Source organism: Chthonobacter rhizosphaerae, from assembly GCF_013839525.1.
In the GTDB taxonomy this organism is placed as follows: Bacteria; Pseudomonadota; Alphaproteobacteria; order Rhizobiales; family Pleomorphomonadaceae; genus Chthonobacter; species Chthonobacter rhizosphaerae.
Window position 1 is genome coordinate 113532 of sequence record NZ_JACDIS010000003.1, and the last position, 113259, is coordinate 226790.

Genomic DNA, 113259 nt, shown 5'->3' on the forward strand with positions numbered 1-113259 from the left:
GGCGGCGGTGCGGAAGCCGAAGATCTCGCATTCCCAGCGCAGCGGCCGCACGCGCAGAAGCGCGAGGTCGGCCGCGTTCATGGCGGTCAGCGCCCGCTCGGCGGCGAGGATATGACGCGTCAGCTCCGACGCCGACGCATAGGGCCTCGCGGCGTTGCGGCCGGGGAAGCCGGTGGCGATCAGGCGGTCGCGGACGGCGGTGAAGAAGTGGCGGAAGATCTCGCCCGGATTGCGGGCCACGATCTCGTCGCCCCGGCCGGTGGCGGCGAGCACGTCGGCGAGCACCCGGTTGAACTCCTCCGGCACCGGGATGGTGTTGGCGCTGATGGACAGGGTGCGGGCCAGCCCCTCCACCCGCTTCAGCAGGTGCTCGATCGCCGCGCGTCGGTATTCGTCGAGCGCCGTGCGGGTGACCGAGGCGGTGACGAAGGGGTTGCCGTCCCGGTCGCCGCCGATCCAGGTGGAGAACTTCAAGACCGGCTGGACGGTGATCGGCTCCTCCGGATAGTGGCGGCGGAGCGCGGCGGCCAGGTGTTCCACCACCAGCGGGGTCTGGGCGTAGAGGTTCTCCTGGAAGAAGTGGAGGCCCCAGGCGATCTCCTGCTCGACGGTGGGCTTCTCCAGGCGCAGCTCGCCGGTCATCCAGAGAAGGTCGATCTCGGCGCGGAGATTGCGCATCAGCACCTCGCGCTCGCGCGGGGTCCAGCGGGTGGACTCCAGGTCCACGAGGCCGCGGTAGATGCGCCGGTGGATCTCCAGCACGGTGACGCGCTTGGCCTCGGTGGGGTGGGCGGTGATCGTGGGGCAGACCTCCGTCTCCACCAGCGCCGCCCGCACGTCCTCGGCGGTGACGCCCATGGCGGCCACCTCGGCGATCACGTTGGAGAAGGAGCCGGCCACGTTGTCCGGACCGCCCGTGCTCTCCAGCTTGCGCCGGGCCCGCATCGCCACGTTCTCCTCGGCGATGGAGAGGAGCTGGAACCAGATGCCGGTCATCTGCAGGGCCGGGACGCGCAGCTCCTCCGGGATTGAGGCGGCGCCGTTGTCCTTGAAGAGGATGCCCGTGAGGGCCGGCTGGCGGGTGCGGATGACGTCGACGAGAAGGCCGAACAGGAGTTCGAACACCTCGGTGAAATCGTCCTTCAGGTCCTCGACCCGGGCGGACGGAACGGTCTTCTCGACCGGCAGAGCAAAAGCGGACGTCATCCCCAAGACCTTTCGGCAGGCGGACGGTCGCCCTCTTCTGACCCGGGGGGACGCGTCCTGTTCACCGTGCCGATGATACCAAAGTCCGTCTTGCGGCGGATCGACGGATGGTCGCGGGGGATGCGCACGGACCGGCCGGGCGGTCCCGCCGGCGATCGGGAGCGGCCGCCGGAATATCTTTATCTGCGAGGGACTTGAACGGAAACGGCCGGCCCCGGGAAGGGCCGGCCGTCGGAATTTCTGAAGCCGGTCTCAGAAGAAATGAGACCGGCGAAGGCGCCGCTCCGCCTCAGGTCTGGATGGCGGAGAGCTTCCAGGCGCCGCCGCGGGGCCGCACGAACGTCCACAGTTCGGTGGCCTCGGTCGGGTGGTCCGCGTCGCCCTCCACGATTCGGCCGGTCGCCCGGTCGCGGGTCACGTCGCGGCTCTCGTAGCGCATGGCGACGGTGGCGTATTCGGTGTCGCCCTCGCGCCAGGCCTCCGACAGGTCGCCCTGGAGGAGGCGGACGTCGCTCACCTCGTTCTTGACGCCCTTGGCGCCGTTCTCGCCGAGTTCCTCGGCCAGGTAGGACATCACCTCCGGCGTCGTGACGGCCCTGAGCGCCGCGAAGTCCTCGCGGCCGTAGGCGGTCTGCACCTCCGTCAGCAGGCGCTCGAACGTGTCGAGGTCGGTCTGGCGGATGCCGATCTCGTCGCTCGGGCCCTTGGGGGCGGCGCCCACCGGGGGCACGGAGCCGCCGCCGACCGGGCGCTTGATGTCGAACATCCGGCGCGCGCCCGACCGGTCGTGCCGGTCGTAGTTGGAGACGGTCGCGCCGGTCATGCCGGGGCGGGAGACGTCCGGCCCGGTCCGGCCATAGGGCGCGCCAGCGCCGGCAAGGCCCGGCTGGGACGACGAGCGGCCGCGGAAGAAGCGCATCACCAGCATCACCACGAGCGCGATCAGCGCCACCTGGACGATGAGGCCGAGGATGCCGGCGAGACCGCCGAAGCCGCCGCCGAACAGCATGCCGAGCAGGCCGCCGAACAGGAGGCCGCCGAGGATGCCGCGACCGAAGCCGCCGAACAGGCCGCCGGGGCGCGACTGGGTGGCGCCGGGCTGGCGCGTGGCCGCGGTCGGCTGGTTCGCCTGCGGCGCCGGCGTCATGGACCGCTCCACGGGGGCGGTCTGCCGCGGCATTGTCGGCGTCGGAGCCGGCGTGGAGAAGGTGCGCGCGCCACGGCTGCCGAAGCTGCCGCCGCGCCGGGCCTCGGCGAAATCAACCGTCACGAGGCTGACCGCCAGTCCGATGGCCAGCATGGCGAGCCATTGGCGGGAGCGGTGAAGACGAGACATCCACATATCCTTGGGCCGTTTCCTGTTTCTGGTCCAACGCACGAGCCTCATATAGGTGCCCGGCGGGGTTCGTTTTAGAGGCTTGTCCTGAAAGGGTTACGAATGGATCGACCGGTGCCGGAGGCGCTTTCGGCCTTCGAAGGCGACGTGGTGGCGGCCGCCCGCCGCCTTGTCGGGGCCGTCCTGACGGTGGACGGCGTGGGGGGCGTCGTCGTCGAGACCGAGGCCTACGACCGGGAGGACCCGGCCTCCCACAGTTTCTCCGGTCCGACGCCCCGCAACGCCGCCATGTTCGGACCGGCCGGGCGGGCCTATGTCTACCGGTCCTACGGCATCCACTGGTGCCTCAACGTCACCTGCGGGCCGGTCGGCCACGGGGCGGCGGTGCTGATCCGGGCGATCGAGCCGACGACCGGCCTCGACCGGATGGCGGAGCGGCGGCGCGTGTCGGATCCGCGGCTCCTCGCGTCCGGGCCGGGCCGGCTCTGCCAGGCGCTCGGCATCACCCGCGCCCACGACGGCCTCTCCATCGTGGAGCCGCCGTTCGACCTCAGGCTGCCGGACTCGGATGGGGAGCAGGACCTCGTGACGGGTCCGCGCATCGGCATCACCAAGGGCGTCGACGCGCCGTGGCGCTTCGGCCTGAGGGGGTCGCGCTTCCTCAGCCGGCCGTTCCCGCGCGGATCGTGACGCCGGCGCCGGACGCGACGACGCCGGCGCGGCTTGCGGAGCCACGCCGGCGCGCTGGCCGGTCGGATGAGGGGCGCCCCGCTCTTCAGGGCGCCGCGCAAGGGCGCGCGTCAGGCGGCCTTCTGGTTGACCTTCGCCTCGGCGATGGCGGTCAGCTTCTTGTCCGCCGCCTTCTCCTGGTCGAGGATGGCGGTCAGGTGCTGGATCGCGTCGCGGTGGCCGAGGATCTGGCTCCACGACACCAGCGTGCCGTAGCGGGTGATCTCGTAATGCTCCACGGCCTGGGCCGCGGCCACGATGGCGGCGTCACGGGTGTCCGGGTCCTGGATCTCGCCCATCAGATCCTCGGCTTCCTCGATGATGCCCTCGATGGCCGGGCATTCCTCGCCGGAGGCCTGTTCGCCGAGCATCTTGAACACGGCCTCCAGGTGCTGGACCTGGCCGCGGGTCTCGTCGAGGTGCATGGTCAGCAGCTGCTTCACGTCCTGGGCGGACGACTTCTCGATCATCGCCGGCAGCGCCTTGAGGATCGCGTTCTCGGCGAAATAGATGTCCTTGAGGGTGTGCAGGTAGAGGTCCTGAAGCGACTGGATCGCCATGGTCGTGTCCTCATGGAATGGGTCAGCCCCCGTCCGCCGACAAGGCAACGGCGCGCCGGAAGCGAAGTTCCGACGCGCCGCCGATAACTCTTTCGTGCGCCGAGGGCCGGATTACTCGGCCGGCGGGTTGACCTTGACGGTCGGAACCTCGACTTCGCGCGTCTCCGTCTCGACGTCGACCGAGCCGGTCTTGACGTCGAACTCCGGCGCCTGGCCGCCCTCCACGCTCACGTCCGGCAGCTGCGCCTCCTGGGTCTGGTCCACGTCGACCATCGTGTAGAGGCCAACCGCGACAGCAACGACAAGTATCAGGGCGACAATGAGGCCAAGTCCACGCATATGATCTTACTCCCGTCGTATCGGATGCAAGATCAACTCGGACCCTCCGCGCCCGGTTCCGCTTTCGATTGAGGTTCTTTGGCCGGAAACTTTGTCGCGGACGAAGTATGCTGAATCAGAACGGGGAGGCCGCGTTAACGACCTCCCCGCCCGCGGGTGAACCCCGCCACGCAGCACATTGAAAAGGGATACTTAAAATCGAAACAAGAACGTTTTCGTCATGAAAGTCGGTGTTCGGTCGTGAAGGTCATCCTCTGGTCGTCCGACGAAGCGCGAAGGCCGCAACCGGCCCTCGTTCGACGCTGCCGCGCCGTGCGCTCGCACAGAAGAACCCGTCTGTCCGGTTTGCGTTCGGGGGTGCGTCTCCCTTTGAATCAAAGTTGGTTTACGCCTTCACGCGGCGGTTCGCCGGATCGACGAACGGCTCGGTCGAAAGCGTCGCCGGATGGACGCGCGTGGCGATCTCCAGCTCCCACGTACCGGTTCGAAGCAACCGATCCGTGACGCCGCCAGGGTCCCGCACATAGCCGTAGCCGAGCGCCGCACCCGCCGTATAGCCCCAGCCGCCGCTCGTCAGGTAGCCGACCGGAACCCCATCCCGCAGGATCGTCTCTCGCCCGACCAGGGTGACGTCCGGATCATCGACCCGGAAGCCGACGAGCCGCTTGCCGAGCGGCGCCGCCGCGATCGCCTCGGACGCGCGACGGCCGAGGAAGTCGATGCCCGACTTCAGCTTCACCGCCCAGCCGAGCCCCGCCTCGAACGGGCTGTCGCCGGCCGTGATGTCGGCGCCCCACGCCCGGTAGCCCTTCTCCAGGCGCAGGCTCTCGATGGCCCGGTAGCCGGCCGGCTTCAGGCCGTGCGGGGCGCCCGCCTCCTGGAGCGCGTCGTAGACGGCGCCGAGCGAGGCGATCGGCACGTGCAGTTCCCAGCCGAGCTCGCCCACGTAGGTCACCCGGAGCGCCAGCACCGGGACGCCGGCGACGTCGATCACCCTCGCCGCGCCGAACGGGAAGGCCGCGTCGGAGACGTCCGCCGCCGTCAGCGCGGCGAGGATGTCGCGCGCCCGCGGCCCCATCAGGGACAGGGTGCCGAACGCCTCGGTCACGTCCTCGAGGACGGCGTCGGCGCCGGACAGGTGCTCGCGGATCCAGGCGCCGTCGTGGGTGCGGAAGCCGGTGCCGGTGACCACGTAGAAGCGGTCGTCCTCGATCCGCGCGATGGTGAGGTCCGCCTCGATGCCGCCCCGGTCGTTGAGGAGCTGGGTGTAGGCGAGCCGGCCGACCTCGCGGGCGACCCGATTGGCGGCGATCCACTCCAGCCGCTCGGCCGCCCCGGGGCCGCGCACCTCGAACTTGGCGAACGAGGTCTGGTCGAACACCACGGCCGCCTCGCGGCAGGTCCGGTGTTCCTCGCCCACCGCGTCGAACCAGTTGGCGCGCCCCTGGGACGGCGCGTCCGCCGGTTCCGTCCCGGCGGGCGCGAACCAGTTGGGCCGCTCCCAGCCGAGCTTGGAGCCGAACACCGCGCCGGCCGCCGTCAGCCGGTCGTAGAGCGGCGAGACGAGGCGCGGGCGGGCGCTCTTGTACTCGTCGTGCGGCCAGGCGATCGAATAGTGCTTGCCGTAGGCCTCCAGCGTCCGCTCGCGGGTATAGCTGTCGTCCGCGTGGACGCCGCCGAACCGGCGGATGTCCACCACCCAGAGGTCCATGGGCGGATGGCCGTTCATCACCCAGGCGGCGAGCGCCCAGCCGGCCCCGCCGCCGGACGCGATGCCGAACGCGTTGAAGCCGCAGCCGACGAAGACGCCCTTCACCTCCGGCGCCTCGCCAAGGATGAAGTTGCCGTCGGGCGTGAAGCTCTCCGGCCCGTTGATCATCTGCTTGATGCCGGCCGACTGGAGCGCCGGCACCCGCTCCATGGCCTGGACCATGTGGGGCTCGAAATGGTCCCAGTTCTCGTCGAGGAGGCGGAACTCGAAGTTCGGCGGAATGCCGTCGTCCGCCCAGGCGATCGGGTTCGGCTCGTAGCCGCCGAACGAGAGGCCGCCGACTTCCTCCTTGAAGTAGATCAGCCGGTCCGGGTCGCGCAGGGTCGGCAGGGTCGGGCCGACGCCCAGGATCGCCTCGGTCAGCACATACTGGTGCTGCACCGGCTGCAGCGGCACGCAGACGCCGGCGAGTCGGCCGACCTCCTTCGACCACATGCCGGCGGCGATCACCACCTTGTCGCAGCCGATCCGCCCCTCGCTGGTGAGCACGGCCCGGACGCGGCCGTCCGCCACCTCGAACCCGATCACCGCGACGCCCTCGCGGATCCGGGCGCCGTGCTGGCGGGCGCCCTTGGCGAGGGACTGGGTGATGTCGGACGGGCTCGCCTGGCCGTCGGTCGGCAGGAAGGCGGCGCCGACGAGGTCGGAGACGTCCATCAGCGGCCAGAGGTCCTGCGCCTCCTTCGGCGTCAGGAGGTGCATGTCGAGGCCGAAGCTGCGCGCCGTGGTCGCCTGCCGCTTGATCTCGATCCACCGGTCCGCGTTGGCGGCGAGCCGCAGGCCGCCGTTCTGCTTCCAGCCGGTGGCGAGGCCCGTCTCGGCCTCCAGGGTGGCGTAGATCTCCACCGACTGCTTCAGCAGCCGCGTGATCGAGGCCGACGTGCGCAGCTGCCCGACGAGGCCGGCCGCGTGCCACGTGCTGCCGTTGGTGAGCGCGCCGCGCTCCAGGAGCAGCACGTCGGCCTTGTGGTCGCGGGCGAGGTGGTAGGCCGTCGAACAGCCCACGATGCCGCCGCCGATGACGATCACCTCGGCGTGGGAGGGAAGCGCGGGTGTCGTCATGCTCGGCTCGCGTCGTGGGCGGCGAGGGCTTGGGCGAAGCGGGCGAGGTTCTCGTCCGCATAGGCCACGAAGTCCACGCCGGGCGTGGTGAGATGAAGCTCGGAGATCATGCTCCAGAGCGCCTCGCGCAGGAGCGAGGCCGCCTTCATGGCCGAGAAGGCGCGCGCCAGGCCGGGCTCCGGCGTCGCGCCGAAGTAGTCCGAAAGGAGCGCCGCCTCCTCGTCCGGGCGGAAGCCCGCGTTGCCGGCGAGGTTGGCGAGGTCGAACAGCGGCGTGCCATAGCCGCCATACTCCCAGTCCACCAGCCACAGCCGGGACCCGTCGTCGAGGATGTTCGCCGGCAGAAGGTCGTGGTGGCCGAACACGATCGGGAGCGGCACCTGCTCGGCCTCCAGGCGGTCGGCGGTCGCGAGCCAGCCGTCCAGGCGGTCGGCCTCCCGGTGGCGGGCGGCGCGCAACTGGCGGGCGTAGTCCCGGATCACGTGGAAGACCGAGAAGAAGGGCGCCGGCCCGGCCACGTGCCGGCCGACGGAGCCGTGGGCCGCCTTGAGGAGCGCCACGATCCGGGCCAGGTCGGCGCGCACCGCGTCGGCGTCGAAGGTGCGCGCGGCGATGTGTTGGAACACCATCGCGCCCGGTTCGGCATGGACGAGCGCGGGCGACACGCCGGCCGCGTGCGCCGCCCGGGACACGGCCGCCTCCCGGTCGCGGAAGACGTGGTGGAAGGGAAGGTCCTCTCCGAGGCGGACGACGAACCGGCAATCGCCGTCCGTGACCGTGAAGTTGGCGTTCGACAGCCCGCCCGACAGCGGCGCGATCCCGACCGGTCCGGTCCAGATCGGCAAAGCCTCGATGCGGGTGACGACCTCGGCCATTCTGGCTGACGCCCTTTCATGCAGGGCGCGGCGAGGCGCCCGTCGGACGGCGGAACCTTGCAACGGGCCGGTGCCCTGTCAACGTCGCGACCCGCGAACGGCGGCCATTCGCGCCGCCCCGTCGCAGATCGGCAACAGGTCGGCGCCCGCTCCGCAAAGACCGGTGAAGCCGTCCGCCGCCGTCCGGGCGGTCCGGCTTCCGGGTCAGTGTCCCATCAGGGCGCCCACGTGGGCGGCGACCGAGCGCGACAGGCCGATCAGGTCGTAGCCGCCCTCCATCAGCGAGACGACGCGGCCCTTGCAGGAGCGGTCGGCCGCCTCCATCAGCTGCCTGGTCGCCCAGGCGAAGTCGGCCTCCGTGAGGTTGACCTCGGCGAGCGGGTCGCGGTGATGGGCGTCGAAGCCGGCGGAGATGATCACGAGGTCCGGCCGGAACGCCTCGAGGGCCGGAATGACCTTGTCGGACATGGCCTCGCGGAAGGAGACGCCGTCCGCCCCGGCGAAGAGCGGGGCGTTGCAGATGTTGCCGCAGCCGGTCTCCGAGATGGCGCCGGTGCCCGGATAGAGTGGCATCTGGTGGGTGGAGGCGTAGAAGACGGTCGGGTCCGACCAGAAGATGTCCTGGGTGCCGTTGCCGTGATGGACGTCGAAATCCATGATCGCGACGCGCTCGGCCCCGTGCGCCGCCTGGGCGTGCCGGGCCGCCACGGCCGCGTGGTTGAACAGGCAGAAGCCCATGGCGGTCATGTGCTCGGCGTGGTGGCCGGGCGGGCGGTGGGCCGAGAAGGCGTTGTCCACCTTGCCGGTCATTACCTCGTCCACCGCCGCGCACGCCGCGCCGGACGCGCGCAGCGCCGCCTCGAAGCTGCCCGGCGACACCACCGTGTCGCTGTCGAGCCGCACCATGCCCTCCGACGGGACCGCCCGCTGGATCAGCTCCACGAAGGAGCGCGGATGGGCGCGGGCGATCTGGTCGAGGGTGGCGAGCGGCGCCTCCTCGCGGATGAGATCCTGGAAACCTTCCTGCTCCAGCACCTGCTCGACGACCCGGATGCGGTCGGGCCGCTCCGGATGGCCGAGCGGCGTCGCATGCTCCACGTAGGCGGCATGGCAGAAATAGAGCGTTCGCACCGATATCGTCTCCCTCTCCGATGGCGAGTTGAGGCCCACGGCCGCGCGGTGTCAATCAGCCGGACGACGATGAGAGGAATTGCGGAGCCGGCTCAGCGTGGCGCGGCGGCGCGGCCGAGCCGGTCCAGGATGGCCTCGCCGAGGCCGGTCGCCGGAATGGGCGCCACGGCGATCACCGGCGCGCCGGTGGCGTCGAGCTCGCGGAGCAATCGGAACAGGTTGGCGGCCGCCTCGGCGAGGTCGCCCGAGGGGCTGAGGGTGCGCGTGAGCCGCGGGTCGGCGCCCTCCGGCACGGGACCGAACGCCAGGAAGGCGGCGCCCGGCGGCGGGGCCGGCTGGTCCAGGAGGACGCGGGCGGACGGGGCGTAGTGGGAGAGGAGCATGCCCGGCGCCACCGGCCGGTCCGGGTCCGCGTCCGGTTCGGCGGCGGCGATCACCGGCACGCCGGAGAGGCGGTCGACCAGGTCCTCGCGGGTGACGCCGCCCGGGCGGAGGAGATGGACGACGCCGTCCTTCACCTGCACGATGGTGGACTCGACGCCCACCCGGGTCGGACCGCCGTCAACCACGGCGACGTCCCGGCCGGCGAACTCGGCGATCACGTGGGCCGCCTCGGTGGGGCTCACCCGGCCGGAGCGGTTGGCGCTCGGCGCCGCGATCGGCCGGCCGGCGGCGGCGAGAAGCGCGCGGGCGACCGGATGGTCCGGCACCCGGACCGCGAGCGTGTCGAGCCCGGCGGTGACGAGGTCGCTCACCGGGCAGTCGGGCCGGCGCTCGAGCACCAGCGTCAGCGGCCCCGGCCAGAACGCCTCCGCCAGGCTGCGCGACAGCGGATCCACCTTCGCCAGCCGCTCGGCGGCGTCGAGGTCCGCCACGTGGGCGATCAGCGGGTTGAAGCTCGGCCGCCCCTTGGTCTCGTAGATGCGCGCCACCGCCGCGCCGTCCGTCGCGTCCGCCCCGAGGCCGTAGACCGTTTCGGTCGGAAAGGCCACCAGCCGCCCGGACACGAGCCGCGCGGCCGCCTCCCTGAGGCCGGCGGGATCGGGCATGAGGCGGACGACCGCGGATTCGGGGGAGGACACGGGGGAGGACAAGCGGGCGAGCTCGGTTCGAGAAGGCGGACGGCGCACCTGTCAGGACAACGCAGCGGCAATCATCGCGGTGACGGCGAAGGTCCCTCCGACCGGGAAGGCGCGACCCGCCAGCAGCTGTAAGCGATCTTGACGTTTACGTAAGCTGAACCTAACGTCGCCATCCGAGTGGGATGACCGTTCGGATGTGCGCCGAACGGGCGGCGGGGTCAAGGATTTGTCGAGGAGACCTGTCTCATGAGCTACACGGCCCCCGTCGCGGACATCGCCTTCTGGCTGCGCTCCGTCGCCGGCCTGGACGCCGCCATGGCGGCCGGGCTCCATCCGGACCTGACGCCCGACCTGGTGGATGCGGTGCTGACCGAGGCGGGCCGCTTCGCCGGCGAGGAGATCGCGCCGCTCGACCGCGTCGGCGACACGGTGGGCGCGCGTCTGGTGGACGGCGCCGTCCGCATGCCGGACGGCTGGGCGGACGTCTACCGCCGCTGGACCGAGGGCGGCTGGAACGCGCTCTCCGGCCCTCCGGGCCATGGCGGCCAGGGCCTGCCGATCAGCCTCTACGCGGCCGTGCTGGAGATGTGGAACGGCGCCAACGTGTCCTTCGCCACCGGGCCGATGCTGACCCACGGGGCCTGCGTGGCGCTGGAGGCCTACGGCACGGACGAGCAGAAGGCGCTCTACCTTGAGAAGCTCGTCTCCGGCGCGTGGACCGGCACCATGAACCTGACCGAGCCGCAGGCGGGCTCCGACCTCGGCGCGCTGCGCACCCGCGCGGAACCGGCGGGCGACGGCACCTACCGGATCACCGGCCAGAAGATCTACATCACCTACGGCGACCACGACCTCACCGACAACATCATCCACATGGTGCTGGCGCGCCTGCCCGACGCGCCGCCCGGCACCCGGGGCATCTCGCTCTTCCTGGTGCCGAAGCGGCTTCTGGACGAGACCGGCGCGCCGGGCGCGATGAACGACATCACCGTCGCCGGCGTCGAGCACAAGATGGGCCTCCACGGCTCGCCCACATGCACCCTCTCCTACGGCGACAGGGGCGGCGCGGTCGGCTGGCTCGTCGGCGAGCCGAACCGGGGCCTCGCGGCCATGTTCACCATGATGAACAGCGCCCGCCTTTCCGTCGCCGTCCAGGGCGTCGGCGTCGCCGAACGGGCGACCCAGCGCGCCGTCGCCTACGCGCTCGACCGGCGGCAGGGCCGCGCGCCCGGCTGGACCGACGAGGGCATGAGCCCCATCGTCCACCACCCGGACGTCAAGCGCATGCTCCTCACCATGCGGGCGATGACCGACGCCGCGCGCGCCATCTGCCTGGCGCTCGCCCACGCCATCGACCGGTCCGCCGCCGGGGCGGAGACCGACCGCGCGCTCGCCGCCGACCGGGCCGCCCTCCTCACCCCCGTCGCCAAGGCGTTCGCGACGGACGTCGGCGTGGAGGTCGCCTCGCTCGGCATCCAGGTGCACGGCGGCATGGGCTTCATCGAGGAGACCGGCGCCGCCCAGCACCTGCGCGACGCCCGCGTGCTGCCGATCTACGAGGGCACCAACGGCATCCAGGCGATCGACCTCGTCACCCGCAAGCTGCCGCTTTCGGGCGGCGACGCCCTGCGGGCCTACCTGGCGGAGCTCCGCGCCGTGGTGGAGGACGCCCGCGCGCTCGGCGACCCGGAGGTGACCGGCATCGCCGAGCGGGTCGGGCCCGCGCTCGACGACCTCTTCTTCGCCGCCAACTGGCTCGGCCGCGCCCTCGCGGACGGCCGGCAGACCGACGCCCTCGCGGGCGCGACCGCCTTCCTGCGCCTGTTCGCCCTCGCGGCCGGCGGGGCCTACCACCTGAAGGCCGTGGTGGCCGACGCGTCCGCCCGCACGGACAGCCCCGCCGCCCGTCGCCGTCGCCTGACCGCGCGCTTCTTCGCCACCGACATCCTGCCGGCCACCGGCGCGCTCCGGGGCGCCGTCACGGCCGGGGCCGCGGTGGTGGACGCGCTCTCCCCCGACCTCCTGACCGCCTGAGGACCCTGCCATGACCGACCATGTGCGCGTGGAGACCCGCGAAGGCGTTCGGGTGATCACCATCGACCGGCCGGAAAAGAAGAACGCCCTCACCGGCGCCATGTACCGGGCGCTCGCGGACGCGCTCGGCGATACGGCGGACGATCCGGCCGTCGGCGCCGTGCTGATCCGGGGCGCTCCGGGCGCCTTCACGGCCGGCAACGATCTCGCGGACTTCGCCGCCGCCGCGGCCGGCGGCGACGTGGCCGGCCCGATCCTGACGTTTCTGAGGGCGCTCGCCACCGTGGAGACGCCGCTCGTCGCCGCCGTGGACGGGCTCGCCATCGGGGTCGGCACCACGCTCCTCCTCCACTGCGACCTGGTGTTCGCGTCGGACCGCTCGGTGTTCCGCACGCCCTTCACCGACCTCGGGCTGACGCCCGAAGCCGCCTCCAGCCTGCTCGGCCCGCGTCTCATGGGCCATCAGCGCGCGTTCGAACTGCTGGTCGCCGGCCTCGCCTTCGACGCCGCCAAGGCCGAGGCGGCGGGCCTCGTCAACCGCGTGCTGCCGCAGGACCGCCTGGAGGGCGAGGCCTTCGCCGCCGCCGCCGCGCTCGCCGCCAAGCCCCGGCGCGCCGTCGCGATCGCGCGCCGGCTGCTCAAGGGCGACCCGATGGAGGTGCTGCAGCGGATCGACGAAGAGGCGGCCCTCTTCACAGAACGCCTCCAGTCCGCGGAGGCGCAGGCGGCGTTCCGGGCCTTCCTGACCAGGGCCTGACCGGACCCGATCAGGCCCCGAGCAAACCGACGCATGCCGCGCGCGAGCCGGAGGCGCCTCGCCTCCGGCCGGATGCCCGGCGCACACCCGAGGGAGGACTGACACCATGGCGAGCCTCGCCAACAAGACGCTGTTCATCACCGGCGCCAGCCGCGGCATCGGCCTCGCCATCGCGCTCCGCGCCGCCCGAGACGGCGCCAACGTGGTGATCGCGGCGAAGACCACGGAGCCCCATCCGAAGCTGCCCGGCACCATCCATTCGGCCGCGGAGGCCGTGGAGGCGGCCGGCGGCCGGGCGCTTCCCGTCGTCATGGACGTGCGCGAGGAAGCCCAGGTGACCGCGGCGTTCGAGGCGGCTGCCGCCACCTTCGGCGGCGTCGACATCGTGGTGAACAACGCCAGCGCGATCCAGCTGACCCGCACGCCCGAGACGGACATGCGCCGGTTCGACCTGATGCACCAGGTCAACGCGCGCGGCACCTTCCTCGTCTCCAGGACGGCCCTGCCCTACCTGGAGAAAGCCGAAAACCCCCACATCCTGATGCTCTCGCCGCCGCTCGACATCAAGGAGACGTGGTTCGCCCCCCACGTGGCCTACAGCCTCGCCAAATACGGCATGAGCCTCGTCGCGCTCGGACTTGCCGGGGAGCTCCGCCCGAAGGGCATCGCCGTCAACGCCCTCTGGCCGCGCACCACCATCGCGACCAGCGCCATCGAGTTCGTGGTCGGCGAGGCGCTGATGAAGCGCTCCCGCACCCCGGAGATCATCGCCGACGCCGCCCACCTGATCTTCACCAAGGACGCCCGCGCCTTCACCGGCAACTTCCTGATCGACGACACCTTCCTGGCCGCCCACGGCGTCACCGACTTCGACCGCTACCGCGTGGACCCGACGAGCGCGCTGCAGGAGGACTTCTTCGTCCCAGCCGACAGCCCCGCCCCGGCGAGCCTCGGCCCGAAGGAGTGAGACGGGCGGGAGCGGTGCCGAGCGGGAGCGAAAGGTGGAATGCGTGGGTGGTCCGCCTACGCGGACCATGACGGCCGGGGGTGCGGGGTGGCGGGAGGACGGCCGGTGCGGTCGCTCGCCGACGGCCCGTCCTTACGGTCGCCCCTCCCCTCTCCGTTTGTACGCGAGCCGCACCACGCCCGGCATCGCCTCGTCCGTCCCGACCAGCCGCAAGCTCTTCGTCAGGCCGCCCGGGAAGGCCCGGATGCCGTCGCCGACCACTTCCGGAACGACGAACAGCTCCAACAGGTCGATGGCGTCGCGGTCCAGGAAGGCCTGCTGGAGGAGGCCGCCGCCGAGGATCCAGATGTCGCCGGCGGGGAGGTCCTCCGCCGCGCGCAAGTGGCTGACAAGGGCGTCGACGCCGTCGCCCCAGAGGCCGAAGCCATCCGGCAGCGGCAGGCCGGCGCCGTCGGGGCGGCTCGTCACCAGGAAGCCGCGCCGGCCGGCGTAGACGCCGTGGTGGTTCAGGCGCACCACCGTCTCCCAGGTGAGCCGCCCGGTGACGACCGTGCCGATGGACGACCAGAAGGCGTCCCAGTCCGCCCCCTCCGGCGGGTAGGCGTCCAGAAAGCGGACGCCGCCGTCCGGCTCCGCGATGAAACCGTCGATGCTCATGGCCATGTAGCCGCGGATCCGGCGCATGGAACGTCTCCTCTTCGACCGTGACGATCCGGCGAGACTGCCCCCGCCCCGCGACAGCGCCCGGCAGGAGCGGCCGGACGTTCGCTCATGCGGCGGGAGCGGCGGGTGTTCACCCATGCGGCGGGAGCCTGGGTTCAGCCGCCGCGGAGCGCCTCGTGCCGCCGCAGCCGCTTTTCCAACGCCCGCACGGCGAGCGACAGGGACACGGTCATCAGGAGATAGATGTAGGCCACCACCGTGTAGGTCTCGAAAAACAGGAAGGTGCCCGACGAGTAGATCTTGCCGAGTTGCGTCACGTCCTGGACGCCGAGCACGGAGACGAGCGAGGAGTCCTTGATCATCGCGACGAAGTCGTTGCCGAGCGGCGGCAGCACGGTGCGGATGGCCTGCGGGAAGACGACGAGGCGGAACACCTGCACCCGCGTGAGGCCGAGCGCCTTGGCGGCCTCCACCTGCCCCCGGTCCACCGCCTGGATGCCGGCCCGGAAGATCTCGGCGAGGAAGGCCGAGTAGCTGATCACCAGGGCGACGACCGCGCGCCACAGAAGGTCGAAGTCGCGCACCCCGGCGGGCGCCAGGAGACCGGCGGCCTGGAGCGGCTGGGTGACGACGTTCCAGGCGGCGACGAGAGCGGGCGCGGCCACGAAGGCCATGTAGAAGAGGAGGACCAGGACGGGGATGCCGCGCACGATCTCCACGTAGAAGGTGGCCGCCTCGCGCACGATCCGCCGCCCGGACAGCATCGCGCCGGCGACCGCGAGGCCGAGGAGCGCCGCCATCAGGAAGGCGACGACGGTCACGAACAGCGTGGTCCCGATCCCTGCCGAGAGGGCGTTGAAGATGGCCGCGTAACCCTCGTCGGCCGCGATCGCCAGGCCGAAGGCGACCGCGAGCAGGACCGCCGCCACCAGCCACCAGGGCACGGCGGAGAGCGCGGCCAGCGCCGGGCGGGCGGTCACCGGCGCCGGCATGCGGCGGTCGTCCGTCGACGCAAGGGCGCGGCCGGGGTCAGTGCTGGCTCTTGTAGTCGTAGAACCACTTCTTGTTCAGGGCCTCCAGGGTGCCGTCGGCCTTCATGGCGGCGAGCGCCGCGTTCACCGGGGCCACGAGGTCGGAGCCCTTCTTGAAGATGAAGCCGAAGTCCTCGGTGCCGAGCGGACCGCCGATCACCTTGAAGGCCCCGGGCGAGGCGCCGATGTAGCCCTCGGCCGAGACCTTGTCCATCAGCACCGTATCCACGTCGCCGGACTTCAGGGCCTGGACGGACGCGCCGAACGTCTCGAACAGCTTGATGCGGGGGTTCGCCTCGTTCCCGTCGAGCACATTGTAGACCGCGACGTAGAAGTTGGTGGTGCCCGGCTGGGCGCCCACGAGCCCGTCGGCCATGCCGGCGAAGCTCTCGGCGTCGGAGAAGCGGGTCTCGTCCGCCCGCACCAGCATGAACTGTTCCGACGTCAGGTACGGATCGGAGAAGTCCACCTGCTGCCTGCGCTCGTCGTTGATGGTGATGCCGTCCATGCCGACGTCGAACTCGCCGTCGCGGACCGCCTGGATCATGGCGTCCCAGGAGGTGAGCTTCCACTCGACCTTGGCGTTCAGTCGCTTGGCGATCTCGTTGAAGGCGTCGTACTCCCAGCCGATGCCCTGGCCGGTCTTCGGGTCCGCGAAGTTGAGCGGCACATAGGCGTTCTCGGTCACGGCCACGATGGTGCGGCCCTGAAGGTCCGGCAGGCCCGCGGCCGAGGCCGGCGCCGACAGGCCGGCGACGGCGAGGACGGTCAGCAGCGCGCGACCGAGGCGGGATGCGACGGCGGTGATCATGAGGATGCCCCCTCAAGCGTGACGTGGTGGAATTGTCGAGGCGGCACTATGGTGGCCCCCGGGCGCCGGGCGCAAGGGCCAGCGTGGCCGTTCAGAGCCAGCGTCGCCAGCGGAACACCAGGAAGGTCACCACCGCCGCCGCCACCATCAGGGCGAGGGCGTAAGGGTAGCCCCAGGTCCAGTGCAGTTCGGGCATCACGTCGAAGTTCATGCCGTAGATGGACGCCACCAGCGTCGGCGGCATGAAGATGACCGCGAGCACCGAGAAGATCTTGATGATGTCGTTCTGCTGGATGCTGACGAGGCCGAGGGTGGCGTCGAGCAGGAAGGTGTTGCGCTCGTCGAGGCCGTGGACATGGTCGGAGAGGGCCTGGATGTCCCGCTGCATGGTCAGCATGCGGGCGCGGTCGTCCTTGCCGAAGCCGGTCGCCTCCGCCTTCTCGTCGAGGAAGAGCAGGAGGCGCGACAGGCCGAGGAGGCTTTCCTGCACATGCCCGAGGCGAAGGCCCTCGCGGCCGATCGCCCGGAGCGTCAGGTTGTAGTCCGGCCGCTGGCCGGGCGCGTGATTCTCGAAGATGGTCGTGCCGATGCCGCCGATCCGCGCCGTCGCCCGCTCCAGGATGTCGGCCAGACGGTCGATCGCGGTCTCTAGGAGCGTCACCAGCACGGCCCGGGCGGTGCACACGTCCGACACTGGCCGCAGCATGCGGTTGACCGCCACCGGAAAGGTGCCGGGCTCGTCGTAGCGCAGGGTGACGAGGCGGTTGCGGGCGAAGATGAAGCTGACCGCCGTCGTGCCGGGCTCGGAGCTTTCCGAGCGGCAGAGCAGCACGGCGGTGAGATAGAGGGTGCCGTTCTCCATGGAGAGACGGCTCGACGGCTCGATCTCCTCCATCTCCTCGCGGGTCAGGAGTTCGGCGCCGATGAAGGCCTCGGCGGCCCGGTCCTCCTCCCGCGTCGGGCGGAAGAGGTCGACCCAGACCGCGTCCGGATGGATGACGGGCACCCCGTCGGGGCCGAGCGGCGCTGGTTCACGCTTCAGGTCGGTGTGAAGCGGACGATAGACGTCGATCAAGCAGGCTTCCTCCGGGACCGGATCGGCGCCGTCTTTAGCACCGGCCGGGGCGCGCGTGGAAGCCTCGCGCCATTCGGGTCCGCGGCCCTCCAGTCCGGCTCCCCAGTCCGGCTCCCGCCCCGGGCGATCATGCCCGACGACCCTGAGGCCGGAGCGCGACGCGGCTGGAAGACCCTGGCGGCCGAACCGCCCCCCGCGACGGATGCCGCGGCGCGGGCGGTGAGGGCGGACCGATCAGTCCTCGTAGTCGAGCGGCGCGGCGACCACGTGCTCGGACTTCACCTTCGCGGGCTTGAACATGGTGGCCGCCGAAAGGGCCGGAATGCCGATGGTGCGGTACTGCTCAGCGAGATCCGGCTTGGTGCTCTGCTGTTGCTGCGCCTGTCCTTCACGGGCGCTGTACTCGGTCTTCATCTTGTTCCCCGCGCAAAACGGCTGTGGATCGACACGACCAACGGCCGAAACATTGTTGATATGCTTTATTCAACCCGGACCGGCCGCTCCGATTTGCGCTCCGTCCCGATGAAGAAGATTACGCCGGCAAAATGGGGCGGGACAAGGGCACTATACATAAGACTAAATAAGCATGGCAGCACATGTGCGCCGTTGTTGCGGCGGTGCAACAAGTCGAACCGGGATGGTAAACGAGCGGTAAACGTGAGCTGGAGCCCTTCGGCAGGAGATTTCCTGTCACATCCGTGAAAAACACTAGACTTAGACCTGCCAAGCCCGCGCTTGCGGCGGATCCCGCGTCGCCGCCGGCGCCGGACCCGCTGATATCACCGGTCGGACTGTGCGAATGCAGGTCGCCGGCCGCCGCTATGCAAGCGAAGCGGGCCGCTGATCCGCCGCCCGGGGGGACGGTGGATCGACGGCCCGCGCGAGGTCCGCTCGTCGTGCCGCTCAGGCGGTCCGCAGGGTCTCCGCCGAGACCCACGCCTCGGCGTCGTCGAGGGTGCGCTCGATGCGGTCGAACAGTTCGTTGAGCTCGTCCTCGGTGATGATCATCGGCGGGCAGACCGCGATGGTGTCGCCGATCGCGCGCACGATCACCCGGTTCGCCTCGCCGAATCGGGCGGTGCGCGGGCCGACGCCCTGGGTCGGCAGGAAGGCGCGCTTCGTGGCCTTGTCGGCGACGAGCTCGATGCCGCCCATCAGGCCCTTGTACCGGGTCTCGCCCACCAGCGGGTGGTCCCTGAGGCGCTCCAGCCGGGCGGCGAAGAGGGGCGCGAGGCCCTGCACGCGGCCGACGATGTTGCGCCTCTCGTAGATCTCCAGCGTCTTCACGCCGACGGCGCAGCCGAGCGGATGGCCGCCGTAGGTGTAGCCGTGGCCGAAGGTGCCGATCTTGGCGGACTGGGCCTCGATCGCCTCGTAGATCCAGCCCGGCAGCATGACGGCGGACAGCGGCACGTAGGCGGCGGTCAGCTGCTTGGCGATCGACATGGTGGTCGGCCGCATGCCCATGGTGGTGGCGCCGAACCAGTTGCCCGTCCGGCCGAAGCCGCAGATCACCTCGTCGTCGATGAGCATGATCTCGTGCTCGTCGAGGATGGGCTGGATCGCCTCGAAATAGCCCTCCGGCGGCACGATCACGCCGCCGGCGCCCATCACCGGCTCGGCGATCATGGCCGCGATGGTGTGGCCGCCCTCCCGCTCGATCAGGTCGCGGAGGTTCTGGGCGAGGCGCGCGACGAAGTCGGCCTCCGACTCGCCCGGCTCGCCGAACCGGTAGTGGTGCGGGCAGTCGGTGTGGAGGATGCGGTCCACCGGCAGGTCGAAGTCGCGGTGGTTGTTGGGCAGGCCGGTCAGCGAGGCCGACACGATGGTGACGCCGTGGTAGCCCTTCACCCGGCTGATGATCTTCTTCTTCTCCGGCCGCCCGAGGGCGTTGTTGAGGTACCAGGCGAGCTTGATCTGGGTGTCGTTCGCCTCCGAGCCGGACGAGGAGAACAGAACCTTGTCCACCGGCATCGGCGCGATCGACTTCAGCTTCTCGGCGAGCTCGATGGCCGGCTCGAAGCCCTTGCCGCCGAAGAGGTGGTAGTAGGGCAGCTTGCGCAGCTGCTCGGTGGCGGCGTCCACCAGTTCCTCGTCGCCGAAGCCCAGCCCGGCGCACCAGAGGCCGGCCATGCCCTCGATGTATTCCTTGCCGTGGGTGTCGTAGACATAGACGCCCTTGCCGGACTCCAGCACCAGCGGGCCGATCTGGCGCAGCGTGTGGAGCGGCGTATAGGGGTGCAGCACCGCGTCCACGTCGCGGGTCTGGACATTGGTGAGGGGCATGACGGCGACTCTCCCGAAAGCGGACCGTGTGAACCGGCGACACTAGAGCATTCTCCGATCAAGTTGCACGACTTGATCGCCGAGAGAATGCTCCAGCTTATTGAATCTGGAGCGATTTCTTGTCGACCTGACGATTCCGTCAGGTCGGAAAGCGCTCTAGGGTGATCCGGCCGGGTTGGAAACGGGGAAGGCGCCAATCGCGCGGGAATGCGTCGGACGCCGCGCACAACCCGTCCGGCGGCCCGCCGGGCGCTTCTTCCCTATCTCCCGCCCCAACATAAGAGGGGCGTGCCACCATCCTTCCCCTCAGGGGAAGGTGCTGAGCGAAGCGAAGCGGAAGGGGTCGTCTTTTCCCGCGCCGCGCCGCCCATGACAACCGCCTCCGTTTTCCTTCTCATCGAAAACCCACTTGCCAAACGTTTACGTAAGCGGAAGGATGCCCGCCGAAAGCGCCGGGAACAGGCGCCGCTCGATCGGCAGGGAGGACGCCCATGCAAGGGCTTATGCAGGACTGGCCGTTGATCGCCAGCAAGATCATCGACCACGCCGCCGCCAACCACGGCGCGCGGGAGATCGTGACCCGGTCCGTGGAGGGCCCCATTCACCGGACCACCTACGCGGAGGTCCGGGAGCGCTCGCTCATGGTGGCGAAGCGCCTGGAGCGGCACGGCATCCGGCTCGGTGACCGGGTGGCGACGCTCGCCTGGAACACGTGGCGGCACCTGGAGCTCTGGTACGGCATCCAGGGCCTCGGGGCGGTCTGCCATACGGTGAACCCGCGGCTCTTCCCGGAGCAGATCGCCTGGATCATGAACCACGCGGAATCCCGCCTGCTCTTCACCGACCTCACCTTCCTGCCGCTGATCGAGAAGCTGAAGCCGCTGATGCCCCATGTGGAGCAGGTGATCGTCCTCACCGACGAGGCCCACCTGCCGGCGACGGGCTTCGAGGCCGTCGCCTACGAGAGCTGGATCGCCGAGGCGGACGCCGACTTCCGCTGGCCGACGTTCGACGAGAACACCGCCGCCGGGCTCTGCTACACCTCCGGCACCACCGGCGACCCGAAGGGCGTGCTCTACTCCCACCGGTCGAACGCGCTCCACGCGCTCCTCGCCTGCCTGCCGGACAGCTTCTCCCTCTCGTGCCGCGACACGGCGCTGCCCGTCGTGCCCATGTTCCACGCCAACTGCTGGGGCCTTGCCCATGCCGGCCCGATGGTCGGCGCGCGCCTCGTCCTGCCGGGCGCCAAGATGGACGGCGCGTCCATCTTCGAACTGCTGCGCGACGAGAAGGTGACCCGCACCGCCGCCGTCCCGACCGTCTGGCTCATGCTGCTCCAGCACCTGGACAAGACCGGCGAACGGCTGGAGGGCCTGGAGCGCGTGGTGATCGGCGGCTCGGCGGCGCCGCGCGCCATGATCCAGGCGTTCCGCGATCGCCATGGCATCGAGGTGGTGCACGCCTGGGGCATGACGGAGACGAGCCCGCTCGGCACGCTCTCGACCCTGAAGCCGGAGAACGCCGGCCTGTCCGGCGACGCCTGGCTGGACGTGCGGGAGAAGCAGGGCTTCACCCCCTTCGGCGTCGAGATCGAGATCACCGACGACGAGGGCCGTCCGCGCCCGCACGACGGCGAGACCTTCGGTCGCCTGAAGGTGCGCGGCCCGGCGGTCGCCCGCGGCTACTACAAGGTCGGCGACGTGATCGACGCGGACGGCTGGTTCGACACCGGCGACGTCGCCACCATCGACCCGCTCTCCTACATGCACATCACCGACCGGTCGAAGGACGTCATCAAGTCGGGCGGCGAGTGGATCTCGTCCATCGACCTGGAGAACATCGCCGTCGGCCACCCGGACGTGGCCGAGGCGGCCGTCATCGGCATCCGCCACCCGAAGTGGGACGAACGCCCCCTGCTGGTCGTGGTGGCGAAGGAAGGCCGGACGCCGACCCGCGACAGCCTGCTCGCCTTCTTCGAGAGCAAGGTCGCCAGGTGGTGGCTGCCGGACGACGTGGTGGTGGTGGACGAGATCCCGCACACCGCCACCGGCAAGATCAAGAAGGTCACGCTCCGGGAGCGCTTCCGCGACTACCAGCTTCCGACCGGCTCGCCGAGGGACGCCGGCTAGAGCATTCTCCGATCAAGTTGCATGACTTGATCGCCGAGAGACTGCTCCAACTTATCGAACCTGGAGCGAATTCCTGTCGGCCTGACGAGTCCGTCAGGTCGGAAGGCGCTCTAGCCGCGCGTCCGCAGCACCGCTTCCACATTGTGCTGGTGTACCGGCTCGTAGGCGTCGAACCAGCGCAGCGTCCCGCTCGCAAGATCCGGCTCCAGCACGGATCGGAGCGGGCGCTCGGCAAGCGCCGGGTCGTCCTTCAGGGCGATCAGGAAGGCCACGTAGCGGGCCGTCGCGCCGATCAGGTCGGGCGGATAGCCGCCCGCCGCGATCACCGCCGGGTCGCCGTGGTTGGGCAGGATGCGGTCGACCGGCCAGCCGCCGATCCGCCGCAGGTCGTCCAGGTGCCGGGCCAGCCGATCCGGCTCGTCCACATAGGTGATCGGGTCCTCCAGGGCGTCGCCCGCGAGGAGAAGCCCGGTCTCGGGCAGAAGCAGCAGAAGGCCGTCCTCGCTGTGGATGTCCACCGGCCGGAGCTCCACCCGGATCGATCCGACGTGGAGGACGTCCGGCCCGTCGATCAGCCGGGTCGGCATCACCAGCGGGTCGATCGGCGGACGGTCGCTGGCGAATCGCTGCCGATTCGCCTCCATCAGCTCCGCCGTCAGCCGCCGCGCCACGATCTCGCAATCGGCGAAGCGCGCGTTGCCGGCCACGTGGTCCGTGTGCCAATGGCTGAGCACGACCGTGATGCGGCGGACGCCGCGCTCCGACAGCGTCCGGCGGATGATGGCGGCATGCGCGAGCGAGATGTGGGTGTCGTAGACCAGGGCCTCCTCGCCGTCGACGATCGCGTAGGTGCAGACCCCGAGCGAAAAGGCGCCGTCGTCCAACCAGTTGGCCGCGTCTCCATGGATCCGGACGCCGGGCACGCGGCCGTCGTAGAAGGCGAGAACGCCCGCCGCCGGCTCCAGGATCGTCAAGGTCGAGCCCAGGTGGACCATCGCGCGCCTCCCTCCGTGAAGCCCCGACCCTCGCAGACCGACCCGCCGACGTCCACCGGAACGCGACGCGGGCGCGGTCCCGGCGACGGCGTGTCCGGGCGGCCATCCACGGAAAACCAGCCTTTCGCCATTGCGAAGGTTGACGAGACCGGCCCGCCTCTGCCACCCTCGTCATAATCACCAAGTCGTAAATGGCTTCCGACCCGCTGCGATGCTTTCTGGATCTGCTTCGCCTTTGGACCTCCATCGGCTGATATTTGTATGGCGCATGCCTATCGGTGGCTTCGACGGGACGTGACGCGCCGGGCGGGTACCCTGACGCGCAGCGGACCCGCCCGCCGCCCATCCGAAGAGTGTTCGATGGTCACCCTGACGCCGGCGAACAATCGTGGACTGGGCCGTCTTCCCTCTGCAGGTCGCGCGGGCGACTTGCCGGGCGATCTGACCACGTCCTCCGTGACGGATGACGGTGCGGGCAGCGCCGATCGCGACGTCCAGGCCGGCAACCCGGGGGTCGGGGCCGATCGCGGCGGCCAGGATGGCAAGGGTGGCGGCGCCCGGCCGGACCCTGCGGCGGCCATCGACTTCAAGACGGTCCTGCTCGGTTTCGTGCCGGACCGATCCTTCGGCGCAGACCCGGGCCAATCGGAACCGGGCCACTTCGAACGGGGCCACTTCGAACAGGGCCGCATCGACAAGGACGGGGACAAGCGCGGCCAGGCCCCGCCTGGCGATCCGCCCGGTGCGGACGACACCGACGCGGGCCGGGACGACCCCGCCCCACGCGCCCCGCCGCCCCTCGTTCCGCCCGCTGTCGAGATCGTCAGCCCGGCCCTCACGCGCGCGGCGGTCGCGATCCGCACCGCCTGGCGCGACCATCTGACCCCGCTCATCGACCTCATCGACGCGAATGCGGCCTCTCCCGCCCCATCGGCCGAAGACGACGACGCCATCCGACCGTCCGACGCCGAGCCCGGCGAATGGGGACAGTTGGAGGACAACCCCATCGAGCGCCTGGTGGACGAGATCCGCGACCGCTATGCGGTGGCCGGCGAGATGGTGCTGACCGACGGCGGGCACACGCGGCTCGGCGCCTTCACCCTCGGCCTGCAGGGTCCGGGCTTTCGGGCCGAGATCACCCACGCCGAGCATGTCTACGACCGGCTCTTCCGCGCGACGGTGACCGAGGGCGCCGGACCGGTGAAGCCGATCACCCTCTCCCGCGCGATCCGGATCGCCGATCAGGCGGACGGCGAAACGGGCTTCTGACGCGGCCGCCTTGGGAATCTTTCCCGCCGCAATTGTCATAGATAACGATTGATTTACCAATTTTCCCGCAGAATGACAGTCACGCTGGCTCGACGAACTCGAGTTGATGGCCGCCGCATGACGCGGCCGGCTTCGGACGGTGGCGCCCGGAATGGACCCGGGCCGGACCGTCGGAGCATGTGTCGCCGTGTCGTCCTTCTCGTCCCATCTGGCGGCCTTCGCGCCGCCGCGAATCACGCCGCTCGACGTCCGCACCGCGGACCCGGCCAGGTCCGCCGCCGGTCTCACCCCCCGCACCTGGGACGCCATCCTGGACGCGCCGCCATCGCGCGCGCCGGTGCGGACCGCCGGCGCAGGCCGGCGCGCCACCCTGGTCGCCGCCGGCCCGACGCTCCCGCTTCCCTCGCCGGTCAGTCTCAGCCGCACCTACCGCACCGGCGTCGAGGCGATCGCCCACGCGGTCGAACACCACGTCGGCCCGCTTCTCGCCATGGTGACGCGCATCCGCTGGGCCGAGGGCGTGCTCCACGGCGGCTCTGCGCCATGCGCCGCCGGCCCGGTCGCCAGCCGGGCGACCGCCTCTAGCCTCCTGGCGATCGACACCGAGCTCGCGGCCAACGCCGCCGCCGAGGTCGGCCGGCTGTTCCAGGTGGAGGGCCGGCTCCTCGGCCGCGACCCGGAGGGGCGCACCACCGCGGGTCCGTTCGAGCTCGTCTACAAGGGCGCCCTCTTCGACGCCCACCTCACGTACGGGGACGGCGGGCTGACCGCGCGCGTGGTGGACGCGGCGAGCGGCTTCTCGCGCCCCATCGATCCGGCCGAGGCCGCGCGGGCGTGGTTCGGGACGTCGACCGGCGGCCCGGCGCCGAACAAGGAAAACCCCGCCGGCGACGCCGACGGGGTCTAGAGATCAGGTCGCCGGGGCGGGACGACGGAGACCGCCACCGTCAACCGGACGCGACCTTGCGCAGCTCGGTCCGGTTCGGGATCTCGATGTCGACCTCCAGCATGGAGACCTGGTCACCCCTGTCGAGCTTGACCATCACCTTGTCCTGGTCGACGGTGACGTGCCGGGAGATGACCTCCAGGATCTCCTCGCGCAGCTTGGCGAGGAGATCGGGCTGGCCGCCCGTGGACGCCCGCTCGTGGGAGAGCAGGATCTGCAGCCGTTCCCGCGCCTGCGGGGCCGACGTGCGGCGGGTGAACATATTCAGCAGATTCATGCGACCCTCCGGCCGAAGAGCGCGCCGAACAAGCTGCGCTTGTCGGTCGGCACCGTGATCGGAACATCGATCCCCATCAGGCGCAGGGCGGCGTCCAGGTAGGCGCGCGCCGGAGCGCTGTCCGGGTTGGCGATGGTGACGGGTGAGCCGAGGTTGGAGGCGCTCAGCACCGCCTGGCTCTCCGGCACGATGCCGAGGAGCGGAATGGACAGGATTTCAAGCACGTCGTCGACCTTCAGCATCTCGCCCTTCTCGGCGCGGCTGGGGTCGTAGCGGGTGAGGAGCAGGAACTTGTCCATGCGCTCGCCCCGCTCGGCGCGGATCGTCTTGGAGTCCAGGAGGCCGATGATCCGGTCGCTGTCGCGGACCGACGAGACTTCCGGGTTGGTGACGACGACGGCCATGTCGGCATGGCGCATGGCGAGGGTCGCGCCGCGCTCGATGCCGGCCGGGCTGTCGCAGATGATCCAGTCGAAGCGCTCGCGCAGCTCCTCGATCACGCGGGCCACGCCCTCGGTCGAAAGCGCGTCCTTGTCGCGGGTCTGCGAGGCGGCGAGCAGGGACAGGTGCTCGCACCGCTTGTCGCGGATCAGCGCCTGGCTGAGCTTGGCGTCGCCCTGGACCACGTTGATCAGGTCGAACACCACGCGGCGCTCGGCGCCCATCACCAGGTCCAGGTTGCGCAGGCCGACATCGAAATCCACCACGCACACGGTCTGTCCGCTGAGCGCCAGCGCGGCGCCCAGGGCTGCCGTGGAGGTGGTCTTGCCGACCCCGCCCTTGCCCGATGTCACTACTAGTACTTTCGCCATCGTCGTCTATCCTCGGCTGAGCCTTCGACCCGGACACCCTTTGGGGGTTTCTCCGGCCCCGTCCGCCCCCGAGCCAGGGCGGCGAGGCCGAAGGCCTCAGTCGAGCGCGGCAAACATGAGAGTGTCGTCCTTCAGCCAGACCTGCACGGGGCGGCCGAGCAGGCCGGGCTGCATCTCGTCGGCGGTCTGGTACAGCCCGTCGATGGAGAGAAGTTCGGCTTCCAGCTTGTGGCAGAAGATGCGGGCGGACGGGTTGCCGGTGGTTCCCGCCAGCACGCGCCCCCGGAGCGGGCCGTAGACGTGGACCGAGCCGCCGGCCACGATCTCGGCGCCGGACGCCACCGACCCGATCACCGTCACGTCGCCTTCCGGGAAGACGATCGACTGGCCGGACCGGACCGCGTGGTCGACCACGAGCGAGGGCGACGTCGCCGGCACCAGTTGCGGCGGCGGCGCGGACTTGGGCTTCTCGTCCTCCTCGGACGTGGAGGCCTCCTCGTCCACCGGGTCGGGCACGTCCACCACACGCCCGCCGCTCATGGCGGGCGGCATGCCGAGGCCGAGGGAGGACGCCTTGGCGCCCTCCACGCCCATCACCCGCACCTTGCGGTCGAACAACTTGGCAATGAGATCCGCGAGCGCGGCCTTGTCCAGGTTGAGCGACGTCACGTCGAGAACGACGGCGCGGCCGATGAAGAAGCTGGGGGATCGGCGGAGCAGATCGTCGAACTCGACGAACCAGTCCTGAAGCGGGAGCTCGGGCGCGAGCACCAGCGCCAGGAAGGACCTGCCGCGAAACCTGATCGAATTGCGGGTTTTGGTTACCGTCGCCATCGCTGCACGTGGAATTCGTCTGGGGCCTTGATTTGGCCACGGGATGGTTAACGAGGAGTTAACTTAAGAGTTTGCTCACCAATCAAGATCAGCTGCGGCAAGACGGCAACACAGTTCTTCTCACGCAGCCTCATGTAATTCTTTTCACCATTATGGGTTTCGAACGAGTTATCGATCGTTCTAATTCAGTCTCAGGTTCTATGCAGGATGCATTACGTCTTTTTGAGACGGTTCTGTCATGATCGGATGCGCGTCGCCCCTTGCGATGTAGCGACGCCCAGCCGCTTTGATCGGTCGATATCTCAGGATTCACCGGATGATTCACACTCATCTGGGCGTTTCTATCCATTAATAAGCTATGAACAACTCGGCATATTTTGCCGGGAGGAAAGGCTCGTGCAAGTTTGGGACAGCCACGATCGACGGCTTCGCCCGCCGGCGGGAGGCGATGCCGGGGCGGCGAGGCGAGTCGGGTTGTGGGCGGGCGCACGCCGACGCCGTCGCGACGGCGGACGTCGGCCGCCGCGTCGCGGCCGGGAGGACGTTCGTCGGGACGGATTTCGTCGACCGCGTCGGGTAAGCGGCGCGGTGCCACCTGCCGCGCCACGCGGGTCGCCACACGGACCGATTGCGCGGCCCCCGGGGAACCGGCGCCGCGCGGCGACCGTCCGCGGCGGTGACGTCAGGCGGCCCGCGTCGTCGGGGATGCCGTCAGGCGGCGTCGCCGAGGCGGACCCTGTCGTCCTCGTCCGCCTTGGCCGGACCCACTAGGCCGGACGGGGTCTGCATCTGCGGATGCTCCTCGGCGACCGGATTCGGGGTGATCGGGCCACCCACCGGAGCGGTGGAGTAGACGTCGAAGCCTTCCTTCTCCGCGCCGGCGGCGGGGCTGCGCACCGCGAGGCGCAGAACGATGAAGGCGATCAGCGAAGCCTGGGCCGCCCCCATGAACAGGAAGAGATATTCCGGCCCGGCCCGGTCCATCAGCGCGGCCGCGATGATCGGCCCGAACACCGAGCCGACGCCGTTCGCCAGGAGCACGCCCGCCGCCATCTCCACGTAGGACGACCGGTCGGCGCGGTCGTAGGCGTGGGCGGCGGCGATCGAATAGCCGGTGAGGGTCGTCATGCCGAAGGCGAGGCTCATGGCCATCAGGCCCGTGGTGCCGAGCGGCAGGAACGCCAGGAGAGCGCACACGGCCGCCGCCGCCGCCATCACGCCCGCCAGCACCTTGCGCCGGTCGGCGAGGTCGGACAGGCGGCCGATCGGCCACTGCATCACCGCGCCGCCGATCACCGCGATGCTCATGAAGATGGCCGCCTCGTCCACCGAAAGCCCGCGCGCGGTGGCGAACACGGTGCCGAGCGACCAGAAGGCGCCGTTTGCCATGCCGATGAGGAGCGCGCCCATCAGGCCGACCGGCGCCATGCGGTAGAGGCGCATCGGCCGGAACTGCACGAGCGCGATCGGCGCCGGCTGGGCCGAGCGCGTCATCGACACCGGCACGACGGCGGTGGACACGAGGATGGACGCGATGGCGAACAGCGTGAACGCCCCGATCGGCGCCGTCGTCACCAGCATCTGGCCGGCCGTGATCGTGACGAAGTTCACGATGATGTAGGCGCTCATGATGAAGCCGCGGTTCTCGTTCGTGGCGCGGTCGTTCAGCCAGCTCTCCACGATGAGATAGATGCCCGCCAGCGCGAAGCCGGTGACGCCGCGCAACACGATCCACAGCACCGGGTCGACGATCAGCGGATGGAACAGCACCACCGCGGACGCCGCCGCCACCAGCGCCGTGAACGCCCGGATGTGGCCGGCGCGCAGGATCAGGTAGGGGCCGACCAGGCAGCCGAGCACGAAGCCGGCATAGTAGCCCGACCCCATCAGGCCGATCTCCAGCGCGGTGAAGCCCTCCAAGCCGGCGCGAAGCGGCGCGAGCGTGGTCAGCAGGCCGTTGCCGGCCAACAGGAAGGCGATGCCGAAAAGGAGGGACGCGACGGGCGCGAGGGTTTTGGCCACGATGAACAGTCCGGGGACGGGTGCTTGGAGGTCATCCCCCCTTCCCGCTTAAAGGAGACTGAATTGTGGCGCATGCTGATGACACGATCGGAACGACGCGCGCGTGTCGCATCGTTCCGGCCGGTGTGGCGGGAATGACTCGCCCGCCCGATCGCAGCGCCGTTCAGGGCCGGGTGCGCTCCGTGGTGCGGGCTCCCGGACGGCCGGCGCGCTTGGTGCGGCTGCCGGTCCGGCTGCGCGCCTCGTAGACCGCGCTGCCGGACAGCACGACGCCGGTCTCGGCCGGCGGCGGAGGCGGCGCCAGCCGGGGCGCGGCGAGCGCGGTCTCGGCCGCAATGGCGGTGGCGATCAGAAACCCGGTCACGATCTTCATGGGTCTGCCCTCTGCAGCGACGTCCCGCGCGTCGGCCCAAGCCGGCGCGTTGACGTCATCCTATGTCGGATACCGCAAACGAAGCGTGAGTTGAATCGGGAAAAGACCGCCGACCGCCAGGATGCGCTACAGAGCGTTCCGAATGTCCGTCAAGGACCGTTTCTGCAACCCGTCCTCGTCGAAATTGTCCGGCGACAGCCAAGCCTCGAAGGCCGCCTTCGCCCGTGGCCACTCGTGGTCCAGGATCGAGTACCAGGCGGTGTCGCGGTTGCGGCCCTTCACCACCACGGCCTGCCGGAACAGGCCCTCGAAGGTGAAGCCCAGCCGCTCGGCCGCCCGCTTGGAGGCGGCGTTGAGGTCGTTGCACTTCCACTCGTAGCGCCGGTAGCCGAGGTCGTCGAAGACGCGCGCCATCATCAGGTACATGGCCTCGGTCGCCGCCGGCGTCTGCTGGAGGAGCGGCGACCAGGCGATCCAGCCCACCTCGACCACGCCGTTGGCCGGATCGATCCTCAGATAGCTGCAGGTCCCGACCGGCTTGCCGGTCACGCTCTCGACCACGGCGAAGAACTGCGGATCCTCGCTCGCCTCCGCCGCCTCCGCCCAGGCGGCATACTCCGCCTCCGACGCCCATGGCCCGTTCGGCATCCACGTCCACATCCGCCCGTCCCCGTCGAGCGCCTGCGCCGCATAGAGGTCCGCCGCGTGCTCGCGGGCCGAGAGCGGCACCACCGCGCAGAACCGCCCCGTCATGGCGGTCCGCGGCGGCCTTGCCCGCGGCGTCCAGTTGCGCACGATGGGTCCGATGGGATCGCCGAGCGGTGTGAGGTCGTGGGTCATGGGGCCTTGGGGATGGGTTGGCGGGTGCCGATCTATACCACGGGGCCGACAGGGCCCGAGGAGCCGAAACGGAAAAGGTCCTTCGCATCCACCGCGTTCAAAGCCGCCGCGCCCGCTCCCGCCGCCCCGCGCACGCGGACCCGCGCACTCGCCTGCCAGACCGCACGGTGCCACTCGCCGGCCCTACGGCGAACCGCCACCGATATACCCCGCCGGAACCGTCACCCCGGCGAAAGCCGGGGCCCAACCAACGGCGCGATCGGTCGCGCCGGAGCCACGCCCGGACCGGTCGGCTGGGTCCCGGCTTTCGCCGGGATGACGTGCGCTGCAGACGCGCCGCCCCGTCGCCCACCCCGCTCACGCCAGGCCGGCCGCTTCCACCTCGCCCCGGCCGAGCGCCTGGAAGACCGTCGTGACGATGCCCTTGGCGTCGAGACCCGCCCGGGCGTAGAGCAGGTCCGGCTTGTCGTGGTCCAGGTAGACGTCCGGGAACACCATCGGGCGCACTTTCAGGCCGCGGTCGAGCAGGCCGTCCTCGGCGAGGGCGTGGAGCACGTAGGAGCCGAAGCCGCCCACGGAGCCCTCCTCGATCGTCACCAGCACCTCGTGCTCGCGGGCCAGCCGGCGGACGAGGTCGCGGTCGAGCGGCTTGGCGAAGCGCGCGTCGGCGACCGTGGTCGAGAGGCCGAAGCTGTCCAGTTCCTCGGCGGCCTTCAGGGCCTCGCCCAGACGGGCGCCGAACGACAGGATGGCCACTTTCGTGCCTTCCTTCAGCACCCGGCCGCGGCCGATCTCCAGCACCTGCCCGCGTTCCGGCATCTCCACCCCGCGGCCGTCGCCGCGCGGATAGCGGAAGGCGATCGGTCCGGCGTCGTGGGCGGCGGCGGTCGCCACCATGTGCTTCAGCTCCGCCTCGTCGCCGGCCGCCATGATCACCATGCCGGGCAGGCAGCCGAGGAAAGCGACGTCGAACGAGCCGGCGTGGGTCGGCCCGTCGGCGCCCACGAAGCCGGCCCGGTCGATCGGGAAGCGCACCGGCAGGCCCTGCAGGGCCACGTCGTGCACCACCTGGTCGTAGGCGCGCTGCAGGAAGGTGGAGTAGATGGCGCAGAAGGGCTTCAGCCCCTCGCAGGCCAGCCCCGCCGCGAAGGTCACCGCGTGCTGCTCGGCGATGCCCACGTCGAAGGTGCGCTTCGGGAAGGCCTCGCCGAAGAGGTCGAGCCCGGTGCCGGACGGCATCGCGGCGGTGATGGCCACCACCCGGTCGTCCTCCCTGGCCTCCTGGATCAGGCTTTCGGCGAACACGCGGGTGTAGCTCGGCGCGTTCGACTTCGGCTTCACCTGGGTGCCGGTCACCACGTCGAACTTGTTGACGCCGTGGTACTTGTCGGCCGCCGCCTCGGCCGGGGCGTAGCCCTTGCCCTTCTGGGTGACCACGTGGAGGAGGATCGGCCCGCGCTCCGCGTTCGCCACGTTGCGCAGCACCGGCAGCAGGTGGTCGAGGTTGTGTCCGTCGATCGGCCCCACGTAGTAGAAGCCCAGTTCCTCGAACAGGGTGCCGCCGGCCAGGAAGCCGCGGGCGTATTCCTCGGCGAGCTTGGCCTTCTCGCGCAGCGGCCGCGGCAGGGCGCCGGCCAGCTGCTTCATGGCCTCGCGCAGGGACCGGTAGGTCCGCCCCGAGACGAGCCGCGCCAGATAGGCGCTCATGGCCCCGGTCGGCGGGGCGATCGACATGTCGTTGTCGTTGAGGATGACGACGAGCCGCGAGCGCAGATGCCCGGCGTTGTTCATGGCCTCGTAGGCCATGCCGGCCGACATGGCGCCGTCGCCGATCACCGCCACCACCCGGTTGTCGCCGCCCTTGATGTCGCGGGCGGCCGCCATGCCGAGAGCCGCCGAGATCGAGGTCGACGAGTGGGCCGTGCCGAACGGGTCGTACTCGCTCTCCACCCGGCGGGTGAAGCCCGAAAGGCCGCCGCCCTGGCGAAGGGTGCGGATGCGGTCGCGCCGTTCGGTGAGGATCTTGTGCGGATAGGCCTGGTGGCCCACGTCCCAGATCAGCCGGTCGTGCGGCGTGTCGAACACCGCGTGCAGCGCCACGGTGAGTTCCACCACGCCGAGGCCGGCGCCGAGGTGGCCGCCCGTGATCGACACCGCGTCGATCATCTCGGCCCGCACCTCGTCGGCCAGCTGCCTCAGCTCGGCGGGGGTGAGGCGCTTCAGGTCCGCCGGCGACGAGACGGTGTCGAGAAGGGGGGTCGAGGGCCTGGTCAAAGGATGTGTCCTGACGGCGGATGGCTCAGGGGTGGTGAAGGCATTAGCAGTCCACCGCCCCTGGAGCAAACGGCGCGCCGCCGCATGGAAACGGTCGCGGCGCGGATTGGATCCGAAACGTCCGGCGAACCCGGCCTCGGGCCGGCGGGTGCCGGGCGCGGACGTCAGCCGACGTCGAGGGGCTCGGTGCCGGCCGCCCGGCCGTCGCCGCCCACGCGGATCTTCTCCACCTTGGCCTCGGCGGCCTTCAGGAGCGCGTCGCAATGGGCCCTGAGCGCGTCACCGCGCTCGTAGATGGAGATGGACTCCTCCAGCGGCACCTGGCCCTGCTCGAGCCGGGCCACGATGCCCTCCAGTTCCTTCAGGGCCTGCTCGAACGTGAGCGTGCCGACGGGCGGGGCGGACTGGGTCATGGAAAGCCTTTCAGTCATCAAGGGTAGAGCCGCGCCTTCGACCACGAGCCGTCGTCGGCCCGGGTGAACACGACGCGGTCATGCAGGCGGAAGGCGCCGTCCTGCCAGAATTCGATCGAGACCGGCTTCAGCCGGAAGCCGGACCAGTGCGGCGGCCGCGGGATCTCGCCGAACGGATGGCGGGCGGCCACCTCGGCCACCGCCCTCTCCAGGGCGAACCGGCTTTCCAGCGGCCTCGATTGCTTCGAAGCCCACGCGCCGATCCGGCTCTGCCGGGGACGGGACGCGTAGTATTCGTCCGCCTCCGCGTCGGACACGATCTCCACGGGTCCGCGGATGCGGATCTGGCGTCGGCGGCTCTTCCAGTGGAACAGCAGCGCCGCCTTGCGCGAGGCGAGGAGTTCCGTGCCCTTGCGGCTCTCGAAATTCGTGTAGAAGACGAACCCGGCGGGATCATGGCCCTTCAGGAGCACCATCCGGACGTTCGGCAGGCCGGTCTCGTCCACGGTGGCGAGCGCCATCGCGTTCGGGTCGTTGGGCTCGGTCTCGGCCGCTTCGGCGAACCACCGCTCGAACAGCGCATAGGGCTCCTCGGCGAGGGTGAAGTCGGGCGCGGCCTCGGTCTGGCTCATGAGGTTCCCTTGAAGACGCGGGATGAAACCGGAACTCCGTGATATAGTCGCTGCGGGCGCGCGTGGAAACACCCGCCGGCCGAGCGTAAGCTGAAGCGCTCGATTCGTCGCTGCGCGCCGTTGCCCGACCGGCCCCGCCGCCGGCCATTCGGACTTCTGCGGAGGTGGCGGGATCTTTATCGCGCCGCCGTTCGACACCACATTGATGGACAACTGTCTCACGGTGGACAACTGTCCCAGGGTGGACAACTGTCCAAGGACATGGGCCGAGGGCGTCGGGGGGACGCGCCGGCTCTCCGTTTCCAAGAGGTTTTCTGTCACCATGCGCGACCCGTACACCGTCCTCGGCGTGCCGAAGTCCGCGTCCGAGGCCGATGTGAAGAAGGCCTTCCGCAAGCTGGCCAAGCAGTATCATCCGGACGCCAACGCCAACGACCCGGCGCTGAAGGAGAAGTTCAACGAGGTGAACTCGGCCTACGAGATCCTGGGCGACAGCGAGAAGCGCGCCCAGTTCGACCGTGGCGAGATCGGCCCGGACGGCAAGCCCCGGTTCCAGGGGTTCGAAGGCTTCGGCGGCGGCGGGTTCCGCGGTCGCGGGGCCGACCCGAGGGCGACCGACGACATCCTCAACGAGATCTTCGGCGACGCCTTCGCGGGTTTCGCGCGCTCCGGCGCGGCCGGCGGCCAGGCCCGCGGCCGTCGCCGGGCGGGTCCGGATCCGTTCGAGTTCGCGTCCGCCGGCGGGGCGGCGGGCGGTGCCCGCCCGGGCCTCGGCAAGGGCACGGACGTGATGGTCACCGCCAGGGTCCGCCTGGAGGACATGGTGGAGACCGGCAAGGTGCGCGTCACCCTGCCCTCCGGCAAGGCGCTGGACGTGAAGGTGCCGGCCGGGTTCGAGCCCGGCGCGCAGATGCGCCTGAAGGGCCAGGGCGGCGACGGCGATCCGGCGGGCGACGCCATCGTGATCCTCACCTTCGAGCCGCATCCCCTGTTCCGGCCGGAAGGCGTGAACCTGCGCCTCGACCTGCCGGTCAGCCTGGACGAGGCCGTTCTCGGCGGCCGCATCCGGGTGCCCACCCTGGAAGGCACTGTGGAGATGACGCTGCCGGCCGGGACCACCGGCGCGAAGGCGCTCCGGCTGAGGGGCAAGGGCCTGCCCGACAAGGCCGGCGGCCGCGGCGACCTCTACGTGACCCCGCGCATCGTGCTGCCCGACGGCGCGGACGCGGGCCTCGAACAGCTGATGCGGCGCTGGCGCGAGATGAAGCCCTACAATCCGCGCGACACGCTCTGACCGTGGGGACGGCCGCATGCTGAAACCGCTGCCGCCGAAGCCCGCCCGCGCGGCGGGCGCCGCCCGGGAGTTCTCCGTCTTCGCCCTCGTGGTGCTCGTGGAGGCGGTGCTGGCGCGCCGGTTCGACCTCATCGACACGCCGACCCTCTTCGCCACCCTGGCGGGCGTGCTGGTGCTGGCGCTCGGCGGCCTCGTCGCCTCGGCCATCGCGTTCGGCGACATCTGGCGGCGCGGCGCCCCGGGCTTCGGCCGCGCGGCTGTCGCCTTCGTGGCGGCCGTGCTGGCGCTCACGCCCTTCGCCGGGGTCGCCCTCGCGGTCGGCGTCTATCCGGAGCTGACCGAGGTCTCCACCGACCGCACCAGCCCGCCGCCCTTCCTCACCGACCCGAGCCGGAAGGCGGCCGGCGCCCTCGACCCGGCCGAGGCGGCGCGCCTGCAGGCGGACGCCTACCCGGACCTGGTCGGCCGGCGGCTGCCCCTCTCCACCGTGGAAGCGCAGGGCCTTGTCCACCTCACGGCGACGGAGCTCGGCTGGGTGATCGTGGCCGAGCAGGAACCCGCCACCGAGGCCGACGCCGGCTTCCTGGAGGCCGAGGCCCGCTCGCTGACCCTCGGCATCCCGGACGACGTGGCGATCCGCGTCTGGCCCGACGCCGGCGGCTCGCGCATCGACATCCGCTCCGCCTCCCGCATGGCCGTCCACGACCTCGGCGAAAACGCCCGCCACGTCCGAACCTTCCTCGCCACCATAGACGAGATCCTCACCCGCCCGGCGGATTGAAAGGCAGGGCGGGAGAGCGGAGGCCGGAAGGGTTTGCGTTCGCCCTGGACAAGCGCGTTGTAAGGAGCCGATATGCTTCCCCTTAGGGGAAGGTGGCCCGAAGGGCCGGAAGGGGTTGTCTTCTGCCTGGACAAGCGCCTTGTCCAGGACAAGAAACGCGCCCCTTCCCCACCCCACAAACACAACCCCTCCCCCGGCTCCGCCGGACCCTCCCCTGAGGGGAGGGATTACACTTTCCCCTCAATCGGTTCGGCAATGCCGACGCCGAGGAGACCCGCGTCTCCGGGCCGGTGGTGGCCCGAAGAGCCGGAAGAGATCATCTTCGGCCTGGCCAAGCGCCTTGTAGGGAGCAGATATCCTTCCCCTTAGGGGAAGGTGGCCCGAAGGGCCGGAAGGGGTTGTCTTCTGCCTGGACAAGCGCCTTGTCCAGGACAAGAAACGCGCCCTTCCCCACCCACAAACACAACCCCTCCCCCGGCTCCGCCGGACCCTCCCCTGAGGGGAGGGATAACACTTTCCCTCAATCGGTGCGGCAAGCGAACGTCGAGGAGACCCGCGTCTCCGAGGCCGCCGCCACCCGGAGGAGCGCATGGCTCCCCTTCAGCCCGCCCGATACGCCCCGTGCAGCCGCGCCGGGCCGTCCGTCGTCACCATCCCCTTTTCCACCAGCCACTCCAGTTGCGCGAACACGGACAGCCCCGCCGCGCCCCAGAGCTTCGGGTCCGTGTCCCGGTAGACCGTCTCGACGATCGCCCGCACGGTCCCGGCCCCGGCCGCCACGGCCGCGAGCACCGCCGCCTCGCGGGCGAGACGGTGGGCGCGCAGGCCCGCCACGAACCCCGGCCCGTCCTCCACCGCGCCGCCATGGCCCGGCAGGTAGCGCGTCTCGGGCGCGGCGGCGATCCGGTCGAGGGAGGCCATGTAGTCGGCCATCGCGCCGTCCGGCGGCGCCACGATGGAGGTGGACCAGCCCATCACGTGGTCGCCGGAGAACAGGTGGCCGCTGTCCTCCAGCGCGAAGGCCAGATGGTTGACCGTGTGCCCCGGCGTCGCGATGGCGCGGAAACGGCCCGCGGGCGTCTCGGCCACGTCTCCGTCCGCGAGCTCCCGGTCGGCGGCGAACAGGAAGTCGGCTGAGGCGTCCAGGGCGCCCGCCTCACCGTCCAGCATGGCGCGCGCCGGCCGGTGCGGCCCGGCGCCGAGCACCAGGGCGCCCGTCCGGTCCTTGAGGAGCCGCGTCGCCGGCGAGTGGTCCCGGTGGGTGTGGGTGACGAGCACGTGGGTGATCGGCGCGCCGCCCGCCGCCTTCAGGATGTCCGCCACATGGGCCTCGTCCTCCGGGCCGGGGTCGATCACCGTCAGGGCGTTCGTGCCGACCAGGTAGGTGTTGGTCCCGTGGAAGGTGTAGCCGCCCGGGTTGCGGGCCGTCAGCCGGCGGAGGCCGGGCACGATCTCCACGGCCGTCCCGTAGGCCGGATCGAAGCTGCGGTCGAACACGAGCGGTCTGGACATCACACTCTCCGGCACTCTCCGGCCCCGGCCCTCGGCAACCTGCCGTCGCGCCCCGCGCCAGCCTGCCGGAAGCGGCCCGGGCCTGTCGATAGGGGCGCGCCCGAGCGGCCGCCATGCGGCGAAGCGACCGCCGACACCACTCAGCCGCAGATCTCCCGGACCGCCGTCCAGTCCGCGTCGGACACGAGCGGTCCGTCACCCATGGTCTCCTCGCCGGCCGCGCGCTCGATGGCGGCGACCCGCTCCCGCGACACCGGATGGGTGGCGAGGAGCTTCAAGGGGCCGCTCGCCGGACCGCCGCCCGCCTGCTCCAGGTCAGTCAGGAACGGCCCGAGCGCCTTCGGGTCGCCGCCCGCCGCCGCCACGGCCGACACCGCGAAGGCGTCCGCCTCCCGCTCCGCTTCCCGCGAATAGGCCGCTCCGGCGAGGAGCCGGCCGGCGCTCGCGGCGATGCCCGCCGGGTCGCCGGTCACGAGCGCGATCGCCACCGTCAAGCCGCCCTCGTGCAGGATCCGGGCGAGCCCGTGCCGGTGGTGCACGTGGCCGATCTCGTGGGCGAGCACGCCCGCGAAGGCGTCCGGCGTGCGCACCCGGCGGATGAGCGCGCTCGTCACGATCACCGTGCCGCCCGGCAGCGCGAGGGCGTTCGGCACGTCCGACCGGTAGACCGCCACGTCGAGGGTGAGCGGCCGCGCCTCGCCGGTGAGGGCGAGCCGGTCGGCCAGACGGCCGAGCGCGATGCCGCCGTCCACGCCCGTGCAGCGCAGGCCCTCGGTGGTGTCGAGCCCCCGAAGCACCGGCTCGCGCGCCTGGGCGTCCAGGATTTCCGCCACCTCGCTCGGGATCATGGGGGCCAGCCGTTCGGCCACCGCCGAGATCAGCCAGAGCACCGCCGCCACCATCAGCGCGAGGCTCGCGATCACGGCCGCGCTCGCCACCACGAAGGAGCGGGGCACCGTGCCCTCCTCGGCGCGCGGAATGGCCCGGAGCGCCGCCTCGAACGCCGCGCGCGTGGCCGGGTCGGCGATCTCCACCCGCGCATCCGGCGCCGCGTCCGCCTTGCGCCGGCCGATGGCGAGCGGATCGCCGCGCAGGCGGACGAGGGACGCGAACGGCCAGTGGCCGATGTCGTCGCCCGAAAGCCCGCGAATGGTCAGGCCGCGCAGGTCCAGCGAGACCGTGACGCTCCTCGGCGCCGCGCCTCGGCCCTCCCGATAGAGCGCCCGCCCCTCGATCCACATGCCGAATCCTCGCCCCTTGATCTGGCGGATGATGGCCGCGCCGGTCCGCTTTGTCACCGCCGGCCGCTCGCCTCGCGCTTTTCCGGCCGGCAGGCGTCCGCCGCTCTTGCCAACGTGCGCCCGCTCGCGCACACCGGCGCCATGACGAAGACCCGCCTCGACCAGCTGCTCGTGTCCCGCGGCCTCGCGGAAAGCCGCGCCCGCGCCCGCGACGCCATCCTGCGCGGCACCGTGACCGTGGACGGGCGGCGCGCCGAAAAGCCCGGCGAGACGGTGCCGGACGCCGCAGCCGTCGCGATCGACGACCCGGCGGCCGCCTACGTGTCCCGCGCCGCCCTGAAGCTCATCGCCGGCCTGGAGGCCACCGGCTTCGACCCGGCCGGCCGGCGCTGCCTGGACGTCGGCGCGTCCACCGGCGGCTTCACCCAGGTGCTCCTGGAGCGCGGCGCCGCCCATGTGACGGCCGTGGACGTCGGCCACGGCCAGCTCCACTCCCGCCTCGCCGCGGACCCGCGCGTCGCCAGCCTGGAAGGGCTGAACGCCCGCGTGCTCACGGCCGAGCACGTGGACGGACCCGTGGAGGCGATCGTCTGCGACGTGTCCTTCATCTCGCTCACGCTCGCCCTGCCGCCCGCCCTCTCGCTCGCCGTCCCGGGCGCCTTCGGGATCTTCCTCATCAAGCCGCAGTTCGAGGCCGGGCGGGAGGCGATCGGCAAGGGCGGCCTCGTCGATCCGGCGGTCGGGCGCGCGGCGGCGGAGCGGATCGCCGCCTGGCTCGGCGCGCAGCCCGGCTGGACCGCCGGCCCCATGATCCCCTCGCCCATCGAGGGCGGCGACGGCAACCTGGAATACCTGATCGGAGCGACCCGTGACCGAGCTTGAGATCGACCGCCTGGGCCACCGGGGCGACGGCGTCGCCACCCTGGACGGGCGCAGCGTGTTCGTGCCCTACACGCTCCCCGGCGAACGGGTGCGGGCGACCTTTGCCGGCGACCGCGCCGACAGCGTGGAGATCCTGACCCCGTCGCCGGACCGGGCGGACCCGCCCTGCCCTCATTTCGGCGTCTGCGGCGGCTGCCTGCTGCAGCATCTCTCCGCCGACCTCTACGCCGAGTTCAAGCGCACCCTCGTGGTCGACGCCCTCGCCGACCGGGGCCTCTCGCCCCCGGTGAGCGGCACCATCACCGTCCCGCCGAACGCCCGCCGCCGGGCCACCTTCGCGGGCATCATGGCGGGCAAACGGCCGGTGGTCGGCTTCCACCAGCGCGGCAGCCACGCGGTGGTGGACATCGGCGTCTGCTTCGTGGTCACGCCCCGGCTGCTCGAAGCCAAGCCGGCGCTGGAGGCGATCACAACGCTCGTCCAACCCCGCAAGGACGCCCTCGACCTCACCGTCACGGACTCCACCGCAGGTCTCGACGTGGCCGTCGGGCGCCTTCCGGCCAAGGAGGTGGAGCGCCTCCGCCTGAAGCTCATCGACCTCGCCAGCCGCTTCGACCTCGCCCGCCTCGCCGTCGGCGGCGAGGTGATCGTGGAACGCCGCCCGCCCGTGGTCCGCATCGACGGGATCCCGGTGGTGCCGCCGCCGGGCGGCTTCCTGCAGGCCTCCGCCGAGGCCGAGGAGGCCATGGCGCGGATCGTCATGGAGACGACCGCCGGGGCCAAGCGCGTCGCGGATCTCTATGCCGGCGTCGGCACCTTCGCGCTCCGACTCGCCCGCCATGCCACCGTCTATGCCGCCGAGGGCGACGCCGGCGCCGTCGCGGCGCTCGACCGCGCCGCCCGCACCATGACGGGCCGTGGTCGCATCACGGCCGAACGGCGGGATCTCGGCCGCCGCCCTCTCGTGGAAAAGGAACTGGAGCCCTTCGACGCGGTCGTGTTCGATCCGCCCCGCACGGGGGCGCCGGAGCAGAGCACATGGCTCGCGAAGTCGAAGGTCAAGACCGTGGCGGCGGTGAGCTGCAACCCCGCGACGCTCGCCCGCGACCTGCGCACGCTGGTGGACGGCGGCTTCCGGATCGAGAGCGTCACGCCGATCAACCAGTTCCGCTGGGCAAGTCACGTGGAAGTGGTGGCGGTGCTGCGGCGATAGAGGCCGTCCCGGCCGGCGCCGACAGCCTCACGCGGGCGGTCGGCGGGGGTCATCCGGCTGGCCGCTCGCCAAAGTGCGAGAAGAAGAACAGCAGGTGTCGGTCCGGGTCCGATACGATGAACTGCCGGTTGCGTTCATCCGCGAACCGACCCGGTACCGCTTGTCCTCGAGCGCGAGGAACAGCGGAAGGCGACGGCGCTCCAGCAACGCCAGAGCCCCCCAAATACGGTCGCCTGCAATGACCGGCATTTGTATTTATAACAAGGAATATTCAGAGTACGACGGTTGAAGGGCGAAAGCAGACCGGCGGTGAGCCAGCGCCGCCATCGGGGAGGATGGGCCACCCTGACGAGGCAATCGGCCTCGCCCTTCAACCGGAGTGACTGCAATGCGGATGAAACCGTGGAGCATCACACTGCAGGTCAAGAGAACGCAGAGCGGCTGGCTGCTTTGTCTCCGCGTTACTCTGGCTTCGTAGTGAAACGTCGGACGGGCGACAGCCCGTCCGACACTCCGACGATAGACCCGATCGTTGTTTTTTCCAAGGGCCACTTCAGGCGGCGAGCGCCTTTGCGGTCTCCAGGTAGTCGAAGCCGAGCGCCTCGGCCACCGCCCTGTAGGTGATCCGCCCGCCGTGGACGTTGAGCCCGTTGGCGAGGTGCGGGTCGTCCTGCAGCGCCTTGCGCCATCCCTTGTCGGCCAGCGCCAGGGTGAACGGCAGCGTGGCGTTGTTGAGCGCGAAGGTGGACGTGCGGGCGACGCCGCCCGGCATGTTGGCCACGCAGTAGTGCACCACGCCGTCCACCACATAGGTCGGATCCGAATGGGTGGTGGCCTTCGACGTCTCCGCCGCGCCGCCCTGGTCGATGGCCACGTCCACCAGCACCGAGCCGGTCTTCATCGCGGCGACATGCTCGCGGGTCACGAGCTTCGGCGCCGCCGCGCCCGGGATCAGCACCGTGGAGATGACGAGGTCCGCCCGCGTCACCAGCTGGCCGATGGTGTCGGCGTTGGAATGGGCGGTCTTCACCCGCGCCCCGAAGGTGGCGACCAGACGGCGCAGCACGTCGAGGGAGCGGTCCACCACGGTCACGTCGGCGCCGAGGCCGAGCGCCACCTGGGCGGCGTTGGTGCCCGCCACGCCGCCGCCGAGGATGACCACCTCCGCCGGCAGCACGCCCGGCACGCCGCCGAGGAGCACGCCCATGCCGCCGCCCGCGTTCTCCAGCGCGTGGGCGCCCACCTGGGGCGCCATCCGGCCGGCCACCTCCGACATGGGCGCGAGGAGCGGCAGCGCGCCGGTCGGCGAGGTCACCGTCTCGTAGGCGATGCAGGTGGCGCCGGACGCCATCAAGTCGCGCGACTGGTCCGGATCGGGAGCGAGATGCAGGTAGGTGAATAGGATCTGGCCGTCGCGAAGCTTCTTGCGCTCGCCCGCCTGGGGCTCCTTCACCTTCACGATCATGTCGGCCGAGGCGAAGATCTCGTCCGCCGTGTCGGCGATCATGGCGCCGGCGGCCGTGTAGGCGGCGTCGTCCATGCCGATGCCCTGCCCTGCGCGGGTCTCCACCACCACCTGGTGGCCGTGCGCGACCAGTTCGCGAACCGACGACGGCACCAGGCCGACACGGTCCTCGTGGTCCTTGATCTCCTTGGGAACGCCGACGCGCATGACTGTCCTCCTCCGGCCCGCCGTCAGGGGACGCATGCCGGCGGACCGTTCCGGTCCTTGTCCGGCCATCGGTCGCGCGCCGACGGGCGGGCGCGCGGCCGAACGGCGACACGACAGCCGCCATCGAGGAAGCCGATGGTGGCATCGGCGCGGCGCAACTTCCTGCGAGAGTGGAGGAGACTTAAGCCGTTCCGTCGCATAGGATGCGGCGGAACGGCTCTTCGGCCGCAGGATCTGCGAAGAATGAAGCTCGATGCGGTGGATCGCGCCATCCTGACGGCGCTCCAGGAGAATGCCCGGCTTACCAACGCCGAGCTCGCCGACCGGGTGCACCTGTCCGCGTCCGCCTGCCTCAGGCGGACGAAACTCCTGGAGGAGAGCGGCCTCATCGCCCGGACCGTGGCGCTTCTCGATCCGCGCCTCGCCGGCCTGCCGGGCACCGCCTACGTGTCGGTCACGCTGGACAGCCAGGGCCGCGCCGCGCTCGACCGGTTCGAGGCGGCGGTGCGCGCCGTGCCGGAGATCACGGAGTGCTACCTCCTCGCCGGCCAGCACGATTACCTGCTCCGCGTCGTCTACCGCGACTCCGCCGACCTGGAGCGCCTCCACACGGAGATCCTGACACCGCTGCCGGGGGTTGTGCGCGTGCAGTCGACGCTGACGCTGCGGACGGTGAAGCGGACGACCCGGCTGCCGATCTGAGGGTCAGGTAGTCGGTGGCCATTCGAAGGCGCGGTTTCGGATGACGTCCTCATCGTAGGGACATTCGTTAGGGAATGTATCCGTCGGCAAATCGGTCTCCGATGACGCGCGATCCACCGCATCGTCGTATGCGTCGGTCACCAGGATGTCCCACTCCGACTTCAGACTTGGATTCTTCCGAAGAAGACGAGAGATCCGCCGACGCTGTTCCCGGATGGTGTTGACCCAGCTTCTGCTCCGTCGGTTCGGCTGATGATCCCACTTCAACATGTGCTGCATCAGCACTGTCAGCGCACTCTCGAGCTTGTCGTATACTCCATTGCCCACCTCGTCGATCTCCTCCGCGAGGCGCAGGAGATCGAGCGCGCCGACATTGCCCGCACGGAGATGAGCGGATTGAAGCTTTGTCCAGGCGTAAAAGTCAGCGCCGTGCAGAGTTTCCGTCGGTCGGCCGTTGCCGGGCCGATCGGCAGGAGATTTGCGGCGATCCTTGGCGACGAGGGCGGACTTGGCCATTTGGTTCTCCGGGCATCCGGAAGGATAGCACGGGTCCGCACAATTGCCATCACCGCAAGGGAAACGCCACGCCCCCGTCCCGCCCGGTCTGGGCCCGATGGCGCAGGAAATGGTCGGCGAGCACGATCGCCATCATGGCCTCGCCTACCGGCACCGCCCGGATGCCGACGCACGGGTCGTGGCGCCCCTTGGTGAGCACGTCGGTCTCCGCTCCGGCATTGGTGATGGAGCGCCGCTCGGTCAGGATCGACGACGTCGGCTTCACGGCGAAGCGGGCCACCACCGGCTGGCCGGACGAGATGCCGCCGAGGACGCCGCCCGCGTGGTTGGCCGAGAACAGGATGGCGCCGTCGTTGCCCATGCGGAGCTCGTCCGCGTTCTCCTCGCCGGTGAGTTCGGCCGCCGCCATGCCGGCGCCGATCTCGACGCCCTTCACGGCGTTGATCGACATGAAGGCGGAGGCGATGTCCTGGTCGAGCTTGCCGTAGATGGGCGCGCCCCAGCCGGCCGGCACGCCCTCCGCCACCACCTCGATCACAGCCCCGACCGACGACCCGGCCTTCCGGATCCGGTCCAGGTAGGCCTCGAAGCGCGGCACGGCCGCCGGGTCCGGGCAGAAGAACGGGTTGTCGTCGACGCTCGCCCAGTCCCAGTTCGCCCGGTCGATCCTTTCCGTGCCGATCTGCACCAGCGCGCCGCGCACGGTGACGCCCGGGATCACCTTGCGGGCGATCGCCCCGGCCGCCACCCGGGCCGCCGTCTCGCGCGCCGACGACCGGCCGCCGCCACGATAGTCGCGCACGCCGTACTTCAGGTCGTAGGCGAGGTCGGCGTGGCCCGGCCGGTAGGTGTCGCGGATGTCGCCATAGTCCTTGGAGCGCTGGTCCACGTTGCGGATCATCAGCGAGATCGGCGTGCCCGTGGTCACCGGACCGCCCGTGCGGTCGTCCTCGAACACGCCGGAGAGGATCTCCACCTCGTCCGGCTCGCGCCGCTGGGTTACGAAGCGCGACTGGCCGGGCTTGCGCTTGTCCAGAAAGGACTGGATGTCGGCGACCGTCAGGGGAAGGCCCGGCGGACAGCCGTCCACCACGCAGCCGAGGGCCGGCCCATGGCTCTCGCCCCAGGTGGTGACGCGGAAGAGATGGCCGAAGGTGTTGTGTGACATGGAAGGAGCCGCCCCGACGATGTGGCCGGGGTTTTAGGCGTCCGGGCCTCCGACGTCAAACGCCGCCCGGCCGGCTCGCCCGCGCGCGCCGACGGACCATCGCACCGCGTCCACGTTAGCGTTGGACCCGCCTCGCCGGCCGGCGCGCGGAATGCCCGGTCAGATCCACTCCACCTCGCCGGCGGACCAGGCGTAGAACCGGTCCTGCGGCGTGTGGAAGGTCGGCGCGTCGGCCTCTGTCATGGCGCCGAGGATCACCTTAAGCACCCGGTTGACGCCGCCGTGGAGCACCAGCACCGCCGGCCGGTCCAGCTCCGCCAGCACGGCGGCGAGCCGGCCCACCACCATGGCGTGGCTCTCGCCGCCCGGCGGCGGGTGGTTCCACGGGTCCGCCTGGCGGGCGGCCCAGCCGCCCGGGTCGGCCTGCGCGATCTCCGGCACCCGGAGGCCGGACCAGCGGCCGAAATCCAGCTCCATCAGCCGCTCGTCGGTCCGGAAGGCGAGCGGGTCGAGGCCCGCCGCCTCGCGCACCAGCCGCATGGTCTCGGCCGCCCGCTTCAGGGGCGAGGCCACCCAGGCGTAGCTCTCCGGATCCCGCCCGGTCTCGGCGAGGCGCGCCTTCAGGGCCTCGCCGTTGCGCCGGGCCTGCCGGCGGCCATGGTCGTTGAGCGGGATGTCCTCCCGGCCCTGGTAGCGGCCGGAGGCGTTCCAGTCCGTCTGGCCATGGCGGATCACGATCAGGTCGTGGGGAAAGGCGTGCGTCACAGTCGTCAGATCCATTCCACGGTGCCGCCGGACCAGACGTAGAACCGGTCCTGAGGCGTCTGGAAGCCGATCGACTCCTCCGCCGTCAGGGCGCCGATCAGCACCTTCAGCAACCGGTTCAGCCCGCCGTGGATGACGAGCACCGTCGGTCGGGAAAGCGCCTCGATCACCGGCGCGAGCCGCGCCAGCGCGGCCTCGCTCGTCTCCCCGCCGGTCGGCGGCCGGTTCCAGCGGTCGGCCCGGCGGGCGGCGTAGCCGTCCGGGTCGCGCTCCAGGATCTCGGTCAGGGTCAGCCCCGACCACGTGCCGAAATCGAGTTCGACGAGACGCTCGTCGGTCCGGAAGGCGAGCGGGTCGAGCCCCGCCTCCTCGCGCGCCAGCCGCATCGTCTCGGTCGCCCGCACCAGCGGCGAGGCGATCCAGTCGTAGCCGTCCGGATCGTGGCCGAGCGCCGCGAACCGGGCCTTCAGCATCCGCCCGTGCCGGCGGGCCTGCTCCCGGCCCATGTCGTCGAGCGGAACGTCCTCGCGCCCCTGCAGACGGCCGGTGGCGTTCCAGGCGGTCTGGCCATGGCGGATGACGATCAGGTCGTGCGGAACGGCAAGCGGGATCATGGCTCCCCTGTAAGGGCCCGCGCGCCCCTGGACAAGGAAAAGCGCACGGTGGACGATGGAACCAGGGCGGGAGGCGACGGATGGAGCCTGTGAAGCGCATGCGCATGACGCCGGAGGAATTCCTCCTCTGGGACCTCGACCAGCCGGACGGCCGCCACGAACTGGTGGACGGCGTGCCGCGCCCGCAGCACCCGCCGGAGGACGACGCCCCGCGCGGCATGACCGGGGCGCGCCGCCGGCATGACCGCATCGTCGTCAATCTGGTGGCCGAGCTGCGCAACCGGCTGCGCGGCAGCGGTTGCGTCACCTCGACCGCCGACACGGGCGTTCGGATCCCGAACGGCAATCTCCGTCGGCCGGACGTTGCCGTGGACTGCGGTCGGTTCCGGCCGGACGACCTCGAACTCGACGCGCCGAGCCTGATCGTGGAGGTGCTGTCCAGGTCCACCCGCACCGCGGACCAGCAGGAGAAACGGGGCGACTACCGGCTCCTGCCAAGCCTTGAGGTCTATGTGCTGGTGCACCAGGAGTCGCCGAGGCTGACCGTTTATCGCCGACTGTCCGGCGGGTCCTGGGTCGAGGAGGAGATCATTGGCCTCGACAGCGTGCTCGGCCTGCCCGGCCTCGCGGTCGTCATTCCGCTGGCGGACATCTACGAGGGCGTCGCCCTGGAGACCTGAGTCCGGCAGTTCTCGCCGCTCGTCAGGCTGAACGACCGCTCGACCGCCGTCAGTCCTTCACCACGCTGATGTCCGGCGCGTCCACCGCCTTCATGCCGACCACGTGGTAGCCGCTGTCCACGTGGTGGACCTCGCCCGTCACGGCGCGGCTGAGGTCGGACAGGAAGTAGAGCCCGCTGTCGCCCACCTCCTCGATCAACACGGTGCGGCGGAGCGGGGCGTTGTACTCGTTCCACTTCAGGATGTAGCGGAAGTCGCCGATGCCCGAGGCGGCCAGGGTCTTGATCGGGCCGGCCGAGATGGCGTTCACGCGGATCTGCTTCGGGCCGAGGTCGACGGCCAGATACTGCACGCTCGCCTCCAGGGCCGCCTTGGCGACGCCCATGACGTTGTAGTGCGGCATCACCTTCTCGGCGCCGTAGTAGGTCAGCGTCAGGATGGAGCCGCCGTTCGGCATCAGCTTCTCGGCCCGCTGGGCGACCGCCGTCAGCGAGTAGCACGAGATCAGCATCGTCTTCTGGAAGTTGTCGGCCGACGTGTCCACGTAGCGGCCGGTCAGTTCGTCCTTGTCGGAGAAGGCGATGGCGTGCACGACGAAGTCGATGGTGCCCCAGCGCCGCTCCAGGTCGGCGAACACCGCGTCCATGGAGGCCGGGTCCGTCACGTCGCAGTGGCCGGCCACCACGCCGCCCAGCTCCTGCGCCAGCGGCTCCACGCGCTTGCGCAGCGCGTCGCCCTGGTAGGTGAAGGCCAGGTCCGCACCGGCGGCGCGGGCCGCCTTGGAGATGCCCCAGGCGATCGAACGGTTGTTGGCGACACCCATGACCAGGCCGCGCTTGCCCGCCATCAACCCATTCGACTCGGCCATCGTTGTCTCCATGCCCCTTGGCGCTTCTTGAAGGCCGGCACCGTATGGCACAGCCGTGACGATCATGGCAAGCCGCGTCCGCGTCAGGCTGCCGCAGGCGGACGGCCCTGCGACCGCCTGTCCCGGCCCGTCCGGCTCCGGTCGGGAGCCGTCCGCCCCGCTCATCTTACCTGTCGACGGCGACAGTCCGGCCAAGGAAGGCCGCCGCAAGACCTTGCCTCATTAGGCGTATAAAGAATTCCGCATAAATATATGTCGGCGTGCGGCTTCCACGTCTCTCTCCGCCCGGTCACGACCAGGGGCCGCCTCGACGCCCTTCACACGCCGGTTTAACGTCGCGCCCATGCGTCACGCCCCCACCGCCGATCTGATCGCCCGCTTCGCCGCCCTGGTCGGACCGGGCCATGCGCTCACCGACCCTGCCGACCAGGCCCGCTACCTCGTGGAGTGGCGCGACCTCTACCGCGGCGAGACGCCCGTGGTGCTCCGCCCCGGCTCGACGGCGGAGGTCGCCGCCATCCTGCGGCTCGCCCAGCGCACCGGCACGGCCATCGTGCCGCAGGGCGGCAACACGGGCCTCGTCGGCGGCCAGACCCCCGTCCCAGGCGCCGGCGAGGTGGTCCTGTCCCTGGAACGGCTGAACCGGATCCGGTCCGTGGACGCGCCGGGCAACGCCATCGTGGTGGAGGCCGGCGTCACCCTGCAGGCCGTGCACGAGGCCGCGGAGGCGGCCGGTCGCCTGTTCCCGCTGACCCTCGGCTCCCAGGGCTCCTGCCGCATCGGCGGCAACGTGGCGACGAACGCCGGCGGCACGGCGGTCCTCGCCTACGGCACCATGCGCGACCTGGTGCTCGGCCTGGAAGTGGTGCTGGCCGATGGCCGCGTCCTCCACGGCCTGAAGCGCCTGCGCAAGGACAACGCCGGCTACGACCTGAAGCAGCTCTTCATCGGCTCGGAAGGCACCCTCGGGGTGGTGACGGCCGCCGCCCTGAAGCTCTTCCCCCGTCCCGCCGAAACGGCCGTCGCCTTCGCGGGCATGCCCTCCCCCCGCTCCGCCCTCGCGCTTCTCGGCCGGGCCCAGGCGGCCGCGGGCTTCGGCCTCACCGGGTTCGAGCTGATGATCGGCCGCGGCCTCGACTTCGCGGTCCGCCACCTGCCGGGCGCCCGCCGGCCGCTCACCTGCGCCCACGCCTGGTACGCGCTCGTGGAAGTGTCGGGCAATCTCGCCGACGGCGGCGCCCGCCGGGCCATGGAGGCCTGCCTCGCCGAGGCGCTCGACGCCGGCGAGATCGAGGACGCCGTCATCGCCCAGTCGGCGGCCCAGGCGGCGGACTTCTGGCGGCTCCGCCACGGCATGTCGGAGGTGCAGAAGCACGAGGGCGCGTCGATCAAGCACGACGTCTCGGTGGCCGTCACCGACGTGCCGGACTTCCTGGACGAGGCCATCGCCGCCGTGGAGGCCGCCTTCCCGGGCTGCCGCCCGGTGCCGTTCGGCCACATGGGCGACGGCAACATCCACTTCAACGTCAGCCAGCCGGTCGGGGGCGACAAGGCCGCCTTCCTGGCCGAATGGGACCGCATGAACGCCATGGTCCACGCGGTGGTCGCCCGCTACGAGGGCTCGGTCGCCGCCGAGCACGGCGTCGGCCGCCTGAAGCGCGATCTCCTGGAAAACGTGAAGGACGACGTGGACCTCGACGTCATGCGGGCCCTCAAGGCCGCGCTGGATCCCAGGGGCATCCTCTCCCCCGGCCGCGTCATCGCCGACGGCCGCACCGGCGGCTGACGCCATTCCGCTTCCGGGGCAGCTTCGTTGGGCAGCTCGGCCCGGCCGGCTCGCGACGCGCGAACCGCCGCTATTCGCCGGCCAGGAAGGCCAGCCAGCGCCCGTCCGCGTCGATCTCCACGCGATAGAACACGTAGGTGCCGGCGTTCTTCATCTCGTCGAAGTCGCCGGCCGTGATGATGCGGAACAGTTCCACCATCTGGGGCGGGGTCAGCCGGTCCGCCGGCATGCGGGCGAAATAGGGCCAGACGAACTTCTTCCGACCCGGCACGTCCTCCACCTCCACGAAACCGGCGTCGAGCACGTCGAGCAGGATGGCGAGGATCTCCCGGCCCTCCGGGTCGCCCGACTGGGCGACGAGGAGATCCAGCGGCTCGCCCCCGTCGATGGACGACAGGGCCGGCGGCTCGGGCGCGGCGCGCGCCATCTCGGCCAACCGGTCCGGGTCGCCGGTCCGGGCGGCGTCGATCAGGGCCTGCCGCGTGCGGGCCACGGGCTCCGGAAGGTCGCCGACGCCATAGCGGATGTCGGGCAGGGGTCCGTCCGGAGGCGACGCAGGCGGCTCGGTGGCGGTCTCGGGCTCCACGTCCGGCTCCGGCGGCACGTCGCCGCCCTCCTGGACGTCCGCGGGCTCCTCGGCGGTCGGCCAGCCCTCGCGCGGGATCTGGAAGGCCGGCGGCGCCGTCCGGTCGTTTCCCATGGGGGCGGCCGCCAGCCCGAAGGCCGGCGTGGCCGCCTTGGGCGGGACCGTCCCGGCCAGCGCCGGAATCGCGAGGGAAAGCACCGTCACAGGCACGAGGGCCGCGAGCGAGATCGTCGTCATTGAGGTTCCCGGCGAGGTTGCCGGCCGCATTCGGATCCACGGCCGCGGGTCGCGGCTCGTCCCGCGCAGCATGCCACGATGGCCTGCCGCAGCGCGATATCCTTCATCCGCGGGTCGCTGATGGACGCCCGGTGTCGCCTTCCGGCAACGTGCCCCCGGATGGCGACGCCCCGCCGCGGCCTACTGCAGCGTGCGCAGGAGCGTGTAGCCGCCGGAATGGATCCGCTCGGGAAGCTCGGAGATCATGGACGCTACGCAGTCCTCGCCGAAGCAGTCCACCAGGGTGGTGATGGCCGCGAACAGCGCCGCATGGGCGACGGCGTCCACCGGCACGCCCTCGGCCTCGGCGTCGTCGAACGCCCTCTCCAGATAGCCCATGGCCTTTCGCTTGGCCGTGTCGGTCTGCGCGACCTCCACCGGCTCCAAAACCTCATCCCGCATGGGGCTACCACCTTCGACTGCGTATCTGTCGGCGTCGCCCGCATCTTGTCGATCGCGCGAGTCGGCCGCCATCCCGCGACCAACGTATCAGGCTGACTCCCAACGGCAATCCGGTTCGTTAATCACCGTTAACGCGGCGGCGCTTAAGGTGTTGATAAATCGTTAACCACGCATCTCAGCCCGCGCCCCGGCCGTACTTCTCCTCCAGCCGTTCCGCGATCGCGGCGCCGTCCTCCAGGTAGTGGGCGAGCACCGCCCGGGTCTCGTCCGTGCAGACCCGGTGGACCGACGCGAAGGTGCGTTGGCCGCGGTTGTAGACGTCCACATAGCGCCGCCGGTCCTCCGGGCTCATCTTCTGGGCGTCCACGAGCGCCTTCATCCGCGCGCGCCAGACGCCCGATTCGGCGTTGCCGCAGAGCGAGTCGAGATAGGAGACCGCGCCGAGGATGCCCGCGAGGGCGAGGAGGTCCGCCTCGTAGGCCGGCCGGTCCTGGCTTCGGGCCGGCGCGGATCCGCCCGCCGCGCCGGCGAGCGCGACGGCAAGGGCGAGGACGGGAACGAAAGACCGCTTCAAGGCCATGCGGGATCTCAGGCTTCAGGACCGCCGGCCCGCCATCAAGCGCGCGCCGGTCTCGGCGATGAAGTAGTCGAGGCGCGGCGTCGACGCCAGTCCGGCGGCCGCCTCCGGCGTGAAGAAGTCCGCCGCCGCCGCGTCGCTCGCCGCCACCGGATCCCCGGTGGCGGCGTGGGCCGCGTAGACCAGCAGCACGTGGTGGGAAAGAATCGCGCCGGCCGTGTCGCGGGTGACGATCTCGTGCACCAGCGGCGCGCCCGTGATGGTCACGTGGAGGCCGGTCTCCTCCAGCACCTCGCGCCGGGCGGCGTCCTCGACCGCCTCGCCCAGCTCCACGTGCCCGCCCGGGAAGGTCCAGAGCCCGGCGAGCGGCGGCCGCTTTCGATGCACCAGCAGCACGCGCCCGTCCCGCCACGCGCCGACGCTCACCGCCAGGCGAGGGCCGGGCGGGCGGCTCACGTGAACAGCGCGTCGATCGCCGACTGGGTGTCGGCGGATTCGTCCGCGAAAGCGAACACCGGCGGACCGCCGTTGATCAGCCCCATGGCGTGGGCGAGCAGCGGCTTGACCCGCATCTCGGTCAGGTCCGCGATGGCCTCGTGCGGCAGGCCGTCGAGCGGCGCCTCCACGATCATGGTCTGGACGGCGCCGAGCGCCTTCTCGGTCTCCCGGATCGTCGCCTCGAACGCGGCGCGGCGGACCGGGTTCACGGCCTCGTAGGCCTGGATGGCGAGATCGCGGGCCTTGAAGCGCGAATTGCGGAAGTGCTCCACGTAGGAGCGCGGCTCCCAGGCCACCACCTCGGGGGCGAAGTCCGGCATGGTCGGCAGCATGTCGATCAGCATCACCACCTCGTTGAAGTGGTTCAGGTAATCGGTCGCGAGGCGCGTGTCCGGATGGATGTTGGCCTCGGCGAGGCGCTGAGGCGAAAGATCCGCCTCCTCCATCTCGATGACCAGCCCACCGCCCACTGAGTGCCCCCATTCCCCTCGGCTCCGCACGACGGACGCTATCGCGGGTTCAGTTGCCAAAGTGCTTACAGTAATATCATGGAAAGCGGATTCCTGCGGCGAGGCTCCCCGGATGTGCGGTCGGTACACTCTCACGATGACGCCGGAGGAGCTGAAGAAGCTCTTCCGCTACGTGGAGACGCCCAACTTCCCGCCGCGCTACAACATCGCGCCCACCCAGCCGATCGCCATCGTGCGCGCCGACCACGGCGAGCGGCACTTTCACCTGGTGCGCTGGGGCCTGATCCCGTCGTGGGTGAAGGACCCGGGCAGCTTCACGCTCCTCCTCAACGCCCGGTCCGAGACGGTGGCGGAGAAGCCCGCCTTCCGGGCCGCCATGCGCCACCGCCGCTGCCTGGTGCCGGCGAGCGGCTTCTACGAGTGGCGCCGCGTCGGCACCGTCAAGCAGCCCTTCTTCATCCGCCCGCGCGACGGCGGCGCCGTCGGTTTCGCCGGCCTCTGGGAGGCCTGGATGGGCGCCGACGGCAGCGAGATCGACACCGCCGCCATCCTGACCACCGGCGCCAACCGCCTGATGGCCGACATCCACGACCGCATGCCCGTGGTCATCCCCGAGGCCGACTGGGACCGCTGGCTCGACACCGGCGCCAACGAGCCGCGCCACGTGGCCGACCTCCTGAAGCCCGCGCCGGACGACCTCTTCGAGGCCATCCCGGTCAGCCAGAAGGTCAACGCCGTCCGCAACGACGACCCGAGCGTGCAGGACCCCGTCAGCGAGCCCGTCACGGTCGACGCCGGGCCCGAACCGACCGACGAGGCCGAGGAGCCGCCCCGCCAGGGCAGCCTGTTCTGACGGGGGGCGGGTGACGGCGCCCCGGAACCGGACGACCGCGCGGTCGTTGCCCGGACGGGGGCCGACAGGATGGAGAGAGCCATGAGCCGTCAGCAGGGAACCGGGTTGCCCGGCAGCCAGCAGGGCATGGGTGGCGCCGGCCGGAACGCCGACAAGAACCAGATCGACCAGAAGCTCACGGACGAGTGGCGCAGCGAGCACGAGCAGGGCGGTGCCGGCGAGCCCCGCCTCCAGAAGGAAGGCGAGATCGACCGCGACCGCAAGGGCGGCGGCTGACGCCGAACAAAGGCCGGCGCCGGCCTTTCCGGTCGGTGCCGGCGTCAGGCCGGCTTCCCCGCCGGCGCGCAAGGGCCGCCGCGTCCCCGCCCGTCAACCCCGCCCCAGCGTCTCGCCGAACCGCACCGGCCGGCCGGCGCTCGGCCCGGTGAGGTCGCCCTCCCACATCACGCGGTTGCCGCGCACGATGGTGCCCACCGGCCAGCCGGTCACCGTCACGCCGTCGTAGGGCGTCCAGGCGGAGCGCGAGGCGATCCAGCCGTTGGTGATCGTCTGCCGCCGCTTCAGGTCCACCACCGTCAGGTCCGCGTCGTAGCCGACCGCGATCCGCCCCTTGCCGGCGATGCCGAACAGGCGCGCCGGGCCGGCGCTCGTCATGTCGACGAAGCGCTCGATCGTCAGCCGCCCGGCGTTCACGTGGTCCAGCATCACCGGCACCAGGGTCTGCACGCCGGTCATGCCCGACGGGCTGTCCGGATAGGGCTTGGCCTTCTCCTCCAGCGTATGCGGCGCGTGGTCGGAGCCGAGGATGTCGGCGACGCCCTGCGACACGCCCCACCAGATCCGCTCCCGGTGCGCGGCCGAGCGCACGGGCGGGTTCATCTGCACCAGGGTGCCGAGCCGGCCATAGGCCTCGTCGGTCAGCGTCAGGTGGTGCGGCGTCACCTCGCAGGAGGCCACGTCCTTGTGGTCCTTCAGGAAGTCCATCTCGTCGCCGGTGGAGATGTGGAGCACGTGGATGCGCGCCCCCGTCTCCCGGGCGATCCGCACCAGCCGCTCGGTGCACCGGAGCGCCGCCACCGCGTCGCGCCAAACCGGATGGGACGACGGATCGCCCGGCACCCTCAGGTCCTTGCGCTCGCGCAGGCGGAACTCGTCCTCCGAGTGGAAGGCCGCGCGCCGGCGCGTCGCCGACAGGATGGCGGCGACGCCCGCGTCGTCCTCCACCAGGAGGTCGCCCGTGGACGAGCCCATGAACACCTTGATGCCCGCCGCCCCCGGCAGCCGCTCCAGCTCCGGGATGTCCGCCACGGTCTGCCGGGTGCCGCCCACCCAGAAGGCGAAGTCGCAGTGCATCCGGTCGGTGCCGGCGGCCACCTTCTCGGCCAGCCGCTCGGCCGTGGTGGTCAGCGGGTTGGTGTTCGGCATCTCGAACACGGCCGTCACGCCGCCCATCACGGCGGCGCGGGAGCCGGTCTCCAGGTCCTCCTTGTGGGTGGCGCCCGGCTCGCGGAAGTGCACCTGGGTGTCGATCACCCCCGGCAGCACGTGCAGCCCGGTGGCGTCGATCACCTCGCCCGCGGCCGCCGCGTCCAGGCTGCCGAGCGCAGCGATCCGTCCGCCCCGGATGCCGACGTCGCGCACGCCGACGCCGTCCTGGTTCACCACGGTGCCATTCTTCAGGATGAGATCGAAGGTGTCCGACATGGAAAGCTCCCGGCCGCCTCAAGGCATCGCCGCCTTATAGCGACAGGGCCGCCGCCGTGCGACAGCAAACGGCCGGGACCGGATCTGCGACATCCTTCCCCTTAGGGGAAGGTGGCCGGCGCAGCCGGCCGGAAGGGGTCGTCTCCCTTTTCCGATCGAATTGTGCGCCCCACGAACCTCCGCCCGCCCCCCGTCGCCGCTCTCCGACGCCGTCGCCCTCCGGCCTCCCGCTTGCCCGGCCGCTCCCGGGCGGCTACTTCAAGGGAACCCTCCTGTTCCGAAGCCCGCTTGCCAGAGGAGCCGCCGACATGACCGGCGCTTTCGTCGCGGACCTGTCCTCCCGGTCGGTCCTCAGCATCACCGGCGCCGACGCCGCCGCCCTCCTCGACCGGCTCGTCACCACCGACACGGACGGCGCGACCGACGAGGCCGCCGCCTACGCCGCCCTGCTGACGCCCCAGGGCAAGGTCCTCGCCGACTTCCTGATGGTGCGGATCGACGGCGGCTTTCTCCTCGACGTGCCGAAGGCCGCCGCGGCGGACCTCGTCAAGCGCTTCACCCTCTACAAGCTCCGCGCCGCCGTCACGGTCGCCGACGTCACCGCCGACATCGCGGTGCGCGCCGTCTGGAGCGACGGCGCGCCGCCGGCCGGTCCGGGCCGGATCGTCCGCGACCCGCGGGTGGACGGCCTCGGCTGGCGCGCCTACGGCCCCCGCGCCGCCCCGCCCGACCTTGCCGCCACCCTCGCCGACGAGGCCGCCTGGCAGGCCCACCGCACCCGTCTCGCGGTGCCGGAGGCCGGGATCGACTTCGCCCTCGGCGACCCCTTCCCGCACGACATCGCCCTCGACCAGCTTCACGGCGTGGACTTCAGGAAGGGCTGCTACGTGGGCCAGGAGGTGGTCAGCCGCATGCAGCACCGCTCCACCGCCCGCCGCCGGCCGGTCGTGGTGACGGCCGACGCTCCCCTGCCCACCACCGGCGGCGAGATCACCGCCGCCGGCCGCCCCGTCGGCGGCCTCGGCTCGGTGGACGGCGCGGCGGGCCTCGCCATCGTGCGGCTCGACCGGGTGAAGGACGCCATGGACGCGGGCGCTCCCGTCCTCGTCGGCGACGTGCCGGTCCGCATCGCCCTGCCCGCCTGGGCGGGCTACGGCTGGCCGGCGGGCGGCGAGGCGGAATGAGCCGGGCCGCCGAGCGGGATGCCGCGCGCGCCTGGCAGCGCATGTTGTCCGGCCGCCGGCTCGACCTCCTCGATCCCTCGCCCCTCGATGTGGAGATCGGCGACATCGCCCACGGCCTCGCCAGGGTGGCCCGCTGGAACGGCCAGACCGTGGGCGACCACGCCTTCTCGGTCGCCCAGCATTCCCTGCTGGTGGAGGACGTCGCCGGCCTGATAGCCCCCGCCCTCTCCCCGCGCGAGCGGCTGACGGTCCTTCTCCACGATGCCCCCGAATATGTGATCGGCGACATGATTTCGCCCTTCAAGGCGGTCATGGGCGGCGCCTACAAGACCGTGGAGGCCCGGCTCGCCGGCGCCATCCACCAGCGCTTCGGCCTGCCGGCCGAGACGCCGGAGAAGCTGAGGCTCCTCACCAAGAAGGCCGACCGAATCGCCGCCTATTTCGAGGCGGTGGAGCTCGCCGGCTTCTCCGACCAGGAGGCGCGCAAGGTCTTCGGCGTGCCGCGCGGCATCGGCCGTCAGACCCCGGAAGGCCCGCGCCTCGGCCTTTCGCCCTGGCCGACGCCGGAGGCGCAGGACCGCTTCCTGGAGCGGTTCGCCGCCATCGAACGCTTCTGCGGATGACGGCTTCGCCTATTGAGGCTAGTGCAAGCGTCCCGCTGTCGGTGGTATCCAAGTCGCGCGGCCGCCTCGTTCGGCCCCATCCGGAGCATGTGTCATGATTCACGTCTGTTCACTCGCAAGGCTGGAAGAGACCGTGACCCGGACCGGCGCCCGCAAGGTGGTGTCGCTCGTCAACTTCGGCACGCCCATGCGGCTGCCGGCCTCCATCGCCCATGACGACCACCTGTTCCTGGCCATGAACGACATCGTCGAGGTGGCGCCCGGCCTCATCACGCCCGGCCACCAGCACGTCGCCGCCCTGTTCGAGTGGGTGGCCGCATGGGATCGGTCCGCGCCGCTCGTCATCCACTGCTACGCCGGCATCTCGCGCTCCACCGCCGCGGCCTATTCCACGGTCTGCGCCCTCAACCCGGACATGGACGAGGAGCAGCTGGCGCTCGATCTGCGCCGCCTCGCGCCCTCCGCCACCCCGAACGCCCGCATCGTCGCCATCGCGGACGAGATCCTCGGCCGCGGCGGCCGGATGGTCCGGGCCGTGGAGGCGATCGGCCGCGGGGCGGACGCGTTCGAGGGCACGCCCTTCGAACTGCCGCTCGCCCGGGTGGCCGCGGCGGTCCAGGCGACATCGTGAACGAGCATCCGAAGTCCATGGCCGAGCATCGCCGAACGGCAATCGAAATCGGGCTGAACGCGGCCATCGTGGCGGTGGAGAGCGGCATTCCGCGCGTCTACACCGTCCCCGGCGAGGCGCCCGCCCTCCCCTTCGGACCGTTCGACCCGGTCGTCCACCGCACCCTGGAGATCGGCCTCAGGGCCTGGGTGGAGGAGCAGACGGGCCTCGAGCTCGACTATGTGGAACAGCTCTACACCTTCGGCGACCGGGGCCGCCTCGCCCCGCCCGGCGGCGCGGAGCCCCACGTCGTCTCCGTCGGCTACCTGGCGCTGACCCGCCTCCTGGAGCGCGGCGCGGCCGAGAACTGGCTGGCGTGGTACGATTTCTTCCCCTGGGAGGACTGGCGCGACGGCCGCCCGGACATCCTCGACCGGGAGATCCTGCCGGCGCTCGACGCCTTCGTGGCCGAGCCGCCGCCGCCCGACGCCCCCATCCGCCCGCTCGACCGGGTCGAGCGGGTCCGGCTCGCCTTCGGCACCGGCGGCTCGCCCTGGGACGAGGAGAAAGCGCTGGAGCGCTATGAGCTCCTCTACGAGGCCGGCCTCGTCGCCGAGGCCGTCGCCGACGGCCGGCCGGTCCGCCCGTGGGCGGCGCGCTTCGTGGGCCGCGCCATGCGCCACGACCACCGCCGCATCCTGGCGACCGCGATCTCGCGCCTCCGGGCCAAGATCAAGTACCGCCCGGTGGTGTTCGAGCTGATGCCGCCCAACTTCACGCTGACGGCCCTCCAGGGCACCGTGGAAGCCATCTCCGGCCGCCACCTCCACAAGCAGAACTTCCGCCGTCTCGTGGAGACCGGCGCCCTCGTGGAGCCCACCGGCGCCAGCACCGACCGCACCGGCGGCCGCCCCGCCCAACTCTTCCGCTTCCGCCGCGAAGTCCTCCGCGAACGCCCCGCCCCCGGCGTCCGGGTCGGCGCAAGGTAGCACCCGGCGCCGCGCGATCCCGACACCGTCACCCCGCAAACGCCGGGCTACAACCGACCGTCGAAAACCCGCCACCCCCGTCAACGTCACCCCGGCGAACGCCGGGGCCCAACCGACCGTCGCAAACCCGCCAACGCTCCACATGCCCCCGCCGTCGGCTGGATCCCGGCTTTCGCCGGGATGACGGATGAGGACGGCCGGGTGCCCCTCCGATACCGACTGCCGACCCCCGACTGCCGAACCCCGACTGCCGCCCCTACTCCCTACTGCCTACTCCCTACTCCCTCCCCCCTCCCCCCCTGCCCCAATCCCCATCGTCTTTCCGACCTATCGACAAGCCCGCCTCCAATCGTCACGGTGGCGCGGCTGGACACGGATCCAGCGGGTCAGAAGACGGGCAGCGGCATGAAGTGGGTCTACACCTTCGGTGACGGTCGGGCGGAAGGCTCGGCGGCCATGCGCGAGCTCCTGGGCGGCAAGGGGGCGAATCTCGCCGAGATGGCGAATCTCGGCCTGCCGGTGCCTCCGGGCTTCACCATCCCGACCGAGGTGTGCACCTGGTACTACGCCAACGGCCAGAGCTATCCGGCGGAACTCGCCGGCCAGGTCGAGGCCGCGCTCGACTTCCTCGCCGAGAAGACCGGCCGCCGGTTCGGCGACGCGACGCGCCCGCTCCTGGTGTCGGTGCGTTCGGGCGCCCGCGCCTCCATGCCGGGCATGATGGACACGGTCCTCAATCTCGGCCTCAACGACCTCACTGTGGAGGCGCTCGCCCGCGAGGCGGACGACGAGCGCTTCGCCTGGGACAGCTATCGCCGCTTCATCCAGATGTACGGCGACGTCGTGCTCGGCGTCGACCACCACGCCTTCGAGGAGATCCTGGACGACCACAAGGAGCGCGAGGGCTTCATCCTCGACACCGACCTCGGCGCCGCCGACTGGCGCAAGGTCGTGGAGGGCTACAAGGCCCTGGTGCACGAGGAGACCGGCTCGCCCTTCCCGCAGGACCCCACCGTCCAGCTCTGGGGCGCCATCGGGGCCGTGTTCGGCAGCTGGATGAACGCCCGGGCGATCACCTACCGCAAGCTCCACGACATCCCGGCCTCCTGGGGCACGGCGGTGAACGTGCAGGCCATGGTGTTCGGCAACATGGGCGACACATCCGCCACCGGCGTCGCCTTCACGCGCAACCCGTCCACCGGCGAGAAGGCGCTCTACGGCGAGTTCCTGGTCAACGCCCAGGGCGAGGACGTGGTCGCCGGCATCCGCACCCCGCAGGACCTGACCGAGGCGGCCCGCATCGCCGCCAATTCCGACCGCCCGTCCCTGGAGGCGGTGCTGCCCGAGGCCTTCCGCGAGTTCGTGCGCATCTGCGGCGTGCTGGAGCGGCACTACCGCGACATGCAGGACCTCGAATTCACCATCGAACGCGGCAAGCTCTGGATGCTTCAGGCGCGCAGCGGCAAGCGCACCGCCGAGGCGGCGCTTCGGATCGCCGTGGAGATGGCCGAGGAGGGTCTCATCACCCGCGAGGAGGCGGTCCGCCGGATCGAGCCCTCGTCCCTCGACCAGCTCCTCCACCCGACCATCGACCCCGCCGCCCGGCGCGACGTCATCGGCTCCGGCCTGCCGGCCTCGCCGGGGGCGGCGTCCGGCGAGATCGTGTTCACCTCCGACGAGGCGGAGGCCGCCCGCCAGCGCGGCGTGGCGTGCATCCTCGTCCGGGTGGAGACGAGCCCGGAGGACATCCACGGCATGCATGCCGCGGAAGGCATCCTGACCACCCGCGGCGGCATGACCAGCCACGCCGCCGTGGTGGCGCGCGGCATGGGCAAGCCCTGCGTCTCCGGCGCCGGCGCCATCAAGGTGGACGCCGCCCGCCGCACGCTCACCGCCGCCGGGCGGGTGTTCAAGGAGGGCGACACCATCACCATCGACGGCGGCACCGGCCAGGTGATGGCCGGCGTGGTGCCCATGCGCCAGCCGGAGCTGTCCGGCGCGTTCGCGGCCCTGATGGGCTGGGCCGACGAGTTCCGCCGCATGCGCGTGCGCACCAACGCGGAGACGCCCGCCGACGCCCGGGCGGCGCGCGCCTTCGGGGCGGAGGGCATCGGCCTCTGCCGCACCGAGCACATGTTCTTCGAGGACGGCCGCGTCACCGCCGTCCGCGAGATGATCCTCGCCGACCAGCCCGAGGGCCGGCGGGCGGCGCTCGCCAAGATCCTGCCCATGCAGCGGCAGGACTTCGTCGACCTGTTCGAGATCATGCACGGCCTGCCGGTCACCATCCGGCTGCTCGATCCGCCGCTGCACGAGTTCCTGCCCCACGGCCCGGACGAGATCGCGGCCGTCGCCGCCGCCCTCGGGGTCTCGCCCGAGCGACTGAAGGAGCGGGTCGACCAGCTCGCCGAGTTCAACCCCATGCTCGGCCATCGGGGCTGCCGGCTCGCGGTCTCCTATCCGGAGATCGCCGAGATGCAGGCCCGCGCCATCTTCGAGGCCGCCATCGTGGCGGCCCGCACCACCGGCGCGCCGGTGATGCCGGAGATCATGGTGCCGCTCGTCGCCAGCCGCGCCGAACTCGACTTCGTCAAGCGCATCATCGACGAGACCGCCGAGGCGGTGAGCCGGGAATCCGGCAAGCGGCTCGGCTACCAGGTCGGCACCATGATCGAGCTGCCGCGCGCCGCGCTCCGGGCGGCCGAGATCGCCGAGTGCGCCCACTTCTTCTCGTTCGGCACCAACGACCTGACCCAGACCACGTTCGGCATCAGCCGCGACGACGCCGCGTCCTTCCTCGGCACCTACGTGGCCAAGGGCCTCCTGCCGGCCGACCCCTTCGTGTCCATCGACCTGGAGGGCGTCGGCGAGCTCGTCCGGATCGCCGTCGAACGGGGCCGGTCGGTGCGGGGCGACATCAAGCTCGGCATCTGCGGCGAACACGGCGGCGACCCTGCGTCGATCCGCTTCTGTGAAAGCGTGGGGCTCGACTATGTATCCTGCTCCCCGTTCCGGGTGCCCATCGCCCGGCTCGCCGCCGCCCAGGCGGCGCTGAAGCAGACGTGACGGACACGCGGGATCGCACCATGGACAGGCCGGCGCCGCTCGACCTCACCGCCATCCGGGCCGGCGGCAAGCCCGCCGTCGCCCGCGCCCTCGCGGCCGTGGAGACGACCGGCGGCACGCTTCGCCACGCCGCGCTTCTCGACGCCTGCGTGGCCGGGCCGGGCGGCCACGTGCTCGGCCTCACCGGCCCGCCGGGCGTCGGCAAGTCCACGCTCACCAACGCCCTCGTCCGGCGCATCCGCGAGCGCGGCGAGAGCCTCGGCGTCGTCGCGGTGGACCCGTCGTCGCGGGTCACCCGCGGCGCCCTCCTCGGCGACCGCACCCGCCTGAAGACCGACCCGGACGACCGCCGGATCTTCGTGCGCTCCATGGCGGCCCGCGACCGGCTCGGCGGCCTCTCCGACCACGCGGTCGGCGCCGTCGCCCTCATGCAGGCGGTCTACGACCGGGTGATCGTGGAAAGCGTCGGCATCGGCCAGTCCGAGGCCGACGTCGCCACCGTGGCCGACACGGTGGTGCTCTGCATCCAGCCCGGCTCCGGCGACAGCCTCCAGTTCATGAAGGCCGGCGTCATGGAAATCCCCGACATCGTGGTGGTCACCAAGGCCGACATGGGCGCCGCCGCCCGCCGGGCGGTCGCCGACGTCCAGGGCGCGCTGTCCCTCTCCGTTCGGCCCGCAGACGCCTGGATGCCCCCGGTGCTCGCCCTCTCGTCCGCCACCGGCGAGGGCATGGACTCGCTCCTCGACGCCGTGGAGGCCCATCGGGCCTGGTCCGGCGCGCCCGGCCGCGCCGCCGCGTCCCGCTCCGCCCGTCACCGGCACTGGGTCGCCGACGCCGTCAAGGTCGCGTTCGGAACGCGCGGCCTCGCGGCGGTGGATCCGGACGCGGCGCTCGCGGCGGAAGGCGGACCGTTCGCCGCCATCGCGCGCCTGACCGCATCGTTATCAGAAAGATTACCATGACCTCACGCGTCATGGTCCCGGTGGAAAGTGGTTTACCTCCGATGCCTTACTGTCCCTCCAGCGGTTGCTGGGGGTCGGTCGTGCTGGACATCGAGTTTCGGGATCTGCATTGGCGCGTTCTCATCGCGGATGACAGCCGGGCTGCGACCCGGGCCATCCGGAGCGCCATCGAGGCGTTCCAGATCAAGACCGAGATCGTCGAGGTGGAGACCGGCGCGGCCTGCATGGCGGCGCTCGCCTCCAACAGCTTCGACATCGCCTTCGTGGACGTCATCTTCCCGGACATCAGCGGCATCGAGGCGCTCACCGTCGCCCGCGAGGGCGGCATCAGGACCTTCGTGGCCCTCGTCAGCGCCTATTCGACCCCGGAGAACATCCGCATCGCCCGGGCTCTGAACGCCTACGACTTCCTGCCGAAGCCCTTCGCCGAGGGAGACGTGCTCCGGGTGCTCGACACCTTCGCGCTCATCTCGCAGAAGCGGCGCCTGCTCCTCGTCGACGACAGCGGCACCGCGCGCCGCCTGATCAGCCGAATCCTCGGCCGAAGCCTCTTCAACTTCGACGTCCTGGAGGCGGAGGACGCGGTGTCCGGGTTCGAGCTCTTCGTCCGCGAGCGGCCGGACATCTGCATGCTCGACCTCAACCTCGGCGCCCTCGACGGCGTCGGCGCCTACCGGATCTACCGGGCGCACCGCCCGGGCGCGCGCCTCGTGCTCATCTCCGGCGACGGCGAGAGCCTCGCCCGCTCGGGCGCCACCCACATCCTGAAGAAGCCGTTCGGCGAGGCCGCGGTGGACGACCTCATGCACCGCATCCTCGGCCTGCCGCTGCCCTATTCGTTCGAGCGCGCCGAGGGCCTCGACGTCATTCCGCCGGTGCGAGCCTAGCCACCGGCCGCTCCACGATCGGCAGGTGCACGATCCCGGCGAAGACGCCGAGGAAGACGCCGAGCAGCCAGACCCCGTCGTAGCTGCCCGTGGTGTCGTAGAGCCTGCCGCCCAGCCAGACGCCCAGGAACGCGCCCACCTGGTGGGAGAAGAACACGAAGCCGGACAGCATGGCGATGTAGCGGGTGCCGAACATCACGCCCACGAGGCCCTGGGTCGGCGGCACGGTGGAGAGCCACAGGAGGCCCGCCGCCGCCGCGAACAGCACCACCGTGGTGGACGAGGTCGGCAGGATCCAGAACAGCCCGTAGGCGACCGCCCGGCCGAAGTAGATCACCGACAGCACCCAGCGCTTGGGATAGATGCCCGACAGCCGCCCCGCCGCCAGCGAGCCCACCACGTTGAACGCCCCGATCAGCCCGATCGCCCAGGCGCCCCACGAGGGATCCAGCCCCTGGTCCACGATGTAGGGCGGCAGGTGGGTGGTCACGAAGGCCACGTGGAAGCCGCACACGAAGAAGCCGGCCACCAGCAGCCAGTAGGACCGGTGGCCGAACGCCTCGCCCAGCGCCTCCCGGATCGTCTGGTCGCGCCCGCCGACCCCGCCCGTCGGCGCCGGCTTGCCCTTCAGCGGAATGGCGAGCAGCGGCACCACGACCAGGCTGGCCGCCAGCATCAGGAGGGCGTTCTGATAGCCGTAGGCGTCGATGAAACCGAGCCCGAGCGGCGCGAACAGCAGCTGGCCCATGGACCCCGCCGCCGTGCCGAGCCCGTAGGCGAGGCTGCGCATGCTCTCCGGCAGGAGCCGGGCGAAGGCGGCCAGCACCATGAAGAAGGCCGAGCCGGCGATGCCGAGCCCCAGGAGCACGCCGGCGGTGAACTGCAGCGTCACCGGATCGGTGGTCTGCGCCATCAGGACGAGCGAGAGCGCGTAGAGCGCGGCTCCGGAGGAGAGCACCCGCCAGGTGCCGAACCGGTCCGCGATCATCCCTGCGAACGGCTGTCCCATGCCCCAGAGCAGGTTCTGCAACGCGATCGCGAGCGCGAACGTCTCCCGGCTCCATCCGTTCTCGCTCGTCATGGGCGTCAGGAAGAAGCCCATGGTGGACCGCGGCCCGAAGGTCAGGATGGCGATGAGGCAGCCGCAGACGAGCACGACCGACGCGGGCACCGCCGCCCGGGCGCCCGGTGAACCGGCACTGGTGGAAGACATGAACACACGTTCCGAACTGGCCGCGTCCCGATGCGCGGCGGTCCGCACCACTCTAGCGGTTCCATTCGCCGGACCAAAATGAAGAGTGGTGATGGATGCAATCACCTATCTTCATGTCCAAGGAAAACCCGCCCCGCTCTCCCTGATCGTTCCGTCCCCGCCACCCTTTCTCGTCATCCCGGCGGACGCCGTGATCCATCCCCACGACCAGCAAGCCGCGCCCGATCCCGTCCCCAAGTCCCCCCTCTGTCGTCATCCCGGTGAAAACCGGCATCCATCCCCACGTCCAGCAAGCCGCGCCCGATCCCATTCCCACGTCCCCCCTCTGTCGTCATCCCGGTGAAAACCGGGATCCAACCTCACGTCCAGCAAGCCGCGCCCGATCCCGTCCCCACGTCCCCCCTCTGTCGTCATCCCGGTGAAAACCGGGATCCAACCTCACGTCCAGCAAGCCGCGCCCGATCCCATTCCCACGTCCCCCCTCTGTCGCCATCCCGGTGAAAACCGGGATCCAACCTCACGTCCAGCAAGCCGCGCCCGATCCCGTCCCCCTCCACCGTCGTGCAAACCGCCCCGTCGATTGGATCCCGGCGTCCGCCGGGATGACGGCCCTCCGCCGTCCGCCGGGATGATGCCCCCCGCCGCCCCACCCTCCATCGTCATGGTCCGCGAACGCGGACCACCCACGCATTCCCCCCGCCCACCGCACCTCACCGCCCGCGAACGCAGCCCGCCCGCGCCTCCCCTATCCGTCGCCCCGTCCGCCTCCCCTCCCCGTCATCCCGGTGAAAACCGGGATCCAACCTCACGTCCAGCAAGCCGCGCCCGATCCCGTCCCCCTCCACCGTCGTGCAAACCGCCCCGTCGATTGGATCCCGGCGTCCGCCGGGATGACGGCCCTCCTGTCAGCGTCCGCCGGGATGACGGCCCTGCCGCCGTCCGCCGGGATGACGCCCCCCGCCGCCCCACCCTCCATCGTCATGGTCCGCGAACGCGGACCACCCACGCATTCCTTTCCCCCCGCCCGCCCTCCGTCATGGTCCGCAAACGCGGCGGCCCGCGCTATTCCTCCTCGGATGCGCACCTCGCGACATTTCCCTCTTCCATCCCGCCCCGATCCGGCCTATATGCTCATTCCGAGGATAACTTTCGTTCTCCTCCCAGAACCGGCGCCCCCAACGGCGCTTTTTTCGGAGCCGGCTTATGCTCATTTTGAGCAAATAGCCGTCGAAAGCAGGCGGCGCCCCGGGGTGGCCGCTCGTCGGTGAGGCCTCATGAACAGCGTCGTCCGTCCCCCCCTGTCGCCGTCGTCCGCCACCGTGACGCTCTCCACCGGCCAGATGTTCGAGCGCCTGCCGCGCCCGGATCTCGCCTGGACGCCGGAGATCGCGGCGGAGACCGCGCCCGTCTACGAGAAGGTGCGCACCGTCATCCCGGCGATCGAATGGCCCGTCTACGCGCCGCTCGTCAGCGCCATCAACCGGCTGAAGCGGCAGCGCGGCGCCGTCATCCTCGCGCACAACTACCAGACCCCGGAAATCTTCCACGGCGTCGCCGACATCGTCGGCGACAGCCTGCAGCTCGCCCGCGAGGCGACCCGCGCCAAGGGCGACGTCATCATCCAGTGCGGCGTCCACTTCATGGCCGAGACGTCCAAGATCCTGAACATGGACAAGGCCGTGCTCATTCCGGACGGCGAGGCCGGCTGCTCGCTCGCCGCCTCGATCACCGCCGCGGACGTCCGCCGCCTGAAGGCTCTGCACCCCGGCGCGCCGGTCGTCGCCTACGTGAACACGTCGGCGGACGTGAAGGCGGAGGTGGATATCTGCTGCACCTCGTCGAACGCCGTGAAGGTGGTCGAAAGCCTCGGCGTGCCGAAGGTCATCATGGTGCCGGACGAATATCTCGCCCGGAACGTGGCGGCGAAGACCCGCGTGGAGATCGTCACCTTCGCGGGCCGCTGCGAGGTCCACGAGCGGTTCACCGCCGAGGACGTCGCCGCCTGGAAGGCGGATGATCCGGACGTCACCATCATCGCCCATCCGGAATGCTCCCCGGAGGTCGTGGCCGCGTCCGACTTCGCCGGCTCCACCGCCCACATGATCGACTTCGTGAAACGCCGGAAACCCCGCAAGGCGCTCCTCGTCACCGAATGCTCCATGGCGGACAACGTCACCGCCGAGGCGCCGGAGACCACCTTCGTGAAGCCGTGCAATCTCTGCCCGCACATGAAGCGGATCACCCTGGAGAAGATCCTGGCGACGCTCCTCGACATGTCCGGCGAGGTGACCGTCGATCCCGCCGTCGCCGACCGGGCCCGGCGGAGCGTGGAGCGGATGATCGCGGTCGGCTGATCCGCCGGCCCGCTCCCGTCCGCCTCCCGGAGGCGGCCGTCATGGCCGCCTCGCCCAACCCGGTCCTCTCTCCCGTCCCCCGGGGAGGTCTCATGCCATGTCCCGCATCCTGATCGTCGGCGGCGGTCTCGCCGGCCTGTTCACCGCCCTGAAGCTCGCGCCCCGTCCGGTCACCGTGCTCAGCCCCGCGCCGCTCGGCGAGGGCGCCTCCTCCGCCTGGGCCCAGGGCGGCATCGCCGCCGCCGTCAGCGAGGGCGACAGTCCGGAGGCGCACACCGCCGACACGGTCGCGGCCGGCGCCGGCCTCGTGGACGAAGCCGTCATGCTGGCGGTCGCCCGCGAGGCGCCCGCCCGCATCGACGACCTTCTCGCCTTCGGCGTGCCGTTCGACCGCGACCTGGAAGGCCGGCTCGCCGTCTCCCGCGAGGCCGCCCATTCGGCCCGCCGCATCGTCCGGGTCGATGGCGACCGGGCCGGCGCGGCCGTCATGGCGGCGCTCGTCGCCGCGGTCCGGCGCACGCCCTCCATCACCGTCGTGGAAGGCGCGACGGTGGACCGCCTCGCCGTGGAGGACGGCCGGGTGACCGGCGTCTCCGCCCGGATGGCGAGCGGCGCGCGCCTCGTCATTCCGGCCGGCGCCGTGGTGCTCGCCACCGGCGGCATCGGCCACTGCTACGCGGTCACCACCAACCCGGCGGAGGCGTCCGGCCTCGGGCTCGCGGTGGCGGCGGAGGCGGGCGCGCTCGTGGCCGACCCGGAGTTCGTCCAGTTCCATCCGACCGCGCTCGCGGTCGGCCGCGACCCGGCGCCGCTCGCCACCGAGGCGCTCCGGGGCGAGGGCGCGATCCTGGTCGACCGGTTCGGCCGGCGGTTCCTCGAGGGCGTCCACCCGGACGCGGAACTCGCTCCGCGCGACGTGGTCGCCCGGGCGGTGCACCAGGCGGTCGCGAGCGGCCGGGGCGCCTTCCTGGACACCCGGGCGGCGATCGGGGACAGGGTCGAGAGCCGCTTCCCGACGGTGTTCGCGGCCGCGATGGCCGCCGGCGTCGACCCGCGGCTCGCCCCCATCCCGGTCGCCCCCGCCGCTCACTACCACATGGGCGGCATTGCAACCTGCGCGCGTGGCCGCACGAACGTCCCGGGGCTCTGGGCGGTCGGCGAGGTCGCGTCCACGGGGGTCCACGGGGCGAACCGGCTGGCGTCCAACTCGCTCCTGGAGGCGGTCGTGTTCGGCGCCCGCGTGGCGGAGGACCTCTTCGGCGTCGATCTCCCCGATGTCGGCGACATGGTGGCCACAGTGGGCCATGTGGAGGCCGACGAACGCCCGATTTCCGACGACATACGGCAGGTGAGGCGCGTGTTGTCGGCCCATGTGGGCGTGGTCCGCACCGGGGACGACCTCGCCGAGGCGGTGGTCGCGCTCGACCGGATCGCCACCTCCGGAACGACCCGCCGGGCCCGGCTGATGGCGACCGTCGGCCTCCTGGTGGCGACCGCCGCCCTCGCCCGCACCGAGACCCGCGGCGGCCATTGCCGCGCCGATCACCCGGCCGCGGACCCGGCGCAGGCCCGCCGGACCGTCACCACGCTCGCCGCCGCCAAGGCCGCCGCGGCGGCGCTCGCCGATGCCAAGAGGTTGACAGCATGATGGTTTCGCTTCCGCCCGCGCTGCCGCGCCCGCTCGTTGACGACGCCGTCAAGGCCGCCCTCCTGGAGGATCTCGGCCGGGCCGGCGACATCACCACCCAGGCGACGATCCCGCCCGGCACGGCCGCCCGGCTGGTCATCCGCGGCCGCAAGCCGGGCGTGATCGCCGGCCTGCCGCTCGCCGTCTCCGCCTTCCGGCAGATCGATCCGGACGTCCGCTTCCACGCGCACGTCCAGGATGGCGCCCGGATCGACGCCGGCACCATCGTGGCGACGGTGGAAGGTGAAGCAAGATCAATGCTTTCCGCCGAACGGGTGGCGCTCAACTTCCTCGGCCGACTGTCCGGCGTCGCCACCGCGACCCGCCGCTTCGCCGACGCCATCGCCCATACGCCGGCGCGGATCACCTGCACCCGCAAGACCACGCCGGGGCTCCGGGCGTTCGAGAAATACGCGGTCAAGCTCGGCGGCGGCTCCAACCACCGCTTCGGTCTCGACGACGCCATCCTGATCAAGGACAACCACGTGGCCGTCGCCGGCGGCGTCAAACCCGCCATCGAGCGGGCCCGCGCCTTCTCCGGCCATCTGGTCCGGGTCGAGGTGGAGGTGGACACGCTCGACCAGCTCCGTGAGGCGCTGGAGGCGGGGCCGGACGTGGTGCTCCTCGACAACATGGCGCCCGGAACGCTCCGCGAGGCGGTCGCCATCACGGCCCGGCGGGCGATCACCGAGGCGTCCGGCACCATCGCGCTTGACACGATCGCGGCCGTCGCGGAGACCGGAGTCGATTATATTTCAAGCGGTTGGATCACCCACTCGTCGCCGGTCCTGGACCTCGGGCTCGACGTGGACATGGGCTGAGCCGGGCCGCCCCGGCTCCCTCGCGCCATGGCGGGCCGACCTTTCCACCCGGAGCGGGCGGCCGCCCGGGCGATCAGGCTCCGCCGGCCTCGGTCTGCAGCCAGGCCTCGCCGCAGGCCTTGGCGAGCTCGCGGACGCGCAGGATGTAGCTCTGGCGCTCGGTCACCGAGATGACGCCGCGGGCGTCCAGGAGATTGAACCGGTGGCTCGCCTTGATGCACTGGTCGTAGGCCGGCAGCACGCACTTGTGGCGGCGGACGATCTGGTCGGCCGTCGCGGCGCCCTTCTCCAAGAGCGACCGGCACTCGGCTTCCGCGTCCTTGAAGTGCTGCATCAGCATGGCCGGATCGGCGTATTCGAAGTTATGGCGGGAGTATTCCTCTTCGGCCTGCTTGAACACGTCGCCGTAGGTGACCTTCTCGTCGCCCTCGCGGCCGTTGAAGTTCAACTCGAAACCGTTGTCGACGCCCTGGAGATACATGGCGAGACGTTCCAGGCCGTAGGTGAGTTCGCCGGAAACCGGTGAACACTCGATGCCGGCGACCTGCTGGAAGTAGGTGAACTGCGACACCTCCATGCCGTCGCACCAGCATTCCCAGCCGAGGCCCCAGGCGCCAAGGGTGGGGCTCTCCCAGTCGTCCTCCACGAAGCGCAGGTCGTGCACAGCCGGGTCGATGCCGATGGCGTAGAGGCTCTTGAGGTAGAGGTCCTGGATGTTCTTCGGCGACGGCTTCAGGATCACCTGGAACTGGTAATAGTGCTGGAACCGGTTGGGGTTCTCGCCATAGCGGCCGTCCGTCGGCCGGCGGGACGGCTGGACGTAGGCGGCGTTCCAGCGCTTCGGCCCGAGCGAGCGGAGCGTGGTGGCCGGATGGAAGGTGCCGGCGCCCACCTCCATGTCGTAGGGCTGGAGGATGACGCAGCCCTGCTCGGCCCAGAAGCGCTGCAACGTGAGGATCAGGCCCTGGAACGACCGCCGCGGGTCGTTCGGATCGACGGCTGGGGACGATATCGCGGGGGACGAGATCATGGTCGGGCGGTCCGGCGGGCTGAAGACGGGAACGAAGCCGCCAGCGGCGCCGGCGAACGTCGCCCGTCTTTAGGAGCGCGGGACGGTGCGGTCAAGCGAGCTGGACGGTTCGCCGGGCGCGGCGCCAACCGGCACGATCGGCCGGTCAGCCCTCGTCGTGGCGACGGAGCTGGTAGACGCCGGTGCGCGGGTCCTTCTCCAGCGGAATCACGACGGGATCCGGCGTGCGCTGGGCATCCTCGATCACCTTGGCGACGCGCCGCATCTCCTGCTTCACAACGCGGCCGACGACATAGAGACCGGCGCCCGCCAGGGCGACGACGACGAGTGGGGGCATGTCCAACTCCTCTCATCCGAGCGGACATCTCACCACCCTCGCCGATGCGATGCAAGCCGCATCCCCGGTCGGACTCGCCGATGGGATACGGCCGGCCGGACGCCGAGGCGGGGCCGGTCGCCTCAGAGACCGAAGCGCGCATAGAGCGCGCGCAGTTCGATCGCCGTGAGCGCCTCGTCCACGCAGATCGCCGGACCGCCCATGCCGGACGCGAGAAAACCGCCGAGACCCGGCGGCCGCCGGCGGAAAAGGCTGCGTTCCTGGGCGACGAGCCGCGGAACCGCGTGCTCGCCGAAGCGAGTCTTCAGGTCGGTGCGCATGTCCCCGGTGCGGTCCACGAGGCCGAGGGCGCGCGCCGCCTCGCCGGCCCAGAACAGGCCGGAGAAGAGATCCTCGCTGGTGCTGAGGGACGCGCCGCGACGTTCGGTCACGAGCTCGATGAACATCTGGTGCACGTCGCGCTGCAGCGCCTTCAGGTGCTCCACGTCGTCCGGGTTCTCCGGCTGGAACGGGTCGAGCGTCACCTTGCGGGTGCCGGAGGTGTAGACGCGCCGCTCGATGCCGTAGCGCTCGATGAAGCGGTCGAGGCCGAAGCTCGCCGAGACCACGCCGATGGAGCCCACGATGGACGACGGGTCGGCCACGATCTCGTCGGCCGCGCAGGCGATCATGTAGCCGCCGGACGCCGCCACGTCCTCCACGTAGGCGATCACCGTCTTGTTCTTCTCCGCCGCCAGCTGGCGGATGCGCTTGTGGATGAGGTGGGACTGCACCGGCGAGCCGCCGGGCGAGTTGATCAGGATCGCGACGGCCGGGGCGCGCTTCACCGCGAACGCGCGCTCCAGCCCCTGGGCCACCGCCGCGAGCGAGAGACCCGGCCGGAAGGGCGTGCCGATGCCGATGGCGCCGGCGAGCCGAACCACGGGGATGACCGGCCCCTTGTGGCGGAACTTAGCGGGCAGGACGGACGACAGGGCTTGTAGCAAGGGCGGGCTCCGCTTGGGGGACGGGTCGGAAAGGACGGCTCGGCTTCTGGCCGACCTTGATATGGCGAGCTCACGGCGGTTCGGCAATCGCGCCGGCCCCGCTCATCCCCACCAGGGCACGGCGAGATCCGCCCCGCGGAGCACCGCGTCGGCCCGGGTGGTCCAGCCGCCGTCCGGCCCGTGGAGCACGAGGGGCGGCAGAAGCCGGAGCGGCGCGCGGCCCTGGGGCCTGCCTCGGACGATCACCCGCGTGGCCGCCCCGTCGGCCCGCGGATGGACCGGCAGGACCGCCAGGGAGCCGAAGCGCGTGCCGATCGCGTCCAGGAGACGCGGCAGTTCGTCGGCCCGGAAGATGACCGTGACGGTGCCGCGCGGGTCGAGAAGACGCGCGGCCGTGCGGAGCCAGAGCGGCAGGTCGTCGGGCGCGAGCGCGTGGGCGCCCTCGCGGGCGCCGGCCGGCGAGGGCCGCATCCGGTCGCGCGGGTGAAAGGGCGGGTTCATGATCACATGGTGAGCGCCGTGCCGCTCCAGGCCGGCGGCGTCGTGGTCGGACGCGGGCGCCGTCACGTCGGCCTCGATCACGCTCGCCCGGCCGGCGAGGCCCGCCGCGTTGGCGGCGATGTTCTGCCGGGCGAGCGCGGCCGCGACCGGGTCCCGCTCCACCAGCACCACGTCGGCGGCCGGGCAGCGGGCGGCGACGCAGAGGCCCGCGACGCCGACGCCGGCCCCGAGGTCCACCACGCGGCCCGCGACGTCGGCGTCGAGCGCGGCGGACAGGAGAACCGCGTCGAGGCCCGAGCGATGGGCGCCGGCGGCGGGCTGGGCCATGGTGAGGCGCCGATCGAGAAAGCCGTCGCGGGTGACGGCTTCGCCCCGGCCGGCCCCGGCGCCCAAGGAGTCGACGCTCATGGGCGGCCTTTCGGCGGGGGGCGCAGTTCGGCGCCGAGGCCCGCGTCCACCATCAACCGGCGGGCGGCGTCGGCCCGATCGCTGTCCACGAGGATGCGCCTCGGGAAGATGCCGATGGAGCCGTCGACCGAGCTGACCGCCTGGTCGGCGACGAGGTGGTCGATGTGCGCGTCCCGGAGCAGCGCCTCGACGAAGGAGATGAGCACGAGATCGTTGGTGCGGATCAGTTCTTCCATGAATGCTCTCGCCGATCCGCGGCAGGCGGATCTCCCCTCAAGAGGTCGGACAGCGAAAGGCGGTTGGCAAGAGGGCCAGGGCAGTGCAAAGGAAGGGGGCGTCGAAGCTTGCCGGGGGGACCCCGCCTCCCTATGCTTCCGCGCGAACGGACTGGTACGGGAGACGAGGGCGTGAGCGTGGTCGCATCCATGGGCCGGAAGGAGAAGGCGCAGGGCGCGGAACCGTCCATCGCGCCCCTCATCGAGCTTGCCGGGCCGGATATGGAACGGGTCAACGCGCTCATCCTGGACATGGCCGGCTCCAACGCGGACATGATACCCGAGATCGCCCGGCACCTGATCGATTCGGGCGGCAAGCGGCTGCGGCCCCTGCTCACACTCGCGGCCGCCAAGGCGTTCGGCTACGAGGGCGACAACCATGTGAAGCTCGCCGCCTCCGTGGAATTCATGCACACCGCCACCCTCCTCCACGACGACGTGGTGGACGAGAGCGAGATGCGCCGCGGCAAGCTGTCGGCGCGCATGCTGTGGGGCAACCAGGCGAGCGTGCTCGTCGGCGACTACCTGCTCGGGCAGGCGTTCCGCATGATGGTGGAGGTCGGCTCCCTCGACGCGCTGCGCGTCCTGTCGGACGCCGCCGCGGTGATCGCCGAGGGCGAGGTGATGCAGCTCGCCGCCGCAAAGAACATCGAGACCGAGGAGGCGGCCTACCTGCGCGTGATCAACGCCAAGACCGCCGCCCTGTTCGCCGCCGCCTGCGAGGTGGGACCGATCATCGCGGGCTCCGCGCCGGAGATGCGCGCGGCCTATTCGGCCTACGGCACGAATCTCGGCCTCGCCTTCCAGCTCGTGGACGACGCGCTCGACTACGGCGGCTCGTCCATGACGCTCGGCAAGCGGGTGGGCGACGACTTCCGGGAAGGCAAGGTGACCCTGCCGGTGGTGCTCGCCATCCGGGCCGGGGACGCCCGCGAGCGGGCGTTCTGGAAGCGCACCATCGAGGACGGCGCGATCGAGGACGGCGATCTCGACCGGGCGATCGGGCTGCTCCGGGCCCATGGCGCCATCGCCGAAACCGTGAGCCGGGCGAAGGCCTATGGCGAGGCGGCCGTGGCGGCGCTTTCCGCGACGCCGGCCGGCCCCTATCGCGACGCCCTCGTCGGCGTGGTCGCGTTCTGCGTCAGCCGCGTGAGCTGACCGTCCCGCCGAAGTGAACCCACCGCCGACGCCCCCTGCTCAGGCGGGCGGCGAGCCGCCGTCTCCGCCGAGAGCCGCGGAACGCGCCCACCATGACGGGTGCGCGGCGGCCACAGCCGTGGCAGCCGCGCGCGCCGCGCCTTCGTGGTCGAAGAGGGCGAAACAGGTGGCGCCGGAGCCGGACATCCGGGCGAGCCGCGCGCCGGCACAGTCGCGAAGGGCGGCAAGGACGTCCGCGACGACAGGCGCCACCCGGATGGCCGGGGCCTCCAGGTCGTTGCGGGCTTCGGCCAGCATGGCGAGCAGCGCGTCGGCGTCGGACGGGATCGTCTCCGGCAGGGGCGGGTTGTCGCGCCGGTCGAGCGCCCGGAACACGGCCGGGGTCGGCACCGCCACGCCCGGATTGACGAGCAGGATGCCGAGGGCCGGCAGGCTCGCGATCGGGGTCACCACCTCGCCGACACCGGCGGCCCGGAGCGGCCGCGACGCGAGGCACATGGGCACATCGGCCCCGAGCCGTCCGGCGAGATCCCGGACCGCCGCATCGGCGGGATCCATCGACCAGAGCCGGCAGAGAAGCCGGAGGGTCGCGGCGGCATCCGCGGAGCCGCCGCCGAGACCGGCGGCGACCGGCAGGTGCTTTTCCAGGGTGATCGCGACGGGAACGTCGGCGCGGCCCGCGAGGGCGGCGAGACCGACCGCCGCGCGGGTGACCAGGTTGTCCGCCGGCGCGGTGTCGCCGAGGGCGGCGGCGCCCGGCCCGGTGACGGCGAGGGCGTAGGCATTGGCCGGCGCCACGCCGACCCGGTCGCCGATCGGCGGGAAGGCCACCAGCGTGTCCAGCAGATGGTAGCCGTCGGCCCGGCGGCCGACGACGTGCAGCGCGAGGTTGACCTTCGCGCGCGCCAGCTCCGTCAGGATCATCGCGTCGGCCGGGCGATCAGTTCTTCACCGGCGGAGCGGCGCCGGCGGTGGCCGGACCGGCGGTCGGCGTCTTGGCGGCCGGGCCGGCGTCCGCGGCGGCCGGATGGTCCGGCGGCGGCATGCCCTGCTCCAGCTTCTTCAGGATCTTGGCGAGATCCGCCGGCTCCGGCTTGCGGTCGCGCGCGTGGCTCCACTGGTAGCGGGCCTCCAGCTTGCGGCCGACCTGCCAGTAGGCGTCGCCCAGGTGGTCGTTGATCACCGGATCCTCCGGCTTCAGGTCCACCGCGCGCTCCAGCTGGACGACGGCTTCGTCGAACCGGCCGAGCTTGAAGTAGACCCAGCCCAGGCTGTCGACGATGTAGCCGTCGGTCGGCTCCAGCTCGACCGCCTTCTCGATCATCCGGAGCGCCTCGTCATAGTTCATGCCCCGGTCGACCCAGGAATAGCCGAGGTAGTTGAGGACGAGCGGCTGGTCCGGCGACAGGTCGAGCGCCTTCTTGAAGTCCGCCTCGGCCTGCGGCCACTTGTCGGTCCGCTCGTAGGCGATGCCGCGATAGTAGAAGAGCGACCAGTGCTGCGGCTGGGGCGCGGGCAGAGTCCCGATGCCCTTGGAATAGGTCTCGGCCGCCTCGGCGAACATCTTGCGCACGCGGAGCACGTTGCCGAGCGCCGTGACCGCTTCCAGGTCGCTCGGGTCCTGCTCCACGAGCTTGGCGAGATGGGCGCGCGCCTCGTCGACCTTGTCGAGGGCGTTGTAATCGAAGCCGACCTGGATCTCCGCGTTGCGCTTCAGCGGCGACTTGTCCGAGATTTCGGACAGCACCGCGATGGCGCGCTCGAACTGCTTGGAGCGTTCGAAGATCTCCGCGAGCGAGATGCGGGCGAGGTCCGCGGTCGGATCGAGGAAGAGGGCGAGCTGCAGGTAGACGGACGCGAGCTCGCCGGTGTCGTCGCGCGCGATGGCGGCGCCGAGGCCGGCCAGGATTTCGGCGGCGCCCGCGAGCGGGGTGGAAATCAGCGCCTTCGGGGTGGCCTTGGCGGAGAGTTCCGCGCCGGTGGCGAGGAGAAGCGGATGGTTCGGGGCGCGGCCGAGCGCCTCGGCGAGCACCGCCTTGGCCTCCTCGGCCTTGCCGGCGCGGGCGAGCGCCCGGACGAAGGCCTCGGTGACCCGGACGGCGCCGGGATCGATCTCGTAGGCCTTGGCGAGGCGCTTGATGGCCTCGTCCTTGCGGCCGGCCATGTCGGCGATGAGGCCGCCGTGGTAGGCCTTGAAGAACGAGTACCACTCCTCGCCGGACAGCTTGTCGAGACGGGCGAGCGCCTTGTCGGGGTTCTTGGCCGCGGCCTCCGACCAGGCGGACAGGATCTCGACCGTCAACCCGGCGAGCGGCCCCACGTTGGCCCGCTTGAGGGTCTGGATCGCCACGCTCCACTGCTTCTCGTGCATGGCCTCCACGCCGAGGGCGAGCCCGGCGAGGCGGTTGCCCCGGTCCACCTGCTCCAGGCGGCGGCCGAGTTCCATGGCCGTGTCGATGTCGCCGCTCGCCAGGGAGAGGGCGAAGGTGCGCTCCAGGAGGAAGGGATCCTCCGGGTCGTTGGCGAGCGCCTCGGCGAAGAAGCGGGCGGAGGAGTCGAGATCCTGCTGCTGGCCGGCGAAGCGGGCGGCCAGATAGTTGCCGGAGAGCGTCTCGGCCGTGGGGGCGAGCGGAACGTCCTCCACGTTCGCGGCGCCGGTCGCCAGCATGAGGGCCACGACGGCCGTCGCGACGGCGCCGATCCGGACGCGGCGGCGCCGCTGGCTCGGGGCGGAATTGGTCGGCGTCATGGGTCGCTCCAGTCTAGGCGGCGCTGTCATCTTGGAAAGGCGCAAATCAAGCGGGAGAATGAGGGCAAAGCCATGGCACGGCAAGGCCGGGTGAACGCGTGCCCGCGCGGGCCGGGCGTACACGTCCCGTTCCGCCGTGCCCGGCGCCGGCCCGGTCGCAGGCTTTTCTTGAGACTGTTCGCATAAGATGGCCATGATGCGTTCGGCGGCGCCGACAGCCGTTCCCTCGTGAACGGTGCGCCGTCTCGGCCAGGGTGGAACTTCTCATGGATGGTCTGATCGCGATCCTGGTGATCGTCGTGCTGGCGCTCGTCGGCGGCAGTCTGGCCGGGTGGGCGGCCCTGTCGCGCACGGGCGACCTTCGCCGCCGGCTGGCCGCCGCCGAGGCCGCGCTCGCCGCCCTGCAGGCGGCTGCGGCAAGCCCGCACGCCGCGCCGGCACCGGTCGAGAACCCGGCGCCGGAGCCGATCCCCGACGTCGGGACGTCGCCGGAACCCGCGCCGGATGCCGCGCCCGCGTCAGCCGAGTCGGCCGACCTCGGTCCCGCCAGCGATGCCGACGCCGCCTCGGCCGCCGGCGACGCCGCGCCGCCGCCGATCATCCGGCCACCCCGCCGCCGGGACCTGGAGGAGGCGCTCGGCACGCGCTGGGCGGTCTGGGTGGGCGGCATCGCGCTCGCCCTCGGCGGCGTGTTCCTGGTGCGCTATTCCATCGAGGCCGGGCTGATCGGCCCTGGCCTGCGCATCCTGCTCGGCCTTCTGTTCGCGGGCGTGCTGCTCGCGGCCGGCGAAATGCTCCGACGGCGCGACGGCGCGGAGCCCCCGGCGGCGCTGCGGGCCGCCTACGTGCCGGGCGTTCTCACCGCCGCCGGCACGGTCTCGGCCTTCGCGGCGATCTACGCCGCCTATGCGCTCTACGGCTTCCTCGGCGACGCGGCCGCCTTCCTGGCGCTCGGCGCGGTGGCGCTCGCCACCCTCGCCCTCTCGCTCCTCCACGGGCCGGGCCTCGCCGGCCTCGGTCTCGCGGCCGGCTATCTGGCGCCCGTCCTGGTCTCCTCCGAAGCGCCGGCCTTCGGGTCGCTCGTCCTCTACCTGCTCGTCCTCACCGTGGCGACGCTCGCCGTCGCAAGGCTTCGGGGCTGGCGCTGGCTCGCCATCTCGGCGGTGGTGGGCCAGATCGGCTGGGCGGCGGTGATGACGGCCGCGTCCACCCGCCCGGGCTACGACTCGGTCGTGGTGGCCGTGCACGTCCTCCTCTCCTACGGCCTGACCGCCGCCACCTTCGCGGCCTCCATCCATCCCCGCGCGCCGGGCCGCGAAACGCCGCACGACCGGGCGGGAGCCGTCATGCTGGCGCTCTTCTGCATCCCGGTCATCCTTCATGTGGCCGGCTTCGGCGACACGGCGGCGGGCGTGGGGCTCGTGTTCGGCGTCGGCGCCGCGCTCACCGTGACGGCCTACGAGTGGCCGGCGGTCCGCCTCGCCGCCCTCGCCGCCATCCCGACCGTGGTGATCGGCCTCGCCGGCCTCGCGACCCCGGTGATCCGGCCCGGCCTGGAGACGGCCATGATCGACGGCCTTCCGGCGGTGGACGCGGGGCGCCTGATCGGCTCCTCCCTGGCCGCCGGCCTTCTCTTTGGCGGGCTCGGTCTCTTCGGCGTGGCCGGATCGGCGTCCCGGGTGGTGCAGGCGGTGGTCGGCACGGCGGTGCCGCTCGGCGTCGGCGTCATGGCCTATCTGCGGCTGACCGAGTTCACCCAGAGCCTGCCGTTCGCCACTCTGGCGCTGGTGCTGGCGGCCTATTTCGGCGTGGTCACGGAGACACTCAGCCGGCGGCTGCCCCGGACCTGGTTCGGCGCGGACGGCGCGACCGCCACCTACGCCATCGCGGCCGTCGCGGCCATCGGCTGCGGCCTGACGGCGGCGCTGGAGAAGGGCTTCCTCACGGTCGCGCTCGCCCTCCTCGTCCCGGCCATCGCCTGGGTGGAGGCGGCGCGCCCGGTGCCGGGCCTCCGCGCCGTGGCCCTCGCCGTCGCGGCGGTGGTGGTCGCCCGGTTCGTGACCGGTCCGGCTGTGGTCGGGGCCGACGTCGGGACGACGCCGGTGTTCAACTGGCTGCTCTACGGCTACGGCGCGCCGGCGCTCGCGTTCGCCTACGGGGCATGGCGGTTCGGCCATACGCGCATGGACCCGGCGGTGCCGGTGTTCGAGGCGCTCGCGGTCACGTTCACGGCCCTCACCCTGGTGATGGTGATCCACCACGGCATGACCGGCGGCGACCTGACCGCGCCGATCTCCGGCCTCGCGGAGCAGAGCCTCCTGACGCTTTCGCTCCTGTCGGTCTCGCTCGGCATGCAATGGCTGGCGGTGCGACGTCCCGGGCTGGTGTTCGGCCGGGGCACGCTTGTCGTCGGAGGCCTGGGACTCCTGTTCGGCGGGCTCGGTCTCCTCGTCGCCCAGAATCCGCTGGTCACGGGCGAGCCGGTCACCGGCGGCGCCTTTTCGGGCGTGCTCGCGCTCGGCTACCTGCTCCCGTCGCTGATGGCCTTCGCGGTCGCCATTGTGGCGCGGCGACGGCCGGACCGCCCCCGCTGGTATGTGGCGTCCGCCGGCTGGCTCGGCGGCGTCCTCGCCGTCGCCTGGGTGACGCTCGCCGTCCGCGCCGGATTCCACAGCGGCGACCTCACCGTCGGCCCGGTGGAGGAGAGCGAGCTCTACGCCTATTCGGTGGTGTGGCTGCTCGCCGGCCTCCTGGTGCTGGCGACCGGCGTCGCCATCGGGGCCCGGAGCGTGCGGGCGGTGGCGGCGGCGCTGATCGCCGCCGTCGTCGTCAAGGTCTTCCTGGTGGACACGTCCGGCCTCAGCGGGGTGTGGCGCGCGGCCTCCTTCATGGGCACCGGCGCGGTGCTGATCCTGATCGGCTTCGCCTACCAGCGGCTCGCCCGCCGGCTCGGGCCGGCCACCTGACCGGCCCGATCACGCCCGGGCGCCGACGATCAGGCGACCGTAACGACCACCCGCCCGCGCACCTTGCCGTCCGCGATTGCGCGAGCGGTGTCGATCGCCCGGTCGAGCGGAACGGTCGTCGTCATGGCGGCGAGCTTGCCGCGGTCGATCTCCCGGTCGAGGCGCGCCCACGCCACCTCGCGCTTGCCCCTCGGCACGGCGACCGAGTTGATGCCGAGCAGCGACACGCCGCGCAGGATGAACGGCGCCACGCTGGTGGGCAGGTCCATGCCGCCCGCGTTGCCGCAGGCCGCGATGGCGCCCTCCCCCTTCGTCATGGAGAGCACGTTCGCCAGCGTGGTGGACCCGACGGAATCGACGCCCGCCGCCCAGCGTTCCTTGGCGAGCGGCTTGGCCGGGCCGAAGAGCTCCGCCCGCTCCAGGATCTCGGCGGCGCCGAGGCCCTTCAGGTAGTCGGTCTCCTCAGGCCGGCCCGTGGTGGCGATCACGTGCCAGCCGGCCCGGGCGAGCAACATGACGGCGACGGACCCGACGCCCCCGGCCGCGCCGGTCACCACCGCCGGGCCGTGGTCCGGCGTCAGCCCATGGGCTTCCAGGGCCATCAGCGACAGCATGGCCGTGTAGCCGGCGGTGCCGATGGCCATGCAGTCGGCCGGCGACAGGCCGTCCGGCCGGTGGATCAGCCAGTCGCCCTTGACGCGGGCGACCTCGGCCCAGCCGCCGAGGTGAACCTCGCCGACGCCCCAGCCGTTGAGGATCACGCTGTCGCCGGGCGCGAAGGCCGGGTCGGCGGAGGCGACCACCTCGCCGACGAAGTCGATGCCGGGAATCATGGGCCAGCGGCGGACGACCGGCAGCTTGCCGGTGACCGCCAGCCCGTCCTTGTAGTTGACCGTCGAATGGCTGACCCGGACGGTGACGTCGCCGTCCATCAGGTCGGCGTCGGTCAGGGAGGTCAGCGCCACGCTCTGCCGCTTCTCCTCGTCGCGGCTCACCACGATCGCCCGGAACTCGGTCATTCCCCTCTCCTCTCGTCGATGCCCGCCCGTCCGGGTCCCGTTTAGCACGGCCGCGGCGCGCGGCCGCAGCCCGACTTATGGCCGGCCGGATCCGCAAGCTCCCCACTAGCTGGGTTAACCCACCGGTAAGGTTAATCCCCGATAACCATCGCGAGCTTGGAACTTGAGGCGCGACGGGCAAAGGCCGTCCGCGCCCGGGTGCGATCGGAGGACGGGGTCTGGTCATGCGTCGTCGTCATCGGATCGGGGGCAACCTCCCCGCGCCCGCCCTCTCCGCCGCGTTCTGGCGGGTGGGCCGTCCGGCCTCCGGGCTTCTCGCCGGCCTGGTGCTGGTCGCGGCCTTTCCCACCACCGTCGCCCAGCAGGACGCCGCGAGCCTTCTCCTGAAGTCGCTGGACCCGGCCACCCGCTGGACCATGGCGATCGCGCCGGGTCCCGGCGGCATCACCGAGATCGCCACGCCCGCGCTTCAGGAGGTCGGCGGATCGGCCATGATCTCCGCCGGACCGAACGGCGAGCGCATCGTCCTCGAAGGCGTCAGCCCGGCCGGCCACGGCGCGGCGGATCCGGCGACCTGGCTGCCGGACGAGGACCGCATCGACCGGAGCTGGAAGGGCGACCTGCCCGGCACGTTCACGACGCCGTCCACCCGGCGGGGCTTTTCGGCGGGCTCCATCTATGAGGAGCACAGCCGGCTCCAGCCGCCCGGCCCGGACACCCTGCCGACGGTCGCCTTCTCGGCGGCGAGCGCGCCGCTGTCGGCGCTCGCGGTCGCCCGCTTCATTCAGCCACGGGACGTGCGCGCCACGGCGGTGGCGGATCTGTCGCCCGCGCCGGTGCCGCTCTCCCGTCCGGACCAGACCCGCCTCGTCGCCGCGCATTATCCGCCCCGGCCGCTCGCGCCCGCCGCCAACGTCACCGCCGAGGCGGTGCTCGCCGCCTATGCGCCGGACACGTCGGTGGTGGCGCAGGACATGTTCGACGCCCTCTTCGCGCGCCCGCGCGAGAAGCCGCCCGTGCCGCCGCGCGCCCTCGCGCCCGGCGACCACTGGTGGGGCGCCCTGCCGCTGCCAGCAACCGCATTCGACCCGGCGGAGGAGAAGTGCCTCGCCGAGGCGGTCTATTTCGAGGCGCGCGGCGAGCCGGTGAAGGGCCAGACGGCGGTCGCCCAGGTGGTGCTCAACCGGGTGCGCAATCCGGCCTACCCGGACCGCATCTGCGACGTGGTCTATCAGAACGAGGGCCGCAAGGACGCCTGCCAGTTCTCGTTCGCCTGCGACGGCATCAAGGACGTGGTGCGTCCCGGCCGTGCCTGGACCGTGGCGAAGACCGTGGCTCACGACGTGCTCTTCGGCGGCGTCTGGCTCGATGAGGTGGGCACCTCCACCCACTATCACGCCACCTATGTGCGGCCGAACTGGGCGGACGTGTTCCGCAAGCAGTCGAAGATCGGCCGGCACGTCTTCTACCAGACCATCCACGGCGGCTGGAGCTGAGGCGCGGCGAGCCCTCCGTGCCTCGTGACATTCGCGCCCGAACCGGCTAGTCACGGCTCCGGTTTTCCGCGAAGGCTCACGTCCCCCATGCCCGACCTCCTCCTCGAATTGTTTTCCGAAGAGATACCCGCCCGCATGCAGGCGAAGGCGGCCGACGACCTGAAGGCGCTGGTCACGAACGGCCTGGTGGACGCGGGTCTCACCTACGAGGGCGCCGCCGCCTTCGCGACGCCGCGTCGGCTGGCGCTCACCGTGCACGGACTGACGACCCGCTCGCCGGACCTGCGCGAGGAGAAGAAGGGCCCGCGGGTGGACGCGCCGGAGGGCGCCATCCAGGGCTTCCTGAAGAGCGCCGGCCTTGCCTCCGTCGCCGAGGCCCGGATCGTCGACGATCCGAAGAAGGGCCGGTTCTACGTCGCCGAGACGCTGAAGCCCGGCCGCGCCGCCGAGGACATCATCCGCGACCTCGTCCCGGCCGTGGTGCGGACCTTCCCCTGGCCGAAGAGCATGAAGTGGGGCTCCGGAACCCTGCGCTGGGTGCGGCCCCTCCATTCCATCCTGTGCACCTTCGGTCCGGAGACCGAGGATCCGACGGTGATCGAGGTGGAGGTGGAGGGCGTCGCGTCCGGCAACATCACCCATGGCCACCGCTTCCTGGCGCCGGACCCGATCCGGGTCCGCCGGTTCGAGGACTACGTCGCCTCGCTGGAACGGGCCAAGGTGGTGCTCGACCCGGCGCGCCGGCGCGACATCATCCTCCACGACGCCAAGGACCTCGCCTTCGCGGCGGGCCTGGAGCTCGTCGAGGACGAGGGCCTCCTCAACGAGGTGGCCGGCCTGGTGGAATGGCCGGTGGTGCTGATGGGCGCGTTCGAGGAGCGCTTCCTGGACGTGCCGGACGAGGTGATCCGCGCCACCATCCGGGCCAACCAGAAGTGCTTCGTGCTGAAGGACCCGGCGACCGGCAAGCTCGCCAACCGCTTCCTTCTCACCGCCAACACCGTGGCGGAGGATGGCGGGCGGACCATCATCGCCGGCAACGAGCGCGTCATCCGCGCCCGTCTGTCGGACGCCAAGTTCTTCTGGGAGCAGGACCTCGCCGTTCCGCTGGAGGACCGGCTGCCCAAGCTCGACGTCATCACCTTCCACGAGAAGCTCGGCAGCCAGGGCGAGCGGGTGATGCGCCTCGTGGCGCTCGCCGGCGCGATCGCGCCCCTCGTCGGCGCCGGCAAGGCGCTCGCCGAGCGGGCGGCGCTCCTCGCCAAGGCGGACCTCGTCACCGGCATGGTGGGCGAGTTTCCCGAGCTCCAGGGCCTGATGGGCCGCTACTACGCCACCCGGCACGGCGAGGATCCGTCTGTCGCCGCCGCCATCGAGGAGCACTACAAGCCGCAGGGCCCGAGCGACCGGGTGCCGACCGACCCGGTGTCGATCGCCGTCGCGCTCGCCGACAAGCTGGACGTGCTGACCGGCTTCTGGGCCATCGACGAGAAGCCGACCGGCTCCAAGGATCCGTTCGCCCTCCGCCGCGCCGCCCTCGGCGTGATCCGGATCGTGCTGGAGAACGGGCTTCGGCTGCGGCTGACGAGCCTCGGCGCGACGCCCGACCTCCTCGCCTTCTTCGCCGACCGGCTGAAGGTGCAGCTGCGGGAACAGGGCGCGCGGCACGATCTCGTGGACGCTGTGTTCGGCCTCGGCAACCAGGACGACCTGCTGCTGATCGTCCGCCGGGTGGAGGCGCTCGGCGCGCTCCTCTCGTCGGAGGACGGACGCAACCTGCTCGCCGGCTACCGGCGCGCGGCCAACATCCTGAAGGCGGAGGAGAAGAAGGGCACGGCGGTGGCGTCGTCCGTCGACGAGGCCCTTCTGACCGAGGCGGAGGAGAAGGCCCTGTGGGCCGCCGTCCGGACCGCCACCGCACAGGTGGCCGACGCCCTCGCGCGGGAGGATTTCGAGGCCGCGATGACCGCCCTCGCGGCGCTTCGGCCGCCGGTGGACGCCTTCTTCGACGCGGTGCTGGTCAATGCCGAGAATACCGCCATCCGGGCGAACCGGCTGGCGCTTCTCACCGCGATCCGGGACGCCTGCCACGGCGTGGCGGATTTCTCACGCATCGAGGGCGCGTGAGCACAGTCCGGCCCCGGACCGCGATCCGCACTTGATATAAATGACGACGACGCTCTAGACTGGCCCTCGTCGGCGGATCGGAAGCGAACCCGCGGGACCGTCAGGACGGCGCCGGACGATCGGCTGCCGGCCCGTCGGTCCCGCATTCGTTTCGGCCGGAATTTGGTTCGCGGAGGTCGGTCCCATGCAGACCCGTATCGGTCCGGGGGCGGAGCCCGCCACGGCCGCCTTGGGACGGTCCGCGAAGGCTCCGGCCATGAACTCCGCCGGTGTGGCGGGGCTGTCGACGGGCGCGCCGGCGACGGAGGCCGTCTTGGGTGCGGCCACGGACGAAGGCGACCGCTTTCGGACCACGAACGCCCGCCGGTGGCCTTGGGCCGTGCGCATGATCGCGGCCGTCCTCGTCTCGCTGCCGATGGCCCTGGTGCTTGTGGTCGCGCTGGCGGTGGAGCGGCTCGTCCGGTTCGGTCCACGGGCCGGCAGGATCAGCGGGGCTCAAGACCCGGCGAGCCCTCGCCTCACGGGTCCAGCCACATCCGCCGCTGCTTCTCGCCGACTTCGCAGTCGTAGTCGGAATCGGGCACCGGAGAGGCCTGAACGTGCTCGAAGCCGCCGCTGAGATCCGCGATCTCCAGAACGAGCTTGCGGCGGATCGCCTCCACCAGCTGCGCCCGGTCGTTCACCGCCACGATGAAGGCGCCGGGCCCGCCGATGACGCAGTTCTCGTAATAGCTGTCCAGGTTCTCGATGGAGCCGTAGCCCCGGTTTCCCGGCTTCAGGGTGATCGGCAGGCCGTTGATCACGATGCCGAGGCGGACCACCATGTCGCGGACCGGAAGGATCGGCTCGCCCATGTTGTTGGGACCGTCGCCGGAAACGTCGATCACCCGCCGCATGCCCTCGTACCCGTTGCCCTCGAACAGCGACGCCGCGATCGTGAGGCCGCTGGAGATGGAGGTGCCCCGAAGGGTGCCGCGCGGCGCGTCGGACAGTTGGGCCGCGAAGGCCTCGGCCGACGCGGTGTCCGTGAGGGTGCGCCACGGTATGACGACCCGGTGGTTGCCGGGGCCCGCCCACTCCAGGTAGGTGACCGCGATCCGCCCATGAAGTCCGCTGCGGATCGCCGCCAGGACGTCCGGGTGTCGGATCGCCTCCACATAGCCCGTCCGCTGGAGGGCCTGCTCGTCCGGATCCATGGAGCCGGACACATCGACCGCGAGGACCAACTCCAGGTCGACCTGTTCGTTCGCCGACGCGGGGTCCGCCCCCGCGAGCGCCAGAGAAATCAGTCCGCCGATCAGGGTTCCGAAAAGCCGCCACGGAATGGTTCGCATCACCGCCTCCGGTCCGGCGCGGTTCCGCCAAAGGAGACGCGCGCCTGCAGGTCGATCGCTCGCAGAGAGCCGGGGCGTCGAACGCTGGCCTCGGCCCGAGGTGCCGCAATATGGAGCAAAGCCCTGGCGAGGGCTCCGGGACGCGCTCCGGACGCCGGTCTCCTGCCGGTCCGCCCTTGGGCGAACGCCGGCGCGGCGCTGTCCAGAGTGTCGGTTTGATGACAGGGGGTCGTCAACCGTTCGGGATCGCGATGGTCCTCACCATTCCTTGATCGATTCATATGGCGCCAACTCGTAAAGTCCGCGCCGGCCTTGCGTTCGGCGTATTTTGCAACGCACCATGCATTCTGGTTTTTGCCGTCACCTTTGGATTTTTCGGAATGAAGCTCGGTCCCTGGTTAGACCTCAACAGCCTGCTGCTCGTGGTCTGCGGGCTCGCGGCGCTCTACGGCGCCGCGGTCTGGTTCCGGACGGCGGATCTCGTCCTCTTCTTTCTTCCCTACGTGCTGGTGGCGACCACGGTCGCCGCCGTGCTCTTCCTCACGTGGCGGCGCCGGCATCTGATCCTGTTGACCCTCTTGGCGATCGCGAGCGTGGCCGTCATCCCGGTCTGGGCCGAGCGGACTGCGGACGGGACAGGCACGCCCATTGCGGTCGCGACGGTGAACACGCTCGCGGACAAGAACGGCGACAAGCAGGGCTTCGCGGCCTGGCTGCGGTCCACCCCGGCGGACATCGTGCTGCTGCAGGAGGTGTCGAGCTGGAGCGCCGGACTGATGCGCGAGGCGCGGGCCTATCCGGTGCGGGTTGGGCCCGTCGACGGCCACGTGGGCATCCTGTCCCGGTACCCGCTGGTCGGCGAACCGCGACTGTTCTCGGACGGGGCATTCAGCCCCAGGCACCGGCTGATCCGGGCCGAGTTCGACGTCACCGATCCCGCGAAGCCGGGCGCGGCTCGCCGTACGATGGTGGTCTACGCGCTTCACGCCCAGACGCCGCGCTCCAAGCTGCGCTGGCTGGAACGCAACCGCCTGCTCGCGGTGTTGGCCGAGCAGGTGTCAAAGGAAGCGCCGGGCACGGCGATCGTGGTGGGCGGCGACTTCAACACGCCGCCCTGGTCGCCCTGGCTGCACAAGCTGCTGGCGACGACGCCGCTGACGCTTGCGGACAAGAGCCTCTGGCCCGCGGCGACGCGCTATTTTCGCGAGTTCGGCTGGCCGGAGTTCTTCGGCTCGACCGTGGACCACATCCTGGTCAGCCCCGAGGTCCGCATCCTCGGCCACCGGGTCGGTCCGAACGTCGGCTCGGACCATCTGCCGGTGACCGCCTCCATCCTCCTGAATTGAGGACCCGGAGGGGCGCGAAGCGGCGGCGCATGCCCGCCGTCGCGACCGTCACATGTTGGGGTAGTTCGGCCCGCCGGCGCCTTCCGGCACCGTCCACTCGATGTTCTGGTTCGGGTCCTTGATGTCGCAGGTCTTGCAGTGCACGCAGTTCTGCGCGTTGATCACGAACTTCGGCGGAGCGGCCGGTTCCTCGACCCATTCGTAGACGCCGGCCGGGCAGTAGCGGGACGACGGGCCGGCGAAGGTGCCAAGCTCCGACACGCGCTGCAGGCCCATGTCCTTCACCTTCAGGTGGACCGGCTGATCCTCCTCGTGATTGGTGTTCGACAGGAACACCGAGGAGAGGCGATCGAAGGTGAGCTTGCCGTCGGGCTTGGGATAGACGATCGGCTTGTGGGTCTTGGCCGGGTGGGTAGCGGCGTGGTCCGGCTTGCCGTGCTTCAGCGTGCCGAACGGCGAGACGCCGAGCGTCTCGTTCAGCCACATGTCGATGCCGCCGAGCGGAACGCCGACGAGCGTGCCGAACTTGGACCAGAGCGGCTTGACGTTGCGCACCTTCCAAAGGTCGCGACCGATCTCCGATGAGCGCCAGCCGGCCTCGTAGTCGAGAAGTTCGTCGTGCGAGCGGTCCGCGGCGAGGGCCGACGCGGCGGACTCCGCCGCCTGGATGCCGGACAGCATGGCGTTGTGGCTGCCCTTGATGCGCGGCACGTTGACGAAGCCGGCGGAGCAGCCGATCAGCGCGCCGCCCGGGAAGGTGAGCTTCGGCACCGACTGCCAGCCGCCCTCCGTGATGGCCCGGGCGCCGTAGGACAGGCGCTTGCCGCCCTCCAGCGTGTCGCGGATCAGATGGTGGGTCTTGAAGCGCTGGAATTCCTCGAACGGCGACAGGTACGGGTTCTCGTAGTTGAGATGGACCACGAAGCCGACCGCCACCTGGTTGTCCTCCAGGTGGTAGAGGAAGGAGCCGCCGCCGGTGCCCCACTGCAGCGGCCAGCCGAAGCTGTGCTGCACGAGGCCGGGCTGGTGCTTGGAATCCGGCACCTGCCAGAGTTCCTTCAGGCCGATGCCGAACTTGGCGGGCTGCGCCCGGTCGGCCAGATGGAAGCGGTTGATCACCTGCTTGGCGAGCGAGCCGCGCACGCCCTCGCCGAGCAGCGTGTACTTGGCGTAGAGCGCCATGCCGCGCTGGAAGTTCGGGCCCGGCGTGCCGTCCTTGTGGACGCCCATGTCGCCGGTGGCGACGCCGGCGACCCGACCCGCCTCGTCGTAGAGCACTTCGGCGGCGGCGAAGCCCGGATAGATCTCCACGCCGAGCGCCTCGGCCTTCTGGGCGAGCCAGCGGCAGACGTTGCCGAGGGACACGACGTAGTTGCCGTGGTTGTTCATGAGCTTGGGCATGGCCCAGTTCGGCAGGCGCACGGCGGCGGCCGGGCCGAGCAGGTAGAAGCGATCGTCCGTGACCGCCGTCTTGAAGGGCGTGTCGGCCTCTTCGCGCCAGCCGGGCAGCAGCTTGTCGACGCCGATCGGGTCGACCACCGCGCCGGACAGGATGTGTGCGCCGACCTCGGACCCCTTCTCCAGCACCACGACGGAGATGTCGCGCCCGGTTTCGGCGGCGATCTGCTTCAGACGGATCGCGGCCGACAGGCCCGCCGGGCCCGCCCCGACGATCACCACGTCGAATTCCATCGCGTCGCGTTCAGGCAGTTCAACCGCGGTCATGCCATCTCCTCATCGGTTCCGTCCCGGCGCCCCGGAAAGCGCGCGTACTCTATCCATCGGGTGCGCTAGCGAAAAGCCGACGAACGGTCCATCTTTTCTCATGGGGCTGTTCTGTCGCAGCATGATGTCCATATCTCTCGCTTACGTCAACGGAAGCCGCTCGTCTTGTTCTGTGACGTGAGCGGATCGGCGCCATGGCGCGGCCTGCGCGAGGCCGCTATAAGGCTCCTCATGTCCGATCTCCCGCCCAGCTCCAGCGTTCAGCACGCGCTTCTCGCGCTGCTCGACTGGTATGCCGCCATGGGCGTGGACGCGGTGCTGGACGAAGCGCCGGTCGACCGGTTCGCCGAAAGCGCCGCCGAGCGGGAACGCGCCGCCAACGCCAGGCGGGCGCCTGCGGGAACGCCCGGACAGGCCTCGATCGTGCCGGGCGCCCGAACGGAACTGGGCCAGCCGGTGAGGCCCCATCCGGGCCAGGCCGGCCGGCCGCAGCCCATGGCTCCGCCGCTGGCCGCGACCGTGCCCGGCACGGACGCCGTGATGGCCGCCCGTACGGCGGCGGCGGCGGCGCGCAGCCTGGACGAGTTGCACCGTCTCCTCCTCGGCTTCGACGGGTGCAACCTCAAGCTCACGGCCAAATCGCTGGTCTTCGGCGACGGCAATCCGGCGGCGCGGGTGATGTTCGTCGGTGAGGCACCGGGCCGGGACGAGGACCTGGAGGGCCGCCCCTTCGTCGGACGGTCCGGCCAGTTGCTCGACCGGATGCTGAAGGCCGTCGACCTGTCGCGGGAGACGGACGCCTACATCGCCAACGTCATCTACTGGCGCCCGCCGGGCAACCGGGATCCGAGCGACCAGGAGGTGGCCATCTGCCGACCGTTCATCTGCCGGCAGATAGAGCTGGTGAACCCCGACTTCCTGGTGTTCCTGGGCGCCCAACCGGCGAAAGCCCTGGTCGGCGGCGAAGCGGCCCGGACCGGCATCCGCAAGCTCCGCGGTCGCTGGCTCGACTACGACACCGGCACGCGAGTGATCAAGGCGCTGCCGACCTTCCACCCGGCCTATCTGCTGCGCAACCCGGTGGAGAAGAGGATGGTCTGGCGCGACCTCCTGGCCTTGCGCGCCGCCATGACCGCCGCCGCCAACGAGAGCGCCGGCTGACGAATCGACGGGCGGAGCGAGGCCGCGGAGCGGAGAGATGACCCCGCGCGGACGGGCGAGGTCCAAGTCAGCCGGCGCGACTTCCAAGGACAACGGGGCCGGTCACCGGATCATCGGCGACCAGCCCTTTGCTTCCGCAGACCAGGACCCCGGCCCGACTATTCGGCGCCGGTGCGCATGGCGTAGTCGTCCGATCGGCTGATCCGGGCCTCCTGCTCCTCCAGAAGCATGCGGACCTTGACCGACAAGGCCCGTTTCTCTTCGCGCAGCGCCCGGACCTGTTCCTCCAGGAAGTTCGACTTGGAGATCAGGCCGCCGATGGCGATGTCCTTCTGGTGAAGCTCGTCCTTCGCCTTCTCCCGATAAGTGTCGAAGCTCGCCGACAAGGCCGAGATCTGCTGCTGGTGAACCTCCAGGGAGCGGCTGGCCGCCGAGAGGGCCTCCAGGGCCTGCGCCCTGTCGTGCTCGGCGTTGGTCTGGGCGCCCCGGGCCGCGTGGCACTCGGAGGTCAGCCGGTCGATCCGCTCCTGGAGAGAGACGGACGCGGCCGAGTGAATCCGCAGTTCCGCCTTGGTGTCTTCCAGGAGAGCGCGACGGTGGCTGTTCTCCGCGCGTTCGGCCGTGAGATGGTCGGCCAGCTCCTTGGCCTTCGCCTCCGTCGCCATCCGCAGGTTCGCCTCGCGCCGGAGAGCATCCTGCTTGCGGGACACTTCCAGGTAGGACTTCTGCACCTCTTCGTTAAGGACGGTGATCCTGTCCGCGTAGGCGTCCCTCGCCTTCTGGACGTCCTCGTAGCGGGCCTGGAGATCGCGGAGCCGCCGGAGCAGGTCCGTGTTTTCCGTCTCCAGCTTGGCGGCCCGGGACGTGGTGTCCCGGAGGCTGAGCGACGCCAGCTCGTGGCGGGACTGCAGGTCCGCGTGGGCGGACGAGAGATCCTCCTGGATCTCCAGCTGGCGGAACACGCCCCGCACGTCGGCCATCAGGTCCTCGGTGAGGGACGCGATGGTGCGGATCCGGGACTCCACCTCGGCCGGAGGCGACAGGCCCTTCACCACCCTTGAGCGGCGGATTTCGGCCGTGTCGTACCGATCCGACCCCTCGGACGGCTGCGGTCGCGGCCGGACCATGTCGGCCGACGCGACCGGGTCGGGCTGCGGCAACGGGTCTGGCCGCCGCGGCGGCTCGGCCCTTGCAGCCTCCTGGTAGCCTCGGTAATCCTCGACGGTCACCCGGGTGTCCACGGGTGCACGGCTTTCCGCGGCGGCGTCGTTGATGCGCCCCAGCTTGATGTCCATGAGGTCCGCTTCCTCCGGCATGACCTTGCCGCCGCCCGGCAGGTCGTACACCTCGCCCGGCTGGGTTCGCTTGCGACCAAGAAAATTCATCCTGCCTCCGCCCCTCGCAGGTCGATACGCTTGCCGGGCAGCTGTCGCGCGGAGCCCGGCGAGACGACCGACCGACGCGCGGCAGCCCGTACGCCGAGAACGACCTCCGGTCCTCAACGCGTCACGCATGCCGATGATGATGTACGACGCGAAGTCCGACCCGCGCGCCCCACCGGGCCCGACCACGGAAGCCGGCGACCAGCAGGCGAGTCGATCGCTCGCGTGACTAACATCCTTCAAAACATCGTAAATTTTGTCAATGGCCGCCGTTAACGGCGGTAAAGAAAGATGGGGACAACTCCACCCGTCAGTCCTTCCGCACGCACACCGCCGCGAAGGCCGTCATGTTGACCACGCCGCGCGAGGTGACCGAGGGCGTCAGCACGTGGGCGGGGCTGGCGGGGCCGAGGAGGATGGGGCCGACGTGAAGCGCGTCGGCCGCCACCTTCATGAGGTCGAGGGCGATGTTGGCCGCGTCCAGGGTGGGAAACACCAGAAGGTTGGCCTCGCCCTTCAGGGTGGACGTCGGCATTACGCGCTGGCGAACCTGGGGCGAGAGGGCAGCGTCGCCATGCATCTCGCCGTCCACCTCCAGGTCGGGCGCGGTCCGTCGCAGGATGGCGAGGGCCACCTGCATCTTGCGGGCGGAGGCGCTGTCGGCGGAGCCGAAGTTGGAGTGGGACAGGAGCGCCGCCCGGGGCGTCAGGCCGAAGCGGCGGATCTCGTCGGCGGCGAGCCGGGTCATCTCGGCGATCTCGGCCGGGGACGGGTCGTCCGACACGTAGGTGTCGGTGAGGAAGAGCGGCCCCCGGTTGGAGATCAGGAGCGACAGGGCGGAGAACTCGTGGATGCCGGTAGCAAGGCCGATGATGTTCCGGATGTCGCGCAAATGTTTCATGAACCGGCCCTCCAGCCCGGTCAGCAGCGCGTCCGCGTCGCCGCGCTTCACGGCGAGCGCGCCGATCACGGTGGTGTTGGTGCGCACGATGGTTCGGGCCGCGTCCGGGGTCACGCCGCGCCGGCCCACCAGCTCGAAGTAGAGGTCCACGTAGTCGCGATAGCGCGGGTCGTCCTCCGGGTTCACGACGGCGAAGTCCTGGCCGGGGCGGATCCTGAGGCCGTAGCGCTCGCAGCGGGCGGTGATCACCTGCGGGCGGCCGATCAGGATCGGCTCGGCGAGCTCGTCCTCGATCACCACCTGGGCGGCGCGCAGAACCCGCTCGTCCTCCCCGTCGGAATAGATCACCCGCCGTTTGCCGCCCTTGGCCGCCGCGATGATCGGCTTCATGACGAGGCCGGAGCGGAACACGAAGCGGTGCAGGCGGTCCAGATAGGCGGGGAAGTCGGCGATCGGCCGGGTGGCGACGCCGCTCTCCATGGCGGCCTTGGCGACAGCGGGCGCGATCCGCAGAATCAGGCGGTTGTCGAACGGCGACGGGATCAGGTAGCGCGGGCCGAACAGTTCGGAGACGCCGCCATAGGCGCGGGCGGCCACGTCCGAGGGCTCCTCCTTGGCGAGCCCCGCGATCGCCCGCACGGCCGCGTGCTTCATCTCCTCGTTGATCGTGGTGGCGCCCACGTCGAGCGCGCCACGGAAGATGTAGGGGAAGCAGAGCACGTTGTTGACCTGGTTCGGATAGTCCGACCGGCCGGTGCACATCATGGCGTCGGGGCGGGCGGCGAGCGCCTCCTCCGGGGTGATCTCCGGGTTGGGGTTGGCCAGCGCCAGGATCAGGGGTCTGTCGCCCATGCGGGCCACCATGTCCGGCTTGAGGACGCCGGCGGCCGAGAGGCCGAGGAAGACGTCCGCGCCCTCGATGATGTCGCCGAGATGCCGGGCGTTGGTCCGCTTGGCGTAGACCGCCTTCCAGCGGTCCATCAGCGCCTCCCGCCCTTCGTAGACGACGCCTTCGAGATCGGAGATCCAGATGTTGTCCCGGTTGACCCCGAGGGAGACGAGGAGGTTCAGGCAGGCGAGCGCCGCCGCGCCCGCCCCGGACGCCACCACCTTGATGGCGCCGAGGTCCTTCCCGGCGAGTTCCATGGCGTTCATCACCGCCGCCGCCACGATGATGGCCGTGCCGTGCTGGTCGTCGTGGAAGACCGGGATCCTCATCCGCTCGCGCAGGGCCGCCTCGATCTCGAAGCACTCCGGCGCCTTGATGTCCTCCAGGTTGATGCCGCCGAAGGTGGGCTCCAGGGCCGACACCACGTCCACCACGCGCTCCACCGTGGACGCGTCGATCTCGATGTCGAACACGTCGATGCCGGCGAACTTCTTGAACAGCACCGCCTTGCCCTCCATCACGGGCTTGGAGGCGAGCGGGCCTATGTTGCCGAGCCCGAGCACGGCGGTGCCGTTGGAGACGACCGCCACCAGATTCTGCCGGGAGGTGTAGTCGGCCGCCCGGGCCGGATCCGCCGCGATGGCGAGACAGGGGGCGGCGACGCCGGGCGAGTAGGCGAGCGCCAGGTCGCGCTGGTTGCCGAGCGGCTTGGTGGCCGTGATCTCCAGCTTCCCCGGCCTCGGCTCCTTGTGGAAGAAGAGCGCCGCTTCCTCGAGTTCCGGACCGACGAGACGATTCTCAGACATGGGGGCGCTCTCCCTGCGTTGATTTGTCTCGTTCTAGCACGAGGGCGCCGGGACCCAAGTCGTTGAAAGCCTCAGCTAGATCGATTGACCCGCATCTCCTTTCCGGCGTTCCAGGTGCACACCGAACGGATGACGAGGGCGAGCACCACCCCGTTCAGAACATGCCAGCCCACGTGGGTGCCCTGGGGCAGGGTCTGGCAGAACGGCAGGTCCGCCATGCGGAACAGAAGCGACACCGCGAACACGCCCCCGGCGACGAGCACGAAGCGGCCGTTCGGCACGCCCCGGGCGCTGAGCCAGCCGCCGATGAGGAGGAGCGCCAGGAGCGCCGGCGCATAGCCGGCCGACGATCCGACCAGCGGCTCGAACGCCGCTCCGATCGGCCCGGAGGCCGCCATGAAGACGGCGGTGGCGGCGACGGAGATCCAGGGCCCGAGACCGACGAGGCGGCGAAGGACGAGCCCGAAGCCGAGCGCGATGAAGACCGCGATGGGGATGACGTCGGCGAGCGCCGCCCAGCGGGTCGCGACCGTGTGGAACAGGAAGGAGCCGACGCCGACGACCGCAGCGGTGAGCGAGAGCGCCGCCAGTCCGAAGTCCCGCTCCCTGCATCGGCCGAGGAGATGCACGCCGTAGAGCGCGGCGAGCAGGAAGGACAGGTTGGACACGGCGTTGAGCGGTTCGGCCCAGAAGGACGGGTCGGTCCGCTCGCAATAGGCATCCACCGACGCGGTCCAGTCCATGCATCCTCCCCTTGGCCACAGGCCGGCTGCGGCCTTAAGTAGAGGCTAGTCCGCTTCCAAGGAGCCTCCATGACACTTTCCCGCATCGACGAAAGCCGGCCCTTCATCCCGGTCCGGATCGCGGTCGTCACCGTGTCGGACACCCGGACCCTCGAGGACGACAAGTCCGGCCGCACGCTGGTGGAGCGCATCGCCGAGGCCGGGCACGTGCTCGCCGGGCGCGAGATCGTGCCCGACGACGTGGATGCGATCCGGGCCGTGGTGACGCGCTTCACCAGCGCCCCCGACGTGGACGTGGTGATCACCACCGGCGGCACCGGCTTCACCGGCCGGGACGTGACGCCGGAAGCCCTGGAGCCCCTGTTCGAGAAGGTGATGGACGGTTTCTCGGCCGTGTTCCACCGCATCTCCTACGACAAGATCGGCACCTCGACGATCCAGTCGCGGGCCACGGGCGGCGTGCTGAACGCCACCTACGTGTTCGTGCTGCCGGGGTCGCCCGGGGCCTGCAAGGATGCCTGGGACGGCATCCTGAAGGCGCAGCTCGACTACCGCCACATGCCGTGCAACTTCGTGGAGATCATGCCGCGGCTGGACGAGCACATGCGGCGCGGCGCCGGAGCTGCTGGACCGTCCACCGCCGTGTGACGCCCGCCGGGCGTCCGGCCCGACCGGCGGGGCTCAGCCGTGCAGCCGCACCAGGTAGCGCGGCGGAACGGCGAGGGCCGCGAGCGCGAGGCTGACCGCCCGTCGCAGGCGACGGAACGAGGAGACCGCCGGCGGCGGCCCTTCCGACGGGGAGTATTGGGCGGCGGCGCTCCTGAGCCTGGCGAGCCGGAAGCGGCCGATCCGGCGGAGAAGGTCCACGTCCTCCAGGGCCGGCAGCGCGCCGTAGCCGCCGAGACGGCGGTAGAAGGTGCGCGAGATCAGGAGGCCCTGGCCGGGATGCGGGATCCGGGTCACCGACGAAAGCCCCCGGACGGCCGCCTCCCGCACGCGCGCGCCGAAGCCGACCTCGTCGAGGGAGAAGCGGAACACCGCGGCGACCGTATCCGCCCGGCCCGACCGGGCGGCGCGCTCCACGAACGTCGCCACCTCGGCCTCCCAGCGGTTTTCCAGAACCGCGCCGGGGCGCAGGAACAGCAGCCACTCGCCCCGGTGGGCGGCCTCGCCGCCGCGACGAAGAAGGGTTCCGACAGGCCCGGACGCCTCCACCAGGACGCAGCCGGTGGCGTCGGCGACGCGCCGCGTGCCGTCGGTCGACCCGCCGTCGACGATCACCACCTCCCGGACGACACCTTCCGCCGCGGCCGGGATGAGGGCCGACAGCGTGAGCGCGAGCCGCTCCTCGTCGTTCAGGGTCGGGATCACAACGGTCAACATGAGCAAGCTTTACCGGTTTTGCGCTGCGAGATCGAGAGGCGATCACGCCGCGGCCGGGGCCGCGGAGGGGCTTGCGCCAGAGCCGCGGAGCGCCATCTACGTTCTTGTCTTGTTCCAGGATTGCGCTAAGATCAAACCATGAACAGCCGAGCCGCCCCTCTCTCCTTCGAACGGATTCCCGACGTGGAAGCGTTGCACGCCGATGGGCTCGCGGAGCGGGCCGTCCATGCCGACCGAAGGCGCGGCCGGGGCGCGGCGGTGAACCCGGCCGCCCGGTTCGAGCCGCAGACGGTGATCTCCTACGACGACGGCTGGGGCTCGGCCGACGACCTGCCGCCCCTGAAGACCACCGTCCAGGTGGAGCGGGCGCGCTCCATCATCACCCGGAACGACAGCCCGGACATTTCCTTCGACCGGTCGATCAACCCGTACCGGGGTTGCGAGCACGGCTGCGTCTACTGTTTCGCGCGGCCGAGCCACGCCTACATGGGCCTCTCGCCGGGGCTCGACTTCGAGACCCGGCTGTTCGTGAAGCCCAATGCGGCCGAGCTTCTGGAGCGGGAGCTCGGGGCGCCGTCCTACACGCCGAAGACCATCGCGATCGGCACCAACACGGACCCGTACCAGCCGCTGGAGAAGGAACACCGGATCACGCGGGCGATCCTGGAGGTGCTGGCGAAGACCAACCACCCGGTCGGCATCGTCACCAAGTCGTCGCTGGTCACCCGCGACATCGACATACTGGCGCCCATGGCTGAAAAGGGTCTCGCCAAGGTGGCCATCTCGGTGACCACGCTCGACAAGAAGATCGCCCGGGCCATGGAGCCGCGCGCCTCGGCCCCGCACCGCCGGCTGGAGACCATCCGGCAGCTGAACGAGGCGGGCATTCCGACCGGCGTCATGGTGGCGCCGATCGTGCCCTGCGTGACGGACAGCGAGATCGAGCGCATCCTGGACGCCGCCGCCGCCTTCGGGGCGCGCGAGGCGGGCTACGTGCTGCTGCGCCTGCCTCTGGAGGTATCCGAGATCTTCCGCGACTTCCTGCTCCGCGAGTTCCCGGATCGCTATCGCCACGTGATGAACGTGCTGCGGTCCATGCGGGGCGGCAAGGACTATGACGCCGAATGGGGCAAGCGCATGCGAGGCTCCGGGCCCTACGCCTGGCAGATCGGCCGGCGCTTCGAGCTCGCCGCCAAGCGGCTCGGCCTCAACAAAAACCGGGTGAAGCTGACGACCGAACTCTTCCAGAAGCCCACCAACGGCGGCGTCCAGCTCAGCCTGTTCTGAAGGCGGCGGGCCGGACGCGATCGCGGCCGGACACGCTGCGGCCGGGGCGGCGTTGGCGCGGACGACCCTGGTGGGGCGGGTCTGGCGGGGCGGGTCTGGCGGGGGCGGTCTTTTCGGAGCGGCCCGTTTTCAGCGTGAGGCGCGCCGCAGCCGGTCTTGGCGCGCGTCGCTCGTGGTCGGCCTTGGCGACGGGCCGAGGCACCCTTCCCCGGCGGCGCGCTTTCCGGCACCCTCCGCCCCATGAGCGCGCTCGAATCACCCGTATCGGACCTCTTCGCCGATCTCCTCCCCGGCGTCTGCGACCGCAGGGTGGAGGACTCCTACCGGCGCCGCTGGCGCGGCACGGTGGCGGGCGTGGACGAGGCGGGCCGCGGCCCGTGGGCGGGTCCCGTGGTGACCGCCGCCGTGGTCCTGACCGACGCCGATCTGCCCGATTGCCTGACCGATTCCAAGCAGTTGACCGCCGAGGAGCGGGAGGCCTGCTTCGAGGCCATCTGCCGCGACCACCATGTGGCGGTCGCGTCCGCATCGGCCGCCCTGATCGACCGGGTCAACATCCGGGCCGCGACGCTCGAAGCCATGGGCCGGGCGCTCGCGTCCCTGCCGGTGCCGCTCGTCGGCGTCCTCGTCGACGGGCGGGACGTGCCGCCGGCGGTGGCCGAACGCGGGCTCAAGGGCGCCGCCATCGTGAAGGGGGACGCCCACGTGGCCGCCATCGCGGCCGCGTCGGTCATCGCCAAGGTGACGCGCGACCGCATGATGCGCGCCTACGCCGGCCATTATCCGCTCTACGGGTTCGAGCGCCACATGGGCTACGGCACGCCCGGGCACCGGACGGCCCTCCTCGCCCACGGCCCCTGCCCCATCCACCGGATGAGCTTCCGCCCCCTGAGGAGCGATGGCGAGGGCGAGGAGGCCGACTGAACCGGGCCCGCTCCGCTTTCAGTGATATCCCTCGCCCGGCCCGATCCGGCCCCGGAAGGTGTAGTAGACGAACACGGTGTAGCCGAGCACGACCGGCAGCAGGATGACCACCGCGACGAGCAGGAACATCTGCGACGCAGGCGCGGCGGCGGCGTCCCAGATGGTGATGTCCGGCGGCACCAGGTAAGGGAAGTTGGAGATCGCCAGCCCGGCGAAGGACAGGATGAACAGGCCCACCGACCCGAGGAAGGGCGCGGCGGCGTTCCGCCTGTCGAGGCCGACCCAGATGACGGCGGCGAGCACCACCGTCAGCACGGGCACCGGCGACAGGTAGAGCAGGTTCGGCCAGGAGAACCAGCGCTCGGCGATGCGGTCGTACTGGAGCGGGGTCCAGACGCTGACCACCAGGATGAAGGCCAGCATGGCGAGAAGCAGCGGGCGCGCCCAATCGGCGGAGCGCCGCTCGAGCGGCCCGGACACGCGCATGTGGAGCCAGGTGGCGCCGAGCAGCGCATAGCCGGCCACCACCCCGAGCCCGCACATGATCGCGAACGGCGACAGCCAGTCGAAGGCTCCCCCCGCGAAGGCGTTGTCCTCGGTCCGTATGCCGTGGAGCATGCCGCCGAGGATCACGCCCTGGGCGAAGGCCGCCACGGTGGAGCCGAGCCAGAAGGCGAGGTCCCACGCCTGGTGGTTGGGCTTCGCCACCCAGCGGAATTCGAACGCCACGCCCCGGAAGATGAGGGCCAGCAGCATCACGATCACCGGCACGTAGAGCGCCGGCATGATGATCGCGTAGGCGGCCGGAAAGGCGACCCACAGGCCGCCGCCGCCGAGAATGAGCCAGGTTTCGTTGCCGTCCCAGAAGGGCGCCACGGAATTCATCATCTGGTCGCGATCCCGCTCCTCCTTGGCGAACGGGAAGAGGATGCCGCAGCCGAGGTCGAAGCCGTCGAGGACCACGTAGAGGATGACCGCAAGGCCGATGATGCCGGCCCAGATCAGCGGAAGATCGAGTTCCATGGCTCACTCCCCCGCCGAGAGGGCGATGCGGCCGGCGTCCTTGGCCGCCGCCATGGGCCGCGTCGGGCGCAGGTCCTCCTTCGGGATGTGCCGGACCGGCCCCTTTTCCAGGAGGCGATTGATGTAGTAGCCGCCGGACACGAAGATCACCGCGTAGACGAGCACGAACAGGACGAGCGAGACGAGCACCGCCACGCCGCCGACGGGGGAAAGCGCGTCCTCCGTCCGCATCAGGCCGGTGGCGACCCACGGCTGGCGGCCGATCTCGGTGGTGATCCAGCCCGCCAGCACGGCGATGAAGCCGAGCGGCCACGTCCACGCGAAGATCTGCATCAGCCATCCGGGCCGGAACAGGTGACCGCGCCACCACTTGAAGGCGCCGATCACGGACAGCGCGATCATCACCAGCCCGATGCCCACCATGACGCGGAACGAGATGAAGATGGGCAGCACCGGCGGCCGGTCCTCGGGGGCGAACTGCTTCAGGCCCGGGAAGGTGGCGTTGAGGTCGTGCTTCAGGATGAGGCTGCCGAGCTTCGGGATGGCCAGCTCGAACCGGTTCATCTCCGCCTCCTCGTCCGGGATGGCGAAGAGCACCAGCGGCGCCGGGTGGTTGCCGTCCCAGTGCGCCTCCATGCCGGCGATCTTGGCGGGCTGATGCTCCAGGGTGTTGAGACCGTGGAAGTCGCCGACCACCGCCTGAACGGGGGTCAGCACCACCAGGATGCCGAGCGCCATCTTCATCATGGTCTCGGCTTCGATCAGATGCTTGCCCTTCAGCCAGAAGCGCGCCCCAACCGCCAGCACCACGAAGCCGGTGGTGATGTAGGCGGCGATCAGCATGTGGACGAAGCGCCAGTGGAAGGTCGGCGAGAAGATGATCTGCCACCAGTCGACCGGATAGGCGATGCCGTCGCGGACCTCGTGGCCGGCGGGATACTGCATCCAGGAATTGGCCGACAGGATCCAGAAGGCCGAGATCGCGGTGCCGATGGCGACGAGCACCGCGGAGGCGAAATGGAGCTGCGGCGAGACCCGGTCGCGCCCGAACAGCATGATGCCGAGGAAGGACGCCTCCAGGAAGAAGGCGGTGAGCACCTCCAGGCCGATCAGCGGGCCGATCACGTTGCCGGCCGCCAGGCTGAAGGCGCTCCAGTTGGTGCCGAACTGGTAGGTGAGCACGATGCCGGACACCACCCCCATGGCGAAGGAGACGGCGAAGATCTTCGTCCAGAACTGCGCGAGATCGCGGTAGTGCGGGTCGCCCGTCCACAGGCTGATCCCGAGCAGGGTGGCGATCCAGGCCGAAAGGCCGATCGTGAAGGCCGGGAAGATGATGTGGAAGGAGATGGTGAAGGCGAACTGCACGCGCGCCAGGATCAGCGGATCGAGTTCCAATTGGGCCTCCATGAGGAGCGGCGCGACCGTCCCGCAGCCGGACCCACCCCGCGCGTCCAGCCATGGTTCAGTCCCCGCTTGCTCCTCATGTAGCCGGTGGCAGGTCCGGAAGAAGGCGTCTTGCTGTCGCAGGTCTATGGCAATATCGGCACTGCCGATCAAACATCCTTGTCGCTGAAGGGCTTACCTTCGCGCTTCATTGTTGCCGGAGTGCAGCTTTTGCCGCCGCTCCCGTGGCCGGGCGAGCGGGTGCGAGGCGGAGCGGCGCAAAAACGAAAAAGCCCGGCGCGATGGCCGGGCTTTTCATGTGTGGCGAAGGGATCGACCTCAGTTGAGGCGGGCCTTCACGTCGGCGATGCTGCGGGTCAGGAGGTCGGCGGCGACCGGCCCCTTCACCTTCGTGGACAGGATCTGCGTGGCGGCACGGACGGCCACATCGGCCGCCAAGGCGCGCACCTCGGCGAGAGCCTGGGTCTCGGCCTGGGCGATCTTGGTCTCGGTCGCCTTGGTGCGGCGGTCGACCAGATCCTTCAGGGAGACCTCCGCGTCGGCGGCGAGGCGGGCGGCCTCGGCCTTGGCGTTCTCCACGATCTCGGCGGCCTCGGCTTCCGCCGCGGCGCGCTTGCCCTGGTACTCCACCAGGAGAGCCTGTGCCTGCTCGCGCAGGCGGCGGGCTTCATCGAGCTCGTTGGCGATCATGATGCCGCGCTTGTCGAGCATGGTGCCGATGGTGCGGAACACGCCGAGGGCGCCGATCAGCACGAAGAAGAGGATGAGACCGACGAAGGCCCAGATGGTTGCGTCGAACATGTGTCTCTCCTCAGCCCTTGCGGACGGTGGCGACGGCGGCGGCGGCCTCCGCCGGCGAGCTCTGGCCGATCAGCGTGGCGACGATCGCGTCGGTGGTCTCCGTCGCGATGGCGTCCACCTCGTTGAGCGCCTGGGCCTTGATGGCCGAGATGCGGGTCTCGGCGTCGGCGACGCGGGCGGTCAGGTCCGCCTCGATCGCCTTGCGGCGGGCATCGAGGTCGGCGTTCAGCCGCTCGCGCGTCTCGGTGGCGATGACGCCGGCCTTCTGGCGGGCCTCGGCGAGCGCCTGCTCGTAGGCCGCGATGGCGGCGTCGGTCTCGGCGCGGCTGCGCTCGGCCTCGGCCAGATCGGCGCCGATCCGGTCCTGACGCACTTCCAGGATGCCGCCCAGCCGCGGCAGCAGCTTCTTGGACAGAACCCAGTAGAAGAAGCCGAAGGTGATCGCCAGCCACAGGAGCTGCGACCCGAAATAGGTGGGATCGAACGGCGGAAACGCTCCGCCATGGTCCTCCACGCCCTCGTGGCCGATCTCGGTGTGGGCGCCTTCCGGCGGCGCGCCATGGCCGAGTTCGGGCGATTCCGGTGCCACCGGCGGGACGTTGACGCCGGCTTCCGGAGCACCCGGAGGCTGCGTCTGGGCGAAGGCGGGGGTGATGAACAGGGTCATCGACTGCTCCGGCTCCTCGATCGCCGTCGGCGGCGACGGGCGAGCGTGATCAACTGTCAACCGGACGGCTCATCCCCTCCGACAGTCCGACACCCCGCTTCGGGCGGGGTGTCGAAACGACGGTCGCCATACTCTCGAAGGAGCATCGCGACGGGCCTGCAATCCGGAACTGCATGCCATCCGGGCCGGCGGGCGGCCCGGACGACGGCCGTCTGAGATCAGACGGCGAAGAGCAGCAGCAGCGCGATCAGCAGCGAGAAGATGCCGAGCGCTTCCGTCACGGCGAAGCCGAGGATGAGGCGGCCGAACTGGCCATCGGCAGCCGACGGGTTGCGCAGCGCGCCCGACAGGAAGTTGCCGAAGATGTTGCCGAGGCCAAGGGCGGCACCGGCCATGCCGAGGGTGGCGATACCAGCGCCGAGGTACTTCGCAGCTTCAGCTTCCATCGTGATGCTCCTTTGGAAATGTCGTATCGGGACTTGGGTCAGTCTTGCCGATGAGCTTCGTCGATCCCGATCTCAGTGGCCCGGGTGCAGGGCGTCGTTGAGATACATGCAGGTGAGGATCGTGAAGACGTAGGCCTGGAGGAAAGCCACCAGGAATTCGAGAGCCGTCAGGGCGACGGTCATGGCCAGCGGCAGCAGGGCGCCGGCGAAGCCGAGTGCGCCGAGGCCGGTCAGCGTCGCCACGAAGCCGGCGAACACCTTCAGGGTGATGTGACCGGCCAGCATGTTGGCGAAGAGACGGACGGAGAGGCTGATCGGCCGGGACAGGAAGGAGATGACCTCGATCGCCGAGACGAGAGGCACCACCGCGGCCGGAACGCCGTGCGGCACGAACAGCCCCAGGAAGTGGAAGCCGTGGCGCATGAAGCCGTAGATCGTCACCGTCAGGATGACGAGCATGGCGAGGGCGAAGGTGACGATGATGTGGCTGGTGACCGTGAAGAAGAAGGGCACCATGCCGAAGAGATTCGCGACGAGCACGAACATGAAGAGCGAGAAGACGAGAGGGAAGAACCGCATGCCTTCCGTGCCGGCCGACGAGCGCAGCGTGTTGGCGACGAACTCGTAGGAGAGTTCGGCCACGGTCTGGGCGCGGTTCGGGATCAGCGAGCGGCTGGAGGTCGCCCAGGCCAGGAAGCCCGTGGCGGCCGCGACGGTCGCGACCATGAAGAGAGACGAGTTGGTGAAGGAGAAATCGACGCCGCCGATGCTGATGTCGAGGATCTTCGAGATCTGGAACTGATGGATCGGATCGTTCGCCACTCGGGGTCCCCTCCGCTTCGAAGCCGCGCTTCAAACTCGCCGTCGGATGTCGCCGGCCGGGCGTGTCTCGCCCATGCGCCGACGATTCTCAAGTCTCGTTGTCGTCTCTGCGACGCTTGAACCGGTGCGGATCGGGTTCCGCCACCATGCCCGCAGCGCGCATGACGTTGAGGACGCCCGCCGCGAAGCCGAGGAGGAGGAAGACGATCATGCCCCACGGGGACGTGCCCGCGTAGTAATCGATCGCGTATCCGATACCCGTGCCGACGAGAACGCCGGCGACGAATTCCGACCCCAGTTTCAGCGCCTGCCCCAGGCCGGAGTTGTTCGCCCCCTGCCTGCCGCCGCGCCGTTCCGCGTCCCGAAGCTTCTCCGCGTCGAGCCTCTGGCGAAGCTCGTGCAGTCTCGCGTCGATCCGTTCGCCCTTGGGTGCCTTGTCCTCAGCCATGACCGTGCGTCCTCGCTCGTCGTCAGCGTCCTAGAGGAGAAATGGCTCCCGACAGACGTCTTGGCGAACTCGAAACGCCCTGAAATCCTGGGATTGGGGGGCACCCCGAAAGTCGCGCGCACCATAGTCATGGGCCATTTTCCTGTCAAGAACGCCCCAGCGGACAGTAAGTTGTTGCTTTCGCATGATAAATCGACGTCGCGCCGGGCCGGTGCACCGTTTGACGCAGCGCGTCCCCAGTCTTATCGATTTAGGTGCCACGGGTCTTCCTCGAAGGTCGATGCCGCGGAAAACCGCCTCGGGCGGCGCGCGCGGTCCGTCGTCGTGTGAGGGCCGGTTCAGACCGCTTCCCGGATGGCTTCCGCCGTCTCCAGGTCCACGGAGACGAGCTGGGACACGCCGCGCTCCACCATCGTCACGCCGAACAGCCGGTTCATCCGCGCCATGGTGATCGGATTGTGGGTGATCACGATGAAGCGGGTGTCGGTGGAGCGCGCCATCTCGTCGAGGAGGTCGCAGTAGCGCTCCACGTTGGCGTCGTCGAGCGGCGCGTCCACTTCGTCGAGCACGCAGATCGGCGCCGGGTTGGTGAGGAAGACGGCGAAGATGAGGGCCGTCGCCGTCAGCGCCTGCTCGCCGCCGGAGAGGAGCGTCATGGTGCTCGGCTTCTTGCCCGGCGGACGGGCGAAGATTTCCAGGCCGGCGTCCAGCGGGTCGTCGCTGTCCACCAGCTTCAGGCTGGCGTCGCCGCCGCCGAAAAGGTGGCTGAAGAGCCGCTGGAAGTGGCCGTTCACCAGGTCGAACGCGGCGAGCAGCCGCTCCCGCGCTTCCCTGTTGAGGCTCTGGATGCCCTGGCGCAGGCGGCGGATGGCCTCGATCAGGTCCTCGCGCTCGTGGATGATGGTGTCCAGGCGGGCCTCCACCTCGGCGACCTCGGTCTCGGCCTGCAGGTTCACGCCGCCGAGACGTTCACGCTCCTGGCGAAGCCGCTCCAGGCGCGCGTCGATGCCGGTCACGTCCGGCGCGGGGGCGCCGTCCTTGATCTCGGCGAGGGTCTTGAGGGCGAAGGGCGGGCATTCGAACCGGTCCCGGATCTCGGCGGCAAGTTCCAGGCGCCGCGCCTTCAGGCCCTCGAACCGCTCCTCCGCGCGTGCCCTGCCCTCCCGGCTTTCCGACAGCGCCTTCAGGGCCTCCGCGGCCCGGCGGGACGCCTCCGCCTCCTCGGCCTCGCCGGCGGCCAGCCGGTCGGCCGCGGCCTTGGCGGCGGTCTCGGCTTCCGCGATGGCGCGCAGCAGCTGGTGACGACCGGCGACGATCTCGTCCGGCCGGTCCATCAGCTCGGCGCGCTCCGTCTCCACCTCGTCGAGGCGTGCGGCGAGTTCGTCGAGCTGGCTGCGGGCGTTCGCCACGCGGGTGGACCATCCGTCCCGCTCGGCCGCGATGGCCTGCTGGCGACGGGCGCGAATCTCGCGCTCCCGGGCCAGCGCTTCCGCCGCCGACCGCGCTTCGGCCAGCACGGCGCGGGCCTCCGCCGCCTCCAGCCGGGCCGCCTGCACGGCGGCCGCGAGAGCGTCCGGGTCGTCGAGCTCCGCCTCCGCGGCGGCGGCCTCCTCGGCGCGGCCCCGGGCCTCGTCGAGATCGGCGACGAGGCGCTGGCGCTGGCCCTCCAGGGCGCTCCGCCGCGCCACCACGTCCGACAAGGCGCGCTCCGCCCGGGCGAGCCGGTCCCGCGCATCGGCGAGCGCCCGGTTCGCGGCGCGGACGGCCTCCCGGGCGGCGCGGGCGGTGTCGGCCGCGGCGCGGGCGGCGCCTTGCGCGTCGGCGAGGGTCTTCCGGTGCTCGGCCACCACGGCGGCGGCCGCGGCCCGCTGGGCGTCCAGTTCGGCTAAGCGGTTGCGCGAGGCGAGGCGCTGGGCGGCAGGCGTCGGCGCGCCGGCGACGGCCACGTAGCCGTCCCAGCGCCAAAGGTCGCCCTCCTGGCTGATCAGCCGCTGGCCGGGCGCGAGCAGGAGGCGCAGGCGCGGTCCGTCCCGCCGGTCGACCACGCCGATCTGGGCGAGGCGACGCTGGACCAGCGCCGGCCCCTTCACGAACCGGGACAGCGGCGCCGCGCCGTCCGGCAGCGGCGGGTCCCCGTCCGCCGGGCCGGGATCGGCCCAGTGGGCCGGCGCCGCCGTGTCGATGGAGGCTTCGATGTCGTCGCCGAGAGCGGCGCCGAGGGCGAGCTCGTAGCCCGCCGCCGCGGTCAGCTGGTCGACGAGCGGCGGGAAGAGGGCGCCGATCTCCAGGTTGAGCACCTTGGCAAGCGTCCTCGCCTCGGTGTCCAGCCGGTTCTGGTGCTTCTCCGCGTCGGCGAGCGGCGCGCGTGCGGCCCGCTCGGCGGCCTCCGCCTCCGCGGCGGCGGCGTCGGCCGTCTCGGCCATGACCTCCGCCTCGACGAGCTGCTCGGCGGCGATCTCCGCCTCGTCCCGCGCCTCGGCGATCTCGCTCTCGCCGTCGAGGCGGGCGCGGATGGCGGCGAGGTCGCCGTCGAGGGCGGCGAGATCCCGCTGCAGCCGGGCCATGCGGTCGACCGCGTCCCGGCGCTCGCGGGCGAGCGCGTCGCGCCGGGCGACGGCTTCGGCGTGGGCGCGGGTCGCCTCGGAGAGACGCGCCTCGAGGCCGGCGGCCGCGTCCTCCGCCTCGGCGCGGCGAGCGGCGGCTTCCTCCTGCAGGGCGCCGTCCTCCTCGGCGGCGGCGGCCAGATCCTCGGCTTCCGCGACGAGCGCGGCGAGCCGGGCGTCGTTGTCGGCCACGAGCGCGGCCTCGCGGTCGCGGTCGCGCAGGATTTCACCTGCGCGGCGGGTGAGGTCGGCGATGCGCGCCCGCACGCGCCTCTCCTCCGCCTCGGAATCCGCGAGCGCCTGGGAGAGCCGCTGCCGGGCCGCCGCCGCGCGCACCGACTCGTCGCGAAGGGCCGGCAGCCGGTGCGCGGCGATCGCCTGCAGGCGCGCCGTCTCGGCCTGGGCCGCCTGCCGCTCGGCCGCGTGGGAGAGGCCGTCGGTCACCGCGCGCTCGGCGTCCATGGCGGCGGTGTCGGTCTCGGACCAGCGCAGCCACGCCGAGGTGGCCTCGGCCTTGCGGATCTCGGCGGAGAGAGCGCGGTAGCGGGCCGCCTGCCGGGCCTGCTTGCGCAGGGTCTCCAGCCGCGCCTCGATCTCGGTCACCACGTCGTCCAGGCGGGTCAGGTTGGTCTCGGCGGCCTTCAGGCGCATCTCCGCCTCGTGGCGGCGGGAATGGAGGCCTGAGATGCCGGCCGCCTCCTCCAGGATGGCGCGGCGCGCCGTGGGCTTGGCGGCGATCAGCTCGCCGATCTGGCCCTGGCGCACCATGGCGGGCGAACGGGCGCCGGTGGAGGCGTCGGCGAACAGGAGCTGCACGTCGCGCGCCCGCACGTCCTTGCCGTTGATCCGGTAGTTCGACCCGCTCTCCCGCTCGATGCGGCGGGAGATCTCCAGCACCTCCGCGTCGTTGAAAGCGGCCGGCGCGGTGCGGTCGGTGTTGCGCAGGACGAGCGTCACGTCGGCGGTGTTGCGGGCCGGCCGCTTGCCGGAGCCGGAGAAGATCACGTCGTCCATGCCGGACGCGCGCATGTTCTTGTAGGAATTCTCCCCCATCACCCAGCGCATGGCTTCGACGAGGTTCGACTTGCCGCAGCCGTTCGGCCCGATCACGCCGGTGAGGCCCGGCTCGATCAGGAACTCGGTCGGCTCCACGAAGGTCTTGAACCCTCGGATGCGCAGCTTCTCGAACTTCATCCCCACCGTCGTGTCGCGTCGGCCAGCGAATCGCCCCCTGGCCCGGGCGGTGCTCCCCCGAAAGAGAACGGCCGGCGGATGCGCCCAACAAGGTCGCGTTCGCCGGCCGCAGCCTCTATCAACGGATTTTTAACGATCTCAGCCCGCCAGCATCGGGTCGACGACCTTCGCGAGCTCCTCCAGCGACATGGCGCCCCGGTGACGCTGGCCGTTGATGAAGAAGGTCGGCGTGGAGTTGACGCCGAACTCGTCGGAGCCGCGCGCCCGCACCTGGTTGATCTTGTCCAGCAGCGCCTGGTCGGAGAGCGTCTGCTCGAAGGTGGCGTCGGTGTAGCCGAACTGCTTGGCGAGCGTGCGGAGCGCCGTCACCGGGTCGTCCGAATAGGCCCAGTCGCGCTGCTTCTCGAACAGGAGGTCCACCACGTCGAAATACTTGTCGCCCATGGCGTTGCGGGCGAGCATGAAGCCGGCCGCCGCCAGCGGGTCGAGCGGGAACTCGCGCAGGACGAAATAGACCTTGCCGGTGTCGATATAGTCGGCCTTCAGCTGCGGATAGGTCTTCTCGTGGAAGGCGGCGCAGTGGCCGCAGGTCATGGACGCGTATTCCACGATGGTGACCTTGGCGTTCGGATCGCCGAGCGCCTTCTCCGGCAGCGGGCCGGGGGCCATCAGCTCCCCGACGTCCACGGTCGCGTCCTGGGCGAAGGCCGCGAAGGGGAAGGACGGCACCAGGGCGAGCGCCAGTGCGGTGGTGCCGGCGGTCACCAGAAAGCGGCGGCGGGTCATCATCGTCCTCGTCATCCTCCGTTCGGCCGCGCCTCGGCGGCCGGTCGACCTTCATTGAGGGTCGACCTTGGTGTTCCATGGGGTCGAAACTATGGCATCCGCCCGGTGATTTCAAAGGCATGGCCGGTGCGAAGCGATGTCGCCGGTCAGCTTTTCGTGAACGCCCGCGCCGATCCGAGAGCCGTCAGCGGGCCTTCACCGGTCGCGCCGCCCGGCCGGCGACGGCGAGCCCGAGACGCTCGATCGCGGCGCGGAGCGCCTCGTCCTCAAAGCCCTCGGCCGCCGCGCGGACCGACGCCTCCGCCTCCCGGGAAATGGGGCCGAGGGTCGGGCGCCTCGGCTTCTCCACCCGGGCGACGGGGAGCTGCAGGATCTTGATGCGGCCGACGCAGCGGTAGCCGAAGAACATGTTGATGCGCTCCACCACCTGCGGCAGCTCGTGGGTGAAGCGCAGCGCCGCGGCGCCGGAGCAGCGGACCGTGAGCACCGCCGGCTCGTGCTCGTCCTCCGTGATCAGGCCCTTCGGCCGCTTGGCCCAGGAGAGCCGGTCCGGCGAGGTGCACTGGGCATAGGCCGGCCCGACGATGTCCGGCCAATGGGCCACGATGTCGACCGTCGCGAACCCGCGCCGGCGGCACGCGACCGTAAGCGCGCCGCCCACGATGTCGGCGAGCGGCCGGGCGCCCTTGAAGGCGTATTTCGGAGCGGGATCGGCGGCGACGGTCGGCCCGTCCTGGCGCTTGGTCATGATCCATGATGAGCCCGCCGGCGACCCCGTTTGTCAACACCGCAATCGCGGACGGCTGAGCCCGCCGGGACGCCGAGACCCGGTTGCCCTTGCAATCCACACCGGGGCGCGCCATCCCTGCCGCGATGGCCCTGCCCGCTCCCGATTCCGCCGCGCTTCTCGCCTGGTACGACCGGCACGCCCGCCGCCTGCCCTGGCGCGTGCCGCCGGAGGACCGGGCCGTGGGCGTGCTGCCGGACCCCTACCGGATCTGGCTGTCGGAGGTGATGCTGCAGCAGACCACCGTGGCGGCGGTGAAGAGCTATTTCGAGGCGTTCACCGCCCGCTGGCCAAGGCTCGAGGACTTGGCGGCCGCGTCGCGCGACGACGTCATGAAGGCCTGGGCCGGCCTCGGCTATTATTCCCGCGCCCGCAACCTGAAGGCCTGCGCCGAGGCGGTCGCCGCCCTCCCCGGCGGCCGGTTTCCAGACACGGAGGAGGGTCTGCGCGCCCTGCCCGGCATCGGCGCCTACACGGCGGCGGCCGTGGCGGCGATCGCGTTCGACCGCCGGGCCGTGGTGGTGGACGGCAACGTGGAGCGGGTGATCAGCCGCCTCCATGCGGTGGAGACGCCCCTGCCGGCCGCCAAGCCCGAGATCCGGGCGCTTGCCGACGCGCTGACCCCGGACGAGCGGCCGGGCGACTTCGCCCAGGCCGTGATGGACCTCGGCGCCACGATCTGCACGCCGAAGCGTCCGGCCTGCGGCCTGTGCCCGGTGCAGGCGTCCTGCGCCGCCCGGGCCATGGGCCTTCAGGAGACGTTTCCGCGCAAGGCTCCGAAGAAGGACCGGCCGACCCGCTTCGGCACCGTGTTCGCCGCGGTCCGCCCGGACGGCGCGCTGCTCCTGCGCCGGCGCGGCGACAAGGGCCTTCTCGGCGGAATGACGGAGCTACCCGGCACCGACTGGACCGAGGCGCCGGCGGCCGATCCGCTCGCCGCCGCGCCCCTCGCGGCCGCCTGGACGCCGGTGTCCGGACTGGTGGAGCACACGTTCACCCACTTCCACCTGAAGCTCAGCGTCGTGCGGGCCACGTCGGACGCGCCCGCGCCGGACGGCTGCTGGTGGTCGGCGCCCGGCGACATCGCCGGGGAGGCCCTGCCGACAGTGATGAAGAAGGCGGTGGAGGCGGCGATTCCGGGATCGACTCGGCGCCGCTGACGTCCGGGGCGTTCCGGAGGCGGGCAGGAATAGCCGCACCAGTCTTGCTTTTCACAATCGCCCTTCGGCGGATCAGCATTGCTGATGACGCGCGCCGTCGGCGCGTCGCCTCGCTTCACGTTTCTTCACGACCCGTTCACCCGGGACGTGTACAAGAGAGGTGTTGCCGCGGTGATCCTGCGTTGTGCAGATCGAGGCCAGAGTATTACTCTTATTTATTCTTAGGCCCTCCCCAACGGGAGGGCCTCTTTATTTCGGGAACAAGGCCGACGCTTCAGGCGCCCATCGTGCCGATCCGGCGGCGGATCTCACCGCGCAGGACGTCGATGGGCTGCAGCGCGCCGCCGACTTCCATGTGCCAGAACGTCCAGCCGTTGCAGGCGTCCAGTCCCTGCACCCGCGCACCCATGCGGTGGATGGAGCCCACCTCGCCGGACACCGCCAGCGATCCGTCGGCGCGCACCTCCGCCACATAGCGGCGGCGGGCGTCGGTGAGGCGTTCACCCGGCGCGATCAGGCCGCTCTCCAGCAGGGTGCCGAACGGGATCCGGGGCTCGGCCCGCTTCGGCGTCACCGGATGCACCACGTGGTCCGGCGCCGGCTCGACCGCGTCCACACGTTCGCGGGCATGGGCCGCGTAGGTGCGGTCCCGCTCGATGCCGACGAAGTGCCGGCCGAGCCGCTTGGCGACGGCCGCCGTGGTGCCGGTGCCGAGGAATGGGTCCAGCACCACGTCGCCGGCGTTGGTGGACGACAGGAGCACCCGATAGAGCAGCGCCTCCGGCTTCTGGGTCGGGTGCAGCTTGGCGCCGCGCTCGTCCTTCAGCCGCTCGTGGCCGGTGCAGATCGGCAGCATCCAGTCGGAGCGCATCTGAAGATCGTCGTTGAACGCCTTCATGGCCTCGTAGTTGAACGTATAGCTCTTCGCGTCCTTGGACTTCGACGCCCAGATCATGGTCTCGTGGGCGTTGGTGAAGCGCTTGCCGCGGAAGTTCGGCATCGGGTTGGCCTTGCGCCAGACGATGTCGTTCAGCATCCAGAAGCCGAGGTCCTGCATGACGGACCCGACGCGGAAGATGTTGTGGTAGGAGCCGATCACCCAGATGGTTCCGTTCGGCTTCAGCACCCGCCGGCAGGCGAGCAGCCAGGCGCGGGTGAAGGCGTCATAGGCCTCGAAGCTTTCGAACTGGTCCCACTCGTCGTCGACCGCGTCCACCTTGGACTGGTCGGGCCGGGTGAGATCGCCGCCGAGCTGCAGGTTGTACGGCGGATCCGCGAAGATCACGTCCACCGATTGCTTCGGCAGCTTCTCCAGCGCCGCGACGCAGTCGCCGACGAAGATCTGGTCCAGCCACTCGGCCTTGACGCCGACAGCGGGTTCGAGACGGGACCCAGACGCGAAGACGCTCGTCTGACGACGCGGAACAGCCATGGCCACTACCCACCCTTGACGCGGAACCGGAAACGGGGCGGGGTCTCGAACCCCTGCCATGCACAGGAGAATGCGTCGTCAGGGTAAACGCGGAGTTAAGCGACCGGACGGGAAAAATGGTTACCGATCAACGGTTTGTTAGGTCTTGAAGAAAACGCGCGCGTCGGCCGTCACACTGTGATATCGCACTCGGGGTACAAGTGACCATTCTTGTACCGAGAGATGCGATGACCGACAGGATCAGGCAGCAGCCGCCGGTGACCCGGCCGGACCCCCTCCCTTTCGAGACGTTCGATGACCCCCGCGCAGCCGTCGACAGGCTTGTCGAACTCTATGACCGGAGCACTTTGTTTCTCCGCGACGCGTTCGAGCGCGTGACCCGCGGGCAGGTGCCGGACGGCCGGTCGCGGGCCTTCTACCCGGCCATCCGAATCACCACCGACACCTACGACCTGGCCGACTCGCGCCTGTCCTACGGCCACGTGTCGGGCCCGGGCGTCTATACGACCACCGTGTCCCGGCCGGCGCTGTTCCGCGACTATCTGGTGGACCAGCTCACCCAGATCATCCGCAACCACGCGGTTCCGGTGGAGATCGGCGAAAGCGAGGTGCCGATCCCGCTGCATTTCGCCTTCTTCGAGGGCGCCCACGTGGAGGGCACCCTGGTCGAGGCCCTGCCCCGGCCGCTGCGCGACCTTTTCGACGTGCCGGACCTCGCCATCACGGACGACGCGATCGTGAACGGCACGCTGGACCCGCGGCCCGGCGAGCCGCTGCCGCTGGCGCCCTTCACCGCACCGCGGATCGACTACTCGCTCCACCGGCTGCAGCACTACACCGCCACGTCGCCGGCGCACTTCCAGAACTTCGTCCTCTTCACCAACTACCAGTTCTACGTGGACGAATTCGCCGCGAAGGCGCGCGAGATGATGGCCTCGGGCGCCGGCGACTACACGGCCCTGGTGGAGCCGGGGAATCTCGTCACCCGGCTCGGCGAACGCGCCCCCTCCTCCGGCGAGGCGCCGCCGCGCATGCCGCAGATGCCCACCTACCATCTGGTCCGGCCGGACCATTCGGGCATCACGCTCGTCAACATCGGCGTCGGGCCATCCAACGCCAAGACGATCACCGATCACATCGCGGTGCTGCGCCCTCATGCCTGGTTGATGCTCGGCCACTGCGCGGGCCTTCGGAACAGCCAGAAGCTGGGCGACTACGTGCTCGCCCACGGCTATGTGCGCGAGGACCATGTGCTGGACGCCGATCTGCCGGTGTGGATCCCGATCCCGGCGCTGGCCGAGATCCAGGTGGCCCTGGAGCAGGCCGTGGAGGAGGTGACCGGCCTGGAGGGCTGGGAGCTGAAGCGCATCATGCGCACCGGCACGGTCGCCACCATCGACAACCGGAACTGGGAGCTGCGGGACCACCGCGAGCCGGTGCAGCGTTTCAGCCAGTCGCGGGCGATCGCGCTCGATATGGAATCGGCCACCATCGCGGCCAACGGCTTCCGCTTCCGCGTGCCCTACGGCACGCTTCTGTGCGTCTCCGACAAGCCGCTCCACGGCGAACTGAAGTTGCCCGGCATGGCGAGCGCCTTCTATCGGCGGCAGGTGAGCCAGCACCTGGAGATCGGCATCCTGGCCATGGAGAAGCTGCGCAAGATGCCGCCGGAGCGCCTGCACAGCCGCAAGCTCCGCAGCTTCCTGGAAACCGCCTTCCAGTGACCGGGAGCGCTCTCCGACCTGACGGACTCGTCAGGT

Annotated in this window: 101 protein-coding genes (1 of these 101 cut by a window edge); 37 read left to right on the forward strand and 64 right to left on the reverse strand. The window is 70.9% G+C overall.

Going from position 1 to position 113259, the window contains the following annotated elements; genetic code table 11:
* Both HND91_RS06770 and HND91_RS06775 read right to left on the reverse strand, forming a co-directional pair.
* Nucleotides 1-1206 carry the beginning of a phosphoenolpyruvate carboxylase gene (locus tag HND91_RS06770; RefSeq protein WP_181705793.1) on the reverse strand. The gene continues 1542 nt to the left of window position 1, outside the view, so 1206 of the gene's 2748 nt are visible here — the first part of the coding sequence; its start codon is at nucleotides 1204-1206; the stop codon falls past the left edge of the window.
* Between the two features lie 289 nt (nucleotides 1207-1495).
* Entirely contained in the window at nucleotides 1496-2542 is a 1047-nt protein-coding gene (locus HND91_RS06775) for a Tim44 domain-containing protein (RefSeq protein WP_181705794.1), read from the reverse strand.
* A gap of 102 nt (nucleotides 2543-2644) precedes the next feature.
* Here HND91_RS06775 and HND91_RS06780 point away from each other — a divergent pair, with 102 nt between their 5' ends.
* Complete coding sequence (locus HND91_RS06780) at nucleotides 2645-3232, forward strand: DNA-3-methyladenine glycosylase (protein ID WP_181705795.1); 588 nt, start codon at nucleotides 2645-2647, stop codon at nucleotides 3230-3232.
* A 110-nt stretch (nucleotides 3233-3342) separates the two neighbouring features.
* Here the strand turns inward: HND91_RS06780 and HND91_RS06785 are convergent, their stop codons facing one another.
* The 6 genes from HND91_RS06785 to HND91_RS06810 form a co-directional block, all read right to left on the reverse strand.
* Nucleotides 3343-3831, reverse strand: coding sequence for a YciE/YciF ferroxidase family protein (locus HND91_RS06785; RefSeq protein ID WP_181705796.1), 489 nt, complete (start codon nucleotides 3829-3831; stop codon nucleotides 3343-3345).
* A 111-nt stretch (nucleotides 3832-3942) separates the two neighbouring features.
* A complete protein-coding gene (locus HND91_RS06790; RefSeq protein ID WP_181705797.1) occupies nucleotides 3943-4170 on the reverse strand; it encodes a hypothetical protein in 228 nt (75 codons plus the stop codon).
* 385 nt (nucleotides 4171-4555) lie between these two features.
* Entirely contained in the window at nucleotides 4556-7003 is a 2448-nt protein-coding gene (locus tag HND91_RS06795) for a GcvT family protein (protein ID WP_181705798.1), read from the reverse strand.
* Nucleotides 7000-7878, reverse strand: coding sequence for a phosphotransferase family protein (locus tag HND91_RS06800; protein ID WP_181705799.1), 879 nt, complete (start codon nucleotides 7876-7878; stop codon nucleotides 7000-7002). Before HND91_RS06800 ends, HND91_RS06795 begins: the two co-directional genes overlap by 4 nt.
* 204 nt (nucleotides 7879-8082) lie before the next feature.
* Nucleotides 8083-9009, reverse strand: coding sequence for an arginase family protein (locus HND91_RS06805; RefSeq protein ID WP_181705800.1), 927 nt, complete (start codon nucleotides 9007-9009; stop codon nucleotides 8083-8085).
* Nucleotides 9010-9101: 92 nt separating this feature from the next.
* Entirely contained in the window at nucleotides 9102-10058 is a 957-nt protein-coding gene (locus tag HND91_RS06810; protein ID WP_181705801.1) for an L-threonylcarbamoyladenylate synthase, read from the reverse strand.
* 279 nt (nucleotides 10059-10337) lie between these two features.
* Between HND91_RS06810 and HND91_RS06815 the strand changes: the two genes are divergently transcribed.
* The 3 genes from HND91_RS06815 (at nucleotide 10338) to HND91_RS06825 (ending at nucleotide 13849) form a co-directional block, all read left to right on the forward strand.
* Nucleotides 10338-12125 carry an acyl-CoA dehydrogenase family protein gene (locus HND91_RS06815; protein WP_181705802.1) on the forward strand — a complete coding sequence of 596 codons (1788 nt, stop codon included), beginning with the start codon at nucleotides 10338-10340 and terminating at the stop codon, nucleotides 12123-12125.
* Nucleotides 12126-12135: 10 nt separating this feature from the next.
* On the forward strand, nucleotides 12136-12882 hold the full coding sequence (locus HND91_RS06820; RefSeq protein ID WP_181705803.1) for a crotonase/enoyl-CoA hydratase family protein: 747 nt from the start codon (nucleotides 12136-12138) through the stop codon (nucleotides 12880-12882).
* Between the two features lie 106 nt (nucleotides 12883-12988).
* A complete protein-coding gene (locus tag HND91_RS06825) occupies nucleotides 12989-13849 on the forward strand; it encodes an SDR family oxidoreductase (RefSeq protein ID WP_181705804.1) in 861 nt (286 codons plus the stop codon).
* Between the two features lie 132 nt (nucleotides 13850-13981).
* On the opposite strand, the gene HND91_RS06830 is transcribed toward HND91_RS06825, so the two are convergent.
* The 6 genes from HND91_RS06830 to HND91_RS06855 form a co-directional block, all read right to left on the reverse strand.
* Nucleotides 13982-14533 carry a dihydrofolate reductase family protein gene (locus HND91_RS06830; RefSeq protein ID WP_181705805.1) on the reverse strand — a complete coding sequence of 184 codons (552 nt, stop codon included), beginning with the start codon at nucleotides 14531-14533 and terminating at the stop codon, nucleotides 13982-13984.
* A 134-nt stretch (nucleotides 14534-14667) separates the two neighbouring features.
* The gene (locus tag HND91_RS06835; RefSeq protein ID WP_181705806.1) at nucleotides 14668-15504 is read right to left on the reverse strand and encodes an amino acid ABC transporter permease; all 837 of its coding nucleotides are present in this window, start codon (nucleotides 15502-15504) and stop codon (nucleotides 14668-14670) included.
* 37 nt (nucleotides 15505-15541) lie between these two features.
* Nucleotides 15542-16354, reverse strand: coding sequence for a transporter substrate-binding domain-containing protein (locus HND91_RS06840; protein ID WP_181705807.1), 813 nt, complete (start codon nucleotides 16352-16354; stop codon nucleotides 15542-15544).
* Between the two features lie 91 nt (nucleotides 16355-16445).
* Nucleotides 16446-17429 carry a magnesium transporter CorA family protein gene (locus HND91_RS06845; protein WP_181705808.1) on the reverse strand — a complete coding sequence of 328 codons (984 nt, stop codon included), beginning with the start codon at nucleotides 17427-17429 and terminating at the stop codon, nucleotides 16446-16448.
* Between the two features lie 234 nt (nucleotides 17430-17663).
* On the reverse strand, nucleotides 17664-17843 hold the full coding sequence (locus HND91_RS06850; protein WP_181705809.1) for a hypothetical protein: 180 nt from the start codon (nucleotides 17841-17843) through the stop codon (nucleotides 17664-17666).
* A gap of 489 nt (nucleotides 17844-18332) precedes the next feature.
* The gene (locus tag HND91_RS06855) at nucleotides 18333-19715 is read right to left on the reverse strand and encodes an aminotransferase (protein ID WP_181705810.1); all 1383 of its coding nucleotides are present in this window, start codon (nucleotides 19713-19715) and stop codon (nucleotides 18333-18335) included.
* Nucleotides 19716-20206: 491 nt separating this feature from the next.
* Here HND91_RS06855 and HND91_RS06860 point away from each other — a divergent pair, with 491 nt between their 5' ends.
* On the forward strand, nucleotides 20207-21844 hold the full coding sequence (locus tag HND91_RS06860; RefSeq protein WP_181705811.1) for a long-chain-fatty-acid--CoA ligase: 1638 nt from the start codon (nucleotides 20207-20209) through the stop codon (nucleotides 21842-21844).
* A gap of 110 nt (nucleotides 21845-21954) precedes the next feature.
* Here HND91_RS06860 and HND91_RS06865 read toward each other — a convergent pair whose 3' ends face one another.
* On the reverse strand, nucleotides 21955-22839 hold the full coding sequence (locus HND91_RS06865; RefSeq protein WP_181705812.1) for an MBL fold metallo-hydrolase: 885 nt from the start codon (nucleotides 22837-22839) through the stop codon (nucleotides 21955-21957).
* 456 nt (nucleotides 22840-23295) lie between these two features.
* Between HND91_RS06865 and HND91_RS06870 the strand changes: the two genes are divergently transcribed.
* Together HND91_RS06870 and HND91_RS06875 are read left to right on the forward strand one after the other, a co-directional pair.
* Nucleotides 23296-24108 (forward strand): hypothetical protein, encoded by an 813-nt coding sequence (locus tag HND91_RS06870; RefSeq protein ID WP_181705813.1) that lies wholly within the window; start codon nucleotides 23296-23298, stop codon nucleotides 24106-24108.
* A gap of 187 nt (nucleotides 24109-24295) precedes the next feature.
* Nucleotides 24296-25015 (forward strand): hypothetical protein, encoded by a 720-nt coding sequence (locus HND91_RS06875; protein ID WP_181705814.1) that lies wholly within the window; start codon nucleotides 24296-24298, stop codon nucleotides 25013-25015.
* Between the two features lie 40 nt (nucleotides 25016-25055).
* Here HND91_RS06875 and minE read toward each other — a convergent pair whose 3' ends face one another.
* The 9 genes from minE to pdxH form a co-directional block, all read right to left on the reverse strand.
* Entirely contained in the window at nucleotides 25056-25331 is a 276-nt protein-coding gene (gene minE / locus HND91_RS06880) for a cell division topological specificity factor MinE (protein ID WP_181705815.1), read from the reverse strand.
* A complete protein-coding gene (gene minD, locus HND91_RS06885; RefSeq protein ID WP_181705816.1) occupies nucleotides 25328-26143 on the reverse strand; it encodes a septum site-determining protein MinD in 816 nt (271 codons plus the stop codon). Before minD ends, minE begins: the two co-directional genes overlap by 4 nt.
* Nucleotides 26144-26239: 96 nt before the next feature.
* Nucleotides 26240-26977 (reverse strand): septum site-determining protein MinC, encoded by a 738-nt coding sequence (gene minC, locus HND91_RS06890; protein WP_181705817.1) that lies wholly within the window; start codon nucleotides 26975-26977, stop codon nucleotides 26240-26242.
* A gap of 711 nt (nucleotides 26978-27688) precedes the next feature.
* Nucleotides 27689-28999 carry an MFS transporter gene (locus HND91_RS06895; protein ID WP_181705818.1) on the reverse strand — a complete coding sequence of 437 codons (1311 nt, stop codon included), beginning with the start codon at nucleotides 28997-28999 and terminating at the stop codon, nucleotides 27689-27691.
* Between the two features lie 163 nt (nucleotides 29000-29162).
* Complete coding sequence (locus HND91_RS06900; protein WP_181705819.1) at nucleotides 29163-29372, reverse strand: hypothetical protein; 210 nt, start codon at nucleotides 29370-29372, stop codon at nucleotides 29163-29165.
* Nucleotides 29373-29498: 126 nt separating this feature from the next.
* Nucleotides 29499-30212, reverse strand: a complete 714-nt coding sequence (locus tag HND91_RS06905) for a GNAT family N-acetyltransferase (protein WP_181705820.1) — start codon at nucleotides 30210-30212, stop codon at nucleotides 29499-29501.
* Nucleotides 30213-30569: 357 nt separating this feature from the next.
* Nucleotides 30570-32486: a 1-deoxy-D-xylulose-5-phosphate synthase gene (gene dxs, locus HND91_RS06910; protein ID WP_181705821.1), complete on the reverse strand. Its 1917-nt coding sequence runs from the start codon at nucleotides 32484-32486 to the stop codon at nucleotides 30570-30572.
* Between the two features lie 164 nt (nucleotides 32487-32650).
* A complete protein-coding gene (locus HND91_RS06915; RefSeq protein WP_181705822.1) occupies nucleotides 32651-32899 on the reverse strand; it encodes an exodeoxyribonuclease VII small subunit in 249 nt (82 codons plus the stop codon).
* Nucleotides 32900-32916: 17 nt separating this feature from the next.
* On the reverse strand, nucleotides 32917-33531 hold the full coding sequence (gene pdxH, locus HND91_RS06920) for a pyridoxamine 5'-phosphate oxidase (RefSeq protein ID WP_181705823.1): 615 nt from the start codon (nucleotides 33529-33531) through the stop codon (nucleotides 32917-32919).
* Nucleotides 33532-33853: 322 nt separating this feature from the next.
* Between pdxH and HND91_RS06925 the strand changes: the two genes are divergently transcribed.
* Both HND91_RS06925 and HND91_RS06930 read left to right on the forward strand, forming a co-directional pair.
* The gene (locus tag HND91_RS06925; protein WP_181705824.1) at nucleotides 33854-34825 is read left to right on the forward strand and encodes a DnaJ C-terminal domain-containing protein; all 972 of its coding nucleotides are present in this window, start codon (nucleotides 33854-33856) and stop codon (nucleotides 34823-34825) included.
* Nucleotides 34826-34841: 16 nt separating this feature from the next.
* Nucleotides 34842-35606, forward strand: coding sequence for a DUF1499 domain-containing protein (locus HND91_RS06930; RefSeq protein ID WP_181705825.1), 765 nt, complete (start codon nucleotides 34842-34844; stop codon nucleotides 35604-35606).
* 600 nt (nucleotides 35607-36206) lie between these two features.
* On the opposite strand, the gene HND91_RS06935 is transcribed toward HND91_RS06930, so the two are convergent.
* Together HND91_RS06935 and HND91_RS23200 are read right to left on the reverse strand one after the other, a co-directional pair.
* On the reverse strand, nucleotides 36207-37118 hold the full coding sequence (locus HND91_RS06935; protein WP_181705826.1) for an MBL fold metallo-hydrolase: 912 nt from the start codon (nucleotides 37116-37118) through the stop codon (nucleotides 36207-36209).
* A 140-nt stretch (nucleotides 37119-37258) separates the two neighbouring features.
* Nucleotides 37259-38416, reverse strand: coding sequence for a M48 family metalloprotease (locus tag HND91_RS23200; protein WP_181705827.1), 1158 nt, complete (start codon nucleotides 38414-38416; stop codon nucleotides 37259-37261).
* A gap of 84 nt (nucleotides 38417-38500) precedes the next feature.
* Between HND91_RS23200 and HND91_RS06945 the strand changes: the two genes are divergently transcribed.
* Together HND91_RS06945 and HND91_RS06950 are read left to right on the forward strand one after the other, a co-directional pair.
* Nucleotides 38501-39241 (forward strand): TlyA family RNA methyltransferase, encoded by a 741-nt coding sequence (locus HND91_RS06945; protein ID WP_181705828.1) that lies wholly within the window; start codon nucleotides 38501-38503, stop codon nucleotides 39239-39241.
* The gene (locus tag HND91_RS06950; RefSeq protein ID WP_181705829.1) at nucleotides 39228-40454 is read left to right on the forward strand and encodes a TRAM domain-containing protein; all 1227 of its coding nucleotides are present in this window, start codon (nucleotides 39228-39230) and stop codon (nucleotides 40452-40454) included. Before HND91_RS06945 ends, HND91_RS06950 begins: the two co-directional genes overlap by 14 nt.
* Nucleotides 40455-41007: 553 nt before the next feature.
* Here HND91_RS06950 and ald read toward each other — a convergent pair.
* Complete coding sequence (gene ald, locus HND91_RS06955; RefSeq protein WP_181705830.1) at nucleotides 41008-42126, reverse strand: alanine dehydrogenase; 1119 nt, start codon at nucleotides 42124-42126, stop codon at nucleotides 41008-41010.
* 243 nt (nucleotides 42127-42369) lie between these two features.
* On the opposite strand from ald, the gene HND91_RS06960 reads away from it, so the two are divergent.
* Nucleotides 42370-42828, forward strand: coding sequence for an Lrp/AsnC family transcriptional regulator (locus HND91_RS06960; RefSeq protein WP_181705831.1), 459 nt, complete (start codon nucleotides 42370-42372; stop codon nucleotides 42826-42828).
* Nucleotides 42829-42831: 3 nt separating this feature from the next.
* Here HND91_RS06960 and HND91_RS06965 read toward each other — a convergent pair whose 3' ends face one another.
* The 4 genes from HND91_RS06965 to HND91_RS06980 form a co-directional block, all read right to left on the reverse strand.
* Complete coding sequence (locus tag HND91_RS06965) at nucleotides 42832-43344, reverse strand: DUF29 domain-containing protein (RefSeq protein WP_181705832.1); 513 nt, start codon at nucleotides 43342-43344, stop codon at nucleotides 42832-42834.
* A gap of 49 nt (nucleotides 43345-43393) precedes the next feature.
* Nucleotides 43394-44512: a chorismate synthase gene (gene aroC / locus HND91_RS06970; RefSeq protein ID WP_181705833.1), complete on the reverse strand. Its 1119-nt coding sequence runs from the start codon at nucleotides 44510-44512 to the stop codon at nucleotides 43394-43396.
* A gap of 159 nt (nucleotides 44513-44671) precedes the next feature.
* Complete coding sequence (locus HND91_RS06975; protein WP_181705834.1) at nucleotides 44672-45292, reverse strand: histidine phosphatase family protein; 621 nt, start codon at nucleotides 45290-45292, stop codon at nucleotides 44672-44674.
* Nucleotides 45283-45891, reverse strand: coding sequence for a histidine phosphatase family protein (locus HND91_RS06980; protein ID WP_181705835.1), 609 nt, complete (start codon nucleotides 45889-45891; stop codon nucleotides 45283-45285). Before HND91_RS06980 ends, HND91_RS06975 begins: the two co-directional genes overlap by 10 nt.
* Nucleotides 45892-45971: 80 nt before the next feature.
* Here HND91_RS06980 and HND91_RS06985 point away from each other — a divergent pair, with 80 nt between their 5' ends.
* Nucleotides 45972-46571: a Uma2 family endonuclease gene (locus tag HND91_RS06985; RefSeq protein ID WP_181705836.1), complete on the forward strand. Its 600-nt coding sequence runs from the start codon at nucleotides 45972-45974 to the stop codon at nucleotides 46569-46571.
* Between the two features lie 49 nt (nucleotides 46572-46620).
* On the opposite strand, the gene fabI is transcribed toward HND91_RS06985, so the two are convergent.
* Nucleotides 46621-47439, reverse strand: a complete 819-nt coding sequence (gene fabI, locus HND91_RS06990; protein ID WP_181705837.1) for an enoyl-ACP reductase FabI — start codon at nucleotides 47437-47439, stop codon at nucleotides 46621-46623.
* A 343-nt stretch (nucleotides 47440-47782) separates the two neighbouring features.
* Between fabI and HND91_RS06995 the strand changes: the two genes are divergently transcribed.
* Nucleotides 47783-49225: an FAD-binding oxidoreductase gene (locus tag HND91_RS06995; RefSeq protein ID WP_181705838.1), complete on the forward strand. Its 1443-nt coding sequence runs from the start codon at nucleotides 47783-47785 to the stop codon at nucleotides 49223-49225.
* A 70-nt stretch (nucleotides 49226-49295) separates the two neighbouring features.
* Here HND91_RS06995 and HND91_RS07000 read toward each other — a convergent pair whose 3' ends face one another.
* The 5 genes from HND91_RS07000 to HND91_RS07020 form a co-directional block, all read right to left on the reverse strand.
* On the reverse strand, nucleotides 49296-50048 hold the full coding sequence (locus HND91_RS07000; protein ID WP_181705839.1) for a hypothetical protein: 753 nt from the start codon (nucleotides 50046-50048) through the stop codon (nucleotides 49296-49298).
* A 180-nt stretch (nucleotides 50049-50228) separates the two neighbouring features.
* Nucleotides 50229-50489: a hypothetical protein gene (locus HND91_RS07005; RefSeq protein ID WP_181705840.1), complete on the reverse strand. Its 261-nt coding sequence runs from the start codon at nucleotides 50487-50489 to the stop codon at nucleotides 50229-50231.
* A gap of 175 nt (nucleotides 50490-50664) precedes the next feature.
* A complete protein-coding gene (locus HND91_RS07010) occupies nucleotides 50665-51069 on the reverse strand; it encodes a TIGR02301 family protein (RefSeq protein WP_181705841.1) in 405 nt (134 codons plus the stop codon).
* A gap of 15 nt (nucleotides 51070-51084) precedes the next feature.
* The gene (locus HND91_RS07015) at nucleotides 51085-51522 is read right to left on the reverse strand and encodes an NUDIX domain-containing protein (protein WP_181705842.1); all 438 of its coding nucleotides are present in this window, start codon (nucleotides 51520-51522) and stop codon (nucleotides 51085-51087) included.
* Nucleotides 51519-52034: a hypothetical protein gene (locus tag HND91_RS07020; protein ID WP_210272617.1), complete on the reverse strand. Its 516-nt coding sequence runs from the start codon at nucleotides 52032-52034 to the stop codon at nucleotides 51519-51521. Before HND91_RS07020 ends, HND91_RS07015 begins: the two co-directional genes overlap by 4 nt.
* A gap of 112 nt (nucleotides 52035-52146) precedes the next feature.
* Between HND91_RS07020 and HND91_RS07025 the strand changes: the two genes are divergently transcribed.
* Nucleotides 52147-52887 (forward strand): SOS response-associated peptidase, encoded by a 741-nt coding sequence (locus HND91_RS07025; protein ID WP_181705843.1) that lies wholly within the window; start codon nucleotides 52147-52149, stop codon nucleotides 52885-52887.
* Between the two features lie 81 nt (nucleotides 52888-52968).
* Entirely contained in the window at nucleotides 52969-53163 is a 195-nt protein-coding gene (locus tag HND91_RS07030; protein ID WP_181705844.1) for a hypothetical protein, read from the forward strand.
* A 93-nt stretch (nucleotides 53164-53256) separates the two neighbouring features.
* On the opposite strand, the gene HND91_RS07035 is transcribed toward HND91_RS07030, so the two are convergent.
* Complete coding sequence (locus HND91_RS07035; RefSeq protein ID WP_181705845.1) at nucleotides 53257-54591, reverse strand: dihydroorotase; 1335 nt, start codon at nucleotides 54589-54591, stop codon at nucleotides 53257-53259.
* Nucleotides 54592-54899: 308 nt separating this feature from the next.
* On the opposite strand from HND91_RS07035, the gene ygfZ reads away from it, so the two are divergent.
* From ygfZ to HND91_RS07070, 7 genes are all read left to right on the forward strand, one after another.
* The gene (gene ygfZ, locus HND91_RS07040) at nucleotides 54900-55775 is read left to right on the forward strand and encodes a CAF17-like 4Fe-4S cluster assembly/insertion protein YgfZ (RefSeq protein WP_181705846.1); all 876 of its coding nucleotides are present in this window, start codon (nucleotides 54900-54902) and stop codon (nucleotides 55773-55775) included.
* Nucleotides 55772-56398 (forward strand): HD domain-containing protein, encoded by a 627-nt coding sequence (locus HND91_RS07045; RefSeq protein ID WP_181705847.1) that lies wholly within the window; start codon nucleotides 55772-55774, stop codon nucleotides 56396-56398. Before ygfZ ends, HND91_RS07045 begins: the two co-directional genes overlap by 4 nt.
* 94 nt (nucleotides 56399-56492) lie before the next feature.
* The gene (locus HND91_RS07050; RefSeq protein WP_181705848.1) at nucleotides 56493-57029 is read left to right on the forward strand and encodes a tyrosine phosphatase family protein; all 537 of its coding nucleotides are present in this window, start codon (nucleotides 56493-56495) and stop codon (nucleotides 57027-57029) included.
* A gap of 17 nt (nucleotides 57030-57046) precedes the next feature.
* The gene (locus HND91_RS07055) at nucleotides 57047-57997 is read left to right on the forward strand and encodes an NUDIX hydrolase (RefSeq protein ID WP_181706070.1); all 951 of its coding nucleotides are present in this window, start codon (nucleotides 57047-57049) and stop codon (nucleotides 57995-57997) included.
* Nucleotides 57998-58402: 405 nt separating this feature from the next.
* A complete protein-coding gene (ppdK, locus tag HND91_RS07060) occupies nucleotides 58403-61063 on the forward strand; it encodes a pyruvate, phosphate dikinase (protein WP_181705849.1) in 2661 nt (886 codons plus the stop codon).
* 20 nt (nucleotides 61064-61083) lie between these two features.
* Nucleotides 61084-62028 (forward strand): methylmalonyl Co-A mutase-associated GTPase MeaB, encoded by a 945-nt coding sequence (meaB, locus tag HND91_RS07065; RefSeq protein WP_181705850.1) that lies wholly within the window; start codon nucleotides 61084-61086, stop codon nucleotides 62026-62028.
* A gap of 80 nt (nucleotides 62029-62108) precedes the next feature.
* Complete coding sequence (locus tag HND91_RS07070) at nucleotides 62109-62915, forward strand: response regulator (protein WP_181705851.1); 807 nt, start codon at nucleotides 62109-62111, stop codon at nucleotides 62913-62915.
* On the opposite strand, the gene HND91_RS07075 is transcribed toward HND91_RS07070, so the two are convergent.
* The gene (locus tag HND91_RS07075) at nucleotides 62893-64128 is read right to left on the reverse strand and encodes an MFS transporter (protein ID WP_181705852.1); all 1236 of its coding nucleotides are present in this window, start codon (nucleotides 64126-64128) and stop codon (nucleotides 62893-62895) included. The genes HND91_RS07070 and HND91_RS07075 overlap by 23 nt on opposite strands.
* A 1274-nt stretch (nucleotides 64129-65402) precedes the next feature.
* Here HND91_RS07075 and nadA point away from each other — a divergent pair.
* From nadA to nadC, 3 genes are all read left to right on the forward strand, one after another.
* Complete coding sequence (gene nadA, locus HND91_RS07080; RefSeq protein WP_181705853.1) at nucleotides 65403-66482, forward strand: quinolinate synthase NadA; 1080 nt, start codon at nucleotides 65403-65405, stop codon at nucleotides 66480-66482.
* Between the two features lie 97 nt (nucleotides 66483-66579).
* Nucleotides 66580-68130, forward strand: a complete 1551-nt coding sequence (locus HND91_RS07085; protein ID WP_181705854.1) for an L-aspartate oxidase — start codon at nucleotides 66580-66582, stop codon at nucleotides 68128-68130.
* Nucleotides 68127-68990 (forward strand): carboxylating nicotinate-nucleotide diphosphorylase, encoded by an 864-nt coding sequence (gene nadC / locus HND91_RS07090; protein WP_246329341.1) that lies wholly within the window; start codon nucleotides 68127-68129, stop codon nucleotides 68988-68990. The genes HND91_RS07085 and nadC overlap by 4 nt, the downstream gene beginning before the upstream one ends.
* Nucleotides 68991-69063: 73 nt before the next feature.
* On the opposite strand, the gene HND91_RS07095 is transcribed toward nadC, so the two are convergent.
* The 5 genes from HND91_RS07095 to HND91_RS07115 form a co-directional block, all read right to left on the reverse strand.
* Nucleotides 69064-70020, reverse strand: coding sequence for a glycine--tRNA ligase subunit alpha (locus tag HND91_RS07095; protein WP_181705855.1), 957 nt, complete (start codon nucleotides 70018-70020; stop codon nucleotides 69064-69066).
* Between the two features lie 145 nt (nucleotides 70021-70165).
* On the reverse strand, nucleotides 70166-70357 hold the full coding sequence (locus HND91_RS07100; protein ID WP_181705856.1) for a hypothetical protein: 192 nt from the start codon (nucleotides 70355-70357) through the stop codon (nucleotides 70166-70168).
* A 122-nt stretch (nucleotides 70358-70479) separates the two neighbouring features.
* Complete coding sequence (locus tag HND91_RS07105) at nucleotides 70480-71343, reverse strand: S49 family peptidase (protein ID WP_181705857.1); 864 nt, start codon at nucleotides 71341-71343, stop codon at nucleotides 70480-70482.
* 102 nt (nucleotides 71344-71445) lie between these two features.
* A complete protein-coding gene (locus tag HND91_RS07110; RefSeq protein WP_181705858.1) occupies nucleotides 71446-72252 on the reverse strand; it encodes a tRNA1(Val) (adenine(37)-N6)-methyltransferase in 807 nt (268 codons plus the stop codon).
* Nucleotides 72249-72488 carry a putative signal transducing protein gene (locus HND91_RS07115; protein WP_181705859.1) on the reverse strand — a complete coding sequence of 80 codons (240 nt, stop codon included), beginning with the start codon at nucleotides 72486-72488 and terminating at the stop codon, nucleotides 72249-72251. Before HND91_RS07115 ends, HND91_RS07110 begins: the two co-directional genes overlap by 4 nt.
* A gap of 171 nt (nucleotides 72489-72659) precedes the next feature.
* Between HND91_RS07115 and HND91_RS07120 the strand changes: the two genes are divergently transcribed.
* Nucleotides 72660-73685, forward strand: a complete 1026-nt coding sequence (locus HND91_RS07120) for a polyprenyl synthetase family protein (RefSeq protein ID WP_181705860.1) — start codon at nucleotides 72660-72662, stop codon at nucleotides 73683-73685.
* Between the two features lie 39 nt (nucleotides 73686-73724).
* Here HND91_RS07120 and HND91_RS07125 read toward each other — a convergent pair whose 3' ends face one another.
* Nucleotides 73725-74609 carry a 4-(cytidine 5'-diphospho)-2-C-methyl-D-erythritol kinase gene (locus HND91_RS07125; protein ID WP_210272619.1) on the reverse strand — a complete coding sequence of 295 codons (885 nt, stop codon included), beginning with the start codon at nucleotides 74607-74609 and terminating at the stop codon, nucleotides 73725-73727.
* Between the two features lie 16 nt (nucleotides 74610-74625).
* On the reverse strand, nucleotides 74626-76434 hold the full coding sequence (locus HND91_RS07130; protein ID WP_181705861.1) for a tetratricopeptide repeat protein: 1809 nt from the start codon (nucleotides 76432-76434) through the stop codon (nucleotides 74626-74628).
* A gap of 266 nt (nucleotides 76435-76700) precedes the next feature.
* Here HND91_RS07130 and HND91_RS07135 point away from each other — a divergent pair, with 266 nt between their 5' ends.
* Nucleotides 76701-79400 carry a DUF2339 domain-containing protein gene (locus HND91_RS07135; protein WP_181705862.1) on the forward strand — a complete coding sequence of 900 codons (2700 nt, stop codon included), beginning with the start codon at nucleotides 76701-76703 and terminating at the stop codon, nucleotides 79398-79400.
* Nucleotides 79401-79429: 29 nt separating this feature from the next.
* Here HND91_RS07135 and acuI read toward each other — a convergent pair whose 3' ends face one another.
* Nucleotides 79430-80419, reverse strand: a complete 990-nt coding sequence (gene acuI / locus HND91_RS07140; protein ID WP_181705863.1) for an acrylyl-CoA reductase (NADPH) — start codon at nucleotides 80417-80419, stop codon at nucleotides 79430-79432.
* A 224-nt stretch (nucleotides 80420-80643) separates the two neighbouring features.
* Here acuI and HND91_RS07145 point away from each other — a divergent pair, with 224 nt between their 5' ends.
* Both HND91_RS07145 and glyS read left to right on the forward strand, forming a co-directional pair.
* The gene (locus tag HND91_RS07145; RefSeq protein WP_181705864.1) at nucleotides 80644-81915 is read left to right on the forward strand and encodes a cell wall hydrolase; all 1272 of its coding nucleotides are present in this window, start codon (nucleotides 80644-80646) and stop codon (nucleotides 81913-81915) included.
* 87 nt (nucleotides 81916-82002) lie between these two features.
* Nucleotides 82003-84042 carry a glycine--tRNA ligase subunit beta gene (gene glyS / locus HND91_RS07150; RefSeq protein WP_181705865.1) on the forward strand — a complete coding sequence of 680 codons (2040 nt, stop codon included), beginning with the start codon at nucleotides 82003-82005 and terminating at the stop codon, nucleotides 84040-84042.
* A gap of 518 nt (nucleotides 84043-84560) precedes the next feature.
* Here glyS and HND91_RS07155 read toward each other — a convergent pair.
* Nucleotides 84561-85376 carry a DUF1194 domain-containing protein gene (locus tag HND91_RS07155; RefSeq protein WP_181705866.1) on the reverse strand — a complete coding sequence of 272 codons (816 nt, stop codon included), beginning with the start codon at nucleotides 85374-85376 and terminating at the stop codon, nucleotides 84561-84563.
* A gap of 380 nt (nucleotides 85377-85756) precedes the next feature.
* Here HND91_RS07155 and HND91_RS07160 point away from each other — a divergent pair, with 380 nt between their 5' ends.
* Nucleotides 85757-86722, forward strand: coding sequence for an endonuclease/exonuclease/phosphatase family protein (locus HND91_RS07160; protein WP_181705867.1), 966 nt, complete (start codon nucleotides 85757-85759; stop codon nucleotides 86720-86722).
* 48 nt (nucleotides 86723-86770) lie between these two features.
* Here the strand turns inward: HND91_RS07160 and HND91_RS07165 are convergent, their stop codons facing one another.
* Nucleotides 86771-88447, reverse strand: a complete 1677-nt coding sequence (locus HND91_RS07165; RefSeq protein ID WP_181705868.1) for an electron transfer flavoprotein-ubiquinone oxidoreductase — start codon at nucleotides 88445-88447, stop codon at nucleotides 86771-86773.
* A 231-nt stretch (nucleotides 88448-88678) separates the two neighbouring features.
* Here HND91_RS07165 and HND91_RS07170 point away from each other — a divergent pair, with 231 nt between their 5' ends.
* A complete protein-coding gene (locus tag HND91_RS07170; protein ID WP_181705869.1) occupies nucleotides 88679-89608 on the forward strand; it encodes a uracil-DNA glycosylase in 930 nt (309 codons plus the stop codon).
* 158 nt (nucleotides 89609-89766) lie between these two features.
* Here the strand turns inward: HND91_RS07170 and HND91_RS07175 are convergent, their stop codons facing one another.
* The 3 genes from HND91_RS07175 to HND91_RS07185 all read right to left on the reverse strand — a co-directional run bounded on the left by HND91_RS07175 (nucleotide 89767) and on the right by HND91_RS07185 (nucleotide 94329).
* Nucleotides 89767-90993 (reverse strand): coiled-coil domain-containing protein, encoded by a 1227-nt coding sequence (locus HND91_RS07175; RefSeq protein WP_181705870.1) that lies wholly within the window; start codon nucleotides 90991-90993, stop codon nucleotides 89767-89769.
* 307 nt (nucleotides 90994-91300) lie between these two features.
* Entirely contained in the window at nucleotides 91301-93586 is a 2286-nt protein-coding gene (locus tag HND91_RS07180; protein WP_181705871.1) for an NADP-dependent malic enzyme, read from the reverse strand.
* Nucleotides 93587-93657: 71 nt separating this feature from the next.
* A complete protein-coding gene (locus HND91_RS07185) occupies nucleotides 93658-94329 on the reverse strand; it encodes a ceramidase domain-containing protein (RefSeq protein WP_181705872.1) in 672 nt (223 codons plus the stop codon).
* A 69-nt stretch (nucleotides 94330-94398) separates the two neighbouring features.
* Here HND91_RS07185 and moaB point away from each other — a divergent pair, with 69 nt between their 5' ends.
* Nucleotides 94399-94977 (forward strand): molybdenum cofactor biosynthesis protein B, encoded by a 579-nt coding sequence (gene moaB / locus HND91_RS07190; RefSeq protein WP_181705873.1) that lies wholly within the window; start codon nucleotides 94399-94401, stop codon nucleotides 94975-94977.
* A 33-nt stretch (nucleotides 94978-95010) separates the two neighbouring features.
* Here moaB and HND91_RS07195 read toward each other — a convergent pair whose 3' ends face one another.
* Nucleotides 95011-95712, reverse strand: coding sequence for a glycosyltransferase (locus HND91_RS07195; RefSeq protein ID WP_181705874.1), 702 nt, complete (start codon nucleotides 95710-95712; stop codon nucleotides 95011-95013).
* 138 nt (nucleotides 95713-95850) lie between these two features.
* Here HND91_RS07195 and HND91_RS07200 point away from each other — a divergent pair, with 138 nt between their 5' ends.
* The gene (locus HND91_RS07200; protein WP_181705875.1) at nucleotides 95851-96999 is read left to right on the forward strand and encodes a PA0069 family radical SAM protein; all 1149 of its coding nucleotides are present in this window, start codon (nucleotides 95851-95853) and stop codon (nucleotides 96997-96999) included.
* A 240-nt stretch (nucleotides 97000-97239) separates the two neighbouring features.
* Nucleotides 97240-97923, forward strand: coding sequence for a ribonuclease HII (locus tag HND91_RS07205; RefSeq protein WP_181705876.1), 684 nt, complete (start codon nucleotides 97240-97242; stop codon nucleotides 97921-97923).
* Nucleotides 97924-97941: 18 nt separating this feature from the next.
* On the opposite strand, the gene cydB is transcribed toward HND91_RS07205, so the two are convergent.
* The 10 genes from cydB to HND91_RS07255 all read right to left on the reverse strand — a co-directional run bounded on the left by cydB (nucleotide 97942) and on the right by HND91_RS07255 (nucleotide 108868).
* Complete coding sequence (gene cydB / locus HND91_RS07210; RefSeq protein WP_181705877.1) at nucleotides 97942-98946, reverse strand: cytochrome d ubiquinol oxidase subunit II; 1005 nt, start codon at nucleotides 98944-98946, stop codon at nucleotides 97942-97944.
* Nucleotides 98947-98949: 3 nt separating this feature from the next.
* Entirely contained in the window at nucleotides 98950-100344 is a 1395-nt protein-coding gene (locus tag HND91_RS07215) for a cytochrome ubiquinol oxidase subunit I (protein ID WP_181705878.1), read from the reverse strand.
* Nucleotides 100345-100671: 327 nt separating this feature from the next.
* On the reverse strand, nucleotides 100672-101154 hold the full coding sequence (locus HND91_RS07220; protein ID WP_181705879.1) for a F0F1 ATP synthase subunit B family protein: 483 nt from the start codon (nucleotides 101152-101154) through the stop codon (nucleotides 100672-100674).
* 10 nt (nucleotides 101155-101164) lie between these two features.
* Entirely contained in the window at nucleotides 101165-101815 is a 651-nt protein-coding gene (locus tag HND91_RS07225; RefSeq protein WP_425485426.1) for a F0F1 ATP synthase subunit B, read from the reverse strand.
* 224 nt (nucleotides 101816-102039) lie between these two features.
* Nucleotides 102040-102267, reverse strand: a complete 228-nt coding sequence (locus HND91_RS07230) for a F0F1 ATP synthase subunit C (RefSeq protein ID WP_075215780.1) — start codon at nucleotides 102265-102267, stop codon at nucleotides 102040-102042.
* A 72-nt stretch (nucleotides 102268-102339) separates the two neighbouring features.
* The gene (locus tag HND91_RS07235; protein ID WP_181705880.1) at nucleotides 102340-103089 is read right to left on the reverse strand and encodes a F0F1 ATP synthase subunit A; all 750 of its coding nucleotides are present in this window, start codon (nucleotides 103087-103089) and stop codon (nucleotides 102340-102342) included.
* Nucleotides 103090-103177: 88 nt separating this feature from the next.
* Nucleotides 103178-103537 (reverse strand): AtpZ/AtpI family protein, encoded by a 360-nt coding sequence (locus HND91_RS07240; protein WP_181705881.1) that lies wholly within the window; start codon nucleotides 103535-103537, stop codon nucleotides 103178-103180.
* A 338-nt stretch (nucleotides 103538-103875) separates the two neighbouring features.
* Nucleotides 103876-107334 (reverse strand): chromosome segregation SMC family protein, encoded by a 3459-nt coding sequence (locus tag HND91_RS07245; RefSeq protein WP_181705882.1) that lies wholly within the window; start codon nucleotides 107332-107334, stop codon nucleotides 103876-103878.
* Between the two features lie 138 nt (nucleotides 107335-107472).
* A complete protein-coding gene (locus tag HND91_RS07250; protein ID WP_181705883.1) occupies nucleotides 107473-108123 on the reverse strand; it encodes a DsbA family protein in 651 nt (216 codons plus the stop codon).
* 181 nt (nucleotides 108124-108304) lie between these two features.
* Nucleotides 108305-108868 carry a DUF721 domain-containing protein gene (locus HND91_RS07255; protein ID WP_181705884.1) on the reverse strand — a complete coding sequence of 188 codons (564 nt, stop codon included), beginning with the start codon at nucleotides 108866-108868 and terminating at the stop codon, nucleotides 108305-108307.
* A 125-nt stretch (nucleotides 108869-108993) separates the two neighbouring features.
* Between HND91_RS07255 and mutY the strand changes: the two genes are divergently transcribed.
* Complete coding sequence (gene mutY / locus HND91_RS07260) at nucleotides 108994-110067, forward strand: A/G-specific adenine glycosylase (RefSeq protein WP_181706074.1); 1074 nt, start codon at nucleotides 108994-108996, stop codon at nucleotides 110065-110067.
* Between the two features lie 274 nt (nucleotides 110068-110341).
* On the opposite strand, the gene HND91_RS07265 is transcribed toward mutY, so the two are convergent.
* A complete protein-coding gene (locus tag HND91_RS07265) occupies nucleotides 110342-111499 on the reverse strand; it encodes a site-specific DNA-methyltransferase (protein WP_181705885.1) in 1158 nt (385 codons plus the stop codon).
* Nucleotides 111500-111726: 227 nt separating this feature from the next.
* Here HND91_RS07265 and HND91_RS07270 point away from each other — a divergent pair, with 227 nt between their 5' ends.
* Nucleotides 111727-113223, forward strand: coding sequence for an AMP nucleosidase (locus HND91_RS07270; RefSeq protein WP_181705886.1), 1497 nt, complete (start codon nucleotides 111727-111729; stop codon nucleotides 113221-113223).
* Nucleotides 113224-113259: the final 36 nt, after the last annotated feature.

Excerpts from the sequence above, each read along its gene's own strand:
- minD (WP_181705816.1), bottom strand. The coding sequence starts at position 26,143 with ATGGCGAAAGTACTAGTAGTGACATCGGGCAAGGGCGGGGTCGGCAAG.
- HND91_RS07220 (WP_181705879.1), bottom strand. The coding sequence starts at position 101,154 with ATGTTCGACGCAACCATCTGGGCCTTCGTCGGTCTCATCCTCTTCTTC.
- cydB (WP_181705877.1), bottom strand. The coding sequence starts at position 98,946 with ATGGAACTCGATCTTCCGCTGATCTGGGCCGGCATCATCGGCCTTGCG.
- HND91_RS06865 (WP_181705812.1), bottom strand. The coding sequence starts at position 22,839 with ATGGTCCACCTGGGCTCGACCTTGACGATCCTGGAGCCGGCGGCGGGC.
- ygfZ (WP_181705846.1), top strand. The coding sequence starts at position 54,900 with ATGACCGGCGCTTTCGTCGCGGACCTGTCCTCCCGGTCGGTCCTCAGC.
- HND91_RS07115 (WP_181705859.1), bottom strand. The coding sequence starts at position 72,488 with ATGGAAGAACTGATCCGCACCAACGATCTCGTGCTCATCTCCTTCGTC.
- HND91_RS07165 (WP_181705868.1), bottom strand. The coding sequence starts at position 88,447 with ATGACCGCGGTTGAACTGCCTGAACGCGACGCGATGGAATTCGACGTG.
- HND91_RS07145 (WP_181705864.1), top strand. The coding sequence starts at position 80,644 with ATGCGTCGTCGTCATCGGATCGGGGGCAACCTCCCCGCGCCCGCCCTC.
- HND91_RS07180 (WP_181705871.1), bottom strand. The coding sequence starts at position 93,586 with ATGTCTGAGAATCGTCTCGTCGGTCCGGAACTCGAGGAAGCGGCGCTC.
- nadC (WP_246329341.1), top strand. The coding sequence starts at position 68,127 with ATGATGGTTTCGCTTCCGCCCGCGCTGCCGCGCCCGCTCGTTGACGAC.
- HND91_RS06785 (WP_181705796.1), bottom strand. The coding sequence starts at position 3,831 with ATGGCGATCCAGTCGCTTCAGGACCTCTACCTGCACACCCTCAAGGAC.
- HND91_RS06800 (WP_181705799.1), bottom strand. The coding sequence starts at position 7,878 with ATGGCCGAGGTCGTCACCCGCATCGAGGCTTTGCCGATCTGGACCGGA.
- HND91_RS06985 (WP_181705836.1), top strand. The coding sequence starts at position 45,972 with ATGGAGCCTGTGAAGCGCATGCGCATGACGCCGGAGGAATTCCTCCTC.
- HND91_RS06980 (WP_181705835.1), bottom strand. The coding sequence starts at position 45,891 with ATGATCCCGCTTGCCGTTCCGCACGACCTGATCGTCATCCGCCATGGC.
- HND91_RS07155 (WP_181705866.1), bottom strand. The coding sequence starts at position 85,376 with ATGCGAACCATTCCGTGGCGGCTTTTCGGAACCCTGATCGGCGGACTG.
- HND91_RS07205 (WP_181705876.1), top strand. The coding sequence starts at position 97,240 with ATGAGCGCGCTCGAATCACCCGTATCGGACCTCTTCGCCGATCTCCTC.
- HND91_RS07240 (WP_181705881.1), bottom strand. The coding sequence starts at position 103,537 with ATGGCTGAGGACAAGGCACCCAAGGGCGAACGGATCGACGCGAGACTG.
- HND91_RS06960 (WP_181705831.1), top strand. The coding sequence starts at position 42,370 with ATGAAGCTCGATGCGGTGGATCGCGCCATCCTGACGGCGCTCCAGGAG.
- HND91_RS07000 (WP_181705839.1), bottom strand. The coding sequence starts at position 50,048 with ATGACGACGATCTCGCTCGCGGCCCTCGTGCCTGTGACGGTGCTTTCC.
- HND91_RS07125 (WP_210272619.1), bottom strand. The coding sequence starts at position 74,609 with ATGATCCTGACGGAGCTGGCGCGCGCGAAGGTCAACCTCGCGCTGCAC.
- pdxH (WP_181705823.1), bottom strand. The coding sequence starts at position 33,531 with ATGAGCCAGACCGAGGCCGCGCCCGACTTCACCCTCGCCGAGGAGCCC.
- HND91_RS07250 (WP_181705883.1), bottom strand. The coding sequence starts at position 108,123 with ATGATGACCCGCCGCCGCTTTCTGGTGACCGCCGGCACCACCGCACTG.
- meaB (WP_181705850.1), top strand. The coding sequence starts at position 61,084 with ATGGACAGGCCGGCGCCGCTCGACCTCACCGCCATCCGGGCCGGCGGC.
- HND91_RS07130 (WP_181705861.1), bottom strand. The coding sequence starts at position 76,434 with ATGACGCCGACCAATTCCGCCCCGAGCCAGCGGCGCCGCCGCGTCCGG.
- HND91_RS06905 (WP_181705820.1), bottom strand. The coding sequence starts at position 30,212 with ATGACCCACGACCTCACACCGCTCGGCGATCCCATCGGACCCATCGTG.
- HND91_RS07055 (WP_181706070.1), top strand. The coding sequence starts at position 57,047 with ATGGCCGAGCATCGCCGAACGGCAATCGAAATCGGGCTGAACGCGGCC.
- ald (WP_181705830.1), bottom strand. The coding sequence starts at position 42,126 with ATGCGCGTCGGCGTTCCCAAGGAGATCAAGGACCACGAGGACCGTGTC.
- HND91_RS06945 (WP_181705828.1), top strand. The coding sequence starts at position 38,501 with ATGACGAAGACCCGCCTCGACCAGCTGCTCGTGTCCCGCGGCCTCGCG.
- glyS (WP_181705865.1), top strand. The coding sequence starts at position 82,003 with ATGCCCGACCTCCTCCTCGAATTGTTTTCCGAAGAGATACCCGCCCGC.
- HND91_RS07265 (WP_181705885.1), bottom strand. The coding sequence starts at position 111,499 with ATGGCTGTTCCGCGTCGTCAGACGAGCGTCTTCGCGTCTGGGTCCCGT.
- HND91_RS07255 (WP_181705884.1), bottom strand. The coding sequence starts at position 108,868 with ATGACCAAGCGCCAGGACGGGCCGACCGTCGCCGCCGATCCCGCTCCG.
- HND91_RS07025 (WP_181705843.1), top strand. The coding sequence starts at position 52,147 with ATGTGCGGTCGGTACACTCTCACGATGACGCCGGAGGAGCTGAAGAAG.
- mutY (WP_181706074.1), top strand. The coding sequence starts at position 108,994 with ATGGCCCTGCCCGCTCCCGATTCCGCCGCGCTTCTCGCCTGGTACGAC.
- moaB (WP_181705873.1), top strand. The coding sequence starts at position 94,399 with ATGACACTTTCCCGCATCGACGAAAGCCGGCCCTTCATCCCGGTCCGG.
- HND91_RS07045 (WP_181705847.1), top strand. The coding sequence starts at position 55,772 with ATGAGCCGGGCCGCCGAGCGGGATGCCGCGCGCGCCTGGCAGCGCATG.
- HND91_RS06825 (WP_181705804.1), top strand. The coding sequence starts at position 12,989 with ATGGCGAGCCTCGCCAACAAGACGCTGTTCATCACCGGCGCCAGCCGC.
- HND91_RS07095 (WP_181705855.1), bottom strand. The coding sequence starts at position 70,020 with ATGATCTCGTCCCCCGCGATATCGTCCCCAGCCGTCGATCCGAACGAC.
- HND91_RS07035 (WP_181705845.1), bottom strand. The coding sequence starts at position 54,591 with ATGTCGGACACCTTCGATCTCATCCTGAAGAATGGCACCGTGGTGAAC.
- HND91_RS06855 (WP_181705810.1), bottom strand. The coding sequence starts at position 19,715 with ATGCCCCTCACCAATGTCCAGACCCGCGACGTGGACGCGGTGCTGCAC.
- HND91_RS06775 (WP_181705794.1), bottom strand. The coding sequence starts at position 2,542 with ATGTCTCGTCTTCACCGCTCCCGCCAATGGCTCGCCATGCTGGCCATC.
- HND91_RS07175 (WP_181705870.1), bottom strand. The coding sequence starts at position 90,993 with ATGAATTTTCTTGGTCGCAAGCGAACCCAGCCGGGCGAGGTGTACGAC.
- minE (WP_181705815.1), bottom strand. The coding sequence starts at position 25,331 with ATGAATCTGCTGAATATGTTCACCCGCCGCACGTCGGCCCCGCAGGCG.
- HND91_RS07050 (WP_181705848.1), top strand. The coding sequence starts at position 56,493 with ATGATTCACGTCTGTTCACTCGCAAGGCTGGAAGAGACCGTGACCCGG.
- ppdK (WP_181705849.1), top strand. The coding sequence starts at position 58,403 with ATGAAGTGGGTCTACACCTTCGGTGACGGTCGGGCGGAAGGCTCGGCG.
- HND91_RS06930 (WP_181705825.1), top strand. The coding sequence starts at position 34,842 with ATGCTGAAACCGCTGCCGCCGAAGCCCGCCCGCGCGGCGGGCGCCGCC.
- HND91_RS06975 (WP_181705834.1), bottom strand. The coding sequence starts at position 45,292 with ATGGATCTGACGACTGTGACGCACGCCTTTCCCCACGACCTGATCGTG.
- HND91_RS06790 (WP_181705797.1), bottom strand. The coding sequence starts at position 4,170 with ATGCGTGGACTTGGCCTCATTGTCGCCCTGATACTTGTCGTTGCTGTC.
- HND91_RS07030 (WP_181705844.1), top strand. The coding sequence starts at position 52,969 with ATGAGCCGTCAGCAGGGAACCGGGTTGCCCGGCAGCCAGCAGGGCATG.
- HND91_RS07170 (WP_181705869.1), top strand. The coding sequence starts at position 88,679 with ATGTCCGATCTCCCGCCCAGCTCCAGCGTTCAGCACGCGCTTCTCGCG.
- HND91_RS06850 (WP_181705809.1), bottom strand. The coding sequence starts at position 17,843 with ATGAAGACCGAGTACAGCGCCCGTGAAGGACAGGCGCAGCAACAGCAG.
- acuI (WP_181705863.1), bottom strand. The coding sequence starts at position 80,419 with ATGACCGAGTTCCGGGCGATCGTGGTGAGCCGCGACGAGGAGAAGCGG.
- HND91_RS06830 (WP_181705805.1), bottom strand. The coding sequence starts at position 14,533 with ATGCGCCGGATCCGCGGCTACATGGCCATGAGCATCGACGGTTTCATC.
- HND91_RS06815 (WP_181705802.1), top strand. The coding sequence starts at position 10,338 with ATGAGCTACACGGCCCCCGTCGCGGACATCGCCTTCTGGCTGCGCTCC.
- HND91_RS06835 (WP_181705806.1), bottom strand. The coding sequence starts at position 15,504 with ATGCCGGCGCCGGTGACCGCCCGCCCGGCGCTGGCCGCGCTCTCCGCC.
- aroC (WP_181705833.1), bottom strand. The coding sequence starts at position 44,512 with ATGTCACACAACACCTTCGGCCATCTCTTCCGCGTCACCACCTGGGGC.
- HND91_RS06840 (WP_181705807.1), bottom strand. The coding sequence starts at position 16,354 with ATGATCACCGCCGTCGCATCCCGCCTCGGTCGCGCGCTGCTGACCGTC.
- HND91_RS06795 (WP_181705798.1), bottom strand. The coding sequence starts at position 7,003 with ATGACGACACCCGCGCTTCCCTCCCACGCCGAGGTGATCGTCATCGGC.
- nadA (WP_181705853.1), top strand. The coding sequence starts at position 65,403 with ATGAACAGCGTCGTCCGTCCCCCCCTGTCGCCGTCGTCCGCCACCGTG.
- fabI (WP_181705837.1), bottom strand. The coding sequence starts at position 47,439 with ATGGCCGAGTCGAATGGGTTGATGGCGGGCAAGCGCGGCCTGGTCATG.
- HND91_RS07110 (WP_181705858.1), bottom strand. The coding sequence starts at position 72,252 with ATGAGCGTCGACTCCTTGGGCGCCGGGGCCGGCCGGGGCGAAGCCGTC.
- HND91_RS06915 (WP_181705822.1), bottom strand. The coding sequence starts at position 32,899 with ATGACCCAGTCCGCCCCGCCCGTCGGCACGCTCACGTTCGAGCAGGCC.
- HND91_RS07135 (WP_181705862.1), top strand. The coding sequence starts at position 76,701 with ATGGATGGTCTGATCGCGATCCTGGTGATCGTCGTGCTGGCGCTCGTC.
- HND91_RS06935 (WP_181705826.1), bottom strand. The coding sequence starts at position 37,118 with ATGTCCAGACCGCTCGTGTTCGACCGCAGCTTCGATCCGGCCTACGGG.
- HND91_RS07075 (WP_181705852.1), bottom strand. The coding sequence starts at position 64,128 with ATGTCTTCCACCAGTGCCGGTTCACCGGGCGCCCGGGCGGCGGTGCCC.
- HND91_RS06965 (WP_181705832.1), bottom strand. The coding sequence starts at position 43,344 with ATGGCCAAGTCCGCCCTCGTCGCCAAGGATCGCCGCAAATCTCCTGCC.
- HND91_RS07270 (WP_181705886.1), top strand. The coding sequence starts at position 111,727 with ATGACCGACAGGATCAGGCAGCAGCCGCCGGTGACCCGGCCGGACCCC.
- HND91_RS06860 (WP_181705811.1), top strand. The coding sequence starts at position 20,207 with ATGCAAGGGCTTATGCAGGACTGGCCGTTGATCGCCAGCAAGATCATC.
- HND91_RS06995 (WP_181705838.1), top strand. The coding sequence starts at position 47,783 with ATGCGTCACGCCCCCACCGCCGATCTGATCGCCCGCTTCGCCGCCCTG.
- HND91_RS07195 (WP_181705874.1), bottom strand. The coding sequence starts at position 95,712 with ATGTTGACCGTTGTGATCCCGACCCTGAACGACGAGGAGCGGCTCGCG.
- HND91_RS07005 (WP_181705840.1), bottom strand. The coding sequence starts at position 50,489 with ATGCGGGATGAGGTTTTGGAGCCGGTGGAGGTCGCGCAGACCGACACG.
- HND91_RS07085 (WP_181705854.1), top strand. The coding sequence starts at position 66,580 with ATGTCCCGCATCCTGATCGTCGGCGGCGGTCTCGCCGGCCTGTTCACC.
- HND91_RS06820 (WP_181705803.1), top strand. The coding sequence starts at position 12,136 with ATGACCGACCATGTGCGCGTGGAGACCCGCGAAGGCGTTCGGGTGATC.
- HND91_RS06810 (WP_181705801.1), bottom strand. The coding sequence starts at position 10,058 with ATGCCCGATCCCGCCGGCCTCAGGGAGGCGGCCGCGCGGCTCGTGTCC.
- HND91_RS07230 (WP_075215780.1), bottom strand. The coding sequence starts at position 102,267 with ATGGAAGCTGAAGCTGCGAAGTACCTCGGCGCTGGTATCGCCACCCTC.
- HND91_RS07160 (WP_181705867.1), top strand. The coding sequence starts at position 85,757 with ATGAAGCTCGGTCCCTGGTTAGACCTCAACAGCCTGCTGCTCGTGGTC.
- HND91_RS07185 (WP_181705872.1), bottom strand. The coding sequence starts at position 94,329 with ATGGACTGGACCGCGTCGGTGGATGCCTATTGCGAGCGGACCGACCCG.
- HND91_RS06780 (WP_181705795.1), top strand. The coding sequence starts at position 2,645 with ATGGATCGACCGGTGCCGGAGGCGCTTTCGGCCTTCGAAGGCGACGTG.
- HND91_RS06900 (WP_181705819.1), bottom strand. The coding sequence starts at position 29,372 with ATGAAGATCGTGACCGGGTTTCTGATCGCCACCGCCATTGCGGCCGAG.
- minC (WP_181705817.1), bottom strand. The coding sequence starts at position 26,977 with ATGGCGACGGTAACCAAAACCCGCAATTCGATCAGGTTTCGCGGCAGG.
- HND91_RS06925 (WP_181705824.1), top strand. The coding sequence starts at position 33,854 with ATGCGCGACCCGTACACCGTCCTCGGCGTGCCGAAGTCCGCGTCCGAG.
- HND91_RS07245 (WP_181705882.1), bottom strand. The coding sequence starts at position 107,334 with ATGAAGTTCGAGAAGCTGCGCATCCGAGGGTTCAAGACCTTCGTGGAG.
- HND91_RS07100 (WP_181705856.1), bottom strand. The coding sequence starts at position 70,357 with ATGCCCCCACTCGTCGTCGTCGCCCTGGCGGGCGCCGGTCTCTATGTC.
- HND91_RS07010 (WP_181705841.1), bottom strand. The coding sequence starts at position 51,069 with ATGGCCTTGAAGCGGTCTTTCGTTCCCGTCCTCGCCCTTGCCGTCGCG.
- HND91_RS07200 (WP_181705875.1), top strand. The coding sequence starts at position 95,851 with ATGAACAGCCGAGCCGCCCCTCTCTCCTTCGAACGGATTCCCGACGTG.